This is a genomic window from Pseudomonas sp. GLN_2 (assembly GCF_043106005.1).
GTDB lineage: Bacteria > Pseudomonadota > Gammaproteobacteria > Pseudomonadales > Pseudomonadaceae > Aquipseudomonas > Aquipseudomonas alloputida.
Genome location: NZ_JBICMC010000033.1, coordinates 1 through 115343, shown reverse-complemented (window position 1 = coordinate 115343; position 115343 = coordinate 1). Strand labels below are relative to the sequence as shown.

93 protein-coding genes and 1 tRNA gene (1 of these 94 running past the window's edge) are annotated in these 115343 nt (G+C 63.3%); 48 read left to right on the top strand and 46 right to left on the bottom strand.

What is annotated here, in order from left to right; all coding sequences use genetic code 11:
- On the top strand, positions 1-548 hold the 3' portion of the coding sequence (locus ACF8Q6_RS09310; protein WP_392493773.1) for a DsbA family protein. The gene continues 130 nt to the left of window position 1, outside the view; only the last 548 of its 678 coding nucleotides appear in the window; its start codon lies beyond the left edge, outside the window; the stop codon is at positions 546-548.
- A gap of 158 nt (positions 549-706) precedes the next feature.
- On the opposite strand, the gene ACF8Q6_RS09305 is transcribed toward ACF8Q6_RS09310, so the two are convergent.
- From ACF8Q6_RS09305 to ACF8Q6_RS09275, 7 genes are all read right to left on the bottom strand, one after another.
- Positions 707-782 (bottom strand) — tRNA-Gly (locus ACF8Q6_RS09305).
- Positions 783-845: 63 nt separating this feature from the next.
- Positions 846-1406: a CDP-diacylglycerol--glycerol-3-phosphate 3-phosphatidyltransferase gene (pgsA, locus tag ACF8Q6_RS09300; RefSeq protein ID WP_003251374.1), complete on the bottom strand. Its 561-nt coding sequence runs from the start codon at positions 1404-1406 to the stop codon at positions 846-848.
- Between the two features lie 33 nt (positions 1407-1439).
- Positions 1440-3263, bottom strand: coding sequence for an excinuclease ABC subunit UvrC (uvrC, locus tag ACF8Q6_RS09295; RefSeq protein WP_020192473.1), 1824 nt, complete (start codon positions 3261-3263; stop codon positions 1440-1442).
- Positions 3264-3269: 6 nt separating this feature from the next.
- The gene (gene uvrY / locus ACF8Q6_RS09290; RefSeq protein WP_003251380.1) at positions 3270-3908 is read right to left on the bottom strand and encodes a UvrY/SirA/GacA family response regulator transcription factor; all 639 of its coding nucleotides are present in this window, start codon (positions 3906-3908) and stop codon (positions 3270-3272) included.
- 63 nt (positions 3909-3971) lie between these two features.
- A complete protein-coding gene (locus ACF8Q6_RS09285) occupies positions 3972-4361 on the bottom strand; it encodes a helix-turn-helix domain-containing protein (protein ID WP_392489723.1) in 390 nt (129 codons plus the stop codon).
- 107 nt (positions 4362-4468) lie between these two features.
- Positions 4469-4912, bottom strand: a complete 444-nt coding sequence (locus tag ACF8Q6_RS09280; protein ID WP_392489722.1) for a GNAT family N-acetyltransferase — start codon at positions 4910-4912, stop codon at positions 4469-4471.
- Between the two features lie 10 nt (positions 4913-4922).
- Complete coding sequence (locus tag ACF8Q6_RS09275) at positions 4923-5309, bottom strand: DUF488 domain-containing protein (RefSeq protein WP_108078326.1); 387 nt, start codon at positions 5307-5309, stop codon at positions 4923-4925.
- Positions 5310-5437: 128 nt separating this feature from the next.
- Between ACF8Q6_RS09275 and ACF8Q6_RS09270 the strand changes: the two genes are divergently transcribed.
- On the top strand, positions 5438-7054 hold the full coding sequence (locus tag ACF8Q6_RS09270) for an inorganic phosphate transporter (protein ID WP_392489721.1): 1617 nt from the start codon (positions 5438-5440) through the stop codon (positions 7052-7054).
- Between the two features lie 255 nt (positions 7055-7309).
- Here the strand turns inward: ACF8Q6_RS09270 and ACF8Q6_RS09265 are convergent, their stop codons facing one another.
- From ACF8Q6_RS09265 to ACF8Q6_RS09255, 3 genes are all read right to left on the bottom strand, one after another.
- Complete coding sequence (locus tag ACF8Q6_RS09265; RefSeq protein WP_003251392.1) at positions 7310-8005, bottom strand: glutathione S-transferase N-terminal domain-containing protein; 696 nt, start codon at positions 8003-8005, stop codon at positions 7310-7312.
- Between the two features lie 87 nt (positions 8006-8092).
- Complete coding sequence (locus ACF8Q6_RS09260; protein WP_014755926.1) at positions 8093-8590, bottom strand: PaaI family thioesterase; 498 nt, start codon at positions 8588-8590, stop codon at positions 8093-8095.
- Positions 8591-8647: 57 nt separating this feature from the next.
- A complete protein-coding gene (locus ACF8Q6_RS09255) occupies positions 8648-10030 on the bottom strand; it encodes an amino acid permease (protein ID WP_003251396.1) in 1383 nt (460 codons plus the stop codon).
- 257 nt (positions 10031-10287) lie between these two features.
- Here ACF8Q6_RS09255 and gcvA point away from each other — a divergent pair, with 257 nt between their 5' ends.
- Together gcvA and ACF8Q6_RS09245 are read left to right on the top strand one after the other, a co-directional pair.
- Positions 10288-11184, top strand: a complete 897-nt coding sequence (gcvA, locus tag ACF8Q6_RS09250; RefSeq protein ID WP_003251398.1) for a transcriptional regulator GcvA — start codon at positions 10288-10290, stop codon at positions 11182-11184.
- 180 nt (positions 11185-11364) lie between these two features.
- Entirely contained in the window at positions 11365-12615 is a 1251-nt protein-coding gene (locus ACF8Q6_RS09245) for an aspartate aminotransferase family protein (RefSeq protein ID WP_392491389.1), read from the top strand.
- 3 nt (positions 12616-12618) lie between these two features.
- Here the strand turns inward: ACF8Q6_RS09245 and ACF8Q6_RS09240 are convergent, their stop codons facing one another.
- A complete protein-coding gene (locus ACF8Q6_RS09240) occupies positions 12619-12921 on the bottom strand; it encodes a hypothetical protein (protein WP_014590324.1) in 303 nt (100 codons plus the stop codon).
- A gap of 246 nt (positions 12922-13167) precedes the next feature.
- Here ACF8Q6_RS09240 and ACF8Q6_RS09235 point away from each other — a divergent pair, with 246 nt between their 5' ends.
- The gene (locus ACF8Q6_RS09235; RefSeq protein WP_392491388.1) at positions 13168-13593 is read left to right on the top strand and encodes a hypothetical protein; all 426 of its coding nucleotides are present in this window, start codon (positions 13168-13170) and stop codon (positions 13591-13593) included.
- Positions 13594-13666: 73 nt separating this feature from the next.
- Positions 13667-15778, top strand: a complete 2112-nt coding sequence (gene fusA / locus ACF8Q6_RS09230) for an elongation factor G (protein WP_014755922.1) — start codon at positions 13667-13669, stop codon at positions 15776-15778.
- Between the two features lie 112 nt (positions 15779-15890).
- Here fusA and ACF8Q6_RS09225 read toward each other — a convergent pair whose 3' ends face one another.
- From ACF8Q6_RS09225 to ACF8Q6_RS09215, 3 genes are all read right to left on the bottom strand, one after another.
- On the bottom strand, positions 15891-17333 hold the full coding sequence (locus ACF8Q6_RS09225; protein WP_003251409.1) for a SulP family inorganic anion transporter: 1443 nt from the start codon (positions 17331-17333) through the stop codon (positions 15891-15893).
- Between the two features lie 83 nt (positions 17334-17416).
- Positions 17417-19126, bottom strand: a complete 1710-nt coding sequence (locus tag ACF8Q6_RS09220; RefSeq protein WP_392490729.1) for a S8/S53 family peptidase — start codon at positions 19124-19126, stop codon at positions 17417-17419.
- A gap of 53 nt (positions 19127-19179) precedes the next feature.
- On the bottom strand, positions 19180-20355 hold the full coding sequence (locus ACF8Q6_RS09215) for a hypothetical protein (RefSeq protein ID WP_392490730.1): 1176 nt from the start codon (positions 20353-20355) through the stop codon (positions 19180-19182).
- A 125-nt stretch (positions 20356-20480) separates the two neighbouring features.
- Here ACF8Q6_RS09215 and ACF8Q6_RS09210 point away from each other — a divergent pair, with 125 nt between their 5' ends.
- The 16 genes from ACF8Q6_RS09210 (at position 20481) to nuoN (ending at position 39352) form a co-directional block, all read left to right on the top strand.
- A complete protein-coding gene (locus tag ACF8Q6_RS09210) occupies positions 20481-21245 on the top strand; it encodes a secretin N-terminal domain-containing protein (RefSeq protein ID WP_173879731.1) in 765 nt (254 codons plus the stop codon).
- Between the two features lie 490 nt (positions 21246-21735).
- A complete protein-coding gene (gene aceA, locus ACF8Q6_RS09205) occupies positions 21736-23061 on the top strand; it encodes an isocitrate lyase (protein ID WP_012051772.1) in 1326 nt (441 codons plus the stop codon).
- A 291-nt stretch (positions 23062-23352) separates the two neighbouring features.
- Positions 23353-24015, top strand: a complete 663-nt coding sequence (locus tag ACF8Q6_RS09200) for a lysoplasmalogenase (RefSeq protein WP_014861250.1) — start codon at positions 23353-23355, stop codon at positions 24013-24015.
- 383 nt (positions 24016-24398) lie between these two features.
- The gene (locus ACF8Q6_RS09195; protein ID WP_003251427.1) at positions 24399-24812 is read left to right on the top strand and encodes an NADH-quinone oxidoreductase subunit A; all 414 of its coding nucleotides are present in this window, start codon (positions 24399-24401) and stop codon (positions 24810-24812) included.
- A gap of 9 nt (positions 24813-24821) precedes the next feature.
- On the top strand, positions 24822-25499 hold the full coding sequence (locus ACF8Q6_RS09190) for an NADH-quinone oxidoreductase subunit B family protein (protein ID WP_003251429.1): 678 nt from the start codon (positions 24822-24824) through the stop codon (positions 25497-25499).
- Between the two features lie 79 nt (positions 25500-25578).
- The gene (nuoC, locus tag ACF8Q6_RS09185; RefSeq protein WP_010954900.1) at positions 25579-27360 is read left to right on the top strand and encodes an NADH-quinone oxidoreductase subunit C/D; all 1782 of its coding nucleotides are present in this window, start codon (positions 25579-25581) and stop codon (positions 27358-27360) included.
- Positions 27361-27362: 2 nt separating this feature from the next.
- Positions 27363-27860: an NADH-quinone oxidoreductase subunit NuoE gene (nuoE, locus tag ACF8Q6_RS09180; protein ID WP_003251433.1), complete on the top strand. Its 498-nt coding sequence runs from the start codon at positions 27363-27365 to the stop codon at positions 27858-27860.
- Positions 27857-29218, top strand: a complete 1362-nt coding sequence (gene nuoF, locus ACF8Q6_RS09175) for an NADH-quinone oxidoreductase subunit NuoF (RefSeq protein WP_020192000.1) — start codon at positions 27857-27859, stop codon at positions 29216-29218. Before nuoE ends, nuoF begins: the two co-directional genes overlap by 4 nt.
- 132 nt (positions 29219-29350) lie before the next feature.
- Positions 29351-32065, top strand: coding sequence for an NADH-quinone oxidoreductase subunit NuoG (gene nuoG / locus ACF8Q6_RS09170; RefSeq protein WP_012051769.1), 2715 nt, complete (start codon positions 29351-29353; stop codon positions 32063-32065).
- On the top strand, positions 32062-33069 hold the full coding sequence (gene nuoH, locus ACF8Q6_RS09165; protein WP_003251440.1) for an NADH-quinone oxidoreductase subunit NuoH: 1008 nt from the start codon (positions 32062-32064) through the stop codon (positions 33067-33069). Before nuoG ends, nuoH begins: the two co-directional genes overlap by 4 nt.
- A gap of 11 nt (positions 33070-33080) precedes the next feature.
- Positions 33081-33629 carry an NADH-quinone oxidoreductase subunit NuoI gene (gene nuoI, locus ACF8Q6_RS09160; protein WP_003251442.1) on the top strand — a complete coding sequence of 183 codons (549 nt, stop codon included), beginning with the start codon at positions 33081-33083 and terminating at the stop codon, positions 33627-33629.
- A gap of 10 nt (positions 33630-33639) precedes the next feature.
- Positions 33640-34140 (top strand): NADH-quinone oxidoreductase subunit J, encoded by a 501-nt coding sequence (gene nuoJ / locus ACF8Q6_RS09155; protein ID WP_003251444.1) that lies wholly within the window; start codon positions 33640-33642, stop codon positions 34138-34140.
- Between the two features lie 3 nt (positions 34141-34143).
- The gene (gene nuoK / locus ACF8Q6_RS09150) at positions 34144-34452 is read left to right on the top strand and encodes an NADH-quinone oxidoreductase subunit NuoK (protein WP_003251446.1); all 309 of its coding nucleotides are present in this window, start codon (positions 34144-34146) and stop codon (positions 34450-34452) included.
- Positions 34449-36302, top strand: a complete 1854-nt coding sequence (gene nuoL / locus ACF8Q6_RS09145) for an NADH-quinone oxidoreductase subunit L (RefSeq protein ID WP_392489851.1) — start codon at positions 34449-34451, stop codon at positions 36300-36302. The genes nuoK and nuoL overlap by 4 nt, the downstream gene beginning before the upstream one ends.
- A gap of 40 nt (positions 36303-36342) precedes the next feature.
- Complete coding sequence (gene nuoM / locus ACF8Q6_RS09140; RefSeq protein ID WP_003251448.1) at positions 36343-37875, top strand: NADH-quinone oxidoreductase subunit M; 1533 nt, start codon at positions 36343-36345, stop codon at positions 37873-37875.
- A 7-nt stretch (positions 37876-37882) separates the two neighbouring features.
- Complete coding sequence (gene nuoN, locus ACF8Q6_RS09135; RefSeq protein ID WP_003251449.1) at positions 37883-39352, top strand: NADH-quinone oxidoreductase subunit NuoN; 1470 nt, start codon at positions 37883-37885, stop codon at positions 39350-39352.
- 90 nt (positions 39353-39442) lie between these two features.
- Here the strand turns inward: nuoN and ACF8Q6_RS09130 are convergent, their stop codons facing one another.
- Positions 39443-39706 carry an ogr/Delta-like zinc finger family protein gene (locus ACF8Q6_RS09130; RefSeq protein ID WP_004576942.1) on the bottom strand — a complete coding sequence of 88 codons (264 nt, stop codon included), beginning with the start codon at positions 39704-39706 and terminating at the stop codon, positions 39443-39445.
- A gap of 179 nt (positions 39707-39885) precedes the next feature.
- Here ACF8Q6_RS09130 and ACF8Q6_RS09125 point away from each other — a divergent pair, with 179 nt between their 5' ends.
- The gene (locus tag ACF8Q6_RS09125; RefSeq protein WP_392490899.1) at positions 39886-40263 is read left to right on the top strand and encodes a helix-turn-helix domain-containing protein; all 378 of its coding nucleotides are present in this window, start codon (positions 39886-39888) and stop codon (positions 40261-40263) included.
- Here the strand turns inward: ACF8Q6_RS09125 and ACF8Q6_RS09120 are convergent.
- The 3 genes from ACF8Q6_RS09120 to ACF8Q6_RS09110 are packed head-to-tail and all read right to left on the bottom strand — an operon-like array spanning position 40260 to position 41223.
- Positions 40260-40622 (bottom strand): hypothetical protein, encoded by a 363-nt coding sequence (locus ACF8Q6_RS09120; protein WP_392490898.1) that lies wholly within the window; start codon positions 40620-40622, stop codon positions 40260-40262. The two genes, ACF8Q6_RS09125 and ACF8Q6_RS09120, sit on opposite strands and share 4 nt — an antisense overlap.
- On the bottom strand, positions 40615-40962 hold the full coding sequence (locus tag ACF8Q6_RS09115; RefSeq protein ID WP_180688580.1) for a head completion/stabilization protein: 348 nt from the start codon (positions 40960-40962) through the stop codon (positions 40615-40617). The genes ACF8Q6_RS09120 and ACF8Q6_RS09115 overlap by 8 nt, the downstream gene beginning before the upstream one ends.
- A 12-nt stretch (positions 40963-40974) precedes the next feature.
- Positions 40975-41223, bottom strand: a complete 249-nt coding sequence (locus ACF8Q6_RS09110; protein ID WP_003251454.1) for a helix-turn-helix domain-containing protein — start codon at positions 41221-41223, stop codon at positions 40975-40977.
- 220 nt (positions 41224-41443) lie between these two features.
- Between ACF8Q6_RS09110 and ACF8Q6_RS09105 the strand changes: the two genes are divergently transcribed.
- The gene (locus ACF8Q6_RS09105; RefSeq protein WP_014861242.1) at positions 41444-43516 is read left to right on the top strand and encodes a TonB-dependent receptor domain-containing protein; all 2073 of its coding nucleotides are present in this window, start codon (positions 41444-41446) and stop codon (positions 43514-43516) included.
- A 103-nt stretch (positions 43517-43619) separates the two neighbouring features.
- Here ACF8Q6_RS09105 and chrR read toward each other — a convergent pair whose 3' ends face one another.
- Positions 43620-44180 carry a class I chromate reductase ChrR gene (chrR, locus tag ACF8Q6_RS09100; RefSeq protein ID WP_003251456.1) on the bottom strand — a complete coding sequence of 187 codons (561 nt, stop codon included), beginning with the start codon at positions 44178-44180 and terminating at the stop codon, positions 43620-43622.
- A gap of 156 nt (positions 44181-44336) precedes the next feature.
- Between chrR and ACF8Q6_RS09095 the strand changes: the two genes are divergently transcribed.
- Positions 44337-44555, top strand: coding sequence for a hypothetical protein (locus tag ACF8Q6_RS09095; RefSeq protein WP_003251457.1), 219 nt, complete (start codon positions 44337-44339; stop codon positions 44553-44555).
- On the opposite strand, the gene ACF8Q6_RS09090 is transcribed toward ACF8Q6_RS09095, so the two are convergent.
- The 4 genes from ACF8Q6_RS09090 to ACF8Q6_RS09075 all read right to left on the bottom strand — a co-directional run bounded on the left by ACF8Q6_RS09090 (position 44539) and on the right by ACF8Q6_RS09075 (position 49110).
- On the bottom strand, positions 44539-46788 hold the full coding sequence (locus ACF8Q6_RS09090) for an Orn/Lys/Arg decarboxylase N-terminal domain-containing protein (RefSeq protein WP_392492610.1): 2250 nt from the start codon (positions 46786-46788) through the stop codon (positions 44539-44541). The two genes, ACF8Q6_RS09095 and ACF8Q6_RS09090, sit on opposite strands and share 17 nt — an antisense overlap.
- A 277-nt stretch (positions 46789-47065) precedes the next feature.
- Complete coding sequence (gene dnaQ, locus ACF8Q6_RS09085) at positions 47066-47824, bottom strand: DNA polymerase III subunit epsilon (protein ID WP_003251459.1); 759 nt, start codon at positions 47822-47824, stop codon at positions 47066-47068.
- A 50-nt stretch (positions 47825-47874) separates the two neighbouring features.
- Entirely contained in the window at positions 47875-48321 is a 447-nt protein-coding gene (rnhA, locus tag ACF8Q6_RS09080; RefSeq protein ID WP_392494383.1) for a ribonuclease HI, read from the bottom strand.
- 15 nt (positions 48322-48336) lie between these two features.
- Positions 48337-49110 carry a class I SAM-dependent methyltransferase gene (locus tag ACF8Q6_RS09075; RefSeq protein ID WP_003251461.1) on the bottom strand — a complete coding sequence of 258 codons (774 nt, stop codon included), beginning with the start codon at positions 49108-49110 and terminating at the stop codon, positions 48337-48339.
- A gap of 85 nt (positions 49111-49195) precedes the next feature.
- Here ACF8Q6_RS09075 and gloB point away from each other — a divergent pair, with 85 nt between their 5' ends.
- The 7 genes from gloB to ACF8Q6_RS09040 all read left to right on the top strand — a co-directional run bounded on the left by gloB (position 49196) and on the right by ACF8Q6_RS09040 (position 59187).
- A complete protein-coding gene (gloB, locus tag ACF8Q6_RS09070; protein WP_004576947.1) occupies positions 49196-49975 on the top strand; it encodes a hydroxyacylglutathione hydrolase in 780 nt (259 codons plus the stop codon).
- Positions 49976-50075: 100 nt separating this feature from the next.
- Positions 50076-51506 (top strand): lytic transglycosylase domain-containing protein, encoded by a 1431-nt coding sequence (locus ACF8Q6_RS09065; RefSeq protein ID WP_221101173.1) that lies wholly within the window; start codon positions 50076-50078, stop codon positions 51504-51506.
- Between the two features lie 314 nt (positions 51507-51820).
- Positions 51821-53650, top strand: coding sequence for an extracellular solute-binding protein (locus tag ACF8Q6_RS09060; RefSeq protein WP_041168382.1), 1830 nt, complete (start codon positions 51821-51823; stop codon positions 53648-53650).
- Positions 53647-55482: an extracellular solute-binding protein gene (locus tag ACF8Q6_RS09055; protein WP_392489693.1), complete on the top strand. Its 1836-nt coding sequence runs from the start codon at positions 53647-53649 to the stop codon at positions 55480-55482. The genes ACF8Q6_RS09060 and ACF8Q6_RS09055 overlap by 4 nt, the downstream gene beginning before the upstream one ends.
- Before the next feature lies 1 nt (position 55483).
- Positions 55484-56557, top strand: a complete 1074-nt coding sequence (locus ACF8Q6_RS09050; RefSeq protein WP_003251466.1) for a microcin C ABC transporter permease YejB — start codon at positions 55484-55486, stop codon at positions 56555-56557.
- A 1-nt stretch (position 56558) separates the two neighbouring features.
- On the top strand, positions 56559-57578 hold the full coding sequence (locus ACF8Q6_RS09045) for an ABC transporter permease (RefSeq protein ID WP_010954919.1): 1020 nt from the start codon (positions 56559-56561) through the stop codon (positions 57576-57578).
- Position 57579: 1 nt separating this feature from the next.
- On the top strand, positions 57580-59187 hold the full coding sequence (locus ACF8Q6_RS09040; protein WP_392493382.1) for an ABC transporter ATP-binding protein: 1608 nt from the start codon (positions 57580-57582) through the stop codon (positions 59185-59187).
- A gap of 123 nt (positions 59188-59310) precedes the next feature.
- On the opposite strand, the gene ACF8Q6_RS09035 is transcribed toward ACF8Q6_RS09040, so the two are convergent.
- Complete coding sequence (locus ACF8Q6_RS09035) at positions 59311-61500, bottom strand: TonB-dependent receptor (RefSeq protein ID WP_392493381.1); 2190 nt, start codon at positions 61498-61500, stop codon at positions 59311-59313.
- Positions 61501-61691: 191 nt separating this feature from the next.
- On the opposite strand from ACF8Q6_RS09035, the gene ACF8Q6_RS09030 reads away from it, so the two are divergent.
- Both ACF8Q6_RS09030 and ACF8Q6_RS09025 read left to right on the top strand, forming a co-directional pair.
- The gene (locus tag ACF8Q6_RS09030; protein WP_392493380.1) at positions 61692-64622 is read left to right on the top strand and encodes an aminotransferase; all 2931 of its coding nucleotides are present in this window, start codon (positions 61692-61694) and stop codon (positions 64620-64622) included.
- Positions 64623-64692: 70 nt separating this feature from the next.
- Positions 64693-65598 carry a LysR family transcriptional regulator gene (locus ACF8Q6_RS09025; RefSeq protein ID WP_012051754.1) on the top strand — a complete coding sequence of 302 codons (906 nt, stop codon included), beginning with the start codon at positions 64693-64695 and terminating at the stop codon, positions 65596-65598.
- Positions 65599-65645: 47 nt separating this feature from the next.
- Here ACF8Q6_RS09025 and ACF8Q6_RS09020 read toward each other — a convergent pair whose 3' ends face one another.
- The 14 genes from ACF8Q6_RS09020 to ACF8Q6_RS08955 all read right to left on the bottom strand — a co-directional run bounded on the left by ACF8Q6_RS09020 (position 65646) and on the right by ACF8Q6_RS08955 (position 79907).
- Positions 65646-66341, bottom strand: a complete 696-nt coding sequence (locus ACF8Q6_RS09020) for a response regulator (protein ID WP_392493379.1) — start codon at positions 66339-66341, stop codon at positions 65646-65648.
- Positions 66338-68992, bottom strand: a complete 2655-nt coding sequence (locus ACF8Q6_RS09015) for a DUF4118 domain-containing protein (protein WP_392493378.1) — start codon at positions 68990-68992, stop codon at positions 66338-66340. The genes ACF8Q6_RS09020 and ACF8Q6_RS09015 overlap by 4 nt, the downstream gene beginning before the upstream one ends.
- Before the next feature lie 148 nt (positions 68993-69140).
- A complete protein-coding gene (gene kdpC, locus ACF8Q6_RS09010; protein WP_392493377.1) occupies positions 69141-69698 on the bottom strand; it encodes a potassium-transporting ATPase subunit KdpC in 558 nt (185 codons plus the stop codon).
- Between the two features lie 10 nt (positions 69699-69708).
- On the bottom strand, positions 69709-71763 hold the full coding sequence (gene kdpB, locus ACF8Q6_RS09005; RefSeq protein ID WP_392493375.1) for a potassium-transporting ATPase subunit KdpB: 2055 nt from the start codon (positions 71761-71763) through the stop codon (positions 69709-69711).
- 9 nt (positions 71764-71772) lie between these two features.
- Complete coding sequence (gene kdpA / locus ACF8Q6_RS09000) at positions 71773-73467, bottom strand: potassium-transporting ATPase subunit KdpA (protein WP_392498675.1); 1695 nt, start codon at positions 73465-73467, stop codon at positions 71773-71775.
- A gap of 9 nt (positions 73468-73476) precedes the next feature.
- Positions 73477-73566 carry a K(+)-transporting ATPase subunit F gene (gene kdpF / locus ACF8Q6_RS08995; RefSeq protein WP_003251485.1) on the bottom strand — a complete coding sequence of 30 codons (90 nt, stop codon included), beginning with the start codon at positions 73564-73566 and terminating at the stop codon, positions 73477-73479.
- Between the two features lie 238 nt (positions 73567-73804).
- A complete protein-coding gene (locus tag ACF8Q6_RS08990) occupies positions 73805-74857 on the bottom strand; it encodes an AI-2E family transporter (protein WP_392490723.1) in 1053 nt (350 codons plus the stop codon).
- A gap of 12 nt (positions 74858-74869) precedes the next feature.
- Positions 74870-75664 (bottom strand): DUF4892 domain-containing protein, encoded by a 795-nt coding sequence (locus tag ACF8Q6_RS08985; RefSeq protein ID WP_392490722.1) that lies wholly within the window; start codon positions 75662-75664, stop codon positions 74870-74872.
- 109 nt (positions 75665-75773) lie between these two features.
- Positions 75774-76628: an alpha/beta hydrolase gene (locus ACF8Q6_RS08980; protein WP_392490721.1), complete on the bottom strand. Its 855-nt coding sequence runs from the start codon at positions 76626-76628 to the stop codon at positions 75774-75776.
- Positions 76625-77413 (bottom strand): alpha/beta fold hydrolase, encoded by a 789-nt coding sequence (locus tag ACF8Q6_RS08975; protein ID WP_392490720.1) that lies wholly within the window; start codon positions 77411-77413, stop codon positions 76625-76627. Before ACF8Q6_RS08975 ends, ACF8Q6_RS08980 begins: the two co-directional genes overlap by 4 nt.
- 92 nt (positions 77414-77505) lie before the next feature.
- Positions 77506-77880, bottom strand: a complete 375-nt coding sequence (locus ACF8Q6_RS08970) for a hypothetical protein (RefSeq protein WP_392490725.1) — start codon at positions 77878-77880, stop codon at positions 77506-77508.
- 162 nt (positions 77881-78042) lie between these two features.
- Positions 78043-78501, bottom strand: a complete 459-nt coding sequence (gene sixA / locus ACF8Q6_RS08965; protein ID WP_392490719.1) for a phosphohistidine phosphatase SixA — start codon at positions 78499-78501, stop codon at positions 78043-78045.
- Complete coding sequence (locus ACF8Q6_RS08960) at positions 78498-78845, bottom strand: DUF4389 domain-containing protein (protein ID WP_392490718.1); 348 nt, start codon at positions 78843-78845, stop codon at positions 78498-78500. Before ACF8Q6_RS08960 ends, sixA begins: the two co-directional genes overlap by 4 nt.
- 36 nt (positions 78846-78881) lie before the next feature.
- Positions 78882-79907 carry an NAD(P)H-dependent glycerol-3-phosphate dehydrogenase gene (locus tag ACF8Q6_RS08955; protein ID WP_392490717.1) on the bottom strand — a complete coding sequence of 342 codons (1026 nt, stop codon included), beginning with the start codon at positions 79905-79907 and terminating at the stop codon, positions 78882-78884.
- A 275-nt stretch (positions 79908-80182) separates the two neighbouring features.
- On the opposite strand from ACF8Q6_RS08955, the gene ACF8Q6_RS08950 reads away from it, so the two are divergent.
- The 5 genes from ACF8Q6_RS08950 to fabB all read left to right on the top strand — a co-directional run bounded on the left by ACF8Q6_RS08950 (position 80183) and on the right by fabB (position 87070).
- A complete protein-coding gene (locus tag ACF8Q6_RS08950) occupies positions 80183-82297 on the top strand; it encodes a TonB-dependent receptor plug domain-containing protein (protein ID WP_392490716.1) in 2115 nt (704 codons plus the stop codon).
- On the top strand, positions 82297-83187 hold the full coding sequence (locus ACF8Q6_RS08945; RefSeq protein WP_392490715.1) for an ABC transporter substrate-binding protein: 891 nt from the start codon (positions 82297-82299) through the stop codon (positions 83185-83187). Before ACF8Q6_RS08950 ends, ACF8Q6_RS08945 begins: the two co-directional genes overlap by 1 nt.
- Positions 83184-85115 (top strand): ATP-binding protein, encoded by a 1932-nt coding sequence (locus tag ACF8Q6_RS08940; protein WP_392490714.1) that lies wholly within the window; start codon positions 83184-83186, stop codon positions 85113-85115. The genes ACF8Q6_RS08945 and ACF8Q6_RS08940 overlap by 4 nt, the downstream gene beginning before the upstream one ends.
- A 207-nt stretch (positions 85116-85322) precedes the next feature.
- On the top strand, positions 85323-85838 hold the full coding sequence (gene fabA / locus ACF8Q6_RS08935; RefSeq protein WP_003251509.1) for a 3-hydroxyacyl-[acyl-carrier-protein] dehydratase FabA: 516 nt from the start codon (positions 85323-85325) through the stop codon (positions 85836-85838).
- A gap of 11 nt (positions 85839-85849) precedes the next feature.
- Positions 85850-87070: a beta-ketoacyl-ACP synthase I gene (gene fabB / locus ACF8Q6_RS08930; protein ID WP_012051741.1), complete on the top strand. Its 1221-nt coding sequence runs from the start codon at positions 85850-85852 to the stop codon at positions 87068-87070.
- A gap of 157 nt (positions 87071-87227) precedes the next feature.
- Here the strand turns inward: fabB and ACF8Q6_RS08925 are convergent, their stop codons facing one another.
- On the bottom strand, positions 87228-88235 hold the full coding sequence (locus ACF8Q6_RS08925) for an amidohydrolase family protein (RefSeq protein WP_064493143.1): 1008 nt from the start codon (positions 88233-88235) through the stop codon (positions 87228-87230).
- A 117-nt stretch (positions 88236-88352) separates the two neighbouring features.
- Here ACF8Q6_RS08925 and ACF8Q6_RS08920 point away from each other — a divergent pair, with 117 nt between their 5' ends.
- A complete protein-coding gene (locus tag ACF8Q6_RS08920; protein ID WP_392490544.1) occupies positions 88353-89216 on the top strand; it encodes a pirin family protein in 864 nt (287 codons plus the stop codon).
- Positions 89217-89339: 123 nt separating this feature from the next.
- On the opposite strand, the gene ACF8Q6_RS08915 is transcribed toward ACF8Q6_RS08920, so the two are convergent.
- From ACF8Q6_RS08915 to ACF8Q6_RS08900, 4 genes are all read right to left on the bottom strand, one after another.
- Positions 89340-90065, bottom strand: coding sequence for a dienelactone hydrolase family protein (locus tag ACF8Q6_RS08915; protein ID WP_017148202.1), 726 nt, complete (start codon positions 90063-90065; stop codon positions 89340-89342).
- Positions 90066-90128: 63 nt separating this feature from the next.
- Positions 90129-92033, bottom strand: a complete 1905-nt coding sequence (gene htpG, locus ACF8Q6_RS08910; protein ID WP_392490545.1) for a molecular chaperone HtpG — start codon at positions 92031-92033, stop codon at positions 90129-90131.
- A gap of 69 nt (positions 92034-92102) precedes the next feature.
- Positions 92103-92585 carry a PaaI family thioesterase gene (locus ACF8Q6_RS08905; RefSeq protein ID WP_003251519.1) on the bottom strand — a complete coding sequence of 161 codons (483 nt, stop codon included), beginning with the start codon at positions 92583-92585 and terminating at the stop codon, positions 92103-92105.
- Complete coding sequence (locus tag ACF8Q6_RS08900) at positions 92582-93058, bottom strand: PaaI family thioesterase (RefSeq protein WP_003251521.1); 477 nt, start codon at positions 93056-93058, stop codon at positions 92582-92584. Before ACF8Q6_RS08900 ends, ACF8Q6_RS08905 begins: the two co-directional genes overlap by 4 nt.
- Positions 93059-93212: 154 nt before the next feature.
- On the opposite strand from ACF8Q6_RS08900, the gene ACF8Q6_RS08895 reads away from it, so the two are divergent.
- The 8 genes from ACF8Q6_RS08895 to ACF8Q6_RS08860 all read left to right on the top strand — a co-directional run bounded on the left by ACF8Q6_RS08895 (position 93213) and on the right by ACF8Q6_RS08860 (position 106360).
- Positions 93213-93485 carry a hypothetical protein gene (locus tag ACF8Q6_RS08895; protein WP_003251523.1) on the top strand — a complete coding sequence of 91 codons (273 nt, stop codon included), beginning with the start codon at positions 93213-93215 and terminating at the stop codon, positions 93483-93485.
- Positions 93486-93690: 205 nt separating this feature from the next.
- The gene (locus ACF8Q6_RS08890) at positions 93691-94854 is read left to right on the top strand and encodes an efflux RND transporter periplasmic adaptor subunit (protein WP_392490546.1); all 1164 of its coding nucleotides are present in this window, start codon (positions 93691-93693) and stop codon (positions 94852-94854) included.
- A complete protein-coding gene (locus ACF8Q6_RS08885; RefSeq protein WP_392490547.1) occupies positions 94855-96825 on the top strand; it encodes a MacB family efflux pump subunit in 1971 nt (656 codons plus the stop codon).
- A complete protein-coding gene (locus ACF8Q6_RS08880) occupies positions 96822-98261 on the top strand; it encodes an efflux transporter outer membrane subunit (protein WP_392490548.1) in 1440 nt (479 codons plus the stop codon). The genes ACF8Q6_RS08885 and ACF8Q6_RS08880 overlap by 4 nt, the downstream gene beginning before the upstream one ends.
- A 76-nt stretch (positions 98262-98337) precedes the next feature.
- A complete protein-coding gene (locus ACF8Q6_RS08875; protein ID WP_003251532.1) occupies positions 98338-99357 on the top strand; it encodes a GNAT family N-acetyltransferase in 1020 nt (339 codons plus the stop codon).
- 22 nt (positions 99358-99379) lie between these two features.
- Entirely contained in the window at positions 99380-101029 is a 1650-nt protein-coding gene (locus ACF8Q6_RS08870; protein ID WP_047603464.1) for a cyclic peptide export ABC transporter, read from the top strand.
- A gap of 167 nt (positions 101030-101196) precedes the next feature.
- Positions 101197-105444: an amino acid adenylation domain-containing protein gene (locus ACF8Q6_RS08865; protein ID WP_392498665.1), complete on the top strand. Its 4248-nt coding sequence runs from the start codon at positions 101197-101199 to the stop codon at positions 105442-105444.
- Positions 105445-105481: 37 nt separating this feature from the next.
- Positions 105482-106360: a formylglycine-generating enzyme family protein gene (locus ACF8Q6_RS08860; protein ID WP_392490527.1), complete on the top strand. Its 879-nt coding sequence runs from the start codon at positions 105482-105484 to the stop codon at positions 106358-106360.
- A gap of 57 nt (positions 106361-106417) precedes the next feature.
- Here ACF8Q6_RS08860 and ACF8Q6_RS08855 read toward each other — a convergent pair whose 3' ends face one another.
- The 3 genes from ACF8Q6_RS08855 to ACF8Q6_RS08845 form a co-directional block, all read right to left on the bottom strand.
- A complete protein-coding gene (locus tag ACF8Q6_RS08855) occupies positions 106418-108910 on the bottom strand; it encodes a TonB-dependent siderophore receptor (RefSeq protein WP_033726943.1) in 2493 nt (830 codons plus the stop codon).
- A gap of 308 nt (positions 108911-109218) precedes the next feature.
- On the bottom strand, positions 109219-112395 hold the full coding sequence (locus ACF8Q6_RS08850; protein ID WP_392490526.1) for an amino acid adenylation domain-containing protein: 3177 nt from the start codon (positions 112393-112395) through the stop codon (positions 109219-109221).
- Positions 112392-115343, bottom strand: a 2952-nt coding sequence (locus ACF8Q6_RS08845) for a condensation domain-containing protein (protein ID WP_392490525.1), incomplete at its 5' end; no start/stop codon positions are given. The genes ACF8Q6_RS08850 and ACF8Q6_RS08845, both read right to left, overlap by 4 nt.

The following is a 115343-nucleotide window of genomic DNA, read 5'->3' as shown; positions in this document are numbered from 1 at the left end:
ACGGCAACCCCGAAGCGCGCTTCACCCTCACCCTCTACGCCGAACTCGAATGCCCGCACTGCCAGGCCTACCTGCCGCAACTGCAGCGCTGGATCGTCACCAACGATCACGTCAACCTGGCCTGGCATCACCTGCCCCTACCCCAGCATGAATCGGCCGCCAGTCGGGAAGCGCGGCGGGTCGAATGCCTGGGCCAGCGAGATGGGCGCGAAGGCGTTTGGGGGGCGGTGCTCTGGGTCTACCTGCATACTCAAGGCAACGGCCGTGGGTTGGCTGCTGGACACGACTATCCGGACATCGGCCCGTCCCTGCAACGCTGCCTGGCCGGCGAACGGGCTGCTCAAGTCGTGGACACGCAAAAAGCGCAAGCCTTGGAGAACGGATTCAACGCCACCCCCACGCTGCGCCTGACCGACAATCACACCCAGCACACCCTGATCCTGGAAGACCCAATCGATCCCGATGCCTTGCTGTCCGCAGTGAACCTGTTGAGCGCAGCAGAAATTTCTGAAATGCCCGCTGACGTGATCAGCGATATGTCCAGGTAGCCCTCGGCGTCACGGCCAGGGCGCCGCGTTGTGGTGTTTGTACTTGAATTTCGTGGAGGGAGGGGGATTGAGGCAGAATGCATTCGAACGAAAAAAGGCCCCGAAGGGCCTTTTTTCAACGACTTACAGACTTCGAGTGAAACCTGTAGATCTTTATTTGGAGCGGGAAACGAGACTCGAACTCGCGACCCCGACCTTGGCAAGGTCGTGCTCTACCAACTGAGCTATTCCCGCGTCGTGATGGGTGCCATTCTAGCGATTTCTAAAACAGCGTCAACCCCTTGATTCAAAAAACTTTTATTTTTTTTCCGAGCCTTCGCGCAGGTGCGGCCAGGCGGCCAGCAGGTAGTGCACCATCGACCACAGCGTCAGCCCCGCTGCCACCAGCAGCAGCCCGTAGCCCAGGATCACCCAGAAGGTCACCGCCGGTGGGTTGCCCAGCAGGATCACCAGCGCCAGCATCTGCGCCGCAGTCTTCCACTTACCGAGGTTGGACACCGCCACATGCGCCCGCGCCCCTAGCTCAGCCATCCACTCGCGCAGCGCAGACACCACGATCTCGCGGCCGATGATGACCGCGGCGGGCAGGGTCAGCCAGAAGTTGGCGTGGGTCTGCACCAGCAGCACCAGGGCCACTGCCACCATCAGCTTGTCGGCCACCGGGTCGAGGAAGGCGCCGAACGGCGTACTCTGCTGCAGTCGACGCGCCAGGTAGCCGTCCAGCCAATCGGTGGCGGCGGCTACGGCGAATACGCTGCTGGCGGCCATGTAACTCCACTGATAGGGCATGTAGAACAGCAGAATGAAGCACGGAATGAGCAGGACGCGTAGAACGGTGAGCAGGTTTGGAATATTCATCGGTACGACTGGCTGCAAGTTGAGCCCGGCATTCTACTCGCTATGCAGGCTGGCATAAATCGACTCGGCAAGCTTTTTACTGATGCCGGGGGCTTTGGCGATTTCATCGATACTGGCGCGGTTGAGCTCCTGCAGGCCGCCGAAATGTTTCAGCAGGTCGCGGCGGCGCTTGGGCCCTACCCCGGCCACATCTTCAAGGCTGGAGACTCGACGGGCCTTGCCACGGCGGGCGCGGTGGCCGGTGATAGCGAAGCGGTGGGCTTCGTCGCGGATCTGTTGGATCAGGTGCAAAGCCGATGAATCGCCCTTGAGGGTAAATTCGTGGTGCACATCGTTCAGGTACAGGGTTTCGAAACCCGCCTTGCGTGTAACGCCCTTGGCCACACCCAGCAGGGTCAGGTCGGTGAAGCCCAGCTCCTGCATCACATCGCGGGCCATGTTCAGCTGGCCCTTGCCGCCGTCCACCAGCAGCACGTCGGGCAGCTTGCCCTCGCCGTCCTTGATGCGCCCATAGCGGCGGGTCAGGGCCTGATGCATGGCCGCGTAATCGTCACCTGCGGTGACGCCTTCGATGTTGAAGCGGCGGTAGTCGGACTTGATCGGCCCTTCGGGGCCGAACACCACGCAACTGGCCACGGTCGCTTCACCACTGGAGTGGCTGATGTCGTAGCATTCCAGGCGTTGCGGCACTTCATCCAGGCCCAGCACTTCGGCCAGCGCTTCGAAGCGCGCAGCCATGTGCTGGCGGTTGGCCAGGCGAGCATTCAGCGCCTGCTCGGCATTGGTCACGGCCAGTTGCTGCCAGCGGGCGCGGGTGCCACGCACCCGGTGGCTGATGGTCAGTTCGCGGCCACGCAGCGTGTGCAGCGCTTCGGTGATGGCGTTGAAGTCTTCGTGAACAACGTTGACGATCAACTCGCCGGGCAGCTCGCGCTCTGGGTTGCCCAGATAGTACTGGGACAGGAACGCGGCCATGACCTCGGCCACCTCCTCCTCGATGCCCACCTGCGGGAAGAAGTTCTTGCTGCCCAGTACTCGCCCGCCGCGCACGCTGATCAGGTGCACACAGGCACCACCCGGGTTGACGAAGGCGGCGATGACGTCGACATCGCCGCTGCCGCCCTCGATGTACTGCTGGTCCTGCACGCGGCGCAACAAGGCGATCTGGTCGCGCAGCTCGGCGGCTTTTTCGAAATCGAGGGCCATGGCGGCCTTCTCCATCTCGGCGTTCAACTCATTGCCCAGTTGCTGGCTACGCCCTTCCAGAAACATCACCGAATGGCGCACGTCTTCTGCGTATTCCTCGGCAGTCACCAGGTCGGTGCAGGGCCCTTTGCAGCGCTTTATCTGGTACTGCAGGCATGGCCGGGTGCGGTTGGCGTAGTAGCTATCTTCGCATTGACGCACAGAAAAAGCCTTTTGTAGCAGGCTAAGGCTTTCGCGAATGGCCCCGGCGCTGGGGTACGGGCCAAAGTAACGGCCCTTGGCCTTTTTCGCCCCACGGTGAATGCCCAGGCGCGGGAACTCGCCATCGGACAGAAACACGTAGGGGTAGGACTTATCGTCGCGCAGCAGGATGTTGTAAGGCGGCCGCCACTCCTTGATCAGGTTCTGCTCCAGCAGCAACGCCTCGGTTTCGTTGGCGGTGATGGTGGTTTCAACCTGGGCGATGCGCGCAACCAGCGCGGCGGTCTTGGGCGCAAGGCCAGTCTTGCGGAAATAGCTGGCCAGGCGTTTCTTCAGGTTCTTGGCCTTGCCCACGTAAAGCAGCCGGGCTTCGCCGTCGAACATCCGGTAAACGCCCGGGCGACCGCTGCAGGTCGCCAGGAATGCGCTGGCATCAAAGACTTGGGACATGAGGTTTTACAGGCTTGCGTCAACCATACCGTGGCGAACGGCCAGCAAGGTCAATTCGACGTCGCTGGTGACCGAGAGTTTTTCAAAGATCCGATAACGGTAAGTATTGACGGTCTTGGGCGAGAGGCACAACTTGTCGGAGATGATCTGCACTTTCTGGCAGCCGACGATCATCAGGGCAATCTGGATTTCCCGCTCGGACAGCGCGTCGAACGGCGAGCCCTGCGGCTGGAACGGTTTCAGCGCCAACTGCTGGGCGATCTGCGGGCTGATATAGCGCTGGCCGGCAAAGGCCAGACGAATGGCCTGGACCATTTCGTCAAGGCCTGCACCCTTGGTCAGGTAGCCGGCAGCGCCGGCCTGCAACAAGCGTGTGGGGAACGGGTCTTCCTCGCACACCGTCACCGCCACTACCTTGATGTCAGGGTGGCTGCGCAGCAGTTTGCGGGTGGCCTCCAGGCCGCCGATGCCGGGCATTTTCACATCCATCAGCACAACGTCCGGTTTCAGCTCCCGGGCCAGTTTCAGTGCCGATTCGCCGGAATCTCCCTCACCCACCACCTGCAGGCCGTCGATGTCGGCCAACATGCGTGTAATACCGGTTCGTACCAGATCGTGATCATCGACCACTAAGACCCTAATCAAGCACACACCTCGTCAGCAGGGCGATTGGATCCCGCCACCTTAACAAAATTTTTCACGGTGGGCCTAACGCATTGCTTCCGTCAGAAACGACTGACGTTGGACTGTGAGAGTCCTCACTATTTGCCGGGGCGTGGCGTCGTTGGCCAACCGCCCCAAAAGGTGCAAGAGCGCGGCCTGATCTTCCGACCGCAATTTCCGAAAAGCCCCCAGCAAACCGGACTCATCCGTGTTCAAACCTTCGAGCGCTGCCGGGGTGCGCAGGCCGCTGAGGACATACAACGCATCCACGCCCCGGGTCGCCAATGCCGCCAGGTAATCTAGCCGCGGCGTGCGCTCACCGCTTTCGTACTTACCCTGAGCGTTGGGCTCGACCCCACCGATATCGCCAAATACACGCTGGGTCATACCCAGTCGCTCACGCTCTTCCCGCAGCCGTGGACCGATTCCGTTCATAGGGGCTTCTCCTTTTCCCTTATCCTCTCAAGTACGGCCTGCCCGCCTGCAGGCAGCCGTAAAGGTGTGGATCCACTATGCCCATGCTCTGCGGTCGCGACAAGCCATCATTTAGCTACTACGTTGATATCCCGCTGCATCCGCACAAAGCATTCGTCTTCACCCATTTCGATGAAGCCATGGCGCTGGTACAGCAGGCGGGCCGGGTTGCTGCGGAACACCATCAGCCGCAACAGGGGAAGGCGCCGCTGCCTGGCCCACAGCGCCAGTTCTTCCAGCACCCAGCTACCGACCCCTCGCCCACGGTGCTCAGGCAACAGGTGCAACTCGCGGATGAACAGCGCCTGGCGGTCCTGGCTGAGGCTGCAAAAACCCAACAGCGTGTCGCCTTCGATCACCAGCCACTGCTCGCGCCAGCCCCAGGCCGCGTCGAAGGCGTCCTCGATCCACAGCAGGTCGAATTCACGGTAATAGGGCAACATGGCGCGGCGCGTAAGGTTGCGGGCGAAGGTGCAGTGGATGTCTTGGGCGGGAATCAACTGTAAGGGCATCGCATCGCGCTCATTGGGCATAACACACTGGCGAACTGCCAGGGCCACACCTGTCCAGTTCGTTTTCCAACCAGTCGGCCAGCACCCGGGCATTGTTGTGCTCGCTGTCCTTGCCTGCATAAAGCAATGTCAGCGTCCCCTTCCTGGCCATGTCCAGCAGCGGATACCAGTGCTCGGGGTGGGCCGCCAGCGCTTGCTGGTAACGCTGGGTAAAACCGGCGAAATCTACGTCTCCCTGGTGGAACGCCTTACGCAATTCATTCGAAGGCGCCACTTCGCGCAACCACTGCCCATGGAGATCTTCCTTGCGCTTGTTGCGCGGCCAAAGGCGGTCGACCAGTACACGCTGGCCATCTTCATCCTCAACCGCATCATAGACACGTTTGCAGCGAATCATGGGCGTCTCCTGCCATTACCGTCCGTCTTGAGCCTAGATAATTCATTGATCGAGGTCACGGCCGGGTTACGAATTGTTTCTATGCTCAAGGCCTTCGGCACTTTCGCCCAACGCCAACCGGAGCCCCCATGGCAACCCCGTCAGTGGCCAGCAGCCCACTACTGGCTAGACACGACGCTCGCCCGCAGCTCTCCCACAAACCTGGGCGCGCCACCTTAGCGTTGTTCTTCAGCCTGCTGCTGGCGGGTATCGCCTACACCGCCTGGAGCCTCAAGCAGGATGTGACCGCAAGCGGTACGGTCATCACCACGGCCACACCGTTCCTTCTGCTGGGCCTGGCGCTGCTGATTGCCCTGGGCTTCGAATTCGTCAACGGCTTCCATGACACCGCCAACGCGGTAGCCACCGTGATATACACCCATTCGTTGCCGGCGCCGGTCGCAGTGGTGTGGTCTGGGCTGTGCAACTTCCTGGGCGTGCTTTTTTCCAGTGGCGCGGTGGCCTTCGGCATCATCGCCTTGCTACCGGTAGAACTGATTCTACAGGTGGGTTCTTCGGCCGGCTTCGCCATGGTCTTCGCCCTGCTGCTGGCGGCGATCATCTGGAACCTTGGCACTTGGTGGCTGGGCCTGCCGGCATCGTCCTCGCACACCCTGATTGGCTCGATCATCGGCGTGGGCGTGGCCAATGCGCTGATGCATGGGCGTGACGGCACCAGCGGCGTGGACTGGGCTCAGGCCAGCAAGGTGGGTTATGCCCTGCTGTTCTCACCGCTGATCGGTTTTGCTTGTGCAGCCCTGCTGCTGCTGGCCCTGCGCGCGCTGGTCAAACGCAAGGCGCTTTACCAGGCACCGGAAGGCCAGACACCGCCCCCGTGGTGGATCCGCAGCCTACTGATTCTGACGTGCACCGGGGTCTCTTTTGCCCACGGCTCCAACGATGGCCAGAAAGGCATGGGGCTGATCATGTTGATTCTGGTCGGCACCCTGCCGATGGCTTATGCGTTGAACAAGACCATGCCCAACGCGCAGGCCCTGCAGTTTTCCGCCGTCGCCGAGGTGACCCGCCAGGCACTGGTACGCAGCAACCCGCAAGCGACCCCGGATGACCCGCGCCAGGTGCTTACCCTGTTCATTGCCGAACCCAAGGCCAGCCCGCACCTGGTACCGGCATTGGCGGCGCTGACCGGGATGATCGGCGAAGAGGTCAAAGGCTATGGCTCGCTCAAACGCGTACCGGCTGAAGCCATGGCCAACGTGCGCAACGACATGTACCTGACCAGTGAAGCCATCCGCCTCATGGAGAAAAACCACCTGGTGACATTCGATGCCGACACCCGCAGCCAAGTGCAGTTGTTCAAGGCCCAGCTGGACGACGCCACCCGCTATATTCCGTTGTGGGTGAAGGTGGCTGTAGCCATCGCGCTCGGGCTGGGGACCATGGTTGGCTGGCGGCGTATTGTGGTCACCGTTGGCGAGAAGATCGGCAAGGCCCACCTCAGCTATGCCCAAGGCGCATCGGCCGAAGTGGTGGCGATGTGCACCATTGGCGCGGCGGATATGTTCGGGCTGCCGGTGTCGACCACGCATGTGCTGAGTTCGGGGGTGGCCGGCGCCATGGTCGCCAATGGGTCGGGGATTCAGAAACGCACGTTGTTCAATCTGCTGATGGCCTGGGTACTGACCCTGCCAGCGGCAATGCTGTTGGCTGGCAGCCTGTACTGGCTGCTGAACCACATCTTCTGAACCCGTACGCCGTCTGTGCGGCCTTGCGTCGCGAAAGGGCCGCAAAGCGGCCCCGCGATTTCGCCCAATCATCGATATGCGTCCACCACCGTGGTAGGAGCGGGTTTACCCGCGAATACGGTAGCGGCGGCAACGGCGAACGGCGGGTGGAGATTGGCCAGCAGGGCCGGCCCTTTCGCGGGTAAACCCGCGCCTACGGGCGACCGCGCAGGCCTTTCAACGTTTGCACAAGGCTATTGTCCCTGCACGGGTTGATCAGCCCGGGATTTTCAGGCCACGCTGCACGGCTGGCCGTTCGAGGAAATTCGCCAGCACGCGCTGCACTTCCTTGAACTGGTCGAAGCCCACCAGGTCACGGGCGTTGTAGCGCTCCACCAGGTTGCGCACCCAAGGGAAGATGGCGATGTCGGCAATGCTGTATTCCTCAGCCATCCACTGCCGACCTTTCAAATGCCGATCCAGCACGCCCAGCAGCCGCTTGGACTCGTTGACATAGCGGTCGCGCGGGCGCTTGTCTTCATATTCCTTGCCCGCAAAGAAATGGAAGAACCCGACCTGGCCGAACATCGGCCCGATGCCGCCCATCTGGAACATCAGCCACTGCAGGGTCTGGTAGCGCTGGGCGGGGTCCTGGCTGAGCAGCTGGCCGCTCTTCTCCGCCAGGTACTGCAAGATCGCCCCCGACTCGAACAGCGGCAGCGGCTGACCGCCCGGCCCGTTCGGGTCGAGGATGGCGGGGATCTTGTTGTTCGCGCTGAGCGAGATGAACTCGGGGCTCAATTGGTCATCGTTGTCGAAGCTGACCTTGTGCGCCTCGTAAGCCAAGCCAATCTCTTCGAGCATGATCGACACCTTCACCCCGTTGGGTGTCGGCAGCGAGTACAACTGCAGGCGTTCGGGATGTTTGGCGGGCCATTTGCGGGTGATGGGGAAAGCACTGAGTTCGGTCATGATCAACCTTGCCAAGGGAATGAACCTGTCACTCTAGAGACATCCCCAGCCGCTGGCCATCACCGACCACTCATCAGTGTTGGCAGCTCAGGCCTGGCCGTGGGCCTTGAGCTTGAGCTTTTCGGTATCGACGCGGACAAACACCGAGTCGGCCGTCACCGTCAGTACATCCTCTGCCCAGACTTCGCAGATGACCCGGCTCTTGCGCCCCACTTCGCCTTCGACACGCGCCTTGAGCAACAGCTCGACGCCCATCGGCGTAGGTTTCAGGTAGGTCAGATTGAGCGTACCGGTAACGCAGTCGATACGCGGCAGACTGCCCGGTTCTCGGCCTTCGTTACGGTAGTGGTAGGCCATCGCCGTCCAGTTGGAGTGGCAGTCGACCAGCATCGCCAGCAGGCCACCGTAAACCAGGCCAGGCCAGCCAATGAAGGTGCTGTCGGGCGAGTGCCGGCACACCAGGTGAACACCGTCGGCGTCCCAGTGGCTTTGCAGGTGCAGGCCGCTGGGGTGGGAACAGCCGCAGCCATAGCAAGTACCCTCAGGGGCCGCGAGGGCTTGAAGGGAAAGGGTGTGCTCAGTCATACGCTTCCTGTGCTTGTTGGAATGGGGGCGCGCAACGCCCCCATTAAAGCAGAAACATCAGACCGTCTGGGCAACCATCTTCGTACGCCGCTGGGTCAGTGAAACCAGCAGGATGAACGCGGTCACCCCGGCAGTCATCAGCGTCTCATAGCGGTAGGCGTCGCTGAACAGCATGTAGCCCAGCACCATGACGATGGTGCCGATCACCAGCCAGGTCAGCCATGGGAACAGCCACATCTTCAGTTCCAGCGGGCGCCCTTCACGCTCGGCCCGGGCACGCATGCGCAGCTGCGACACGGCAATGACCAGGTACACCAGCAAAGCGATGGCGCCAGTGGTCGACAGCAGGAAGCCAAACACCTTGCCCGGGAACACATAGTTGACGAGGCAGCCAGCGAAGCCCGCCAGGGTGGAGAAGATCACTGCCACGGTCGGCACGCCGGAACCGGAGATGCGCTTGGTCACGCTCAGCGCCTGGCCACGCGCGCCCAGCGAATAGAGCATGCGCGACGCCGTGTAGAGCCCCGAGTTCATGCAACTTGTCACCGCCACCAGCACCACCAGGTCAACCAGCAACTTGGCGCCCGGCACGTTCAGCACTTCCAGTACACGCTGGAACGACCCTACCGCTTTCAGCCCGGGGTCGTTCCAGGCCACCAGCGACACCACCAGGAAGATCGACGCCAGGTAGAAAATGGCGATGCGGTACACCACCAGGTTGGTGGCGCGGCGAATCTTGTCTTTCGGGTTGGCGGTTTCGTCAGCCGCGATGGTGACGATTTCGGCACCGAAGAACGAGAAGATGGTGATCAGCACGCCCCCAAGCACCGTCCCGAACCCATTGGGCATGAAACCACCGCTGTCCCACAGTCGGCTGACCCCGGAGACCTCGGCCAGCGGCCAGAAACCGAACACCGCCAAGGTGCACACCCCGATGAAGCCAATGATCGCGACCACCTTGACCAACGCGAACCAGTACTCGAAAGCACCGAAGTTCTTCACGCTGACCAGGTTGGTGCCCGACAGCACCAGCATGATCAGGAAGGCGAACAGCCAGGACGGCACGCCAGGGAAGTAGGCATGCAGGATGTCAGCACCGGCAATGGCTTCCACCGGAATGATCAACACCCAGAACCACCAGTACAGCCAGCCAATGGTAAAGCCCGCCCAAGGCCCGATGGCCTCCGAGGCGTAGGTGGAAAAAGAGCCGCTGTTGGGGTTTGCGATGGCCATTTCACCCAGCATGCGCATCACCAGCAAGACCAGCAGGCCAGTCATGGCGTAGGAGATGAGGATGGCCGGGCCGGCGGTGGCAATGGCGTTGGAGGACCCGATGAACAGCCCGGCGCCGATGATGCCGGCAATGGAGATCATGGAAACCTGACGGGAAGTCAGGCCGTGCTGCAGTGAGCGCTGTTTCTTGTTGTCTTGCGAAGCCATGAAGAACCCTCGAATGGGTCGGCCGCAGCAAAGCGGCTGAAGGTCTGAGCAGAATTCTTATAAATTTCTGATGTGTGTTGTTGTTGTTTTTTGCAGATGACCGAAGCGGGTATTGACCTCCTCTTCGCATGACCGGTTGTAATCGTTGATCCAGGTCAGTATTAATCTATAGGCCGGGGTCAACAAACGACCTTTTCGAACCACATAATTCCTTTATGGAATGAACTCCTTCCTTTTTTGCTCGGTATTCGCCCGTCATGTCCAAACGCCTGATGCCTTCGACCACCGCCCTTCAGTGCTTCGAAGCGGCCGCTCGCCACCTCAGCTTCACCCGCGCGGCCCAGGAACTGCACCTGACCCAGAGCGCCGTCAGCAAGCAGGTCGCGCAGCTTGAAGACATGCTCTCGCACTCGCTGTTCCAGCGCATTCGCCGGCGCCTGCACCTGACCCCGGCCGGCGCGCTGTACCTCACCGAAGTGAACAAGATCCTCACCCAGATCGACATATCCAGCCGCTACATCCTCAGCTACGGCGACGAAACCGAAGTGCTGCGCATCGCCACCCAGCCGACCTTCGGCGCCCGCTGGCTGGTGCCCCGGCTCAAGGGTTTTGGTGACCGCTACCCACGCATTCACCTGGATGTGCGCAACGAGCTGGAGCCATTCGACCTGGTACAGGCCAAGGCTGACGTCGCCTTTTTCTTCGGCCAGGGCACCTGGCCCGGGGCGACCTGCATCGAGTTGTTCAGCGAAGAAGTGGTGCCGGTGTGCAGCCCGCAGCTGCTGGCCAGCCACCGTTTCGACAGCGCCCAGGCATTGACTGAGCACCGCCTGTTGCAATGCGTGTCGCGGCCGGAGGCCTGGCATGAGTGGTTCCTGGGGCTTGGGTTGCATAGCCAGAACAGCTACCACGGGCCGCGCTTCGACACGTTCTACCTGTGTATCCGCGCGGCCATCTCCGGCTGCGGCATAGCCCTGATTCCCCGCTATCTGGTGGCCGAAGAGCTAAGCGAAGGCAAGCTGGTGGTGGCCTGGGACCACCCTGTGGCAAGCAACGGGAGGCACTTCATTGCGCATGCCGAGCATGCGGCCGAAGTGCCCAAGATCAGGGCCTTCGTGCAGTGGATCCGGGAGCGGGTGGCTGAAGGCGATTGATTTGACCTGCCCTGGCCTCTGGTAGGAGCGGGCTTGCCCGCGAAGAGGCCGGCACAGCCAACCCAAAAAACCGGCCAGATCACGAATCCATGGAATGATCGCAATCGAATAATTCGTTTGCGGAATAACCCGCCGACACGCTTGGATAATAAGAAACTCGAACAAGGTCCGCGTGCCCCCATGAACCAGGAAAGTATCAGCCAATCCATTGCCATCGTTCACCCGATCACACTTTCCCATGGCCGTAATGCCGAAGTCTGGGACACTGACGGCAAACGTTACATCGACTTCGTCGGCGGTATCGGCGTGCTCAACCTGGGCCACTGCAACCCCGCTGTGGTCGAGGCCATCCAGGCTCAGGCCACCCGCCTGACCCATTACGCCTTCAACGCGGCCCCTCACGGCCCGTATCTGGCCCTGATGGAGCAACTGAGCCAGTTTGTGCCAGTCAGCTACCCACTGGCCGGCATGCTCACCAACAGCGGCGCGGAAGCGGCGGAAAACGCCCTGAAAGTGGCCCGCGGCGCCACCGGCAAACGCGCCATCATCGCGTTCGACGGCGGCTTCCATGGCCGCACCCTGGCCACCCTGAACCTCAATGGCAAGGTCGCCCCCTACAAGCAGCGGGTCGGCGAACTGCCCGGGCCGGTGTATCACCTGCCCTACCCCAGCGCGGATACCGGGGTTACCTGCGAGCAGGCGCTCAAGGCCATGGATCGCCTGTTCAGCGTCGAGCTGGCGGTGGAGGACGTCGCGGCGTTCATCTTCGAGCCAGTGCAGGGTGAAGGCGGCTTCCTTGCCCTGGAGCCGGCCTTCGCCCAGGCCCTGCGCCGCTTCTGCGACGAGCGTGGCATCCTGATCATCATCGACGAGATCCAGTCGGGCTTCGGCCGCACCGGCCAGCGCTTCGCGTTTCCGCGCCTGGGTATCGAGCCCGACCTGCTGCTGCTGGCCAAGAGCATCGCTGGCGGTATGCCGCTGGGTGCAGTGGTCGGGCGCAAGGAATTGATGGCGGCGCTGCCCAAGGGCGGCCTGGGTGGCACCTATTCAGGCAACCCGATTGCCTGTGCGGCGGCCTTGGCCAGCCTGGCGCAGATGACCGACGAAAACCTAGCAACCTGGGGGGAACGGCAGGAACAGGCCATCGTCAGCCGTTATGAGCGCTGGAAGGCTTCGGGCCTGAGCCCGTACATCGGCCGCCTGACCGGCGTGGGCGCCATGCGAGGGATCGAGTTCGCCAATGCCGATGGCAGCCCGGCACCGGCACAACTGGCCAAGGTGATGGAAGCGGCCCGCGCCAAGGGCCTGCTGCTGATGCCCAGCGGCAAGGCGCGGCACATCATTCGCCTGCTGGCACCGCTGACCATCGAGGCCGAGGTACTCGAGGAAGGGCTGGATATCCTCGAGCAGTGCCTGGCAGAACTGAACTGAGGCTTACAGGCCGAGTTCTTCCGGGGTAAGCATGTCGGACTCGAAGGCGATCCAGCCGCCTTCCAGTTCGGCATGGCCGTTGACGATCGGGCCGTAATAGGTCAGGCCGTTCTCAAGGGTTACGCAAATGTGCGTGGCCGGTTTCTCAGGGGCCGCGAGCGTACCGACGAAATGCACCTTCTTCAAGGTTTCGGTCACCGCTTCCAGGCCCACGCGCATCTTGGGGTTTTCCGAAGCCTCGGTATCTCCGCCACGGTCTTCAGCGCTGATGGTCACGGTGGCGATGTACGGGTACTTGATGCTCAAACGGGGTTACCTCGGTGGGTGTATAGGCGTACGGGCGCGTAGAGTACGGCAGGCCGTCTCTGTTGTCTCTACTGGCCTCTTCGCGGGCACGCCCGCTCCCACGGGGATCGCATGTTGCTCAGGGTACGCAGGGCACCTGTGCGGGGCGGGTCTGCCTGGGAAGAGCCGGGCCTGCAACAGGTGATCTGAATGCCCCGATCTGTTAGGGTGCCCGCCGATGCACGCCACACCACACGAGGATCCCGAGTGAGCGCCGAAGAACCCCTGATCGCCGACCTGTTCGAAGTCGACAAACGCCTGTCCCTCAAGCCCGTCGTGGACTTCAACAGCTACCTGCGCAACGCCTTCGGCGAGGGCCCATGCCGCTGCCACCGCTGCGTGGAAGGCGCCGACCAAAGCACCTACAGCCACGCGCACAACTTCACCTTCGAAGGCCGCCAGTGGCACCGCCGGTTCGCCACCACCGCCGGCAGCGACGTCGCCCAGGTGTTGAAAAAAGCCTGGCTGTCGTACACCAAGGCTGATCTCAACCTGGTCGGCGCGCTGGACCTGACCACCCTCAAGACCTTCACCGAGGCCGCCCTGTACACGCGCCTGCTGGCCTTGCTGCCGGCCAGCGGCCTGGCCCGTGAAGTAGATGGCCAGTGGATGCTGCAAGCCCAGGCCGACTGACAGCCCGGTGGCAGGGCAGGATTCCACCGGTCTGCTAACTTGGTGGAATCCGTCCACCCACAGGTAGTCCGCCATGGCCCGCACAACGCCCATCGAGCTGTACCGCAATATCGGCATCGTCGCCCACGTGGATGCCGGCAAGACCACGACCACCGAGCGGATCCTGTTCTACACCGGGGTCAACCACAAGATGGGCGAAGTGCACGATGGCGCGGCGACCATGGACTGGATGGCCCAGGAGCAGGAACGCGGCATCACCATCACCTCGGCGGCGACCACAGCGTTCTGGCAAGGCTCGACCAAGCAGTTCGCCCACAAGTACCGTTTCAACATCATCGACACCCCAGGCCACGTCGATTTCACCATCGAGGTGGAGCGCTCATTGCGCGTGCTCGATGGCGCGGTCGTGGTATTCAGCGGCGCGGACGGCGTCGAGCCGCAGTCCGAGACAGTCTGGCGCCAGGCCAACAAGTATCACGTGCCACGCTTGGCCTACATCAACAAGATGGACCGCCAGGGGGCCGACTTCCTGCGCGTGGTCAAGCAGATCGATCAGCGCCTGGGGCACCACCCGGTGCCCATCCAGCTGGCCATCGGCAGCGAAGAAAACTTCATGGGCCAGATCGACCTGGTGAAGATGAAGGCCATCTACTGGAACGATGCCGACCAGGGCACCAGCTACCGCGAAGAAGAAATCCCCGCCGAACTGAAGGCTCTGGCCGACGAATGGCGCGCGCACATGATCGAAGCTGCGGCCGAGGCCAATGACGAGCTGACCATGAAGTTTCTCGATGGCGAGGAGCTGAGCGTCGAAGAGATCAAGGCCGGGTTGCGCCAGCGCACCATCGCCAACGAAATCGTGCCGACCATCCTCGGCTCCTCTTTCAAGAACAAGGGCGTGCCGCTGATGCTCGATGCGGTAATCGATTACCTGCCCGCCCCCTCGGAAATTCCTGCCATCCGCGGCACCGACCCGGACGATGAAGAAAAGCACCTGGAACGGCACGCCGACGACAAAGAGCCGTTCTCGGCACTGGCTTTCAAGATCGCCACCGACCCGTTCGTCGGCACCCTCACCTTCGCCCGCGTTTATTCCGGCGTGCTCAGTTCAGGCAATGCGGTACTCAACTCGGTCAAAGGCAAGAAGGAACGCATCGGCCGCATGGTGCAGATGCACGCCAACCAGCGCGCAGAAATCAAGGACGTGTGTGCCGGCGATATCGCCGCGCTGATCGGCATGAAAGACGTGACCACCGGTGACACCCTGTGCGACATGGACAAGCCGATCATTCTCGAACGCATGGACTTCCCCGACCCGGTGATTTCCGTCGCAGTAGAGCCGAAAACCAAGGCCGACCAGGAAAAAATGGGGATCGCGCTGGGCAAGCTGGCCCAGGAAGACCCCTCATTCCGCGTGCGTACCGATGAAGAGACTGGCCAGACCATCATCTCGGGCATGGGCGAGCTGCACCTGGATATCATCGTCGACCGCATGCGCCGCGAGTTCAACGTCGAGGCCAACATCGGCAAGCCGCAGGTGGCCTACCGGGAAAAAATCCGCAATACCTGCGAGATCGAGGGGCGTTTCGTGCGCCAGTCCGGTGGCCGTGGCCAATACGGCCATTGCTGGATCCGTTTCGCCCCCGGTGATGAAGGCAAAGAAGGCCTGGAGTTCATCAACGAGATCGTCGGCGGCGTGGTACCCCGCGAGTACATCCCGGCAATCCAGAAGGGTATCGAAGAGCAAATGAAGAACGGCGTGCTTGCCGGCTACCCCCTGATCAACCTCAAGGCCGCCGTGTTCGACGGCTCGTACCACGATGTCGACTCCAACGAGATGGCCTACAAGATCGCCGCGTCAATGGCCACCAAGCAGTTGTCGCAGAAAGGCGGCGCAGTGTTGCTGGAGCCGGTGATGAAGGTAGAGGTGGTGACGCCCGAGGAATATCAGGGCGACATCCTCGGCGACTTGAGCCGACGTCGCGGCATGATCCAGGACGGTGATGAAACACCGGCTGGCAAGGTGATACGTGCCGAAGTGCCGTTGGGTGAAATGTTCGGCTACGCCACCTCGATGCGCTCGATGACCCAGGGCCGGGCCAGCTTCTCGATGGAGTTCACCCGCTATGCCGAGGCCCCGGCGAGCATTGCCGATGGCATCGTCAAGAAGAGCCGCGGAGAGTAAGCGGTTCTCCTGTGCCGGCCTCTTCGCGGGTAAACCCGCGCCTACAGGGGTATGCGATCCCCCGTAGGCGCGGGTTTACCCGCGAAGAAACCGACACAGACACCAACAGTTTTCAGTGCTGCTCGCCCGCCCGCTTCAACAGCTTCTTGCATCGCTCGGACAAATGCACCACGCGCAAATGCTTGCCCGCCTTGGCATAGCGCTCGCGCAGGGTTTTCAGCGCCGCAACCGCCGAATAGTCGACAAAGCTCAAATGCTGGCAATCCAGCGTGACCTGGGCCGGGTCCCCGGCCGTGTCGAACTGGTTGAGGAACGAGGTGGTCGAGGCAAAGAACAGCGTGCCATGCAGCTGATAACGCTTGCCGCCCTCCGCGTCCTCATGGGTGTCGGCATACAGCTCCCGCGCATGCTGCCAGGCAAAGTTGAGCGCCGCGATGATGATACCGAACAGCACTGCCATGGCCAGGTCGGTCAGCACCGTGACCACAGTCACCGCCACGATCGCCAGCACATCATTCACCGGCACCTTGTGCAACACCCGCAACGACGCCCAGGCAAAGGTCTGCTGGGCCACCACGAACATCACCCCGACCAGCGCCGCCAGGGGAATACGCTCGATCAGCGGCGACAGGAACAGCACGAACAGCAGAATCATTACCCCGGCCACTACCCCCGACAACCGGCCCCGGCCATTGGAGCTGAGGTTGATCACCGTCTGCCCGATCATCGCGCAGCCGCCCATGCCGCCGCACAGGCCCGACACCATGTTCGCAGCGCCCAATGCCACACACTCGCGGTCCGGGAAGCCACGGCTCTCGGTGATCTCATCGGTCAGATTGAGGGTGAGCAGGGTTTCCAGCAGGCCGACCATGGCCATCAGCACCGCGTAGGGGGCGATGATCTTCAGGGTTTCCAGATTCCAGGGCACCTCCGGCAGCGCCAGCCCCGGCAGGCCGCCGGCGATATGCGCCATGTCGCCCAGGGTGCGGGTAGGCAGCCCGAGCACGTACACCAGCAGGCCAACACCGAGGATCGCCACCAGGGCCGGCGGCACCGCACGGGTCAGTTTCGGCAGCACATAAACCACCGCCATGGTCAGCGCGACCAGGCCGATCATCAGGTACAGCGGCGTGCCACTGAGCCAGTGTTCGCCGTCCTTGAAATGCTCCAGCTGAGCCATGGCGATGACGATGGCCAGGCCGTTTACGAAGCCAAGCATGACCGGGTATGGCACCAGGCGCACCAGTTTGCCCAGGCGCAGCAGGCCGAACAGGATCATCACCACACCGCCCAGCAGCACCGTGGCCAGCAGGTACTGCACGCCGTGCTGCACCACCAAGGCGACGATCACCACCGCCATCGAGCCGGCAGCGCCTGAGATCATCCCCGGCCGCCCGCCGAACAGCGCCGTCAGGGTACAAATGATGAACGCGCCATACAGGCCCATCAGCGGGTTGAGATGGGCCACCAGGGCAAAGGCGATGCACTCGGGGACCAAGGCAAACGAGGTGGTAAGGCCGGCGAGCAGGTCGGCGCGTAGTCGGGCGGGCTTCATGGGCTTCCTGTGGTGCAGTCCTGACGGACGTTAGAAAAACGAGGGGCGCGATGTTACGGAATTTGTCTGACAGCGGCCACCGCTCAACGCACCCGTTCCAGGCTCTGCACGGCCAGGTCCAGCGCACGCTGCATGTCCAGGCGCGCCGAACGGCCCAGGTCCGGGTCGTTCAGGCGGCCACCACGCTCTGAGGGCAGGATCGGCGCCGTCAGGTCTTCGGCATCCATCGCTTCGAAATCCTGTTCGGCGCCCAGGGTCAAGGCACTGCGCCGCAACAGCATGCGCACCTGTTCCGGGGTAAGTGCCGGGTTGATCGACAGCATCGTCGCCACAGTGGCAGTCACCAAGGGTGTTGCGTACGACGTGCCGCAATGCGCAGCCTCGGCAGACACTGGGCGTATGCAGGCAGCAGCACTGACGTCCACGCGCATGTCGATATTGGAACTGTGACGCTTGCGCACGTGATCGTGGGCTTCAACTGCCGTAGCCTTGTCACTGCGCTGATGCCCGCCCACCACCAGCAATTGTTCGGTGATGAATGACGAAGGCAGGCGATATTCATCGGTCCCCGACCAGGACGCACCATTGCCCGCCGAATTCACCACCACCACATCAGGGTGCTCCTTGCGCAGCCAGAGGAAGAACTCCTCAAGTAACTCCTCGTAGCCACTCATTGCCAGCCCGGAGCGCACCAGCGAATCGACCTCATCACCCTTCACATTGCGTGCCCCGACCCGGTGAATGCCCCAGCTCCAGTTCAGCACCCGCACGCCATCTTCGACCAGGTTCACCGAGGCAGCGATGTTGGCGGTGATACCGGCATCCGAGTTGCGCTCTACCACCACCTCGAAGCCAGGGCTGTGCTTGCCCAGCCCTGGCAAAAAGCCCTCACCCTGCGCAGCGAGAATGCCTGCAACATGGCTGCCGTGGCCTGCCGGGCGATTACCATCGCGAGCGTAGAGGCATGTCTGGCCTTGTTCGCAGCCCCCTCGATAATGGCTGAACCCCGGGGCGTCAAAGTCCACTTCGCGCTCGATTACCCCGATCCGCACGGGCTTCACCGGCAAGCGAGAAGCGGCAATCCGGCGCCGGTAGAAATACAGCGCGTCCATGAAGCGGTTGGCGGCCCATTCGTCCGCCTGGTCGATGGCCCGGGTGCTGCGCCCATTGCCCTCCTCCCCGCGCTCGGGGCCGGACTCTTCGACAATCACGGCATCCACGCTGACTTCACTGCCCATGCGCAGGACCATCGCATCGCGCTGCACCAGGTCATCTACCGGCAAGCGCAGCTGGTAGACATTCAGCGGAGGTATGGCACCGACAACCTGGGCGCCGTATTTGCCGGCGATGCGCCGGGCCTCGTCGAGGCCGTCGTATTTTTCTTCGATCAACAGGCTGACCAGATCGACATAGGTGGTCAGGCCATCCATGTTCTTCGCCACTTCATCGGGCCCTGCGGCGATCACATGACTGCGTTGGCGGCTCAGCCATACCGGGTTGCTGGTGCGGCCGCCATCGGCCAGCCAGAGCGGGGCGCTGCGCTGGGCTTCTCTCGCCAGTTTCAAGGTTAGCCGGTCACCTTGGCGCTCGATATCGGCTTCTGACAGCCGCGTACCGCCGAGCCATACCGTTGGCAGATTTGCCCGGAGCCCTTCGACACGCAGGCACCATCGCTGCTGGCTATCGCTGAACAAGTCGCCGCAACGCTGCAGCTGCTTGATGCGCAGCGTGTCCGCTGCAGCCTGTGCACCAAGACTGCAAAGCCATAACAGCAAGATCAGGACACCCTTCATGCAATCACCCCACGCGCTCCCTGTGAGTGCGACTTACGGGGCACCTCAAAGGTTCACCTGTGGCTGACAACTGCCTGGTCGCGGGCGAGCCATTCGGCCATGGAAGTATCCTCCAACGCGTACTCGCCACGATTGGCCTTCCATACCAGCTCCTTGTCGCGCAGGGCATCGAGGGCCTTCTGTACGTTTGCCGTGTTGACGTTGGCTACCGCCTGGGCCTGCTCCAGCTTGCGGCTGACCTCATCCAGGGTTTGCTCGGTAAACGGGGAAAACGACTGCCGGCCCAGCGTGCGCTCGGCCATGACCTCTAGCACGGCCTGCTGCAACGGCGTAAGTTCGTTCCAAGCGCTTTCGTAGTCACTCCACACCCCGGCTTGATGGTTCAGCGCCCCATTGCGCAGCAGTTCACCCAGGTTGCCCGCCTCACCCAGGCCGACACTTACTTCGGCCAACAGTTTGTTGAGCATTTCCGGGCGCCGGCCGACCAATTCGAACGCGTATGCCAGGTCCTCTACCTTGAACTGGTTACTGTCGGCCAGGCGACGGTTCCACAAGGCGGTGATGAATTCGACATATTCACGCCCCAGCAACGGAAATGGCGTGATGCTGGCACCAAAGAATGGCTGCTTGCTCTTGAGTACCAGGTTGGCCAGCTTGTCGCGACTAGAGCCCGTGAACACCAGGCGCAAGCCGTCCGGACGGTCGCCACGGTTAAGGTGGTCACGCGCGGCTTTCAGCGCGAACATCGCATTAAGGCCATCTTCGCTGTTAAGGGCGTGCTGAGCCTCGTCGATGATCAGTACTACCAACTGCCCTGACACTTGATGCAACACGGCAAGCGCCTGGGCCAGGGTAGTACCCGCAGGCAGTTGCGGGCGGGTGAAATCCCAGCTCAGGGTGCGCAGCAGGTTGATCTTGTCGATACCGGCCTTTTTCGCGGTCCTGGCCAGCGCGCCTTCGAATCTGGCCAGCGCAGTACCGATGGCGCCGCTGATGAGCTGCGCAGGGGCGGCGTCGCGATCCGACCACAGGTCGACGTAAACCGGTAGCCAGCCGCGCTGTGCGCATTCCGGTATGAAGTCGTTGTTGAGGAAGGTGCTCTTGCCCGTACGCCGGGGCGCGGCCAGGAACATACCCGAGCTGTAATCGACCAACGACTCACCGGCCAGGTCTTGGGCCAGTGCGGTGGCCAACTGATGACGGCGTAGGAGCGGGCGAACGGGAGACATGCAATTAACCTCAATTATCTTGCCTACTATAATTTATAGCCTACAAGATAAACCAGGATAATACGACCGTCCGCAACAGTGCCGGCGTGATCCAGATCCGGCAAAAAGTCAGCAAATTTGCCATCATGTTGATTCCACCTGCGGAGATCATGGACATGCCGCTACGCCCCCTTTTCACCTCCCTGTTGCTGGTCGCCAGCCTCACCGCCCATGCCGCCACCGAGGTGGTGCCACTTCAGCATCGCAGCAGCGCCGAACTGCTGCCCGCCCTGCAGGCGTTCATCGGCAAGGACGGCACGGTCAGCGCCTTCGAGAACAAACTGATCGTCAACGCCAGCCCCGAGCGCATCGACGACCTGCGCGCCCTGCTGCAACAGCTGGATACCGCGCCCAAGCGCCTGCTGATCAGCGTCGACAACAACGACAGCAACTTCCAGGACAACCGCGGCAACGCACGCGTCATTCACTACGGCACCAGCAACCGCGACGGCGGCATGCAGCAGGTACAAGCCAGCGAAGGGCAACCGGCACTGATCCAGGTGGGCCAGAGCATCCCCATTACCAGCACCAGCACAGACGGCTATGGGCGCATTCAGAGCAACACCGAATACCGCAACGTGACCCAGGGCTTCTACGTGACCCCCAGCCTGAGCGGCGAAACGGTTCGTCTGCAAATAAGCAGCAATAATGACCGCATCAGCCATGAACGTGCAGATGTAGTGAAAGTACAAAGTACCGACACGACAGTCACGGGCAAGCTCGGCGAGTGGATCACCCTGGCGGGGTTCAACCAGCAGAGCCAAGCCGATCGCAGCGCATCAAGCCATACGTACAGCACCCAACGGGGTGAAAACATGACATTGCGGGTCAAAGTCGACCTTGTTGACTGATACCAGGCAATTCAAGGCTTCGACCAAAGGCCTTGAAACTGACTGGCAAGTCGCATTAGACCAAAGATGTAGTAAGCACAAAAAAGCACTACAAAACATTTGACAGGGTCTTTTTCCCAAGGGCATGATGGCCTCGCTCCCGCTAATCAGGGGCCCTGGCAAGGGCCTTCGAGGCGTGCTCCTCCCACCCCTGGAGGCGCCTCGTGTCTATACGGCCCACAAGGCGGTTCGACGGGATTGCGACTGCAACGAAGAAGTTGTCCCGAGGGACGGAAGCGCATCACCGCAGTACTGGCAATCGCGTCGCACCGCAGCAAGGCAACCACGAGCCGACCTGCCGGAGCACACCTTCGCCTGGTCTGCCCACCCTTCCCCTTCGAGCCTTCGCGTTCGCCGCCGCACTCCTGCGAACAGGACAGCCGCCAGGCACCTGATCTGCTCCGAGCATCAGCACAATTAACCCAAGATCGATGCGACGAGGTTTATTTCCATGGCACTGACACGCGAACAGCAAATTGCAGCCCTCGAGAAAGACTGGGCCGAAAACCCGCGCTGGAAAGGCGTGACCCGTACCTACACCGCCGCTGATGTCGTTCGCCTGCGTGGCTCCGTGCAACCTGAGCACACCTTTGCGCGTCAGGGCGCAGAAAAACTGTGGAAGCTGGTCACCGAAGGTGCCCACCCGTCCTTCCGCCCCGAAAAAGATTTCGTCAACTGCATGGGCGCCCTGACTGGCGGCCAGGCTGTACAACAGGTCAAGGCCGGCATCCAGGCCATCTACCTGTCCGGCTGGCAGGTTGCCGCCGACAACAACTCGGCCGAGTCGATGTACCCTGACCAGTCGCTGTACCCGGTCGACTCGGTACCGACCGTGGTCAAACGCATCAACAACGCGTTCCGCCGCGCCGACCAGATCCAGTGGAAAGCCGGCAAGAACCCGGGCGACGAAGGCTACATCGACTACTTCGCGCCCATCGTGGCCGACGCCGAAGCCGGTTTTGGTGGCGTTCTGAACGCCTACGAGCTGATGAAGAACATGATCGAAGCAGGCGCCGCCGGCGTGCACTTCGAAGACCAGCTGGCCTCGGTTAAAAAATGCGGCCACATGGGCGGCAAGGTGCTGGTGCCGACTCAGGAAGCTGTACAGAAGCTGGTGGCCGCTCGCCTGGCCGCTGACGTGTCGGGTGTACCGACCATCATTCTGGCCCGCACCGACGCCAACGCCGCCGACCTGCTGACCAGCGACTGTGACCCGTACGACCAGCCGTTCGTGGTTGGCGAGCGCACCCGCGAAGGCTTCTACAAGGTCCGTGCCGGCCTCGATCAGGCCATTGCCCGCGGCCTGGCCTATGCCCCTTACGCCGACCTGATCTGGTGCGAAACCGCCAAGCCGGACCTGGACGAAGCCCGCCGCTTCGCCGAAGCGATCAAGAAGGAGTACCCGGACCAGATCCTGTCGTACAACTGCTCGCCTTCCTTCAACTGGAAGAAAAACCTGGACGACGCCACCATCGCCAAGTTCCAGCGCGAACTGTCGGCCATGGGTTACAAGCATCAGTTCATCACCCTGGCCGGCATCCACAACATGTGGCACGGCATGTTCAACCTGGCGCACGACTACGCCCGCAACGACATGACCGCCTACGTGAAGCTGCAGGAGCAGGAATTCGCTGACGCCAGCAAGGGCTACACCTTCGTGGCGCACCAGCAGGAAGTGGGCACTGGCTACTTCGACGACATGACCACCGTGATCCAGGGTGGCGCTTCGTCGGTGACTGCACTGACCGGTTCGACCGAGGAAGAGCAGTTCCACTGATAGTGGGTTGCGGTTGAACAAAGGCCCGGGGCTTGTGAAAGCTCCGGGCCTTTGTTTTTACCCGAGAAAGAGCCGGGCCTGCTGGCCAATTTTTACCAGCCGTTCACCGTTGCCGCCGCTACCGTATTCGCGGGTAAACCCGCTCCTACACTAATCGGAAGGAGACACGCATCGGCGATTGGGCGCAGGCCGCTGCAGGAACGGGTTTACCCGCAAAAGGGCCGGCACAGGTCGCAGCAAAACCCCCGGATCAGGGCTATGCTTGTGGCAGCCCAGCAGCAAGGACCGCCCATGCCTCGTCCAAGCCACCTGATGATTCTCGCCCTGACCGCCGCTGCCCTCTATCTATATGCACTGGCCAGCGACAACACCCTGCTCGCCCTCATGACCAAACCCATCCCGGTGCTGGCCTTGATTGCCTGGCTGCGCAGCACCCCGGTTTCGCCTTATCGCACATGGATCTCGATCGGCCTGGCCTTCTCGGTACTCGGCGACATCCTGCTGGCCATCCCCGCCGACCTGTTCGTGTTCGGCTTGGCTGCTTTCCTTTGTGCCCACCTTGCTTACCTGCGCGGCTATTGCGGCATTACCCTGCGCCCCGCCCTGCCCGCACTGATCTTCAGCGCAATCACAGGCATCGCGCTGCTCGGTGTACTGGCCAGCCACGGCCTCGGCCCGTTGCTGATCCCGGTAGCGCTCTACGCCCTGGCCATCAGCGCCATGCTCTGGCGCGCACTGGCCTGCGGGGGAGTGGCAGCACTGGGTGCCGGCCTGTTCGTGTTCTCCGACAGCCTGATCGGCATCGACCGCTTCGTCAGCCCGTTCGCCGCCGCACCGTACCTGATCATCCTCGCCTACTGGCTCGGCCAATGGGCCATCGCTTCATCAGTCAGTCATCGCTCAACCGATAAAGTATTGACCCAGAGCGGTGCACGCAGGACCGAGAGCTGCTAGAACAAGGGTTTTTTGCAATTGCAAGTAGGGGGAATCGCCAGATGAACTTTACAAGGCACAGAAGAGCCAAATTCAACGGCAGCAGCTCAAATGATATTAATTATCATTACAGGAGTTGCAATTCGTTACCTGCAGCAAGAAACATAATTAACAAAACCGCGCGTAATGCCCGAATTTCAAGGCTCTCAGCCAGTTACGAACGGTTTTTGTACTTAATCCTACGAATAAATTTGCGACAGAAATTTTACTTGCACCAGGTTTACCCATAAAATCAGCCCGATTGATTCGGCTGCGACATTTGGTCACTGCATGTGCGACGCCAAGTCGCCGCTCTACACTTATTTCAGACTGCAGAGCTGGGTCTCTGTATAAGGATTTCTAGCATGTCCGATTCGGCAGGACTCATCGCCCACAACTGGGGCTTTGCCATCTTCCTCCTGGGTGTCGTCGGCCTGTGCGCCTTCATGCTCGGCCTGTCCAGCCTGCTCGGTAGCAAGGCTTGGGGCCGCGCCAAGAACGAACCCTTCGAATCCGGCATGCTGCCCGTCGGCAGCGCTCGCCTGCGCCTGTCCGCCAAATTCTATCTGGTCGCGATGCTGTTCGTGATCTTCGATATCGAAGCCCTCTTTCTCTTTGCATGGTCTGTGTCCGTCCGCGAAAGCGGCTGGACCGGATTCGTCGAAGCACTCGTTTTCATAGCAATTCTGTTGGCAGGTCTTGTCTACCTATGGCGCGTCGGGGCACTTGATTGGGCTCCCGAAGGTCGCCGCAAGCGGCAAGCGAAGCTGAAACAATGAGGCTTTGGCATGCAATACAATCTCACCAGAATCGATCCGGATGCGCCCAACGAGCAGTACCCGGTCGGTGAACGGGAAACCGTCACCGATCAACTGCTAGAGGACCAGGTCCACAAGAACATCTTCATGGGCAAACTTGAAGATGTGCTGCGTGGCGCGGTCAATTGGGGCCGTAAGAACTCCCTCTGGCCGTACAACTTCGGCCTGTCCTGCTGCTACGTGGAAATGACCACGGCCTTCACGGCACCCCACGACATCGCCCGCTTCGGCGCCGAAGTCATCCGGGCCTCGCCGCGTCAGGCCGACTTCATGGTCATTGCCGGTACCTGCTTCGTGAAGATGGCGCCGATCATCCAGCGCCTGTACGAGCAGATGCTCGAGCCAAAATGGGTCATCTCCATGGGTTCGTGCGCCAACTCCGGTGGCATGTACGACATCTACTCGGTCGTTCAGGGGGTCGACAAGTTCCTCCCCGTGGACGTCTATGTGCCTGGCTGCCCGCCACGCCCTGAGGCTTTCCTGCAAGGCTTGATGCTGCTGCAGGAGTCGATCGGCCAAGAACGACGCCCGCTTTCCTGGGTTGTTGGTGATCAAGGTATTTACCGTGCCGAGATGCCAGCCCAGAAAGACCTGCGTCGTGAGCAGCGCATTGCAGTAACCAACCTGCGCAGCCCCGACGAAGTCTGATCCAGCGACCTGCCGCCCGCTCCCGAAGGAGCCGGCGGCCTGGCTTCATTCTTAACGTTGACCCAAAGCGACCGAGACCATGACAGCGGACAACGCTATTTTCATTCCGCCCTACAAGGCTGACGACCAGGATGTGGTCGTCGAACTGAACAACCGTTTTGGCGCCGACGCATTCGTCGCCCAGGAAACCCGCACCGGCATGCCCGTGCTGTGGGTAAAACGCGCCCAGCTCAAAGAGGTGCTCAGCTTCCTGCGCGGCGTCGCCAAGCCTTACAGCATGCTGTACGACCTGCATGGCGTCGACGAGCGCCTGCGCACCCAGCGCCGTGGCCTGCCAGCCGCCGATTTCAGCGTGTTCTACCACCTGTTGTCGATCGAGCGTAACAGCGACGTGATGATCAAGGTGTCGCTCAGCGAAGGCGACCTGAACCTGCCGACCGTGACAGGCATCTGGCCAAACGCCAACTGGTACGAGCGCGAAGTCTGGGACATGTTCGGCATCGACTTTGCCGGCCACCCGCACCTCAGCCGCATCATGATGCCGCCGACCTGGGAAGGTCACCCGCTGCGCAAGGACTACCCTGCCCGTGCGACCGAGTTCGACCCCTACAGCCTGACCCTGGCCAAGCAGCAGCTTGAAGAGGAATCGGCTCGCTTCAACCCGGAAGCCTGGGGCATGAAGCGTCAGGGCGCCAACGAGGACTACATGTTCCTCAACCTCGGCCCCAACCACCCTTCGGCGCACGGTGCGTTCCGTATCGTCCTGCAGCTGGACGGTGAAGAAATCGTCGACTGCGTACCGGACATCGGCTACCACCACCGTGGCGCCGAAAAAATGGCCGAGCGCCAGTCCTGGCACAGCTTCATCCCCTATACCGACCGTATCGATTACCTCGGCGGGGTGATGAACAACCTGCCGTACGTGCTTGCGGTAGAGAAGCTGGCCGGCATCAAGGTGCCGCAGAAGGTCGACGTGATTCGCATCATGCTGGCCGAGTTCTTCCGCATCACCAGCCACCTGCTGTTCCTGGGTACCTACATCCAGGACGTCGGCGCCATGACCCCGGTGTTCTTCACCTTCACCGACCGCCAGCGCGCCTACACCGTGATCGAAGCGATCACCGGTTTCCGCCTGCACCCGGCCTGGTACCGCATCGGTGGCGTCGCCCACGACCTGCCACGTGGCTGGGACAAGCTGGTCAAGGACTTTGTCGAGTGGCTGCCCAAGCGCCTCGACGAATACACCAAGGCCGCCCTGCAAAACAGCATCCTCAAGGGCCGTACCATCGGCGTTGCCGCGTACAACACCAAGGAAGCGCTGGAATGGGGCACCACCGGTGCCGGCTTGCGTGCCACCGGTTGCAACTTCGACCTGCGTAAAGCCCGTCCTTACTCCGGCTACGAAAACTTCGAGTTCGAAGTACCGCTGGCCCACAACGGCGATGCCTACGATCGCTGCATGGTCCGTGTCGAGGAGATGCGTCAGAGTATCCGCATCATCGACCAGTGCCTGCGCAACATGCCGGAAGGCCCGTACAAGGCGGATCACCCGCTGACCACGCCGCCGCCGAAAGAGCGCACCCTGCAGCACATCGAAACCCTGATCACGCACTTCCTGCAAGTCTCGTGGGGCCCGGTCATGCCGGCCAACGAGTCGTTCCAGATGATCGAAGCGACCAAGGGCATCAACAGTTACTACCTGACGAGCGATGGCGGCACCATGAGCTACCGCACCCGGATCCGCACCCCGAGCTACCCGCACCTGCAGCAGATCCCTTCGGTGATCAAAGGCAGCATGGTTGCCGACCTCATTGCGTACCTGGGCAGTATCGACTTCGTTATGGCTGACGTGGACCGCTAAGCATGAACAGCACGCTTATCCAGACAGACCGTTTCGCCCTGAGCGAAACCGAGCGCTCGGCCATCGAGCACGAAATGCATCACTATGAGGACCCGCGCGCGGCGTCCATCGAAGCCCTGAAGATCGTCCAGAAGGAGCGTGGCTGGGTGCCGGACGGCGCCATTCACGCCATCGGCGAAGTGCTGGGCATTCCGGCCAGCGACGTCGAGGGTGTCGCCACCTTCTACAGCCAGATCTTCCGCCAACCGGTCGGCCGCCACATCATCCGCGTGTGCGACAGCATGGTCTGCTACATCGGCGGCCATGAGTCGGTCGTCAGCCAGATCCAGAGCGAGCTGGGCATCGGCCTCGGCCAGACCACCGCCGACGGCCGTTTCACCCTGCTGCCCGTGTGCTGCCTGGGCAACTGCGACAAGGCCCCGGCACTGATGATCGACGACGACACCTTCGGCGACGTGCAGCCGGCTGGCGTTTCCAAACTGCTGGAGGGTTACGTATGACCATTACTTCCTTCGGCCCGGCCAACCGCATCGCGCGCTCGGCCGAAACCCACCCGCTGACCTGGCGCCTGCGTGACGACGGCGAGCCGGTCTGGCTGGCCGAGTACGAATCGAAGAACGGCTACGCCGCAGCCCGCAAGGCGCTGGCGCAAATGTCCGCCGACGACATCGTGCAAAGCGTCAAGGACTCCGGCCTCAAAGGCCGTGGCGGCGCAGGCTTCCCCACTGGCGTGAAGTGGGGCCTGATGCCCAAAGACGAATCCATGAACATCCGCTACCTGCTGTGCAACGCGGACGAAATGGAGCCGAACACCTGGAAGGACCGCATGCTGATGGAGCAACAGCCCCATCTGCTGGTCGAGGGCATGCTGATCAGCGCCCGCGCCCTGAAGGCCTACCGCGGCTACATCTTCCTGCGTGGCGAGTACACCACCGCAGCGAAAAACCTCAACCGCGCCATCGATGAAGCCAAGGCCGCCGGCCTGCTGGGCAAGAACATCCTGGGCAGCGGTTTCGATTTCGAGCTGTTCGTGCACACCGGTGCCGGCCGCTACATCTGCGGTGAAGAAACCGCGCTGATCAACTCGCTGGAAGGCCGCCGCGCCAACCCGCGCTCCAAGCCGCCCTTCCCTGCCGCCGTTGGCGTGTGGGGCAAGCCGACGTGCGTGAACAACGTCGAGACCCTGTGCAACGTCCCGGCCATCGTCGCCAACGGCAACGACTGGTACAAGTCGCTGGCCCGCGAAGGCAGCGAAGACCATGGCACCAAGCTGATGGGCTTCTCCGGCAAGGTAAAGAACCCAGGCCTGTGGGAACTGCCCTTTGGCGTTACCGCGCGCGAATTGTTCGAAGACTACGCCGGTGGCATGCGCGATGGCTTCAAGCTCAAGTGCTGGCAGCCAGGCGGCGCCGGTACCGGCTTCCTGCTGCCCGAGCACCTCGATGCGCAGATGTACGCCGGTGGCATCGCCAAGGTTGGCACCCGTATGGGTACTGGCCTGGCCATGGCGGTCGACGACAGCATCAACATGGTGTCGCTGCTGCGCAACATGGAAGAGTTCTTTGCCCGCGAATCGTGCGGCTGGTGCACGCCATGCCGTGACGGCCTGCCGTGGAGCGTGAAGATGCTGCGTGCACTGGAAAGAGGCCAGGGCCGCGCCGAGGACATCGAGACGCTGCTGGGGCTGGTCAACTTCCTCGGCCCGGGCCGTACCTTCTGTGCTCACGCACCGGGTGCCGTCGAGCCGCTTGGCAGTGCCATCAAATACTTCCGCTCGGAGTTCGAGGCCGGTGTGGCGCCAGAAAGCGCTGCCACCCTGCGCCCCGACCTGGCGAAGCCGATCGTGGTCGGCGCATAACAAGATGATTAGGCGGGTGGTCCGTGCCACTCGCCAGCTTACCGGCAGGCCCGAGCAATCGAGGCGTGTCGCAAGCTCACCGATTTCCATTAGCCACGCCCGCTCACGCGGGCCAACGAAGAACTTTGAACAATGGCCACTATCCACGTAGACGGCAAAGCGCTCGAAGTCAACGGTGCAGACAACCTGTTACAGGCGTGTCTGTCGCTCGGCCTCGACATCCCTTATTTCTGCTGGCACCCGGCGCTTGGTAGCGTTGGCGCCTGCCGGCAGTGCGCAGTCAAGCAGTACACCGACGAGAACGACACCCGTGGTCGTATCGTCATGTCCTGCATGACCCCTGCTTCCGACGGCACCTGGATTTCCATCGACGATGAAGAGTCGAAGGCGTTCCGCGCCAGCGTCGTCGAATGGCTGATGACCAACCACCCGCACGACTGCCCGGTGTGCGAGGAAGGCGGTCACTGCCACCTGCAGGACATGACGGTAATGACCGGCCACAACGAGCGCCGCTACCGTTTCACCAAGCGTACCCACCAGAACCAGGACCTCGGCCCGTTCATCGCCCATGAGATGAACCGCTGCATCGCCTGCTACCGCTGCGTGCGCTACTACAAGGACTACGCCGGTGGTACCGACCTGGGCGTCTACGGCGCCCACGACAACGTGTACTTCGGCCGTGTCGAAGACGGCGTGCTGGAAAGCGAGTTCTCCGGCAACCTGACCGAGGTCTGCCCGACCGGCGTATTCACCGACAAGACCCACTCCGAGCGCTACAACCGCAAGTGGGACATGCAGTTTGCCCCGAGCATCTGCCATGGCTGCTCCAGCGGCTGCAACATCAGCCCGGGCGAGCGCTACGGCGAACTGCGCCGTATCGAAAACCGCTTCAACGGTTCGGTCAACCAGTACTTCCTGTGCGACCGCGGCCGCTTCGGCTACGGCTACGTCAACCGCAAGGACCGCCCACGCCAGCCACAACTGGCCGACGGTACCAAGCTGGGCCTGGACGCCGCCCTGGACAAGGCCGCCGACCTGCTGCGCGGCCGTACCATCGTCGGTATCGGCTCGCCACGCGCCAGCCTCGAAAGCAACTACGGCCTGCGTGAGCTGGTCGGCGCCGAGTACTTCTACTCGGGCATGGAAGCGGGCGAACTGGCCCGCGTACGCCTGGCCCTGAACGTGCTGAACAACAGCCCGCTGCCCGTGCCGACCCTGCGCGACATCGAAGACCACGACGCCGTGTTCGTGCTCGGTGAAGACCTGACCCAGACCGCTGCCCGCGTTGCCCTGGCCGTGCGCCAGGCCACCAAAGGCAAGGCCGAGGCCATGGCCGAAGCAATGAAAGTGCAGCCTTGGCTCGACGCTGCCGTGAAGAACATCGGCCAGCACGCGCTGTACCCGCTGTTCATCGCGTCCCTGGCGGAAACCAAGCTGGACGACGTCGCCGAAGAGTGCGTACACGCCGCGCCGGCCGACCTGGCCCGCATCGGTTTCGCCGTGGCCCACGCCATCGACCCGAGCGCCCCTGCCGTCGCCGGCCTGGACGACGAAGCCAAGGCCCTGGCCCAGCGCATCGCCGACGCCCTGGTTGCCGCCAAGCGCCCACTGGTCGTAGCCGGTACTTCGCTGGCCGACCCGGCGCTGATCGAAGCGGCTGCCAACATCGCCAAGGCCCTGAAGCTGCGCGAGAAAAATGGCTCGCTGAGCCTGGTGGTGCCTGAGGCCAACAGCCTCGGCCTGGCCATGCTCGGTGGCGAGTCGGTCGATGCCGCCCTGGACGCGGTCATCAGCGGCAAAGCTGACGCCATCGTCGTGCTGGAAAACGACCTGTACGCCCGCGTACCGGCCGCCAAGGTCGATGCAGCCCTGGCTGCAGCCAAGGTGGTGATCGTTGCCGACCACTCCAAAACCGCCACCGTCGACCGCGCCCACCTGGTGCTGCCGGCCGCCTCGTTCGCCGAGGGTGACGGTACCCTGGTCAGCCAGGAAGGCCGTGCCCAGCGCTTCTTCCAGGTGTTCGACCCGCAGTACCTGGACAGCAGCATCCAGATCCACGAAGGCTGGCGCTGGATGCACGCCCTGCGTGCCACCCTGCTGAACAAGCCGGTCGACTGGACCCAGCTGGACCACGTCACCAGCGCCTGCGCCGAAGCCGCCCCGCAACTGGCCGGCATCGTCAACGCCGCGCCAAGCGCCGCGTTCCGCATCAAGGGCATGAAGCTGGCCCGTGAGCCGCTGCGCTACTCCGGCCGTACCGCCATGCGTGCCAACATCAGCGTGCACGAGCCGCGCACCCCGCAAGACAAGGACACCGCGTTCGCCTTCTCCATGGAAGGCTACTCGGGTTCGGCCGAACCGCGCCAGCAGGTGCCGTTCGCCTGGTCGCCGGGCTGGAACTCCCCACAAGCCTGGAACAAGTTTCAGGACGAGGTCGGTGGCCACCTGCGTGCCGGTGACCCAGGCGTGCGCCTGATCGAATCGCAAGGCGACCGCCTGAACTGGTTCAACGCCATTCCGGGGGCCTTCAACCCGGCCCGTGGTACCTGGACTGCCGTACCGTTCTTCCACCTGTTCGGCAGCGAAGAAAGCTCCTCGCGCGCCGCCCCGGTTCAAGAACGCATCCCGGCTGCCTACGTGGCCCTGGCCAAGTCCGAAGCCGACCGCCTGGGCGTCAACGAGGGTGCCCTGCTGAGCCTGAACGTCGCCGGTGTGGCCCTGCGCCTGCCGCTGCGTATCAATGAAGAGCTGGGCGCAGGCCTGGTCGCGCTGCCGAAAGGCCTGGCTGGCATTCCGCCTGCCATCTTCGGTGCATCCGTCGAAGGTCTGCAGGAGGCAGCACAATGAGCTGGTTCACCCCCGAAGTGATCGATGTGATCCTCACCGTGCTGCGGGCCATCGTGGTCCTGCTGGCCGTGGTGGTCTGCGGTGCGCTGCTCAGCTTCGTCGAGCGCCGCCTGCTGGGCTGGTGGCAGGACCGTTACGGTCCGAACCGCGTCGGCCCGTTCGGCATGTTCCAGATCGCTGCCGACATGCTGAAGATGTTCTTCAAGGAAGACTGGAACCCACCCTTCGTCGACCGCGTGATCTTCACCCTGGCACCGGTAGTGGCCATGAGCGCCCTGCTGATCGCCTTCGTGGTCATCCCGATCACCCCGACCTGGGGCGTTGCCGACCTGAACATCGGCCTGCTGTTCTTCTTCGCCATGGCCGGCCTGTCGGTCTACGCGGTGCTGTTCGCCGGCTGGTCGTCGAACAACAAGTACGCCCTGCTGGGCAGCTTGCGTGCTTCGGCACAGACCGTGTCGTACGAGGTGTTCCTGGGCCTGGCGCTGATGGGCGTGGTGGTGCAGGTGGGCTCGTTCAACATGCGCGACATCGTTGAGTACCAGGCGCAGAACCTGTGGTTCATCATTCCGCAGTTCTTCGGCTTCTGTACCTTCTTCATCGCTGGCGTCGCCGTGACTCACCGTCACCCGTTCGACCAGCCGGAAGCAGAACAGGAACTGGCCGACGGCTACCACATCGAGTATGCCGGCATGAAGTGGGGCATGTTCTTCGTCGGTGAGTACATCGGCATCATCCTCATCTCGGCGCTGCTGGTAACCCTGTTCTTCGGTGGCTGGCACGGCCCGTTCGGCATCCTGCCGCAACTGTCGTTCCTGTGGTTCGCCCTGAAGACCGCGTTCTTCATCATGCTGTTCATCCTGCTGCGCGCCTCGATCCCGCGCCCACGCTATGACCAGGTGATGGACTTCAGCTGGAAGTTCTGCCTGCCGCTGACCCTGATCAATTTGCTGGTGACCGCTGCGATCGTGCTCTACAACACGCCAGCCGTCGCGGCCCAGTGAGGATTTGACCCATGTTCAAGTATATCGGCGACATCGTTAAGGGCACCGGCACCCAGCTGCGCAGCCTGGCAATGGTGTTCTCCCACGGGTTCCGCAAGCGCGACACCCTGCAGTACCCCGAAGAACCCGTGTACCTGCCGCCGCGCTACCGCGGCCGCATCGTCCTCACCCGCGACCCCGATGGCGAGGAGCGCTGCGTAGCGTGCAACCTGTGCGCGGTGGCCTGCCCGGTTGGCTGCATTTCGCTGCAGAAGGCCGAGACCGAGGACGGCCGCTGGTACCCGGAGTTCTTCCGCATCAACTTCTCGCGTTGCATTTTCTGCGGCCTGTGTGAAGAAGCGTGCCCGACCACCGCGATCCAGCTGACTCCGGATTTCGAAATGGCCGAGTTCAAGCGTCAGGACCTGGTGTACGAGAAAGAAGATCTGCTGATCTCCGGCCCCGGCAAGAACCCTGACTACAACTTCTACCGTGTTGCGGGTATGGCAATCGCTGGCAAGCCGAAGGGCTCTGCACAGAACGAAGCCGAGCCGATCAACGTGAAGAGCTTGCTCCCATAAGGACAGAAAGATGGAATTCGCTTTCTACTTCGCATCCGGGATCGCCGTGGTCTCCACCCTTCGGGTGGTAACCGGCACCAACCCCGTGCACGCCTTGCTTTACCTGATCATTTCGCTGATTTCCGTGGCCATGATCTTCTTCGCCCTGGGTGCGCCGTTCGCCGGCGCCCTGGAAGTGATCGCCTACGCCGGCGCCATCATGGTGCTGTTCGTGTTCGTGGTGATGATGCTCAACCTCGGGCCGGCTTCGGTCGCCCAGGAACGGGGCTGGCTCAAGCCCGGTATCTGGGCAGGGCCGGTGATCCTCGGCACCCTGCTGCTGGCGGAGCTGCTGTACGTGCTGTTCGTCGCCCCGAGCGGCGCCGGCATCAGCGGTACCACCGTGGGCCCGAAAGCCGTGGGCATCAGCCTGTTCGGCCCTTACCTGCTGGTGGTCGAACTGGCGTCGATGCTGCTGCTGGCTGCAGCCGTCACCGCCTTCCACCTGGGCCGCAACGAGGCGAAGGAGTAAATCATGGGTGCTATCCCTCTCGAGCATGGTCTGGCGGTCGCCGGCATCCTGTTCTGCTTAGGTCTGGTTGGCCTGATGGTCCGCCGCAACATCCTCTTCGTGCTCATGAGCCTGGAAGTCATGATGAACGCCTCTGCCCTGGCGTTCGTCGTCGCCGGTGCCCGTTGGGTCCAGCCCGACGGCCAGGTGATGTTCATTCTGGTGATCAGCCTGGCAGCCGCCGAGGCCAGCATTGGCCTGGCCATCCTGCTGCAGCTGTATCGCCGCTTCCACACTCTCGACATCGATGCTGCCAGTGAGATGCGCGGATGAACCTTCTCTTCCTGACTTTCGTCTTTCCCCTCATCGGCTTCCTGCTGCTGTCGTTCTCGCGCGGACGGTTCTCGGAGAACCTGTCCGCCCTGATCGGCGTCGGCTCGGTAGGCCTGTCGGCCGCCACGGCCGCTTACGTCATCTGGCAGTTCAACGTCGCCCCGCCTGAGGGCGGCGCGTACAGCCAGCTGCTGTGGCAGTGGATGTCGGTGGACGGCTTCGCGCCGAACTTCACCCTGTACCTGGACGGCCTGTCGGTCACCATGCTCGGTGTGGTGACCGGTGTCGGCTTCCTGATCCACCTGTTCGCATCCTGGTACATGCGTGGCGAAGCCGGCTACTCGCGCTTCTTCTCGTACACCAACCTGTTCATCGCCAGCATGCTGTTCCTGATCCTTGGCGATAACCTGCTGTTCATCTACTTCGGCTGGGAAGGCGTGGGCCTGTGCTCGTACCTGTTGATCGGTTTCTACTACAGCAACCGCAACAACGGTAACGCCGCACTCAAGGCATTCATCGTCACCCGTATCGGCGACGTGTTCATGGCCATCGGCCTGTTCATCCTGTTCGCCCAGCTGGGCACCCTGAACGTGCAGGAACTGCTGGTGCTGGCACCGCAGAAGTTCCAGGCTGGCGACACCTGGATGGTGCTGGCCACGCTGATGCTGCTGGGTGGTGCGGTCGGTAAATCGGCACAGCTGCCACTGCAGACCTGGCTGGCCGACGCCATGGCGGGCCCGACTCCGGTTTCGGCACTGATCCACGCCGCAACCATGGTGACCGCGGGCGTGTACCTGATCGCCCGTACCAACGGCCTGTTCCTGCTGGCGCCGGACATCCTGCACCTTGTAGGTGTGGTCGGTGGCGTGACCCTGGTACTGGCAGGCTTCGCTGCGCTGGTACAGACCGATATCAAGCGTATCCTCGCCTACTCGACCATGAGCCAGATCGGCTACATGTTCCTGGCCCTGGGCGTGGGTGCCTGGGACGCGGCGATCTTCCACCTGATGACCCACGCCTTCTTCAAGGCCCTGCTGTTCCTTGCCTCCGGTGCGGTGATCGTTGCCTGCCACCACGAGCAGAACATCTTCAAGATGGGCGGCCTGTGGAAGAAGCTGCCGCTGGCCTACGCCAGCTTCGTGGTCGGTGGTGCGGCACTGGCGGCCCTGCCGATCGTGACCGTAGGCTTCTACTCCAAGGACGAGATCCTCTGGGAAGCCTTCGCCAGCGGCAACACCGGCCTGCTGTATGCCGGCCTGGTAGGCGCGTTCATGACCTCGCTGTACACCTTCCGCCTGATCTTCATCGCCTTCCACGGCGAAGCCAAGACCGAAGCCCACGCGGGCCACGGCATCAGCCACTGGCTGCCGCTGGGCGTGCTGATCGTGCTGTCGACCTTCGTCGGCGCCTGGATCACCCCGCCGCTGGCCGGTGTGCTGCCTGAAAGCGCCGGCCATGCCGGTGGCGAAGCCAAGCACGCGCTGGAGATCACCTCGGGTGCCATCGCCATCGCCGGTATCCTGCTGGCCGCCCTGCTGTTCCTGGGCAAGCGCCGCTTCGTCAGCGCCGTCGCCAACAGTGGCATCGGTCGCGTCCTGTCGGCCTGGTGGTTCGCTGCCTGGGGCTTCGACTGGATCTACGACAAGCTTTTCGTCAAACCGTACCTGCTGATCAGCCACATCCTGCGCAAGGACCCGGTTGACCGCACCATCGGCCTGATTCCTCGGATGGCGCGTGGTGGCCACGTGGCCATGAGCAAGACCGAGACTGGCCAACTGCGCTGGTACACCGCCTCTATCGCCGTGGGTGCCGTGCTGGTGCTCGGTGCCGTGGTAGTGGCTGTGGTATGACTATGAATCTTGCGACTTTGCCAAAGGAAACCAACCCGTCATGATTTTGCCTTGGCTGATCCTGATCCCCTTCATCGGCGGCTTCCTGTGCTGGCTGGGTGAGCGCTTCGGCGCCACCCTGCCGCGCTGGATCGCGCTGCTTACCATGTCCCTGCTGCTTGGCATCGGCCTGTGGCTGTGGGGTACCGGCGACTACACCCTTGCTCCCGCCCCGGGCGCCGAACCGGCCTGGGCCCTGGAATACAAAGTCCAGTGGATCCAGCGCTTCGGCATCAGCATCCATCTGGCCCTTGATGGCCTGTCGCTGCTGATGATCCTGCTCACCGGCCTGCTCGGTGTGCTGTCGGTACTGTGTTCCTGGAAAGAGATCCAGCGCCACGTCGGCTTCTTCCACCTCAACCTGATGTGGATCCTCGGCGGCGTGGTCGGTGTGTTCCTGGCCCTGGACCTGTTCCTGTTCTTCTTCTTCTGGGAAATGATGCTGGTGCCGATGTATTTCCTCATCGCGCTCTGGGGTCACAGCTCGGCAGATGGCAAGAAGACCCGGATCTACGCGGCGACCAAGTTCTTCATCTTCACCCAGGCCAGCGGCCTGATCATGCTGGTGGCGATCCTGGGCCTGGTGCTGGTCAACTACAACACCACTGGCGTGCTCACCTTCAACTACAGCGACCTGCTCAAGGCCGAGTTGCCTGCCGGTGTCGAGTACGTGCTGATGCTGGGCTTCTTCATCGCCTTCGCGGTGAAACTGCCGGTGGTGCCGTTCCACTCCTGGCTGCCTGACGCTCACGCCCAGGCACCGACCGCAGGCTCGGTGGACCTGGCGGGTATCCTGCTGAAGACCGCGGCCTACGGCCTGCTGCGCTTCGCCCTGCCGCTGTTCCCGAACGCCTCGGCCGAGTTCGCGCCGATCGCCATGACCCTGGGCCTGATCGGTATCTTCTACGGTGCCTTCCTGGCCTTCGCACAAACCGACATCAAGCGCCTGATCGCCTTCTCCAGCGTCTCGCACATGGGCTTCGTGCTGATCGGTATCTACTCCGGCAGCCAGCAGGCCCTGCAAGGTGCGGTGATCCAGATGCTGGCCCACGGCCTGTCGGCTGCGGCGCTGTTCATCCTGTCCGGCCAGCTGTACGAGCGCCTGCACACCCGTGACATGCGCCAGATGGGTGGCCTGTGGCACCGCATCGCTTACCTGCCGGCCATCAGCCTGTTCTTCGCAGCGGCATCGCTGGGCCTGCCAGGCACCGGCAACTTCGTCGGCGAGTTCCTGATCCTGATCGGCAGCTTCGTGCATGTACCGTGGATCACCGTGATTGCCACCACCGGCCTGGTGTTCGGTTCGGTGTACTCGCTGATCATGATCCACCGCGCCTACTTCGGCCCGGCCAAGACCGACACCGTGCTGGCCGGCATGGACGGTCGCGAACTGATCATGGTTCTGGGTCTGGCGGTATTGCTGATCCTGCTGGGCGTGTATCCGCAGCCGTTCCTCGACACCTCTGCCGCCACCATGAGTGGCGTGCAGCAGTGGCTCGGATCCGCTTTCACTCAACTCGCTTCGGCCCGGTAAGAGCGCTATGGAATTCACCACTCAACACTTCATCGCATTGGCGCCGATGCTGATCACCACCATCACCACGGTGGTGGTGATGCTGGCGATCGCCTGGAAGCGCAACCACTCGCAGACCTTCCTGCTGTCCACCGTGGGCCTGAACCTGGCCCTGCTGTCGCTCCTGCCGGCGCTGAAGGTCGCGCCGCTGGCGGTCACCTCGCTGATCACCATCGACAAATTCGCCTGCCTCTACATGGCGATCATCCTCATAGCGACGCTGGCCTGCGTTACCCTCGCCCACGCCTACCTCGGCGAGGGCTCCAAGGGTTTCCCGGGCAACCGTGAAGAACTGTACCTGTTGCTGCTGATGTCGGCCCTCGGTGGCCTGGTGCTGGTCAGCGCCAACCACCTGGCCGGCCTGTTCATCGGCCTGGAGCTGCTGTCGGTACCGGTCTACGGCCTGGTGGCGTATGCCTTCTTCAACAAGCGATCGCTGGAAGCCGGCATCAAGTACATGGTGCTGTCGGCCGCAGGCTCGGCTTTCCTGCTGTTCGGCATGGCCCTGCTGTACGCCGACGCCGGCAGCCTGAGCTTCGACCAGATCGGCAAGGCCCTGGCTACCACCAGCATGCCAAGCCTGGTGGCCCAGCTGGGCCTGGGCATGATGCTGGTCGGCCTGGCCTTCAAACTGTCGCTGGTACCTTTCCATCTGTGGACCCCGGACGTGTACGAAGGCGCCCCAGCACCGGTCGCCGCGTTCCTGGCAACCGCCAGCAAGGTGGCAGTATTCGCCGTTGTCGTACGCCTGTTCATGCTCTCCCCTGCTGCCAGCAGCGGCGTGCTCAGCACCGTACTGGCGGTGATTGCCGTAGCCTCGATCCTGATTGGTAACCTGCTGGCGCTGACCCAGAGCAACCTCAAGCGTCTGCTGGGTTACTCGTCCATCGCCCACTTCGGTTACCTGGTCATCGCGTTGGTCGCCAGCAAGGGCCTGGCCCTGGAAGCCATGGGCGTTTACCTGGTCACCTACGTGATCACCAGCCTGGGCGCCTTCGGCGTCATCACCCTGATGTCCTCGCCCTACGGCGGCCGTGACGCCGATGCCCTGTACGAGTACCGCGGCCTGTTCTGGCGCCGCCCGTACCTGACAGCGGTACTGACCGTGATGATGCTGTCGCTGGCGGGTATCCCGCTGACCGCCGGCTTCATCGGCAAGTTCTACATCATCGCTACCGGCGTCGAATCGCACCTGTGGTGGTTGGTCGGTGCACTGGTGATCGGTAGCGCCATCGGCGTGTACTATTACCTGCGCGTCATGGTTACCCTGTACCTGGTCGAGCCGAACCTGCGTCGTCACGACGCCCCGCTGAAGTGGGAACAGCGCACTGGCGGTGTCATGCTGCTGGCTATCGCCATTCTCGCTTTCGTACTGGGTGTGTACCCGCAGCCCCTGCTGGAACTGGTTCAGCAAGCGGGCCTGCAACTGATCGGTTGATCACCCCGGCAGCCCCGGTAACAGAAAACACCCCGCCTAGGCGGGGTGTTTTTTTATCTGCACGTTTTGCTACCTGCGCCCACGGGTGCCTCACTCACTCGGGCAGCCCTGACCTGCGCCCGGCAAGGCGGCCTTGCGCAAATCACCATTGGCCGAAGGCAGGTACACTTCCGGGTTGGGCATGCCGCTGGGGGAGAGTTCATGGGTCATTTCGAATTCGGCGCGCACTGACCAGCCACACGCCTCGGTGGTGCATTGCAAATAAGCGATTCGCAGGAAAATATGGCGCCCTTCGCTAGTGCGTATGCGCATCCGGCTGTGGCAATGCGGGCAAACCAGCTTGTAAGTACTCACGGCAAGTACCTGCTAGCATTGCCCAGGCTAGCCTGTGTATCAGTATTGGCTGCAACTGTGGGTGTATTCTTCAATTTGATGGTTCTCATTGCAGAAGTGCTCCTTAAAACGCAGGGCTGTATTCATAACGAGTAGTTTAAGCCCATGGAATATCATTAAACCAGTCATGGATATTTGTTATGAGTACTCACATACTTGCTGAGGTGCTCACCCGCCTTAAGCTTCTCACTGGCGCAAACACTGATGCCGAGCTGTCACGTGCACTGTCGGTCAGCCCGCAAACGCTGAGCAGCTGGAAGGTTCGCGAAAGCATCCCTTACTCACTTTGCATAGACATCGCCAAAAAGCATGCATGCTCACTGGACTGGCTATTGCTGGGCCAAGCAGAGCACAACGCCGCCCCAAGTGATGCGGGTTGGGAGTGCGACATGCTCGAACGGCTGCGCACGCTCTCGCACAGCGATCGCCAGGCCATCCTGCTGTTCATCAAGGACAAGCAGCGCATCCAGCAGTTGGAACAGAAACTGAGCGAGCTCAGCGGCGCAGCCAATGGCTAACCTCGCCGGCGCCAGCGCTGGATGAGTTCGCGTGGGTCGAGTGTATCCAGCCAGACCATGACCTTGAGGCTGATAGGGATCACCACCACAGCGGCCACGAATGCCGCCATGCCCCGGGTCAGTAATGGCACCAATGACGAAACCAGTGGCTCGAACAAATGGCCCACGCCCACGGTCACGAATAGCAGCAGCAGTTTCTTGGCCAGTGTCAGGCGCCTGGCCTCACTGGTGATCAATCGATCGCGTGCCGCGCTCACCAGCAATGCTCCCAGCAGCGCGGCGAACAGCACATTGCCATCCACGCCCAGGAACGTCACCAATGCCGGGGCCAGGTGGTCGAAAACAGTTCGCTCAGGCATGCAATTGCCCTCCGCGCGGAACAGGCGGGCAGGCGGTTGAACCCAGGCTGTACATGACCGCCGCTTCGACAAAACGGATGTAGCACACCTGCAAGGCACGCCCATGATCATGCCCGGCCACATCCTCGAGCCGCTTGTAGCCCCGCTCTCGCAGCACTGACCGCCAGCGGGCGAATTCGCGTGCTGCCTCGATAGCAGCGCAGCGCGCGGCCACTTCCAAAGCAGCATCACTGACAGCCCGCGGCAGTTGCAGATGCTCACGCAAACTGCCCAAATCCACTCGCGGCCAGAACGGGTCATGGCAATCGACAAAGCGCGGTAGCCGAGGATCGTTGCTCATGCTCTACCCCCCTTACTGCTCGGCCAGCATGCCGTAGCGAATGGCCTTGATCACAGCTGCCACCCGGGTAGGCACTTCAAATTTGCGCAGGATGTTGGACACGTGGAAGTTCACCGTCGACTCCTTGCATTCAAGGATCTGGCCGATCTCCCACGAGCTCTTGCCATAAGCACACCACAACAGCACTTGCTGTTCACGTGGCGTCAGGCGAACCGGGGCGTCCGCCAAGGGTTGCTGCGAGTGTCGAGCGTTGTCAGTCATGTTTGAACTCCACGGGTGATTGAGCGAGGCATTACTGCCGACCTGCAGTCACCTTACGAAGCACAGGCCACCCACCTCCACCGCCGTGGTTTGTAAAGAACTTTCGTACAAGACCGTATGACGAAGGTTACGCACGATTTGCTGACTTTCTGCGTGCTCCAAGCCGCATTTCGCTCGTCTCAACGCCGTTGTCCATTCGCCTTTCGCCTGGAGTCGTACAATGCGTTCCGATTTACCCCTCTCGTCCTGCCTCGGTCTGCTGGCGGCCTTGGCTGCTACTCAGCCCGCTCTGGGGGCATCCTCGGTCGAACTGGGCCGAGTGCTGATCACCGATGAGGAGCAGAACGAGCTGACGGCAGCCAGCGAGCGCCTGCGTGAAATACCGGGAGCCAGCAACCTGGTGGACATGCAGCGCGTGGGGCAAGGCCGAGTGGCCAGCAACCAGGACGTGCTGGCCTACCAGCCTGGGGTGTTCGCCCAATCGGCAGGCAACGACGGCATCAAGCTGTCGATACGCGGCTCGGGCCTCAACCGCGCGCCGGGGGCGCACGGTTCCGGCGTTTACACGATGTTCGACGGCCTGCCGCTGACCGGCCCGGGCGGCACGCCTTACGAATTGTTCGAACCGCTGTGGCTGAGCCGTGCCGAAGTGCTGCGTGGCGCCAATGGCTTTGACCAAGGCTCCCTGGCCTTGGGCGGTGCCATCAACTACGTCACCCACACCGGCTACGACGCGCCTGCACTGCAAGTACGCTACGAGGTCGGTAGTCGCGGCTACCAGCATCGGCACATCAGTTCGGGCCAGGTGCTGGGCAATCTCGACTATTACGTGGCCCTGACCGACTCGGAATATGACGGCTACCAGGCGCACAGCAGCGGCAGCGCCAAGGGCATTGCCGCCAATGTCGGTTACCGCTTCAACCCCGACCTGGAAACCCGCTTCTACCTGCGCTACCGGGAAACTGAAAACGAGCTGCCTGGGCGCCTGACCAAAGACCAGATCAAGCACCACCCGCGCGCGGCCAACCCCAACTATCTGGCACGCGACGACAGCCGCCCGCAACCAGGCAGCACCTGGGTGGGCAACAAGACCACCTTCTACCTCGACGACGAGGCGCGCCTGGAAGCCGGCTTGGTCTATCACGACTACCCGATGGACCTGCGCGAAGGCCCCATGCGCCTGAAGGTCGCCTATACCGATGTCAGCGGTACGCTGAACTATTTCCGCCGCGACACACTGTTCGGCCGCGAGAGCAAGACCACCGTCGGTTGGCGTACCACCAAGCACCTGCCCAACAGCGGCGCTTCGCAATTTACTCGCAATGGCGATGTGTTCGGCGAGCGCACCCGTGACTTCACCTACCAGGGCTCGGACACCGTGCTGCATGTTGGCAACGATCTGGAACTGGTCCCCAACCTGTGGCTGAGCACCGGCCTGGCCATGATCTACACACGCCGCGAAAGTGACGTGACCTACCCCGCTGAAGGCGGCAAGGTGAGCATGCATGACTGGGACTATGCACCCCGCCTGGGGCTGCGCTACGACATCCGCCCGGACTTGCAGGTGTACGGCAACCTGAGCCGCTCGGTAGAGCCGCCACACCCGTGGTCGCTGATCTGGAGCGCGCCCAGCACAGGCGGCAAGCAGATCCAGCCGATCGAGATGCAGAACCAGACAGCCACCACCCTGGAACTGGGCGCCCGTGGCGACTCGGCGCTCGGCCGCTGGGACCTGGCCTGGTACTACTCGCAAGTGCGCCACGAACTGCTGGCCGTTGAGGTAGTGCCGAATTTCACCTCGGAATTCAACGCCAGCGCTACCGTGCACCAAGGCGTGGAAGCCGGCCTCGACAGCACCCTGTGGGAACGCGCGGGCACTGGCAAGCTGAGCTTGCGCCAGGCCTACACCTTCAGCGACTTCCACTACCGTGATGACGACACGTTTGGCGACAACCGTCTGCCCGGCATCCCCATGCACTACTACCAGGCCGAGCTGCGCTATGACTGGCCGAGCGGCTTCTATGCCGGGGTCAACACACAAATGGCTTCGAAGGTGCAGGTGGACTACGCCAATAGCTACCACGCCGATGAATATGCCTTGCTCGGCGCACGCGTTGGCTGGGACTCACCGAAACAGGACTGGCAGACCTGGCTGGACCTGCGCAACCTGACCAACCAGCGCTATGCAGCGACCGTGACGCCGGCCTACAACGACGCTGGCCAGGACAATGCCCGTTCGACACCGGGCGAAGGGTTTGGCGTATACGCGGGGGTTTCCTACAGCTTCCGCTGACGGGTAGGCGCGGGTTTACCCGCGAATGCGTCGGCAAATTCAATGCCGCATTCGCGGGTAAACCCGCGCCTACACAGGGGCGTTGCACAGTAGGATTAGGGGCTCAGACCGCCCTGTTCAACTTCACCCATGAAGCAAACCTGTCGACAAACGCCTGCAAGAACGGTCGCGTCTTGTCGTTGAGCTTGCCCGAATCCTCGAACAAGCTCGCCGCACCGCCAAGGTAAGCCTCGGGCATCTGCATGCAGGGCATGTCGAGAAACACCAGCGACTGGCGCACCGCATGGTTGGCGCCAAAGCCACCAATCGCCCCCGGCGACACACTCACCACCGCCGTCGGCTTGCCGCTCCAGGCACTTTGCCCGTAAGGACGCGAACCCACATCGATGGCATTTTTCAGGCAGCCTGGCACCGAGCGGTTGTATTCCGGGGTGACGAACAGCACCGCATCACTGCGGCGGATTTCATCGCGAAAACGCTTCCAGGTTTCCGGCGGTGCCTCGGCTTCGATATCTTCGTTGTACAGCGGCAGGTCGCCAATCTCGACGATCTTCAGCGCAAGGCTGGACGGCGCCAGCTCCGAAAGTGCGCGGGCGACCTTGCGGTTGTAGGACTCCTTGCGCAAGCTGCCCACGACGACTGCTACCGAATACACCTGGCTCATGGCAATTCCAACCTTTGCGGGTTAAATAGACGTTGTAGTTATAGATGACCGTTCTCCAGTGCCTAAGTTTTTTTTCCGCAGGACGAAAACTTCCGCATCTGTTTCACGGTCTATGACTTCATACATTTCCTACGTAATTCAGAGGTTTCCACCCAAATGGCAGCAGTAATGGTCGGCCAATTCCACGCCCGTGACGCCGAAGGCCGCATCTACCCCGTGCACGAGTTTCAGGAATCCACCCTGCAACTCGACGGCAGCACGCTGGGCGCCCCCATCACCACCTACCGCCTGGCCATCGGCGACAAGGTCAACCACCTGGGTGATAACCGTTTCGAACTGGCACGCTCCGGCGTCGAGATCACGCGCATTCCGTGATGCAGTCCACGGTGTAGCGGCCCCCTTCGTGCTGCAGGCCGTGCACATCGGCGAAGAACCCCGGAAAACCCTGGTTGAATGCTCGGGCGAATGCCAGGTAGTCCAGAATCGAGCGGGTCGCCTCGGTGAACCGCTCACCCGGCATGATCAACGGAATGCCAGGCGGGTACGGCACCAGCATCACCGCCGCCACACGCCCCAGTAGTGCCTCGATCGGCACCGCCTCCACTTCGCCACGCACCATCTTGTCATAGGCCTGGGCCGGGCTGACGGCCACCTCCGGCAAACGAGTGAACAGCCGCTTCAGCTGCTTGGCCGTGGCATTGGCGCGGTAGCAGTCATGTAACTGGTCGCACAGGTCGCGCAGGCCTATGCCCTGGTAGCGGAGGGCGTCGGCAGCCCCCACACTCGGCAGGCAATTGCTGAGCGGGGTGTTGCCGTCATAGTGGCGCTTGAACTCAAGCAGTTCGGTGAGCAAGGTGCTCCACTTGCCCTTGGTGATGCCCATGGAAAACAGCACCAGAAAGCTGTACAGGCCGGTTTTTTCCACCACCAGCCCGCGCTCCCAGAGAAACTTGCTGACGACTGCCGCCGGGATGCCGTGCACGCCCAGCACACCATCAGCGCTCAGGCCCGGCATCACCAAAGTCACTTTCAGCGGGTCGAGCAGCACATAGTCGGCCGCCACTTCACCAAAACCATGCCATTGCGCCCCCGGCTGCAACAACCAGTCCTGCGCGGCCAGACGGGGGATGCCCTCGGCACTTGGCGGCTGCCAGATGCTGAACCACCAGTCCTCTGCGGCAATGTGCTCACGCAGGTTGGCCAGGGCACGACGAAAACTCAACGCCTCGTCGAACATCTCCTGCAGCAGCGAGCGCCCGGCCGGCCCTTCCATCATGGCCGAAGCCACATCCAGCGAGGCGAGAATGCTGTACTGCGGCGAGGTAGAGATGTGCATCATGAACGCTTCGTTGAAACGGTCCCGGTCCAGCTGCCGCCTGGCCCCGTCCTGCACATGAATCATCGAAGCCTGGCTGAACGCCGCGAGCAGCTTGTGGGTGGAATGGGTACTGAACACCAGCGGGCTGTCTGCCGCGCAGGCGGTGCCCATGGCGTAGCGCCCGGTGAAAAAGTCGTGGAACGCGGCATAGGCAAACCAGGCCTCGTCGAAGTGCAGCACCTCGACACTGGCACCCAGGGCCTGCTTGATCAGCCCAGCGTGGTAACACAGCCCGTCGTAGGTGGAGTTGGTCACTACCGCCAGCTTGATACGCTGCCCACGATCACGGGCAAGGGGGTTGGCCTGAATCTTCGCGGCGATCGCCTCGGGACTGAACTCGCTGAGGGGGATCGGGCCGATGATGCCCAGTTCGTTGCGCTCCGGGCACAGGTACAGCGGGATGGCACCCGTCATGATGATCGCGTGCACCACCGACTTGTGGCAGTTGCGGTCCACCAGCACCAGGTCGTCACGGCCGACCATGGCGTGCCAGACGATCTTGTTGGCCGTGGAGGTACCATTGATGACGAAGAAGGTGTGGTCGGCGCCGAAGTTGCGCGCCGCCCTGACCTCGGCTTCAGCCAGCGGGCCTGTGTGGTCGAGCAGCGAACCCAGCTCCGGCACGGAAACGGACAGGTCCGAGCGCAGGGTGTTTTCCCCGAAGAACTGGTGAAAGGCTTGGCCTACCGGGCTTTTATGATAGGCCACACCGCCACCATGGCCTGGGGTGTGCCAGGAATAGTTGGACTGCGCGGTGTGCTGCACCAGCGCCTTGAAGAACGGCGGCAGCAGGCCGTCGAGGTAGGTGTGTGCGGCACGCGCCACCTGGCGGGCGAGAAACGGCACGGTGTCTTCGAACAGGTAAAGGATGCCACGCAGCTGGTTGAGCTCGCTCATGGCTTCGGCGGGAGCATTTTCCAGGGTCACCTGCTCGCCCAGGGCGAAGATCGGCAGGTTGGGTGCACGCAGGCGGGCCAGGCCAATCAGCTCGGCCATGTTCTGCAGCAGATGGGTGTTCTCGCCAGCGCCTTCGGCCGCGATGAGCATGCAGGCCAGGCCGTGGTGGGTGGCGGCGACCAGGCGCGCTTCGGCGTGGTCAGCGGCGGCGAGAATGGCAAAGCCATCCTGGCGCAACTCCTCGGCGATGCCGCGCACACGCTCGCCAGCAACACTGTCGGCCTTGATGGCGCGGTGGACGATGAGGATCGGGAACTTGAGGTCCTTGTACATCAGGTGGCTACCTCCGAAGGACATGGCGTCCATTTCAGGGTAGTTGAGCCTTGTATTGCCTGTACTGACCCTTTCGCGGGCGAAGCCGCCCCTACACCTGATGGGTGGTGGACACCGGCCGGTGATTGGACACAGGCGTCGTAGGAGCAGGTTTACCCGCGAAAGGGCCGGGCCTGCTGGCCAATCTGCCCCCCGCCATTCACCGCCGCAGCCACCACCGTATTCGCGGGTAAACCCGCGCCTACAACGATCTCCACTTCTGTTGCGGGGCGAAAGATCAGCCGGCTGGCGTCTCAGTCAGGGCCTGCCACAGCGAAGGCCCACCCGCCGACTTGGCAATGGCCGCCAGCCGCTCGGCATGCGCCTCCAGCTCTTCAGCGCTGGCCATGATCACCCGCCCTGGCGCACGCCCGACAATCCGGCGGATCTCGCTGCCGCCAGCGCCTTGCCCGTCCTCTTCGGCATCTGCCCCATTCCCAGCCAACGACAGGCTGGTCTGGCCACCGGTCATTGCCAGGTAAACGTCGGCCAGCAGTTCCGAGTCGAGCAGTGCGCCGTGCAACTCACGGCCCGAGTTGTCGATGTCGTAGCGTTTACACAGCGCGTCAAGGCTGTTGCGCTGCCCCGGGTGGCGCGAACGTGCCAGCAGCAGGGTGTCCAGAATGGTGCAGTGCTGCGAAATGTCAGCGCGGTCCTGCTGGCCCAGCAAGGCGAATTCGTTGTTGATGAAGCCAACGTCGAACGCCGCGTTGTGGATGACCAGCGTGGCGCCCTGGATGAACTGGAAGAACTCCTCGGCGACATCACCAAAGCGGGGCTTGCCGACCAGGAAGGCATCCGTGATGCCGTGAACGTTGATCGCGCCCTCGTCACTCTCGCGATCGGGCTGCAGGTAGACGTGGAAGTGCCGCCCGGTCAGGCGCCGGCCGATGACCTCGACACAGCCGATCTCGATGATCCGATGGCCTTCGCCAACCGGCATACCCGTGGTTTCGGTATCGAGAATGACGAACCGTTTATCTTGCTGCTGCTCCACGCGGGCGCTCCAACTTGCATCCGTTACAAAGGCCGCGATTGTACCCCAGCTCAACGCTGGGCGCGCACCTCATCGACCCCACGGTTGGCCAGCTGGTCGGCGCGTTCGTTGCCGGGGTGGCCGATATGGCCGCGTACCCACTTCCAGGTCACCTTGTGGCGGTTGACCTGTTCATCGAGCTGCTGCCACAAGTCAGCGTTCTTCACCGGCTCCCTGGCGGCGGTCTTCCAGCCGCGCTTCTTCCAGTTGACCATCCATTCGTTGATGCCCTTCATCACGTACTGCGAGTCGGTGGTCAGCACCACCTCGCATTCACGCTTGAGCGACATCAGGCCCTGGATCGCGGCCATCAGCTCCATGCGGTTGTTGGTGGTCTCACGTTCGCCGCCCCACAGTTCCTTCTCGACGCCCTTGTAGATCATCAGCACGCCCCAGCCACCCGGGCCAGGGTTGCCCTTGCAGGCACCATCCGTAAACATCTCGACGCTATCGCTCATGTACCACTCTTGAATTCAGTGCTTGTCAGTTTCGGGGTTGGCTGCGGTGCGGTTGACTTTCGCCAGTGGCAGCGGCAGCAGCTTGCCCATTGGCTCGCGACGTTCCGGCCGCAAGGGCCGCAGGCCTACCACCATCTTGCGCGCCACCAGCAGGTACACCCCGCCACCGGAGCCCTGCCAGCCGCCGGCCAGTCGCTCCCAGCCCTCCAGGCGTTGCTGCCAGGCAGGTGAGGCAAGCGGCGGACGATAGCACCCGAAGCGGCGTTTCTCCAGCGCGAAGCCCAGCAGGTTGAGCCAGTCGCCCACCCGGGACGGCGAGATGCAGCGCGCCTTGCGCAGAGCACCGTGACTGAAGAAATGACGCATGCCCCAGCTGCTCCAGGGGTTGATCCCCACGATCAGCAGGTGCCCGCCCGGGCGGACGGCACTGGCGGCCTCGCGCAGCAGGCCATGGGGCGACAGGCAGAAGTCCAGGCCATGCTGCAGCACCACCACGTCGGCAGCGTGCTCGCTCAACGGCCAGGCCTGTTCTTCGCAGACAATCTCCACACCCGGCAAGGGCGCACCAAGGCGCACGTTACGCTGCACCTGGGGGGCTCTGGGCGGTGGCTCGGCGCAGGGCCCGTAATGCACGAGATAGCCGCCAAAGAAGCGCCCGAGCTCTTCTTCCAGCAGTTTGTCCTCCTCCTTGAGCATCAGTTGCCCAAGTGGGCCGTTGAACCACTCACGGGCCAGGCTGATCAGCTCGACCCAGTCCGGGTCGGCCTGTGCAAAAGCTTGGTCGGTCATTGCGCTCTCCCTCGAAGGTTCTCCCACCGCGCCATCGCGGCTAAGATGCCCTCATGTGCCACGCTAGGCGAATCGGATCCGCACCATGATACAGATCGATGCTCTCCCCGCTTTCTCCGACAACTACATCTGGTTGTTACAGGATACTGCCAAACGCCGTTGTGCGGTGGTCGACCCGGGCGATGCCGGCCCGGTGGAGCGCTGGCTGGCTGCCAACCCCGAATGGGTGCTGAGCGACATCCTCGTCACCCACCACCACAATGACCATGTCGGCGGTGTGGAGCGGCTCAGGCAATTGACCGGCGCACGGGTCTGTGGCCCCGCCAACGAACGCATTCCCGGCCGCGACCTGGCACTGGACGAAGGCGACAGGGTGGACGTGCTGGGTGTGACTTTCCAGGTGCTGGCGGTACCCGGCCACACCTTGGGGCATATCGCCTTCTTCAGCGACCAGCCAGCAACGCCCATCCTGTTCAGTGGCGATACCCTGTTCGCCGCCGGTTGCGGGCGCATGTTCGAAGGTACACCCGAACAGATGCAGCCGGCCCTCGCCCGCCTGGCGGCCCTGCCAGAGCAGACAGCAGTGTACTGCGCCCATGAGTACACCCTCAGCAACCTGCGTTTCGCCAAGGCGGTGGAACCGACCAACCCGCACGTTCAACAACGGTTCGAGGACGTTAGCCGTTTGCGCGCCGAAAATCGCATCAGTTTGCCATCAACGATCGGCCTGGAGCGCCTGACCAACCCCTTTCTGCGCACCTCTGAAACATTAGTTAAACAAAAAGCAGACGAATGGAAGGGACATTCAAACACCACGCATGTCGCTGTTTTTGCTGCCTTGAGGTCTTGGAAGGACACCTTCTGATAACCGCAAGATATATCACAAGTGATGGTCAAAGGTTGACCAGGCCCGGAGCGGTTTCTAGAATCGCCGAACTTTTTCGCCCGGATACCTGTATCAGCCGATGTCTTCCCGTAGCCGCAGAACCTCTCATTCCGTCGCCCTGACGCGCCTGGCCCAAATCAGTGCGCTGGCCCTGGCCGCCACCTTGGTGGGCTGCCAGAGCACCCGTCAGCTCGACGAATCCGATAGCGTTCGCGCGCACAACTACCAGGCGCGGATCAAGCACAAGCCTTCTCCGCTGCTGGTCAAGCCGGCCGAGCAGGCGCCGCAGGATGTCTGGGAGCGCATGCGCCAGGGCTTCGCCCTGCAGGACAGCATCGACGTCAACCCGCGCATCGAACAGCAGCGCTTGTGGTTCGCCAGCAACCCGACCTTCATCGAAAGCGCCGGGGAACGTGGCAGCCTCTACCTGCACTACATCGTCGAGCGCCTTGAAGAACGCGACATGCCGCTGGAACTGGCCCTGCTGCCAGCCATCGAAAGTGCCTACAACCCCATGGCCTACTCACGCGCCAGCGCTGCCGGCATGTGGCAGTTCATGCCGGCTACCGGTCGCCACTTCAACCTGCGCCAGACCAACTTCTATGACGGCCGCCGCGATGTCACCGCGTCGACCAACGCCGCGCTGGACTACCTGACCCGCCTGCACGACATGTTCAACGGCGACTGGCTGTTGGCCCTGGCGGCCTACAATGCCGGCGAAGGCACCGTCAGCCGAGCCATCGAGCGCAACGAAAGGCTCGGCCTGCCGACCGACTACTGGAACCTGCCGCTGCCACAGGAAACCCGCGACTACGTACCCAAGTTGCTGGCACTGTCGCAGGTGGTGTCCACGCCAGAAGCCTATGGTGTCAATCTCACCCCGATCGCCAACGAACCGTACTTCGAAGCGGTGGCGATCAATGACCGCCTGGACCTTACCCGGGTCGCGGCCTTTGCCAACATCGACGAGGACGAGCTGATCCAGCTCAACCCGGCATTCAAGAAGCGCATGACCGTCGATGGCCCGAAACAGCTGCTGGTACCCACCGCCAAGGCGCAGTTGCTCAGTGCCAGCCTGTCCAACCTCAACCCGGAGCAACTGGTCAGCCTGCAACCGCCGAAAGCAGCGTTTGCCCGGGCCGTGGCCGAAGCCAAGGCACCGGTGGGGGCACGCAGCTACCGGGTCAAGCGTGGCGATAACCTGAGCGCCATAGCCAAGGCCAACCGTGTGTCGGTCAAGGACATCAAGCGCTGGAACCGTTTGTCCGGCAACAGTCTGCGTGCTGGCCAGGTGCTAGCCCTGCGCGGTGGCAGTGCACCGAGCGCCGCCGGCAACCGGGTTGCCGCCTCCGGAAAACGCTCCACGCAATACAAGGTCCGCAAGGGCGATTCCCTGTACCTGGTGGCCAAGCGCTTCAATGTGGAAATGAAGCACCTCAAGCGCTGGAACCCACGCAGCGGCCATGCCCTCAAGCCAGGCCAGACCCTGACCGTCTACCTCGGGCATTGATCCCGCAACCAGGGCCCTCACGCGGCCTTGTGGGAGCGGCCTAGTGTCGCGATAGGGGCGCGGAGCGGCCCCAGTGTTTCAACTTTTCAGCATGAACTGCCGGGGCTGCTGCGCAGCCCTTTCGCGACACAAGGCCGCTCCCACTCCAATCGCGCCAGCTTTCAGAAATTGAGCAAGACAGTTGCTCCCACAGGTACCGTGGCACCTGTCGCCCCCGGCTTGGGGCCCGCGCCTTCAAAGCCTCTCTTTTTCCAACCCCACCAAGCTGTTACTGTACTCGATCAAAGCCCAACGCCTCTGGATCGGATGCCGACTTGATACGTCCCCTCCTGCTGTCACTCAGCCTGGCCTTGAGCTTTCCCGCAGCCGCGATGGTGAGCGAAAGCCACGGATACGCGCAGTTCGGCACGCTCAAGTACCCAGCCACCTTCACCCACTTCGACTGGGTCAACCCGCAAGCGCCCAAGGGCGGCACGTTGCGGGCCATGGCTTTTGGTACCTTCGACACGCTCAACCCCTACACCTTCAAAGGGTCGAGCCCGATTACCACGCCCAATTTCCAGCAGTACGGCATCAGTGAGCTGAACGAGCCACTGATGGTCGGCACTGGCCAGTACGACCCGTCCGGTGACGAGCCAACCTCCAGCTACGGCCTGATCGCCCGCTCGGTGGAGTACAGCGAGGACCGCAGCTGGGTGGTGTTCAACCTGCGCCCCGAAGCCCGCTGGCATGACGGCCAGCCCATCACCTCGGCTGACGTGGCCTTCTCGTACCGCACGCTGCTCAAGGATGGCCACCCGATCTACCGCACCAACCTGCAGGAAGTGCAGCGGGTAGACATCCTCGGCCCGCTACGCATCCGCTTCGTGTTCAAACGCGCCGGCAACCCGCTGCTGATCCTGCGTCTGGGCGAAATGCCGGTGCTGCCCAAACACTACTGGCAGAAGCGCGACTTCAAGGCCACCACCTTCGAGCCCCCGTTGGGCAGCGGCCCCTACCGCATCACCCAGGTACAACCCGGACGACGCCTGGTGTTCGAGCGAGTGAAGAACTACTGGGGCAAAGACCTGGCGGTCAACCGTGGCAAGTACAATTTCAATCGGGTCGAATACGAGTTCTATCGCGACGCGACGGTGGCCTTCGAAGCCTTCAAGGCCGGCGAGTTCGACATCTATATCGAGCACCAGGCAAAAAACTGGGCCAACGGTTACAACTTCCCTGCCGTGCGCCGGGGTGAAGTGATCAAGGCACAAATCCCGCACAGCATCCCCACGCAAACACAGGGCCTGTTCATGAACAGCCGCCGGGCCGCGTTCAGTGACCCGCGGGTACGCCAGGCGCTGGGGCTGATGCTGGACTTCGAGTGGACCAACCGCGCGCTGTTCAGCAGCGCCTACCGCCGCTCGACCAGCTACTACCCCAACAGCGAGTTCGCCGCCAGCGGCCTGCCCACCGGCAAGGAGTGGCTGCTGCTGGCGCCGTTCCGTGACCAGTTGCCGGCCAAGCTGTTCAGCGAACCGTACAAGGTCAGCCACACCGATGGCCGTGGCATTAGCCGTCAGACCCTGCGCCAGGCCTTGGGCCTGCTCGCTGAAGCCGGGTGGAAGCTGAACGGCCAGCGCCTGGTCGACAGCAAGGGCCAGCAGCTGCGCATGGAGCTGCTGTTGGTAAACCCCAACCTTGAACGCATCCTGCAACCTTATGTCGAAAACCTGTCCAGCATCGGCATTGATGCGCGCTTGCGCACCGTGGACCGTGCCCAGTACAAACAACGCCTGGACCAGTTCGATTTCGACATGATTCTGATGACCCTGAACCAGACCCTCAGCCCCGGCCTCGAACAGTGGCTGTATTTCCATTCCAGCCAGGCCGCGACAAAGGGCAGCAAGAACTATGCTGGGGTCAAGGACCCGGTGGTCGACCACCTGCTCGACACCCTGCTCGCCGCCCGCACCCGCGATGACCAGGTCGCCGCTGCCCGCGCCCTGGACCGCGTGCTTTCATGGCACTACTACATGATCCCCAACTGGTACCTCGACAACCATCGCCTGGCCTACCGCAACCGGTTCGCCTTCGTCACCACGCCGCCCTACACCCTTGGGCTGAACAGCTGGTGGATCAAGACTTCGGAGAAAGCCCAATGACGCCAACGCACCGTCTGCGCCGGCTGGCAGGCAGCCTGTTGCTCGCCTGCCTGAGCCTTCCCGCGCTGGCCGCACCGCAGCACGCGCTCACCCTTTACGACGAGCCACCCAAGTACCCCGCCGACTTCAAGCACTTCGACTACGTCAACCCGGATGCGCCCAAGGGCGGCACCTTCCGCCAGTCCAGCTTCGGCGGCTTCGACAGCCTCAACCCGTTCATCAACAAAGGCGTGGCGGCCGAGAACATCGGCATTATCTACGACACCCTGATGCGCCAGAGCCAGGATGAACCGTTCACCGAATACGGCCTGGTGGCCGGCAAGATCGAAAAGGCCCCGGACAACAGCTGGGTGCGCTTCTACCTGCGCCCTGAAGCGCGCTTCCATGACGGCCATCCGATGCGCGCCGACGACGTGGTGTTCACCTTCAACGCCCTGATGAAGGACGGCGCCCCGCTGTACCGCCAGTACTACGCCGACGTCGCCGAAGTGGTCGCCGAAGACCCGCTGAAGGTGCTGTTCAAGTTCAAGCACAAGAACAACCGCGAGCTGCCACTGATCCTCGGCCAACTGCCGGTACTGCCCAAGCACTGGTACGAAAACCGCGAGTTCAACCGCGGCAACCTGGAAATCCCGTTGGGCAGCGGCCCGTACAAGGTCGCCGAGGTCAAGGCCGGGCGCTCGGTGCGCTACGAGCGGGTCAAGGACTACTGGGCCAAGGACCTGCCCATCAACCGTGGCTTCTACAACTTCGATGTCATGACGTTCGACGCCTACCGCGACACCACCGTCGCCCTGGAGGCCCTCAAGGCCGGGGCATTCGACTATGGCCTGGAAGTCAGTGCAAAGAACTGGGCCACCGCCTACAACGTGCCCGCCGTGCGCGAAGGTCGCCTGATCAAGGAAGAGCTGCCCAACGGCAACCCCACCGGCATGCAGGGCTTCATCTTCAACATCCGCCGCCCGGTGTTCCAGGATGTGCGTGTGCGCCAGGCACTGAGCCTGCTGCTGGACTACGAGTGGACCAACAAGCAGCTGTTCAACGGCGCCTACACCCGTACCGGCAGCTACTTCGAGAACTCGGAAATGGCCGCCCGCGGCCTACCCAGCCCCAACGAGCTGAAAATCCTCGAACCACTGCGCGGCAAAGTGCCCGAGCAAGTATTTACCGAGGTCTTCCACAACCCGGTCAGTGACGGCAGCGGCATGATCCGCGAGCAACAGCGCCAGGCCTACAAGCTGTTGCAGGAAGCCGGCTGGAAAATCGTCGACGACAAGATGGTCGACGCCCAAGGCAAGCCGGCAAGCATCGAGTTCCTGCTGGCGCAGACCGAGTTCGAACGCATTCTGCTGCCGTTCAAGCGCAACCTTGCCGACCTCGGTATCGAGCTGAACATTCGCCGAGTCGACGTTTCGCAGTACATCACCCGCCTGCGCTCGCGTGACTACGACATGATCGTTGGCGGCTACCCGCAATCCAACTCGCCAGGCAACGAGCAGCGCGAGTTCTGGTCCAGCGCCGCCGCCGACAACCCCGGCAGCCGCAACTTCATCGGCCTGCGCGACCCGGCCATCGACCAACTGGTGGACCAGCTGATCAACGCCGACTCGCGCCAGAGCCTGGTCGACCACTGCCGCGCCCTCGACCGCGTGTTGCTGTGGGGCTACTACGTGATCCCCAACTGGCACATCAAGACCTGGCGTGTGGCCTACTGGAACCACATCGGCCACCCGAACGTGTCGCCCAAGTACGACATCGGCATCGACACCTGGTGGATCAAGCCCGATGTAACCCCGGCGGTCAGCGAAGCGCCTGCGCAAGAGGCCAACTAAGATGCTGGCCTACATCCTGCGCCGCCTGCTGCTGATCATCCCGACCCTGTTCGGCATCCTCATCATCAACTTCATCATCGTCCAGGCCGCCCCCGGTGGCCCGGTCGAGCAAATGATCGCCAAGCTCGAAGGCTTCGAAGGCGCCACCAGCCGCATTGCAGGTGGCGGCGCCGAGGTTTCCGTGGCTGGCTCCAACTACCGCGGCGCCCAGGGCCTGGACCCGGCCCTGATCGCTGAAATCGAGCGCATGTACGGTTTCGACAAGTCGCCGCCCGAGCGCCTGTGGATCATGGTCAAGAACTACGCCCGGCTGGACTTCGGCGACAGCTTCTTCCGCGACGCCAAGGTGATCGACCTGATCGCCGAGAAGATGCCGGTTTCGATCTCGCTGGGGCTGTGGAGTACGCTGATCATGTACCTGGTGTCGATCCCGCTGGGGATCGCCAAGGCCGTGCGCCACGGCAGCCACTTCGACGTGTGGACCAGTTCGGCGATCATCGTCGGCTACGCCATCCCGGCGTTCCTGTTCGCCATCCTGCTGATCGTGCTGTTCGCCGGTGGCAGCTACTTCGACTGGTTCCCCCTGCGTGGCCTCACCTCCAACAACTTCGACGAACTGAGCACCACCGGCAAGGTGCTGGACTACTTCTGGCACCTGGTGCTGCCAATCACCGCGCTGGTCATCGGCAACTTCGCCACCATGACCCTGCTGACCAAGAACAGCTTCCTCGACGAGATCAACAAACAATACGTGGTCACCGCCAAAGCCAAGGGCCTGAGCCGATCACGGGTGCTGTACGGTCATGTGTTCCGCAACGCCATGCTGCTGGTGATCGCCGGTTTCCCTTCGGCGTTCATCGGCATCTTTTTCACAGGCTCCTTGCTGATCGAGGTGATCTTCAGCCTCGACGGCCTGGGCCTGATGAGTTTCGAAGCGGCCATCAACCGCGACTACCCGGTGGTCTTCGGCACCCTGTTCATCTTCACCCTGCTAGGGCTGGTGGTGAAACTGATCGGCGACCTGACCTACACCTTGGTCGATCCGCGCATCGACTTTGCCAGCCGGGAGCACTGACATGGCCTTGTCCCCCCTCAACCGCCGGCGCTTCGAGCGTTTCAAGGCCAACCGCCGTGGCTGGTGGTCGCTGTGGCTGTTCCTGATTCTGTTCGGGCTGAGCCTGGGCGCCGAACTGATCGCCAACGACAAACCGATCGCCGTACGTTACGACGGCCAATGGTACTTCCCGGCGTTCAAGCGCTACCCGGAAACCACCTTCGGCGGGGAATTCCCGCTGGAAGCCAACTACAAGAGCCCCTACATCCGCGAACTGCTGGCGAAGAAAGACAGCTTCGTGCTGTGGGCACCCATTCCGTTCAGCTACCAGAGCATCAACTATGACCTGCGCGTCCCCGCCCCCGCCCCACCTTCGGCGGACAACTGGCTGGGCACCGACGACCAGGGCCGCGACGTGCTGGCGCGGGTGATCTACGGCTTCCGCATCTCGGTTCTGTTTGCCCTCACCTTGACCGTGGCCAGCTCCATTGTCGGCGTCATCGCAGGCGCCCTACAGGGGTTCTACGGTGGTTGGGTCGACCTCGCCGGGCAACGCTTTCTGGAAATCTGGTCCGGCCTGCCTGTGTTGTACCTGCTGATCATCCTGGCCAGCTTCGTGCAGCCCAACTTCTGGTGGCTGCTGGGCATCATGCTGCTGTTCTCGTGGATGAGCCTGGTGGACGTGGTACGCGCCGAGTTCCTGCGCGGGCGCAACCTGGAATACGTGCGCGCCGCGCGCGCCCTGGGCATGCGCAACGGCGCGATCATGTACCGGCACATCCTGCCCAACGCCATGATCTCGACCATGACCTTCATGCCATTCATTCTCACCGGCGCCATCGGCACCCTCACCGCCCTGGACTTCCTCGGCTTCGGCCTGCCCGCCGGTTCGCCCTCGCTGGGCGAACTGGTGGCGCAGGGCAAGTCCAACCTGCAAGCGCCATGGCTGGGCATCAGCGCCTTTGCCGTGCTGGCGCTGATGCTGAGCCTGCTGGTGTTCATCGGCGAATCCGCCCGCGACGCCTTCGACCCGAGGAAGTGACATGAGTGAACAGAACCTGATCGAAGTGCGGGACCTGGCCGTGGAGTTCGTGACCGGGGACCAGGTCAACCGGGTGGTGGACGGCGTCAGCTTCGATATTCGCAAAGGCGAGACACTGGCCCTGGTGGGCGAAAGTGGCTCGGGCAAATCGGTCACCGCGCACTCGATCCTGCGCCTGCTGCCCTATCCCCTGGCCAGGCACCCCAGCGGCAGCATCCGCTACGAAGGCAAGGACCTGCTGCAGCAGAGCGAGAAGACCCTGCAGCGCATTCGCGGCAACCGCATTGCGATGATCTTCCAGGAGCCGATGACCTCGCTCAACCCGCTGCATTGCATCGAAAAGCAGATCAACGAAATCCTCCTGCTGCACAAGGGCCTGACGGGCAAGGAAGCGACTGCGCGCACCCTGGAGTTGCTGGATATGGTCGGCATTCCAGAGCCGCGCAAGCGCCTCAAGGCCCTGCCCCACGAATTGTCGGGCGGCCAGCGCCAGCGGGTAATGATCGCCATGGCGCTGGCCAACGAGCCCGAGCTGCTGATTGCCGACGAGCCGACCACGGCGCTGGATGTGACCGTGCAGCTGAAGATCCTCGAGCTGCTCAAGGAATTGCAGGCGCGTATGGGCATGGCCCTGTTGCTGATCAGCCATGACCTGAACCTGGTGCGCCGCATCGCCCACCGCGTGTGCGTGATGCAGCGCGGGCAAATTGTCGAGCAAGCCGAATGCGCCACGCTGTTCAGCTCGCCACAGCACCACTACACCCAGATGCTGATCAATGCCGAACCCAGCGGGCTGCCGGCGCACAATCCGGTGGGCGCGCCGTTGCTGGAGGTGGATGACCTCAAGGTGTGGTTCCCGATCAAGAAGGGCTTTCTGCAGCGCACGGTCGACCATGTGAAGGCGGTGGACGGGGTCAACTTCAGCTTGCCCCAGGGCCAGACGCTGGGCATTGTTGGCGAATCCGGGTCGGGCAAGTCCACATTAGGCCTGGCGATCTTGCGACTGATTTCCAGCCAGGGCGGCATTCGCTTTCATGGGCAGAACCTCGAAGGGCTGAACCAGAAAGCCGTGCGCCCCCTGCGGCGGGAAATGCAGGTGGTGTTCCAGGACCCATTTGGCAGCCTTAGCCCGCGCATGTGCGTAGCGGATATCGTCGGCGAAGGGTTGCGCATTCACGGTATTGGCAATGCGCAGGAACAGGAAGCGGCGATCATCGCGGCGCTGGAGGAAGTGGGGCTGGACCCGCGCACGCGGCATCGCTACCCGCATGAGTTTTCGGGTGGCCAGCGCCAGCGCATAGCGATTGCCCGGGCGCTGGTGCTGAAGCCGGCGCTGATTCTGCTGGATGAGCCCACCTCGGCGCTGGACCGTACCGTGCAGCGGCAAGTGGTCGAGCTGCTGCGTAATCTGCAGCAGAAGTACAACCTGACCTACTTGTTCATCAGCCATGACCTGGCAGTGGTCAAGGCGTTGAGCCATCAATTGATGGTGATCAAGCATGGGCGTGTGGTAGAGCAAGGGGACGCGCAGGCAATCTTCCATGCGCCACAGCATCCCTATACGCGACAGTTGCTGGAGGCGGCGTTTCTGGAGGTTGGGAATATGTAGGAGAAGGGTGTGTGTTCGCCTTGATTCTTGCGGCGCTCGATCTACGCAACACCGCAAAACCCAAGGCAGGTGCCCTGACGCAATCGGGCATAGAACACCTGGAGATTACGTACGCCCGGGTTATCAGAAATCAATGGTCCCGGAGAACTTCACCAGTCGCGGGTCACCCTGGGTCAGGTAACCGCCGTTAGCCGAAGCCCAGTAGTTCTTGTCGGTCAGGTTCTCCACATTCACCCGCAAGGTCAGGTCTTTCTCCGCTACCTTCAACTTGTAGCGGGCACCGGCATCGAAACGGTTCCAGGTCGGCAGACTGACATTGTTCGCCGCATCGACGAACTGGCCACCGGTGCGCAGCATCCTCGCATTCAGCGCCAGTCCCGGCACGCCGGGCACGTCCCAGTCGACGCTGGCATTGAGCTGGAACGTCGGCACGCCGATGGCATGGTTGCCATCGTTGCTGCCGTTGGCGGTATTTTTCTGCTCCGAGGTCATGCGCGTGCCGCCGGCCATCAGGCGTAAGCCCTGTACCGGCTCGCCGAACACACTCAACTCCAGGCCTTTGTTGACCTGCTCGCCGTCACGAATGAAGACATTGTTCAAGGTATAGCCGTCCGAAGGCTTCTCGATACGGAACACGGCCAGGTTCGCACCAAAGGTCTGTCGGTCGAACTTGATACCAGCCTCAAGCTGCTTGGTACGGCCTGGCGGGAACATCTCGTTGGCGTTCGACACATTGCCTGGCGCCGTCGGCCCCTGCGCCAGGCCTTCGATGCGGTTGGCATACAAGGAAATGCTGTCGGTGGCCTTGAAAACGATGCCATAGACCGGTGTGGTGATGGACTCCTCGTATGGGTCGCCTTTGCGGCTGCCGTCATTCGCCAGGTTGGGCTGCCCTTGGGAAACAGTGCCATCGTAGGTGTAGCTTTCCACCCGCAGTTGCTGCCGTCGCAAGCCGTAAGTCAGCAACAGGCGGTCATCGAAGACGCCAATGGTGTCGGAAATCGCGATGCTCCGCGCGCGAGTCTTGCCGGTGACACCAGGGTCACCCATGTCGCCACCCGTGCTGGTGACCGTGCCCGGCTTGGCCTGCTGCACGGTGTCGTAAATGTTGGTGCTGATTGGCGAATAGAAGATGTAGGCGTTTTCCGCCTGGGTCCACATGGTATTGGCTCCCACGGCGATCTGGTGGCTGATCGGCCCGGTCTGCAGCCGCCCATTCAGGCCGGTACTGAAGCTGGTGTTGTCTTCGCCGTGCACGATGTCCGAAGCGGTCATCGTCGCTGCGCCGCTGTTGCCGACCAGTACCGGCGTGCCATAGGTACCCTGCTCGCGCGTGTGACGGGCGCCGCCGGCGAGGTAGGCGGTCCAGTTGTCGCTCAGGTCCCATTCGCCACGCACCATGCCGAAGGTATCTTCCGACTCACTGTAACTCCAGTTCTGGCCATAGTTGTGACTGGCATCCGGTGCGGTCGGGGCCTTGGTCGCGGTGCTGCCCAGGCGCACCGAATTGCGCAGGTGGTTGATGCGCTGTTTCTGGTAGCCGATATCAGTCGACACGCGGAAGTTGTCGCCGCGGTAGTCCAGGCCAGCGGTGAACAGCTTGGTGCGCTGGTCCTGGTCGTCGACGGCGGTCTCACCTTCACGCTGGCTGAGGTTCAGGCGCGCGCCGAAGCGGTTGTCCTCACCGAAGCGCTGGCCGATATCCAGGTGCTCGCCAATGCGGCCATCAGCGCTGATGTCCTGGGTATAGCGGCGGGTCGGCTCATCGCCGGCGCGCTTGGGCTGCAGGTTGACGTTGCCGCCCAGGCCGGTGCCAGTCGGGCTTACGCCATTGAGGAAGGCATTGGGCCCCTTGAACACCTCGACCCGCTCGACGCCGTCGGTGGACATGATCTGCCGCGGCAAGATGCCGTACAGGCCATTGAATGAAATATCGTCGCCAGCCAACGGCAAACCACGGATCACGAACACCTTGGACTGGTTGCCGAAGCCGAATGATTCACGCACCGAAGGATCGTTGGCCAAGACGTCACCGATATCCTCCGCCTGCTGGTCCTCGATCACCTTGGCGGTATAACTGGTCATGGTAAACGGCACATCCATATAGTCCTGGTTACCCAGCACGCCCATCCGCCCGCCACGGGCAACCTGGCCTCCGGCAAACTCGTCCGGCAACGCGTCGGGCCGCGCTTTCAAGGCATCGGCGCTGACATCGGTCGCCTCCAGCTGGATCGGCTCGGCAGCCTGCGCCATCAGGGTTACGGAACAGCAGATCGCCAGTAATGCGGGGCGTGAGGGAAAACGGGAAGGCATTGGTAAATTCCTGACAGCGCTGGGGAAGTGAAACCAAATGTAAATGGTAATGCTTACCAAACACAAACATCAACCCAGGTACGTGGCAAAGGGCTGCCATTTATCAGGATTTCTGATCACGATCGTCTTTCATCATCAGCCAGATCGGGCATACAGTCGCTGTTCTCACCCCCTGCTCCAACGGTAGAGCCATGCCCAGTCAACAACACAAAAACGTCTCCCCTGCCCTCGAGCAGCTGATCCAGCGCGCCAGCCTGCCAGGCCCCACGCTCAGCGAAGCCCAAGCGCATGCCTTGCTGCAGACGCACTACGGCGTTGCCGGTGGCTTGTCGGCATTGGGCAGTCAGCAGGACCTGAACTTCCGGGTCGACACGGCTGAAGGGCAGTTCGTGCTCAAGGCCTGCCATGGCAGCTACGCCAAGATGGAGCTGGAGGCGCAGCATGCCGCCCTCGCCTACCTGCGTGAGCACGGCCTGTCGGTGCCCGCAGTACGTGCGGCGCACAGCGGCGAAAACTTGCTGGACGTGGAGGTTGATGGCCAACCGCTGCGGGTACGCCTGCTCGGCTACATCGAAGGTCAACCGTTGACGCGTCTCAAGCACATGCCAGCGCAGGTGATGGCCGAAATGGGCAGGCTGTGCGCGCGGCTCGACAGCGCCCTGGCCGATTTCGACCACCCCGGCCTTGCGCGCACCCTGCAGTGGGACCCGCAACACGCCCAGGCGTTGATCCAGCATCTGCTGCCCGTCCTGCACAACACCGAGCAACGCGTCCGCATCGAACACGCCACCCGCGTCGCCGACGAACACCTCGCACCGCTGGTTGATCGGCTGCCAAGCCAGGCCGTACACCTGGACATTACCGACGACAACACCGTCTGGGCCCGTGATGGCGAGCGCCAGTGGCAGTTGCAAGGGGTGATCGACTTCGGCGACCTGCTGCGCACGTGGCGCATCGCCGACCTGTCGGTGACCTGCGCGGCGCTGCTGCATCACGCCGAAGGCGACCCGCTGCGGATCCTGCCGGCGATCAGCGCCTACCAGGCGCTCAACCCGCTGACCGACGCCGAGCTGCGTGCGTTGTGGCCTCTGGTACTGAACCGCGCGGCAGTGCTGGTGCTGAGCAGTGCGCAGCAACTGGCCGTGGACCCGGGCAACCAGTACACCCGCGACAACGTCGCCCATGAGTGGGAAATCTTCGACACCGCCACCGCCGTGCCTTTCGCGCTAATGCAAGCGGCCATCCTGCAAGCTGCCGGCCTGCAGCCCGCCACGCCAGACCTGACCGGCTGCGCGCCGCTGCTGCCCGAACTTGCGGGGCAACCGGTGACGCGCGTGGACCTCGGCGTGCTCAGCGAGCATTGTGAAGCGGGCAACTGGGAGCAACCCGGCTTCGACCAACGTCTATTAACCCTGCACCCTGCCCCGGCCTGCAGCCTGCACGGGCAGTATCGCCTGTCGCAAACCCATATCGACCGCCCCGACGAACCCGCCACCTGCGCCCTTGGCGTCGAGCTGCATGTGCCCAACGGCAGCCCGGTGCAAGCCCCGGCAGCCGGCACCTGGCAGCACCGCGGCGACGGCCGGGGCTGCCTGCGCACCCCGCATTGGGCTTTGTGGCTGCAAGGCCTGGAAGACGCACCGGCAGACGGCCAGGCCGTGAAAAAGGGCCAGTTCCTGGGCAGCAGCTGCGGCTTCCTCAGCGTGCAGTTGTGCCTGGACAATGGCATCCATCCGCCGCGCTTCGCCACGCCTTCACAAGCCGCCGCCTGGCTGGCCCTGTGCCCGTCACCGGCCGCCCTGCTGGGCGTCGATTGCGATGCCGAGCCGCTACCCGATCCGCAAGCGCTGCTGGCCCGCCGCGATGCCAGCTTCGCCCGCTCGCAGAAGCACTACTATGCGCAACCGCCGCACATTGAGCGTGGCTGGCGCAACTACCTGATCGACATGCAGGGCCGTTCCTATCTGGACATGCTCAACAACGTCGCGGTGCTGGGCCATGGCCATCCACGCATGGTTGCCGAGTCGGCGCGGCAGTGGTCGCTGCTGAACACCAACTCGCGCTTCCATTACGCAGCAATCACCGAATTCTCCGAGCGCCTGCTGGAGCTGGCCCCCGAAGGTTTCGACCGGGTGTTCATGGTCAACAGCGGCACCGAGGCCAACGACCTGGCGATTCGTCTGGCCTGGGCCTACAGTGGCGGGCGCGATCTGCTTAGTGTGCTGGAGGCCTACCACGGCTGGTCGGTGGCCACCGATGCCATCTCCACGTCGATCGCCGACAACCCGCAAGCCCTGGAAACCCGCCCGGACTGGGTACACCCGGTCGAAGCACCGAACACCTTCCGCGGCCGCTTCCGCGGGGCCGACAGCGCCGCCGACTACCTGCAGGACGTCGACGCCAAGCTGGCTGACCTCGACGCCCGTGGCCGTCAGCTGGCGGGCATCATCTGCGAACCGGTGTACGGCAATGCCGGCGGTATCTCGCTGCCCGCAGGCTACCTGCGCGCAGCCTATGCCAAGGTCCGCGCCCGCGGCGGGGTGTGCATCGCCGACGAAGTGCAGGTGGGCTATGGCCGCCTGGGCGAGTACTTCTGGGGCTTCGAGGAACAGGGCGTGGTGCCGGACATCATTACCATGGCCAAGGGCATGGGTAACGGCCAGCCACTGGGCGTGGTCATCACCCGTCGCGAAATCGCCGAGGCACTGGAGGCCGAGGGCTACTTCTTCTCCTCGGCCGGTGGCAGCCCGGTCAGTTGCCGCATCGGCATGGCGGTGCTGGATGTCATGCAGGAGGAAGGCCTGTGGGACAACGCCCGTGACACCGGGCGCTACTTCAAGGCACGCCTGCAGGCGCTGGTCGACAAGCACCCGCTGGCCGGAGCGGCACATGGTTCGGGCTTCTACCTGGGGCTGGAGCTGGTGCGCGACCGCACCACCCTGGAGCCGGCCACCGAAGAAACCATGATGCTGTGCGATCGCCTGCGTGACCTGGGCATCTTCATGCAGCCGACCGGCGACTACCTGAACATCCTCAAGATCAAGCCACCGATGTGCACCAGCCGGGCGAGCGTGGACTACTTTGTCGATTGTATTGATCAGGTACTGGGTGAAGGGCTGTAGGGATTGTGAAGCTGGCCGATGAGTGTTCATACTTTTCGGCCACAACGCTCCCGTCAGCAGGTTTTCGACAATGGCCTTTACCAGCGACTCCCTGGCGATTTTCCTCGCGGTGCTCGATGCCGGCTCGTTCTCCGCCGCCGCCCGCAAGCTGGGCCGTGTGCCTTCAGCCGTGAGCATGGCAATCGCCCAACTGGAAGCGGAACTGGACCTGCCCCTGTTCGACCGGGCCACGCGCAAAGCCTTGCCCACCAACGCCGCCCTGGCGCTGGAACCTCAGGCCAGGCAGGTCATCTGCCAACTCAACCTGCTGGATGCCCAGGCCCTGCAATTGCACAAAGGCCTGGAAAAGCGCCTGACCATCGCCATGGCGCCCGAGTTGCAGACCGGCCGCTGGAGCCAGCCGCTGGAAATCCTCGCCCAGGCATTTCCCAGCCTGGAAGTCGAGGTACGTTCGGCCACCCAGACCGAGGCCATTCGCCTGCTGCATGACGGCAGTGTGCAATTGGCATTGGTGTTCGAACGGCCCGGCATCGATGAGCGCGAATCCTTCCTCGAAGCCGGCAGCCAACTGCTGGTGGCCGTTGCCTCACCACGCCATCCGGCCGGGCAGAACAGCGGTACGCCATTGCCTGAAGAGGCCTTTGCCGAACAACGGCAGATCATCGTGGCTTCGGGCAAGGCCACCGGATCGGACCCACGCATGGTGCTGTCCCGGCGCATCTGGCTGACCGACAGCTACCTGGCCACGCTGGACCTGGTGCAGTCCGGGCTGGGCTGGGCCTACCTGCCGCAGCCATTGGTCGAACCGCTGATTGCCTCGGGCGCGCTGGCCGAGGTGCGCTTCGACAACATGGCCAGCCGCCTGCGCTTGTGGGTAGACATCATCTGGATCAAGTCGCGCCCGTTGGGCCTGGGCGCGCGACGCTACCTGGAAGTCATGCGCCAGCTGTTCGAGAAGGAACCCCCCAGGGCCTGACACCCTTGCGCACGTCCAGGCCCTGCAGGCGATCGCCTTTGGGAGGGTTATGCTGTCGGCGCTACCAGCCTGTAGCCAACCCCCGCCTCGGTAATGATGAACCGCGGCGCCGTGGGGTCATCGCCCAGCTTCTGTCGCAGATGCCCGACCACGATGCGCAGGTAGTGGGTATCCTCCGCATGGGTCGGCCCCCAGATATCCTTGAGCAGCTGCTGCTGGGTAATCACCCGCCCGGGGTGCCCGGCCAACAGCGCCAGCAAAGCATACTCCTTGCGTGTCAATGCCACCTCAACACCCTCAAGCGTCACCCGGCGGAAGGCAAAATCCACCGTCAGCGGCCCAAAGCTGGCTGCCACTTCCGAGCCGCCGGCTTGTGGCACCTGGCGCAGCAACGCCCGCACGCGCGCGAGAAACTCCTGGATACCGAACGGCTTGGTCACATAGTCATTGGCGCCACCATCCAGCGCATCGACCTTCTGCACTTCACTGGCACGCACCGACAACACCATCACCGGCACTGCACTCCATTCGCGCAACTCACGCAGTACCTGCTGGCCGTCCATGTCCGGCAGCCCCAGGTCGAGCACCACCAGGTCCGGCTTGCCCAATGCCGCCTGGGCCAACCCTTCGGTACCGGTGGCGGCCTCCAGCACCTTGTAGCCTTGCGAGGCCAGGCTGATACGCAGGAACTTGCGGATCTGCGGTTCATCGTCGATGACCAACAGGGTGGCGGACTGGCTCATGGGGTTTCGCTTTCGGCTTCAGGTTGAGGAGGCAGCGGCAAGCATAGAGTGATGCTGGTGCCTTGGCCATCAATGCCTTCGCCCACCAGAATCTGCCCGCCATGGGCACCGATCATGCCCTGGCAGATCGCCAGGCCCAGCCCGGTACCCTGCCCGCCGCGGTCGCCACGGGCGGCGGTGTAGAACATGTCGAAGATTTTTTCGCGGTCATCTTCGGGAATGCCGGGGCCCTGGTCGCTGACGGTCAAGCGCAGCTGGTCGTCATGCACCGCCACCTGCAGCTCAAGCCGACCATTGGCCGGCGAAAAGCGTGCGGCGTTTTCCAGCACGTTGACCAGTGCCTGCTCGATCAACGCCGCATGCACGAACAGCAATGGCAGCTCGGCCGGCACGTCCCTGTGCACACGCAGCGGCGCCAGCACCACCCGCAGGCGGTTGAGCGCACTGCCGACGATATCCGCCGGGGCCACCCAGTCGCGGGCCAGCTTGAGGCCGCCATGGCCCAGGCGGGTCATGTCCAGCAGGTTCTGGATGTAGCGATCGAGGCGTTCGGCCTCGTTGCGGGTGCCCTCCAGCAGCTCGCGGCGGTCTTCAGCCGGGATCGCATCGCCCAACGCCAACAGGCTGTCGATGCTGCCACGCATGGCGGTCAACGGCGTGCGCAAGTCATGGGACACGGAAGCCAGCAGGGCGCTGCGCAGTTGCTCGGTTTCGCCGTGCAGGCGTGCGGCCTCCAGCTGCTCGGCCAGGCGTGCACGGGCCAGGGCCTGGGCCAGGGGCTGGCCTAGGGCGGTGAGCAGGCGCCGGCGTGGGTCGCTGAGCGGCTGCCCGTTGCGCGGGCGCACCCCCAGCAGGGCCAGCGGCTGATCGTCCACCGCCAATGGCCACCACCACCAGCGGCCATTAGGCAGGGTATCGCTGCCGTGGCCGGCGGCCTGCCCGTGCTGCCAGGCCCAATCGGCAGCCGCCCGTTCGGTGTCGCTGAAGGTGCAGGCTTCCCCGCTGGCCACTTGCAACTGGCCTTCGGCGTTGCGCTCCAGCAAGCACACCTGGGTGTCCTGCCAGCCGTCCAGGTGCTGGCCGGCAGCCTTGAAAATGGCTTGGCGGTCGGTGGCTACCGTCAACCGGCGAGACAGGTCGAGCAACTGGCTGGTCTGCGCCTGGGTCTCGCGCAGCGCCTGCAACTGGCGACGCTGGCGCGCGGCCAGGTTGCCGGTGAGCGCAGCCATCAACAGAAAGAACACCAGTGTCAGCACGTCTTCTTCGCGCTGGATGGTGAACGAGAAGTTGGGCGGTATGAACAGGAAATCATAGGCCAGGAACGACAGCGCGGCGCAAGCCAGCGCAGGTCCCAGGCTACTGCGCACTGCGACCAGCAACACCGCCGCCAGGAACACCAGCGAGATATTGGGCAGCGCCAGCACACTGGACACCGCCCAGGCCAGACCCGCAGCCATCACGGTGGCCAGCAGCGCCAGCAGGTAATGACGCCACACCCACACCCGCCGCACGGCTGAACGCGGCGCTGGCGGCTGCACGTCGCGGTCCAGCACGTTGATTTCCAGGCCACGGCTTTCGCGCAGCAGCCGCGCCGCCACACCCGCGCCGAACAAACGCCGACGCAGGCGGTTGCGGGACTGCCCGACCAGCACCAGGCTGGCCCGCCGTTCGACAGCATGCTGGATCAGCGTACGGGCCACTTCGCCAGCACGCAGCAGCACCACCTCCCCGCCCAGTCGCTCGGCCAGTTGCTGCGCGGCTTGCAAACGATGCCGTGCGGTTTCGTCACGCAGGCGGCCGTTGTCCACATGCACCAGGCTCCACGGCAGGTGGCGGCGCTGGGCCACGCGGCTGGCATGGCGCACCAGGCGTTCGGCCTGGTCATCACCGTCTATGCCCACCAGCAACCGGCCGCGCAAGGCCGGCGCCTCCTGGCCGCGCTGACGATAGCCGTGGGCCAGGTCGGCATCGACCTGAGCAGCGGCGGTCTGCATGGCCAGCTCGCGCAGGGCGGTGAGGTTGGTTTGCGAAAAATACGCATCGATGGCCGCCCGAGCCTGCTCGGGCACGTACACCTTGCCTTCACGCAGGCGTTCGAGCAGCTCTCGCGGAGGCAGGTCGATCAGCACCAGCTCGAACGCTTCCTGCAGCACCCAGTCCGGCAGGGTCTCGCGCACTTGCACGCCGGTAATGTCGCGGACCTTGTCGTTGAGGCTTTCCAGGTGCTGGACGTTGACCGTGGTGTACACGTCGATGCCCGCGGCCAAGAGTTCTTGCACGTCCTGCCAGCGTTTGGCGTGGCGGCTGCCGGGGGCGTTCGTGTGGGCCAGTTCGTCCACCAGGGCCAAGGCCGGCGCGGCACGCAGCAGGCCGTCAAGGTCCATTTCCTCGAGGGTGACGCCACGGTACTGGCTACGCAACAAGGGCTGCTGATGCAGCCCTCCGAGCAACGCTTCGGTTTCGGCGCGGCCATGGGTTTCGACCACCCCGGCCAACACCTGCACGCCCTGGCGTTGCTGAGCGTGTGCAGCCTGGAGCATGGCGAAGGTCTTGCCGACGCCGGGGGCAGCGCCAAGGAACACCTTCAGCCGGCCCCGGCCGGTGCGTGGGAGGTTGGCCAACAGCGCATCGGCGCGGGCGGAGTCACTCATGTTTCATCCTTTGCTTTTTCCAGCAGTCGGCCACTTCAGGGAAAGCCCCCTTAACGTGTAGGAGCGGTTTACCCGCGAATACGTCAGTGGCACTACCACCGCATTCGCGGGTAAACCCGCTTCTACAGGCTTCCTGCCAGCGCTTCGATTACCTGACAATGGCAAGCTTTTCCAAGGCCTGGTTCAACGCCAGCACGTTGACCACCGGCGGGCCGATCAATGGGTGGAGGGTGGCCTGTTCCAGCAAGGCTTGCAAGCGCTCGACCGGCAGCTGCCGTGCCGCCGCCACCCGCGGGATCTGATAGGCCAAGGCCTCCGGTGGCAAGTGCGGGTCCAGGCCGCTGCCCGAGGTGGTCAGCAGCGCCTGCGGCACTGGCCCCTGCTGCGCCTGATACAACGTGGCCGCATCGCCCTTTACCCGCTCAACCAGCGCCGGGTTGCTCGGCGACAGGTTGCTGGCGCCGCTGGCCACGGTCGCGTAGGCACCTGCCGAGGGCCGCGAGTGGAACCAGCCATCGCCCTGGAAGTCCTGGGCGATCAATGCCGAACCCCGCACCTGGCCTTGCGCATCGCGTACCAGGCTACCGTTGGCCTGGCTCGGGAAAGCGACTTGGGCAATACCGGTCACCGCCAGCGGATACAGGGCGCCCGTCACCAGGGTCATCAACAAAGCCAGGCTCAATGCCGGGCGTAGATAAGCAGTCATGGCGGCCTCCTCAGACCAGATTCAGGGCGTTGAGCAGCAGGTCGATCAGCTTGATCCCGGCAAACGGCACCACAATGCCACCCAGCCCGTAGATCAGCAGGTTGCGCCGCAACAGGTGCGCCGCACTGGCCGCCTGCACGCGCACCCCACGCAGCGCCAGCGGGATCAGCACGATGATGATCAGTGCGTTGAACACGATCGCCGACAGGATGGCGCTCTGCGGGCTGGCCAGTTGCATCAGGTTGAGCACACCCAGTTGCGGGTAGATGGCAGCGAACAGCGCCGGCAGGATGGCGAAGTATTTGGCCACGTCGTTGGCAATGGAGAACGTTGTCAACGCACCGCGGGTGACCAGCAGCTCCTTGCCGACCTGGACTACGTCCAGCAGCTTGGTCGGGTCGCTGTCCAGGTCGACCATGTTGGCGGCCTCCCGCGCAGCCTGAGTGCCGTCGTTCATGGCCATGCCTACGTCAGCCTGGGCCAGTGCCGGGGCGTCGTTGGCACCGTCGCCACACATGGCAACCAGGCGGCCGTCATTCTGCTCCTGGCGAATACGCGCCAGCTTCTTCTCGGGCGTGGCCTCAGCCAGCACGTCATCTACCCCCGCTTCGGCGGCGATGGCGGCCGCAGTCAACGGGTTGTCACCGGTTACCATCACCGTGCGGATGCCCAGCTTGCGCAGCTCGGCGAAGCGCTCGCGGATACCAGGCTTGACCACGTCCTTGAGGTGGATCACACCCAGCAAGCGCTTGTCGACGCACACCAGCAACGGGGTGCCACCACTCTGCGCGATGCGTTCGACTTCACGGGCCAGCGCCGCCGGCATTTCCAGGCGTTGCATACCGACAAAGGCCAGCACCGCATCGACGGCGCCCTTGCGGTAGCGGTGCTGCTGGAAGTCGATGCCCGACAGGCGTGTCTCGGCACTGAAAGCCACCGCTTCGAACTGCCCGGCAGGCGGGTCGACAAAGTCGTGCAACTGGCGCAGGTATTCGACAATCGATTTGCCTTCGGCGGTGTCGTCGGACAGCGAGGCCAGCAAGGCGCCCTCCCCCAGCTCCTTGGCGGTAATGCCCGGTGCAGCATGCAGTGCGCTGCAGCGGCGGTTACCGAAGGTGATGGTGCCGGTCTTGTCGAGCATCAGCGTATGCACGTCCCCGGCCGCCTCGACGGCGCGGCCCGAGCGGGCAATGACATTCAGCCGTACCAGCCTGTCCATGCCGGCGATACCGATGGCCGACAGCAGGCCGCCGATGGTGGTCGGGATCAGCGTCACCAGCAGCGCGGCCAGGAAGATCAGCGGCAGGCTGCCACCCACTAAGTGGGCGAACGGCTGCAAGGTCACCACCACGATCAGGAAAATCAGGGTCAGGCCGATCAGCAGGATGTCGAGGGCGATTTCGTTCGGGGTCTTCTGCCGCTTGGCCCCTTCAACCAGGGCGATCATGCGGTCCAGGGTCGACTCGCCCGGGTTGCTGGTGATGCGGACAAGCAGCCAGTCGGAGACCAGCCGCGTATTGCCGGTCACCGCCGAGCGGTCGCCACCTGATTCGCGTATTACCGGCGCGGACTCGCCGGTAATGGCCGCCTCGTTGACGGCCGCAATGCCTTCAATCACCTCGCCGTCGCCGGGGATCATTTCGCCGGCGACCACGCGTACCACGTCGTCCTTGCGCAGCGCGCTGGCAGCTACCGTCTCGTAGCTGCCATCACGCAGACGACGCTGGGCGGTCAGGCCCTGGCTGCCGGCCTTGAGGCTGTCGGCGCGGGCCTTGCCACGGCCTTCGGCCAACGCCTCGGCGAAGTTGGCGAACAACACGGTGAACCACAGCCACAGGGCAATCTGCACCGCAACGCCGGTGCTCACGCCGCCGCCGGGGGCAAAACACAGCACAGTGGTCAGCACCGCGGTCAGGGCCACCACCAGCATTACCGGGGAGCGCTTGAGCTGACGCGGGTCGAGCTTGACGAACGCCTGCACCAGCGCCGGGCGCCACAGCGCGGCGAAGCGGGTCTGGTCCTTGGCATTGTGCCGGCTATTCACTTCAGGAATGGGCATGTTCATGATCGGTCCTCAAAAACCCAGGCTAAGGTGTTCGGCGATTGGCCCAAGGGCCAGGGTCGGCAGGAAGGTCAGGCCACCGACCAGCAGGATGGTCACCAGCAGCAAGCCGGTGAACAGCGGGCCGTGAGTCGGGAAGCTGTTCTGCCCCAGCGGAGCGCTTTTTTTCGCCGCCAGGCTGCCGGCCAACGCCAGTATCGGCAGGATGTAGCCGAAGCGGCCGATGAGCATGGCCAGGCCGATCATCAGGTTGTGGTACACGGTGTTGGCGCCAAACCCGGCAAAGGCCGAGCCGTTGTTGGCCGAGCCCGAGGTATAGGCGTACAGCAACTGGCTGAAACCATGCGCCCCCGGGTTGGTGACCGCCCCGGCCGGGCCGGGCAGGCTGGCGGCGATGGCGCCAAGTACCAGCACGCCGACCGGCATCACCAGCAGGGTTGCCACCAGAAGCTGCACTTCACGGGCCTGCAGCTTCTTGCCCAGGTATTCCGGGGTACGGCCAATCATCAGCCCGGCCAGGAACACCGCGATAAGGACGAACAGCAGCATGCCGTAGAGGCCCGCGCCGACGCCGCCGAATATCACCTCGCCGACCATCATGTTGACCATCGCCACCATACCGGTCAGCGGGTTCAGGCTGTCGTGCATGGCGTTGACCGAACCGTTGGAGGCGGCGGTGGTGGTGACCGCCCACAGCACCGAACCGGTAGTGCCGAAGCGGCTTTCCTTGCCCTCCAGGGGGGCGGTCTGCTGCACCTGCGTGCTTTCCAGCGCCGGGTTTGGCTGGTGCTCGGACCACAACGCCGTGCTGCCGCCGATCAGGAACAGGGCAAGCATGCAGGCGAGGATGGCGCGGCTCTGACGCAGGTCCTTGACGTAGTGACCGAAGGTGAACACCAACGCCACCGGAATGAGGATGATCGATGCCACCTCGAACAGGTTGCTCCAGGCCGTTGGGTTTTCGAACGGGTGCGCCGAGTTGACGCCGAAGAAGCCACCGCCATTGGTACCCAGTTGCTTGATGGCGATCTGGCTGGCGGCCGGCCCCAGCGGAATGGTCTGGTCGGCACCTTGCAAGGTCAGTGCGTGGGCGTAGTCGGCAAAGGTCTGCGGTACGCCCTGCCACACCAGCAACAGTGCCAGCAGCAAGCACAGCGGCAACAGGCCGTAGAGGGTGGCACGGGTCATGTCGACCCAGAAGTTGCCCAGCGTCGTCGCGCTGCGCCGGGCGATACCGCGGCACAGGGCAACCAGCACGGCCAGGCCGGTGGCAGGGCTGACAAAGTTCTGCACGGTCAGGCCAAGCATCTGGCTCAGATAGCTGACCGACGCCTCACCGCTGTAGGCCTGCCAGTTGGTGTTGGTAACGAAACTGACGGCGGTGTTGAACGCCAGCGACCATTCCTGGCCAGGCAGGTGCTGAGGGTTGAGTGGCAGGTAGCCCTGCAACAGCAGCACGGCAAACAGCAGCAGGAAGCCGACCAGATTGAACGCCAGCAGGGCCAGGGTGTATTGCCGCCAGTTCTGCTCCTGGCTGGCGTTCACACCCGCCAGCCGGTAACAGCCCTGCTCGACCGGCCCCAGCACCGGCGTCAGCCAGGTACGCTGGCCTTCCATGACCTTGAAGTAGAACCGCCCGAGCCAGGGTGCTGGTAGCAGCACAATGGCAAAGAATGCCAGGAGCAAGGCGAAATCGTAACTGTGCATGGCCGCTCCCTAGCTGCGATCGGCGCGCAGCAGCGCCACCAGCAGATAAAACGCCAATGCCACTGCCAGCAGCAGTGACAGCCCGTCGAGCATGTTCATGTGTGGTTCTCCCCGTGTTACGGCTTGGGCCGCTTTGGGGAAATTGTCCGAGGGAGGGGCGTAAAGGGGCGAGATCGGGGGATGGGGGTGGGGATAAAGAATGCGTAAAGATCAGCGTTGTGGTTTGCCTGTAACGGCCCTTTTGCGGGCTCGCCCGTTCCCACGGGCACTGCACAGCCTTCAAGGCCTGTGTGGTACCTGTGGGAGCGGGCAAGCCCGCAACAGGGCCGTTACAGGCTTATTGTTGTGGCGGCGGCTGCGCCGCGTTACGGCTCCAGTCCAGCAGCAGGCTGTAGCCTACCGCCAGCAAAGTCGGCCCGATGAACAGGCCAATGAAGCCGAAGGCAAGCAAGCCGCCGAACACGCCCAGCAGCACGATCACCAGCGGCAGGTTGCCCCCACGGCTGATCAGGTACGGTTTGAGCACGTTGTCCACGCCACTGATGACGAAGGTGCCCCAGACGCCCAGGAACACCGCCATGCCGTATTCGCCCTTCCACACCAGCCAAGCGGTGGCCGGGATCCAGGCCAGTGGCGGCCCCATGGGGATCAGGCTGAGCATGAAGGTCACCAACCCCAGCACGATCGCCCCGGGCACCCCGGCGATCAGGAAGCCGATCAATGCCAGCAGGGCCTGCGCGGCCGCCGTGCCGATCACCCCGTTGACCACCCGCTGCACGGTAGCGGCTACCAGGTCCAGGTAATACTCGGCGCGTTCGCCCACCAGCCGGTGCAGCAAGCGCAGCACGAATGCCGCCAAACGTGGCCCGTCGCGGTAGAAGAAGAACACGAACACCAGGCTCAGGGTCAGTTCCAGCACGCCGCTGCCGATCTGCGCGCTGCGCGCCAGCAACCAGTTGCCCACCTGCCCAAAGTAAGGCTTGATTGAGGTAAGCAAGGCTGCCCCTTGCTGGTCCAGCGATTGCCAACCGTTGACCAGGCGCTCGCCAACGAATGGAATGCCACCCAACCAGGCCGGTGCATCGGGCAGGCCGTCGACCTGCACGTCACGCACAAACGCCGTAGCGTCGCGAATGTGATCGGCCAGGTTGAACCCCAGCCACACCAGCGGCAGTGCCACGATCAGGATCCAGGCCATGGTCAGCAGGCCGGCTGCCAGCGTCTCCCGACCGCCCAGCAGGCGTGTAAGGAAGCGCATCAACGGCCAGCTGGCAAAGGCCAGGATGGCCCCCCATAGCAATGCCGATATGAACGGTGCCATCACCCACAGGCCGGCTCCCAGCAATGCCACCAGCAGAATCTGGACCAGCAGGCGATCATTGTTAACCATGAGGGTGCTCGTTCAAGGGATCAGTTCAAGGTGCAGGCCGTCTGTAGGCGCGCTGCCGACTTCAAGACGGCGATTGCGCACCCCGGCCTTGACCAGCGCCTCGCGCCAGGCCTCAGCCTGGGCGCCACTGAGGCTGACGCGCAAGGTGCTGTCAAGGTTCAGGCTGCGGGCCAGCAGGTTTACCCAGGCGTCTTGCGGCGCAGCAAGGTCAGGGTAGTCGAGCTTGCCGGTGTCACGCATTTCGCGCAGCACCGTGGCGGCGGTTGGCAGCAGCTCGCCCAGCGGGCTGCCTGCGATGAACTCTTCCACATGCAGATAGGCACGGCGGTTGCCACGGGTAACGCTGTACAGCGCGACCAGGGTGTCGGCCTCGTCTGCCGAGCGGCGTAGCAGGATGAACGCCTGCTGCTCGTCGCCTCCGTTGAGGCGGGCATTGGCAAACACATCATTGGCCCACAGGCTGGCCTCACCGCAATCACGCCCCTGACACCAGAACAACGGGTAGCCACCGTCGCGCACAAGTGCTTCGCGGGCACTGGTGAAGGCCTCGCGTGCAGTACGCTCAACAGGCAATTCGTAGGTTACCGAGCTGACCTGACCGCGGCTTTCGACTTTGTCATCGACCCGCAGGCGGCCACTGATCTTGCGTAGCGGGCCCATCGGGTAGACCCGCTCCTGTTCCGTCGCCAGGCGTTGATCGACCACCTTGGCGTCCTGCGGGACCGGCAGGACGCCGGCCCACGACACGGGGGTGGCGAGCACCAGACAGGCAGCCAAGGCAGTGCGAATGGAAACAGGTACGCTCATTGGCGAACCAGGCGGCGCTCAGCGCCGAATTGAAGCTCCAGGATGTCTGGCAGTTGCATGGTTGTCTCCCTGTTCAACCCGCCAAGCCTCGACACTTGTCCGGTGCAAGTCAAGCAAAGTCAAAGAAGCGATTGATACAGTCTGCAACAAGGGTCGCGCCCTGTGCATCGTTCAGGTGCAGGTGATGGCCGCCGGGTAGTGTCACCTGTTCAAAGGGTAGCTGCTCCAGCAACCCGGTGTGGCGCGCCAGCATACCGTCGGCGGCCACCACCAAGAGCGCCGGGCAACTCACCCGCCGCACATAGGCCATGGCCTGGGCCTCGCTCAGGCGCACCGGCGAGGGCAGGGTCAGCCGGCTGTCGCTGCGCCAGCTGTAGCCACCGGGCACCGGCATCAGGCCACGCTGGGCCAGCAGCTCGGCCGCTTCACGGCTGACCGCGACCATGCCTTTCATCCGGGCTTGCACCCCTGCTTCCAATGTCGCATACACCGACTTGCGCTTGCCATCCAGCCGCAACTGGGCTTGCAGTGCCATCCCTAAGCGCTCACCTGCGTCCTGCTCGGCGCCAGTCGGCGGGATGACGCCGTCGATAAGCGCCAGGTGACTGACCCGATCGGGCAATGCACCGGCCAGTTGCACCGAAATGATCGCGCCCAGCGAATGCCCCAGCAGGGCGAAACGCGGCCAACCCAGTTGCTCGGCCACGCGCAGCACGTCATGGGCATAGTCAGCCAGGGCATACCCGGCGCCAAGCGGGCGGTGCTCCGAATAACCATGGCCGGCCAGGTCCAGGGCGACGAGGCGTAGACCTTTCAGTTGCGGTGCCAGGCGGGCAAAGCTGTTGGCATTGTCCAGCCAGCCATGCAGGGCAATCACCGGCAGCCCGTCTTCGGGGCCGAACAGGTGTGCAGCCAGTTCGATATGGCCCAGGCTCAGACGAATTTCCTCAACGTGTGCGCTCATGCCTGGCTCCAGCGGTCGAACAGGCCCTTGATCAGGCTGGCAGTGTCGGCCGGGCGCTCCAGCGGGAACATGTGCCCACCCGGTACACTGTGGTATTCACCTTTGGGCATACTGCGCACAGCCAAGGTGTGGTGGCGACGAATGACGTTGCTACGGTTGCCGCGCACCATGGCCAGCGGCACCTGCAACTGGCGCGCGGGGGCGGGGCTGGTATGCGGGATGCTGCGGTAGATGCTGATTTCAGTAGCAGGGTCGAAGCGCAACTGCAGCCCTTGCTCCACCACCTGCAGTCCATGTTCTACATAAGCGTCGAGGCAATCGGGATCGAAATGGCGGAACAGTGATTTGCCAGCGAAATAGTCCCGGGCGCTGTCGCGGTCATTGAACGTTTCGCGACGCCCCAGGGTGCGCCCGGCCGGTGTGATGCGGTCAATGAAACCCAAGCGCTTGGCTGTACGCAGCAGCCATTGATCAGCGCGGGTGAGCACCGGGGAGTCGAGCATCACCAGCCCCCGGTAGTACTCGGGGCAGCGCAATGCCGCGTGCAGGTGCAACACGCCACCCAGCGAATGGCCGACGCCCCAGACCGGCTGGTCCTGCTGCGCCAGGTGATGCAACAATTCATCGACCAGGCTTTGCCAGTTTTCGTCCACGGGAAAGCGCGGGTCATGCGCGTGCTGGGCCAGGTGCTGCACCTGATAGTCCGGCGCCAGCGCTGCAAACAGCTTGCCGTAGGTGGCCGATGGGAAACCGTTGGCATGGGCGAAGAAGATCTGCTGCGACATGGCGCCTGGTCCGGACCGGAATGATGGCCCATTGTCGGCATCGCGGGGCGGTTCGGCAATGTCCATAAAGGTCATCGGCGAGGGGGATCAGGTCATGCCGAGCGGTCGAAACTGCTCAGCGACCGACGCAGGCAGGCCTGCATGTAGGCCACTTGGCTCTCCAGCGCCTCGCGGGCCAGACGCTGGTCCTGGTAGTCCAGTTGCAGGCGGCGCAAGGCCAGACAACTGGTTTGCAGCAGGTGCGAGACCCGCAGGCAGGCGTCCTGCAGCGTCCGCAGGTCCTGCTCGCATTGTTGCCTCGCAACAGGGTCCAGCCCAGGGTTGTCGTTCACCTTGCGCATCAGGTGGTAAAGCTTGGCATCGGCCGATTCACGCAGCAGGCTGTATTGGGCGAAATCCAGCGAAGTACCTTGGCCAACCTGTTCCAGGGTGGGTTGCAGGTCCAGGGAGCGCAACAGCTCCAGCATTTCACCCCTCATTCGCCGTTCCCTGATGTTTGCCATGTGGCAACGCTAGCAAGCGGTCATGAAGTGCGACAACTGACAAAAATGCCAGTTGCCTTATCGCTCTTTACCCATGCCAGCATTCAGACGCGAGCGAAACAGTGGCCTGCACAAGCCATGGGAGGTTCACGCGGGTGAGTGGATGGCCCGAAGCGTCATCAACCCGGCCAGCAGCCACTCCCCTTCCAGCTCCGCCAGGCTGGCAGTGCTCATGGCTGCCGGCTGTTGCCTGTGGCCGTGCTCCAGCGCACCGACCAAGGTGCCTACCAGCGGCTGGTGGCTGACCAGCAGCACATGCTCAAGCCCCAGGCGCTCGATTTCGCCGATGACCTGCTGTACATCACCCTCGGGCGTCAGCCAGGGCACGGTGCGCACCGGTTCGGCGAAACCCAGGGTGTCATGCACCAGCGCGGCGGTCTGCTGGGCGCGTACGTAAGGGCTGGCGACAATCGCCAGCAATGGCTGCCCGATCAGGTAAGCCGCACTGTGCAGCACCTGCTCGCGACCATGGGCCGTCAACCGGCGCTCGGCATCTGTCTTGGCCCGCGGCTCAGCTTCACCGTGGCGCAGCACCCACAGCTTCACAGCTTGGGTTCCTCGTCACGCACCGGATGCGCGGCCGGTGCCACGGTGTGCGCGGCTTCACCTTCCGGCGCACGCGGGGCCGGCCAGTCTGCGAACGGCCATGGCTTCTGGTCGCTGTGGAAACTGCCGAAGCGACCGATCTGTGCCAGGTACTGGCTCAGGCTGTCGCCGAAGTTCATCAGGCTGGCGCTGGGCGCGCCATACACCAGTCGGTAGATCAGCTGTACCAGCACCAGGCCACCCAACAGCAACTCGGCCAGTTGCCAGACCACCAGGAACACCAGCATCCACAGCACCCGCAGGATGATCGACTCGCGCTGGGCGCGTTCGGGCGTATCGTTCATGTGTTGCTCCTTGTTCGTGTCAGAGCCGCCAAGGGCTCAGTTGAAACCGCTGATGGAAATGAAATCGACATCGGTCTTGGGCTCGGCGCGCATCAAGTGCTCGATCACCTGGTTCAGCGTGCGGCCTTCGAACAGGATGGCATGCAGGCCGGCCACCAGCGGCATGTACACCTGCACTTGCTGGGCCTTGGTCTTGAGCACCTTGAGCGTGTTGACACCTTCGGCCACTTCGCCCAGGCGGCTGACTGCCTCTTCCAGGCTTTGACCCTGCCCCAGTGCGAAGCCAACCTGATAGTTGCGGCTCTTGGGTGAGGAGCAGGTGACGATCAGGTCACCGACACCGGCCAGGCCGAGGAAGGTCATGGGGTTGGCGCCCTGGCTGACGGCGAAACGGGTCATCTCGGCCAAGGCCCGGGTAATCAGCATGCTCTTGGTGTTCTCGCCCATCCCCAAGGCCACAGCCATGCCGGCGATGATCGCGTAGACGTTCTTCAATGCACCGCCCAGTTCGACGCCGAAACGGTCGGCACTGGCGTAGACGCGGAAGGTACGCCCGTGCAGCACGGCCTGTACCTGCTGGCACAGGTCTTCGTGCTCACTGGCCACCACTGTGGCAGTCAGTGCATGTTCGGCGATTTCGCGCGCCAGGTTGGGCCCTGACAAAACGCCGATGCGCGCCTCGGGGGCGATTTCTTCGAGGATCTGGCTCATCAGCTTGAAGCTTTGCGCTTCGATGCCCTTGGTCAGGCTGACCAGGCCTTTGCCGCGCAGCAGCTCGGCATGCGGTGCCAGCACGCTGCGCAAGGCACTCGATGGCAGGGCAACGAAGATCAGCTCGCTGGCCTGCAGGGTGGCCAGCAAGTCGTTGACCGGCTCAACCCCATCGTGCAGGCGGATACCCTTGAGGTAGCGCGGATTCTCGCGATTCACACGCATGGCCTCGGCCTGCGCCGGGTCGCGCATCCATTGACGCACCGGCACACCGTTTTCCGCCAGCAGGTTCGCCACGGCGGTGCCGAAGCTACCGCCGCCCAGAACCGCAACAGGTTGCTGTTCAGTCATATCCAATCCATTAAAGCCAAAAGTTAAGTGGCGACCCCACCATTATACGGCTCGCTTGCCATGCGCCAAGGTTAGCAATGCAGATGACACTGTCATGGCCACGTCGCAACAAATGCAGGCGCGAGCGTGCTCGCGATGCACCGCGCCGGCGGCGCTCGACTTCCGCCCCCACGAAAGCGTCAAGACAGGCACCCTGCAAAACCGCTGCAGATCACTGGAAAATACGCCAAGGTCAGTTACCATGCCTGTTTCAATCCTGAAACAAAGGCCGCTCCGTGTTCCCTGGCACGCCACCGTTCCCGCGCCTGCTGTTATTGACCGCCCTGCTCGGCGGCCAGGCTGCGGCCGACGACCTGTTCATCGACACCCCCGACCTGCCACAGGTTCTGACCGCCACGCGCCTGAAACAATCCCCCGCCGCTGTCCCGGGCAGCATGACGGTACTCGACAGCGAACTGATTCGCGCCAGCGGTGCCCGTGACATCCCCGAACTGCTGCGCCTGGTACCGGGCATGATGATCGGCTACGGTGCCGGCAATCAACCCACGGTCAACTACCACGGCAGCAACGTCAACGACGCACGGCGCATGCAGGTACTGATCGATGGCCGTTCGGTGTACCGCGCAGGCCTGGCCACGGTGGACTGGAGCGACATCCCCTTGGCCATGGAGGACATCGAGCGCATCGAGGTGTTCCGCGGCCCGAACACCGTCAGCTATGGCGCCAACGCGCTGATGGCAGTGGTCAACATCCTCACCCGCAACCCCGCCGACAGCCATGGCACACGGCTGAAAGTGACGCGCGGCCAGGACGGCATCAACGACTTCTATGCCAGCCACGGCTTCGGTTGGGACGGTGGCGACATGCGCCTGTCGCTGTCGGGCCAACAGGACGACGGCTTCGATGAGAACCAGTTCGGCCAGGACTACCGCGACAGCCGCCGCCTGACCCGCTTCAACCTCAGCGCCAACCACAACCTGGCGGTCGACCAGACCCTGGAGTGGCAACTGGCGGCCAAGGAAGGCAGCAATCAGCGGCCCTACACCTACCAGCCGGTGTTCCAGCAGTACGAGTCCGGGAACAATGCCGACGTCAACGCCAAGGACTATGCCGGCTCGTTGCGCTGGACCAAAGACTTCAGCGCTGAACACAGCCTTTATATCCAGGGCTCAGCCCAGCATTTCGATCGCCAGCAAGTGTGGCGCGCCTGTGATGCCTTGCAGTCGTTCAGCCCCGAACTGACCCAGCTCTGGCAGATGAACCCCGACTTCGCGGAAAAAGTGGCGCGCGGTATTGCGACCGGCGCCCCCCTTTCCACTGACGACCCAGCCCTGAAAGGCCTTCTGCAGAAAGTGCAGCAGCAATGGGAGCAGGGAGGGCGGGAGCAGGTCTGCGGCGATGTCGATCAGAGCACCCGTGAAACCCGCTATGACCTGGAAATCCAGGACACCCTGAGCCTGACCGATAGCCTGCGTCTGCTCAGTGGCATGAACTACCGCTATGATCGCGCCGACTCGCAGACCTACTTCAACGGCAGCATCGACGACCAGACCTGGCGCCTGTTCGGCCAGCTGGAATGGCGGGCCGACGAGCACTGGATATTGCAGGGTGGGGCCATGTTCGAAGACTCGCGCCTGTCAGGCAGTTCGCTGACCCCACGCGTCGCGGTCAACTACCTGATCACCCCACGCCACGGCCTGCGTGCGGTGTACTCCGAAGCAGTGCGCTCGCCCGACATGTTCGAGAACAACGTCAACTGGAGTTACACGGTCAAGAACCTCACCCCCAATTCATTCGGCCTGCAAAACGGTGAGTACTTCGTCAAGACCCGTGGCCCTGGCGACCTTGAACAGGAGCGCATGCGCTCGCGCGAGCTGGGCTACAACGGCTACTTCAGCGACATCGACCTGAGCCTGGATGTGAAGCTGTTCTACGACGAGATCACCGGCATGATCAGCGAGCCGCTGAGGAACAACCAGTACATCGCCAGCAACGCCAACAAGGCCCGTTTCAGCGGCAGCGAGGCGCAAATGGACTGGCGCCCCACCCTGCGCGACCGCCTGCGCCTGACCTATGCCTACGTCGATGCCTGGGCCAGTAACCCCGACGACCGTCGCCTTAGCGCCCGCAACAGCGGCTCGGCCGGGTGGATGCGCGAATGGGGTGCCGGCTGGTCGAGCGCGCTGTTCTATTACGGTGACGATGCCCTCAACCAGTACCGCTACGAGCGTCTGGACCTGCGTCTGGCCAAGCGTTTTCGGGTGTATGGCAGCAACCTGGAGCTGGCGGCGCTGTGGCAGCAGCGCCTGGACGATGAACCGACCTCGGCCCTGCAGAACCGCTACGACAGCCGTCACCGCCTGAGCGTAAGCGCGGAGCTGGAGTTCTGATGGCCCTGCTGCTGCGCCTGTTGCTGCTCTGCCTGTGGCCGTTGGGGCCTTTGTCCGCCAGCGAAGTCCTGCTGGTTGGGGCTGAGGACCAGCCCGGTGTACGCAGCTTCATCGCCGCTCTGGAAAGCCGCCGGCCACACGATCATGTGCAGTTTCGCACCACCACCGAACTGCCGCGCCCGGGCAAACTCAAAGCCGACCAACGCCTGATCCTGCTCGACAACGCAGCACTGGAATGGCGCCTGGGAGAAACCGCCGGCCCGCCGGCGCTGGTCATGCGGGTCAGCCGGGTACAGGCTGAACAGCGCCTGGGAAAGTCGCGCCCCGCGTTCCTCACACTGTTGTGGAGCGACGCACCGTTGGGACGGCAACTGCGCCTGGCACGCTACTTGTTGCCGCAGGCCAGGCGCGTTGGCGTGCTGTACGGCGAGCACAGCAGCTTTCTGCTGGACGAACTGCGCCATGCTGCACGGCCGCTAGGCCTGGAGATCGTGGCCCAGGACTGGTCCGACCCGCGTGACAACCGGCCGCTGCAGCACCTGCTGGGCAACAGCGATGTGCTACTGGGCCTGGACGACCCTGACTTGTACAACTCCAAGACCGCAAAGAACCTGCTGTTGAGCAGTTATGGCCGGCAGATGGCACTGATCGGCCCGAACGCCGGCTTCGTTCGCGCCGGCGCCCTGGCCAGTACCTACAGCGACCAGGACGACTGGCTGTGGGTGCTCGACCAGTTGCTCGACCAGCCGCCGACACGCTGGCCGCGCAGCCTGTACCCAGTGCGCTTCGGGGTCAGTGGCAACCAGCAGGTGGCCCGGGCCCTGGGTCTTGAACCGATCGATCAGAACGCCGCCGTCAAGGCCCTGGCCGAGGGAGAACCCACCCCATGAGCAAACGCTTGAGCTGGGACATTCATACCCGCACGCAGATCATCAGTCTCGGCCCCGCCCTGCTACTGACCTTGCTCCTGATCAGTTTCTTTACCTTCGTACGCATCCAGGACCTGCGCCAGGAACTCAACCACACCGGGCAACTGATCGCCAACCAGTTGGCACCGGCGTCGGAGTATGGGGTGATTTCGGGCAACAACGAAGTGCTTGAAGGGCTGATGCGTGCCACCCTCAGCATCCCGCACGTACGCTTTCTGGAAGTACAGGACAGCCGCAACCACATCCTGGTGTACGTCGAGCAGTCCGACGAAAGTGCCAACCGCGCGCAACGGGTCGAAGTGTTCCAGGCGCCCATTCGCCTGCAGCAAATCCGCCTGGACAACGACTTCCTGCAACAGGGCAAAGCCACCACCCCGGCCATCGGTGACGACTACCTGGGCCGTGTGATCGTCGGCATGTCCGATGACGCCTTCAGTCAGCGCCAGCAGGAAATCGTGATCAAGGCCGGGATCCTGGCGTTGTTCGCCCTGCTGTTCACCTTCTTGCTGGCACGCCGCCTGGCCCTGAGCCTGGCCAAGCCGATCAGCGACATGGGCCATGCGGTCAAGGCGATTCAGCAAGGCAAGTACAACACCCCCTTGCCGGTCGTCGACGACAGCGAGCTGGGCCACTTGGCCCGCCACATCAACAACCTGGCCAGCGCCCTGGAACAGGCCAGTGCCGAACAGAAGCAGGCCATTGCCGAACTGATCCAGGCCCGCGAGGAGGCCGAACAGGCCAACCGCGCCAAATCGGATTTCCTGGCGATGATGAGCCATGAGTTGCGCACCCCGATGAATGGCGTGCTGGGCATGCTGCAACTGTTGGAAACCACGCCGCTGAGCAATGAACAGGCCGATTACACGGCAGTGGCCAGCGAGTCCACCGGGCACTTGCTGAAGGTCATCAACGACATCCTCGATTTTTCGCGCATCGAACGCGCCGCGCTGCAGCTGGAGCACATCGACTTCAACCTGGGCGAGCTGATCACCAGCAGTGTCCAGTCGTTCCAGCACAGCGCCCAGCAACGCGGCCTGGGCCTGCACCTGCAACTGCCCGCCGGCATCGAGCAGTTGCAGGTGAACGGCGACCCCACGCGCATCCGACAGATCCTGCTGAACCTGGTGGGCAACGCCCTGAAGTTCACCGAACGTGGCCAGGTGCAGGTCGACGCACGCTGGCAGGTGCTCGACCGGCAGCTGATCTGGCTGACCTGCAGCGTGCGCGACACCGGCATCGGCATCGACAGCGACCGCCTGGAAATGATGTTCGTCGCCTTCCAGCAGGCCGACAGCTCGATTTCCCGTCGTTATGGCGGTACCGGGCTGGGGCTGTCGATCGCTCGTACCTTGGCCGAACGCATGGGCGGCAAGCTCCGCGGTGAAAGCCGTGAGGGCCTGGGTTCGACCTTTACCCTGGAGATGCCGCTGGCCCTCGCCACCCCTGCCCCCGTCCCGTTGACGCCGCCAACGGCCGCACAAACGACGGTGCCGGACAATGATCAGGTACTGCTGGTGGAGGACAATCCGGTCAACCGGAGCGTCGTGGAAGCCATGCTGCGCAGCCTGGGGCTGGCAGTATGCACGGCAGAAGATGGCCTTGAAGCCGTCGAGCGGGTCGGCCGGCAGCGCTTTGCTGCCGTGCTGATGGATTGCCGCCTGCCTCACCTGGACGGCTATGAAGCCACCCGACGCATCCGCCAGTTGCCCAACGGCGCCGGGCTACCGATCATCGCCCTGACCGCCAACGCGTTGCAGGGCGACCGCGAACGTTGCATGGCCGCCGGTATGGACGATTACCTGAGCAAACCCTTGCGCCGTACCGAATTGCAGCAGGTGCTGCAGCGCTGGTTACCCGGTCAGACAACCGCGACTGGCGATAAATGCTAAAGTGCGGCAGTCTTAAACACTGGACAGGACCTTCATCGGACCTGAAAATAGACGTTTCAGTGCACACCTGTACTTCTTTCACCAGGTGCGCTGTGACTTTCACCACAACGCAATAGTCTACCTGTAGGCTGCCGTCTCGAAGCGCTTGGTTTTCGGGCCGGCCGGGAAGATTCATCCCCTGCCGCAGGGGGTTATTGAGGAGCTCGCATGACCAAACAACACGCCTTTACTCGGGAAGACCTGCTGCGCTGCAGTCGCGGTGAGCTGTTCGGCCCAGGTAATGCGCAACTGCCCGCGCCGAACATGCTGATGGTCGATCGCATCACCCATATCAGCGAAGAAGGCGGCAAGTACGGCAAAGGTGAATTGGTCGCCGAGCTGGATATCAACCCGGACCTGTGGTTCTTCGCCTGCCATTTCGAAGGCGATCCGGTCATGCCGGGCTGCCTGGGCCTCGACGCCATGTGGCAGCTGGTTGGCTTCTTCCTCGGCTGGCAGGGTCTGCCGGGCCGTGGCCGCGCCCTGGGTTCGGGCGAGGTGAAATTCTTTGGCCAGGTACTGCCTGAAGCCAAGAAAGTCACGTACAACATTCACATCAAGCGCGTCCTGAAGGGCAAGCTGAACATGGCCATCGCCGATGGTTCGGTCAGCGTCGACGGCCGCGAGATCTACACTGCCGAAGGCCTGCGGGTCGGCGTGTTCACCTCCACTGACAATTTCTAAGGGTTATTCGCATGCGCCGCGTCGTTATCACTGGTCTGGGCATCGTATCGTGCCTGGGCAATGACAAAGCTACCGTCACCGAAAACCTGCGCAACAGCCGTCCGGGTATCCGTTTCAACCCGGAATACAAGGAAATGGGGCTGCGTAGCCAGGTTTCCGGGTCCATCGACCTCAACCTCGAAGAACTGATCGACCGCAAGGTTTACCGCTTCGTCGGCCATGCGGCTGCCTACGCCTACCTGGCCATGCAGGACGCGATCAAGGACGCCGGCCTGACCGAAGAGCAGGTTTCCAGCCCGCGTACCGGCCTGGTGGCCGGTTCCGGCGGCGCCTCGACCCTGAACCAGATGGAAGCGCTGGACACCCTGCGTGAGAAAGGCGTCAAGCGCGTCGGCCCGTACCGCGTTACCCGCACCATGGGCAGCACCGTGTCGGCATGCCTGGCCACCCCGTTCAAGATCAAGGGCATCAACTACTCGATCTCGTCGGCCTGTGCCACCTCGGCTCACTGCATCGGTACCGCACTGGAGCAGATCCAGTGGGGCAAGCAGGACATCGTCTTCGCCGGTGGTGGTGAAGAAGAGCACTGGAGCCAGTCGTTCCTGTTCGATGCCATGGGCGCCCTGTCGACCAAGCGCAACGAAACCCCGGAACTGGCCTCGCGCGCCTACGACGCTGACCGTGATGGTTTCGTCATCGCTGGCGGTGGCGGCATGGTCGTGGTCGAGGAACTGGAACACGCCCTGGCCCGCGGCGCCAAGATCTACGCCGAAATCGTTGGCTACGGTGCGACTTCCGACGGCTACGACATGGTTGCACCGAGCGGCGAAGGCGCCATCCGCTGCATGCAGCAGGCGCTGTCCACTGTCGACACCCCGATCGACTACCTGAACACCCACGGTACCTCGACCCCGGTCGGTGACGTGGCCGAGATCAAGGGCGTGCGTGCCGTGTTCGGCGACAAGGCGCCGAAGATCAGCTCTACCAAGAGCCTGTCGGGTCACTCGCTGGGCGCTGCCGGCGTGCACGAAGCGATCTACTGCCTGCTGATGATGGAAAACAACTTCATCGCCGGCTCTGCCAACATCGACGAGCTGGATCCGGAAGTCGCCGACTTGCCAATCCTGCGTAAAACCGAAGAAAACGCCAAGATCGACACGGTCATGAGCAACAGCTTCGGCTTCGGCGGCACCAACGCCACCCTGGTGCTCAAGCGCTGGGAAGGCAAGTAAGACGCTGCTGCTGTCAATGAAAACGCCCCGACTGGTTCGGGGCGTTTTTGTTTGTGTTGCCTGTGCTGGCCTCTTCGCGGGTAAACCCACCACACAAGCCTTCAGCGCTGTGCCCACCCTGTAGGAGCGGGTTTACCCGCGAAGAGGCCCGCACAGGTCACTGCTGTACCTTGGGCAACACCGCCAGAAAATTCTCCCGGGCCACCTTGTGCGCCACCGCCTCCGGCAAGGCATCCAGAAACGGCTTGAACCCGTGCATCTGCTCCCCCAGGCTGCCGAACCGCCCCACCACATCCGACCCCAGCATGAACCGCTCCGGGTACTTCTCGACCAGCGCCAACCATGCCTTGCGCGGCACGCCCTGCTCATCCAGCAAATACGGCTGCAGCACACTCCACGACAAATCGACATACAGGTTCGGGTAGTCCTCCAGCAATCGCGTCAGCACCGGCAGTAGAAAGTCCATCTGCGTCTGGTGGCGGTGTATTTCCATGCTGCTGCCCGCATGCGCCCAGATGAATCGCGTATGCGGATGGTTGCGCAGCGGCTCTTCGATCTCCGCCAGGTAGAGCGGGTTGCGCTCGCGCTTGGAGGTGATGTTGGAATGCAGCAGCACGGGCAGGTCGCGCTCGGCCGCCAGGTGGTAGATACGCGTCATGGCTTCATTATTGGCACGTGGCGTGTCGCCACTGGTCAGCGCTGTCAGGTCATCATGTCGGGTGAACACCTCGCCGATGCCCTGCCACAGCCCCGGGTACAAATCGAGCATGCGCTCGATATGGCTGACCGCATTCTTGTCCACCGGGTTGAAACCACTTAGAAACGGGTGGAACCGCTTGCGCTGCTCACTTGGCAATTGCTGCAGCGCCGCCGCCACGTAAGTGTCGGTGGCGCTGTACCAATAGGCGTCGGCGTCATCACCGGCGTAGTAGCGCGGGCGCTTGGGCTCGTCTTCGTGCCATTTCTTGGCCACGGGTATGCCTGAAATCATCGACTGCTCAACCCCTGCGGCATCCATGGCCTTGATCAGCGCCGGCATGCCTTCACTTTCCTGGAAGAAGTCCACGTAGTGCAAGTGGGCATCACTGTAGCGGTACTCGCGCGCCTGGGCCGCCTGGCACAGCCAGCCGAACAACAGCACACAAGCCAGCGCTCTGGCGGTCATGGTCATCTTCCTCATGCAAGTACGAACCCAGTAGACCAGGCGGCCGCCAAGACGGTTCAGCCACGGCGGGCAAACCGCTATGCTTGAGGCACTTCCACCGTGCCTGGAGCCTTCCCCATGAGCAGCCCACTGGTCATCCACCCCCGAGCCGAGACGGTCGAGGGCCAGCCGATCCTGCGCCCGCTGCCATCAGCCCAGTGCCGCAGCGTCGGCCCGTTCGTGTTCTTCGACCACATGCTCGAAACAGACTATGCCCCGGGGCATGGCATGGACATCCGCCAGCACCCGCACATCGGCCTGTCCACCCTGACCTACCTGTTCGAAGGCGCAATCCTGCACAAGGACAGCCTCGGCTCGGCGCAGCGGGTGCTGCCTGGTGATGTCAGCTGGATGACCGCAGGCAGCGCCGTCGCCCATGTCGAGCGCACCCCGGAAGATGCCCTGGCCCATGGTTCGCGCCTGCATGGGCTGCAGGTATGGCTGGCGTCGCCACGCGCGTTTGAGCAAGGCCCGGCAAGTTACAGCCATCACCCCGCCGAGAGCCTGCCCGTCAGTGACAGCCTGGGTGTACGTATCTGCATGATTGCGGGCAGCGGGTTCTGCCTGGCGTCACCGGTGCCGGTGCTGTCCCCTACCCTTTATGCGCATGTCCGGATGCAACCGGCGACCACCTTGCTGGTACCGACCGAGCATGTGCAGCGGGCGCTGTACGTGCTCGATGGTGAGTTGATGATGAACGATGAAGACGTGGAGCCGTGCACCCTGGTGGTGTTGCCGCAGGGCGAAGAGGTGACATTGTATGCCGAGGGTGAATGCCAACTGGTACTGATTGGCGGCGCACCACTGGATGGGCCGCGTCGGATGAACTGGAACTTCGTCGCCAGCGACCCGGAGCTGATCGAGCGGGCCCGGGCCAGGTGGGCTGCGGGGGATTGGCCGGAGGTACCGGGGGAACATTCGAGGATCGAGTTGCCTCGGTGATCGGGGCCGCTTTGCGGCCCTTCGCGGGTAAACCCGCTCCTACACCTGATCGGGGGTGGACACACATGGGTGATTGGGCACAGGCGGTCGTAGGCGCGGGTTCACCCGCGAAGGGCTGCAATCTCAACGCTGGAACACTTCACTCAGCAGATTATGCATTGAACGAAACGCTCGCTCGGAAGTGCGCCGGTCATACTGCATCTTGCCCGGCACATTGGCATTCGGGTCGGTAAACGAGTGCACCGCGCCGCCATAACTGAGCAACTGCCAGTCCACCTTGGCCGCGTTCATCTCGTCCTCGAATGCCGGCAACTGCTCCTTAGGCACCAATGGGTCGGAGGCACCATGCAACACCAGCACCGAGCCCTTGATGCGCTTGGCATCTTCAGGATTCGGCGTGTCCAGGGTGCCGTGGAACGACACGGCCGCACGCAGGTCGGCGCCGCTACGGGCCAGTTCCAACGCACAGCAGCCACCGAAGCAGAAGCCGAAGGTGGCCACCTTGCCAGGCTCCAGCAGCGCCTTCGACTGCCCCAGCAATTGCGCCAGGGCTTCCTGCATGCGCTTGCGCAGTTCGTCACGGTCATTCTTCAGCGGCATCATCGCCACGCCTGCCTCATCGGCATTGGACGGGCGCACCGATTGCCCGTACAGGTCGGCGATCAGCACCACATAGCCCTTCTCGGCCACTTCCTTGGCAATGCGCTCGGCACCTTCACCAATGCCCATCCAGTTCGGCGCCATCACCAGCCCGGGGCGGCCCAGCGCACCCGGCTCATAGACCAAACGGCTTTCGAAGGCCTTGCCAGAAAGGTGATAAACCAGCGATTCGACGATTACTTTGCTCATCAAGCACTCCTTTGGCACTCGTCATAAAAAAGCCCGCCGAAGCGGGCTTTGCTGTGCATCAACTCAAGCAGACAGCTCGACCAATAGCTTGTTCAGGCGACGAACGTATGCCGCCGGGTCCTTCAGGCTGTCACCGGCCGCCAGGGCCGCCTGATCGAACAGGATGTGTGACAGCTCGGCGAAACGGTCTTCGCTCTGCTCGTGGTCCAGCTTTTCGATCAGCGGATGGCTCGGGTTGAACTCGAAGATCGGCTTGGACTCCGGCACTTTCTGCCCGCTGGCTTCCAGGATCTGGCGCATCTGCAGGCCCAAGTCCTGCTCGCCGATTGCCAGGATCGCCGGCGAGTCGGTCAGGCGGTGCGAGACGCGCACTTCGGCCACGCTGTCACCCAGCGCACCTTTCAGTCGCTCGACCAAACCTTCCTTGTCCTTGGCGACTTCTTCCTGGGCTTTCTTGTCTTCTTCCGAATCTAGCTTGCCCAGGTCCAGGTCACCACGGGCAATATCGACAAAGGCCTTGCCGTCGAACTCGTTGAGGTAGCTCATCAGCCACTCGTCGATGCGGTCAGTGAGCAGCAGCACTTCGATGCCTTTCTTGCGGAAGACTTCCAGGTGCGGGCTGTTCTTGACCTGCGCGTACGACTCGCCGGTGAGGTAATAGATCTTGTCCTGACCTTCCTTGGCGCGGGCCAGGTAGTCGGCCAGGGCGACGCTCTGCTCGCCGCTGTCGTCCTGGGTGGAAGCAAAGCGCAGCAGGCCGGCGATTTTCTCCTTGTTGGCAAAATCTTCGGCCGGGCCCTCTTTCAGCACCTGACCGAAGTTTTTCCAGAAGCCCTTGTATTGCTCGGGTTCGTTCTTCGCCAGCTTCTCCAGCATGTCCAGCACACGCTTGGTCAGCGCGGTCTTCATCGAATCGATGATCGGGTCTTTCTGCAGGATTTCACGCGACACGTTCAGCGACAGGTCGTTGGAATCGACCACACCCTTGATGAAGCGCAGGTACAGCGGCAGGAACGACTCGGCCTGGTCCATGATGAACACACGCTGCACGTACAGCTTCAGGCCGCGCGGCGCTTCGCGCTGGTACAGGTCGAACGGCGCACGGGCCGGCACGTACAGCAGCGAGTTGTATTCGAGCTTGCCTTCGACCTTGTTGTGGCTCCAGGCCAGCGGGTTTTCGAAGTCATGGCCAATGTGCTTGTAGAACTCCTGGTATTCCTCGTCCTTCACGTCGGTGCGCGAACGGGTCCACAGGGCGCTGGCACGGTTGACGGTTTCCCACTCTTCGGCCGGCTGCTCTTCACCTTCGGCGGCGGCCTGCTCTTTCGGCAGTTGAATCGGCAGGGCGATGTGGTCGGAGTATTTCTTGACCACGTTGCGCAGGCGCCAGCCATCGGCGAACTCCTGCTCGTCCTTCTTCAGGTGCAGGACGATACGGGTACCGCGCTGTGGTTTGTCGATGGTGGCGACTTCGAATTCGCCCTCGCCTTTCGACGACCAGTGCACACCTTCGGCCGCTGGCTGGCCCGCACGGCGGCTGTACACGTCGACCTTGTCGGCAACGATGAACGCGGAGTAGAAGCCCACGCCGAACTGACCGATCAGGTGCGAGTCCTTCTTCTGGTCACCGGTGAGGTTCTTCATGAAGTCGGCAGTGCCGGACTTGGCGATGGTGCCCAGGTGGGCAATGACGTCTTCGCGGCTCATGCCGATGCCGTTGTCCTCGAGGGTCACGGTACCGGCGTCCTTGTCGAAGCTCAGGCGAATCTTCAGGTCAGCATCGCCCTCGAGCAGCTCTGGCTTGGCCAGGGCTTCGAAACGCAGCTTGTCGGCGGCGTCGGAAGCATTGGAAATCAGCTCCCGCAGGAAGATTTCCTTGTTCGAGTACAGCGAGTGAATCATGAGGTGCAGCAGTTGCTTCACCTCGGTCTGGAAGCCCAACGTTTCCTTTTGTGTTTCCACAGTCATGGTCTTCGAAACTCCGATCTGATGGCGGTGACGCCTGGCGGCCGGTTCGGCCAGCGTTAACGGCGGATGTCATGCAGATGGGGGCTGCCCGGATGATTTCAAGGGCTTTTCCGGTTCGATCTTGAAATGCGCACGGGCCGTGGCAATCGGCGACTGCCTGTCGCCCTGCCAGGCGGTGATGGCCACGTTGGTCACCCGCCGGCCCTGACGCCAGAGCTGGCACTGGGCGTAGGTATCGCGAAAATGCCCGGCGCGCAGGTAGTCGATAGAAAAGTCGATGATCTTCGGAATGCTTGCGCTCTCGCTGTAGATCAGCAGGTACAGCGCTGCCGACAGCTCCATGAAGCCGGCGATCACGCCGCCATGAATGGCCGGTAGCAGTGGGTTGCCGATATTGTCCGGGCTTGCCGGCAGGCGGAACAACACATCATCGCCCTGACGCTCGCATTCGATGCCAATCAGCCCGGCATAGGGGATCAGCGCCAGCAATGGTCGATAGTCGCCCACCGCATGGGCGGCGTTGAGCTGCTGGCGCACCGCGTGCGGAATCATGCCTTGCCCTCCTTCAGACTGTCGCCGAAACGGATGCCGCCCTTGATGTCCTGGCCCAGGCGCATGAACGTGCCTACCACCTGGCAGATGGGCTGGTCGGGGTCGTCCTGGTAGGCGGTGCCACGGGTAAAGATCACGTCGCGGGTAACACGGTAGCACTGGGCGTGGCCGTAGATGTCCTTGCCGGCCTCAGCCGGGTGCATGTAGTCGATGCGCAGGTCCAGGGTCGGGCACACTTCGAAGCGCGGCAGCACACACAACGTGGCCATGCCACAGGTGGTGTCCATCAGCGTGGTCAGCGCACCGCCGTGCACGGCACCGGTTTGCGGGTTGCCGACAATCGCTGGCGACCATGGCAGGACCAGGGTCATGCCATCACCATCAGCCTGCGCCACGCGCATCTGCAACAGCTGACAATGTTTTAACGCCGAGAGAAAGCGTTCGGCCATTGCCATCAAGGTTGAATCGTTCATCGGCTGTTCCCACCGGCCGCAGGGCAGCGGCATAAATTCGTTAAAAAGTCTATGTAGAACGGGGCGTTATATATCTGTAATCTTCGTGGAACTTATTCCGCGTAGTTGCACTCGAAGGAACAAGTCACTTATTCCACCAAGGAGAAACACCCCCATGCGTAAACCTTTTGCTTTTGCTCTGATGCTGGCCGCTGCCATGGGCCTGGCTGCTTGCGATAAAGCGAGCGAAGACAAAGCCCAGGACGCACAGCAACACGCCGAGCAAGCCCAGGAAAAAATGGGTGAAGCTCAGGATAAGATGAACGAAGCCGCCAAGGAAAACGCCGAAGCTGCCAAAGACCAGGCCGAAGCCGAGCAGAAGGCTGCCGAAGAAGCTGCTCCGGCTACTCCGGCTCCAGCTACGCCGGCAGAACCTGCCAAGCAGTAACTCGAGTCAACAAAAAAACCCGACAACTGTCGGGTTTTTTTGTGTTTGCAAGTTGCAGCTTAAACGTTTAACCCGATAGTTCACTCGCCGCCGGCATTTATCAGCACCCGCCGCGTGCCGCGCAGTAAATTTTGCGGGCGGGTTCTCGTTCAAAGTACAACCCCGCGACCTGTCTCGGAGGAACTTACTTTGGCTGGAACCCTGCATGAAACGTCCCCCCTTGGCCCGCCGGGCCCTGATCACCATAGTTGGCCTGGCGACATTGCTGGCCGTAAGTGCCTGGCAGATCATGCCACCCCGCCATGATGGCCTGAATACCGTCACTGTCAGCCGGGGTGATATCGAGAGCAGCGTTACCGCCATCGGCACCTTGCAGCCACGCCGTTATGTTGACGTCGGCGCCCAGGCATCCGGGCAGATCCGTGCCATCAGGGTCGAGGTCGGCGACGCGGTGCAAGAAGGCCAGTTACTGGTCGAGATCGACCCTTCCACGCAACAGGCCAAACTGGACGCGGGACGCTACTCGGTCGAGAACCTGCAGGCACAGTTGCAAGAGCAACGTGCCCAGCATGAGCTGGCCCGGCAGAAGGCCGAGCGCCAGCAAAGCCTGGCGGCAGGCGGCGCCACGCGCGAAGAGGATGTGCAAACGGCGCGCGCCGAGCTCAAGGCCACCCAGGCGCGCATCGACATGATCCAGGCGCAGATTCGCCAGGCCCAGGCCAGCCTGCGCAGCGACCAGGCCGAACTGGGTTACACCCGCATCTATGCCCCCATGAGTGGCACCGTGGTCGCACTGGATGCCCGCGAGGGGCAGACGCTTAACGCCCAGCAGCAGACCCCGCTGATCCTGCGCATCGCCAAATTGTCACCGATGACAGTCTGGGCGGAAGTGTCGGAAGCGGACATTGGCCACGTCAAACCCGGCATGCACGCCTATTTCACCACCCTCAGCGGTGGCACCCGGCGCTGGAACAGCACTGTACGGCAGATCCTGCCGGTGCCGCCCAAGCCGCTGGAGCACGCCAACCAGGGCAGCGGCAGCCCGGCCAGCAAAAGCAATGGCCGGGTGGTGCTGTATACGGTGTTGCTGGACGTCGATAACGCCGACGGCGCCCTGATGGCAGAAATGACCACCCAGGTGTTCTTCGTCGCTGACCGTGCGCACGATGTGCTGACCGCCCCGATTTCCGCGCTCAACCCGGGGAAGCAGCCCGATCGCAGGCTGGCACAAGTACTGACGAAACACGGCGCCATTGAAAATCGCGAAGTGCGCACCGGCATCAGCGACCGCCTGCGCGTGCAGATTCTCGAAGGGCTGGAAGAAGGTGATCGCCTGCTGATCAGCCCCTTGCTCAGCGCAGGAGGGTAAATGCCAGTCCCACTGATTGAGCTGCGCGATATCCGCAAATGCTATGGCGGCGTCGATACACCGCAAATCGAGGTCTTGCGCGGTATCAACCTGAGCATTCACGCCGGTGAATTCGTCGCCATTGTCGGTACCTCCGGCTCAGGCAAGTCTACGCTGATGAACATCCTCGGCTGCCTGGACCGCCCCTCCAGTGGCGACTACCTGTTCGCGGGTGAACAGGTGGCCAGCCTGGACAGTGACGCACTCGCCTGGCTGCGGCGTGAAGCCTTCGGTTTCGTGTTCCAGGGCTATCACCTGATTGCCTCCGGCACCGCCCAGGAAAATGTCGAAATGCCGGCGATCTATGCCGGCACGCCTGCCGCCGAGCGCCACGCACGCGCCCATGCCCTGCTGACCCGCCTGGGCCTGGCCGAACGTACCGGTAATCGCCCGCACCAGTTGTCCGGCGGCCAGCAGCAACGCGTATCGATAGCCCGCGCCCTGATGAACGGTGGCCACATCATTCTGGCAGACGAACCCACTGGCGCCCTCGACAGCCGCAGCGGTACCGAAGTCATGGCCCTGCTCGACGAACTGGCCAGCCAGGGCCATGTGGTGATCCTCATCACCCACGACCGGGAAGTCGCCGCACGGGCCAAGCGCATCATCGAAATCCGCGATGGCCAGATCATCAGCGACCAGGCCCAGCCTGAGCCACTGCCCGCTTCGCACCCTCAGGCCGACGTGCTGCAGGCCGTCGACCTGCGCCAGCGCCTGAACGATGGCAGCGAGCACAACGGTGCCTGGAAAGGCGAACTGCTGGACGCCGTCAAGGCGGCGTGGAGGGTGATGTGGATCAACCGCTTCCGCACCGCACTGACGTTGCTGGGCATCATCATCGGCGTGGCGTCGGTGGTGGTCATGCTGGCAGTGGGTGAAGGCAGCAAGCGCCAGGTCATGGCGCAGATGGGCGCCTTCGGCTCCAACATCATCTACCTCAACGGCAAGCCACCCGCCCCCAGGGCGCCGGAAGGCATCATCACCCTGGACGACACCCGCGCCATCGCCACCCTGCCCCAGGTGCGCATGATCATGCCCGTCAATGGCGGCAAGGCCGGTGTGCGCTATGGCAACCAGGACCTGAAGCTCTATGTCGGCGGCTCCAACACCTACTTCCCGCAGATATTCAACTGGCCAGTGGCGCAGGGCAGTTTCTTCACCGAGGCCGACGAAGCCGCCGGCGCCGCAGTGGCAGTGATCGGCGAAAAGACCCGGGAAAAACTGTTTGCCGACCGCAACCCGGTGGGCCAGTACATTCTCATCGAGAACGCACCGTTCCAGGTCATCGGGGTGCTGGCCGGCAAGGGCGCCAGCTCTGGCGACCAGGATGCCGACGCCCGAGTGATGGTGCCCTACACCACCGCCAGCGTGCGCCTGTTCGGCAACCAGGCCCCGGAATACGTGGTGATCGCCGCCGCAGATGCGCGCCAGGTGAAGCAGACCGAGCAGGTCATCGACCAGTTGCTGCTGAAACTGCACAACGGCGTAACCGACTTCGAACTGACCAACAATGCGGCCATGATCCAGGCCGAAGCCAGGACGCAGAACGCGCTGTCGCTGATGCTGGGCGCCATTGCCGCCATTTCGCTGCTGGTGGGCGGCATCGGGGTGATGAACATCATGCTGATGACCGTGCGCGAGCGCACACGGGAAATTGGTATCCGCATGGCCACCGGCGCGCGCCAGCGCGACATCCTGCGCCAGTTCCTTACTGAAGCCGTGATGCTGACGATGGTCGGCGGCGTCAGCGGCATCGCCCTGGCATTACTGATCGGCGGCGCCCTGAGCCTGGGCCAGGTCGCCGTCGCCTTCTCGCTGCCCGCCGCCATCGGTGCCTTCGCCTGCGCCGTGGTCACCGGTATCGCGTTCGGCTTCATGCCCGCCCGCAAGGCTGCACGGCTCGACCCGGTGGCCGCCCTTACCAGCGTATGAGTACCCCAACGTTGATCAAACCCTTGCCCCTGCTCGGCGCCTGCCTGCTGCTGAGCGCCTGCGCCACCCCTGCAACGCCGCCGCAACACGGTGTGCATACCCCGGCCCGCTGGCAGGCCGCCACGCCTCAGAGCACACCACGCCACTTGACCGGCTGGTGGCAGTCGTTCGGCAGCCCGGCACTGAACCAGCTGGTGGAGCAAGCCCGCACCGACAGCTTCGAAATCGGCGCGGCCATGGCCCGGGTTCGCCAGGCACAGGCCGATGCGGTCATTGCCGGCGGCCCCTTGCTGCCCGAGGTGACCGGGGCAGCCAATGCCAACCGCGAGCGCCTGCAGCACGGCAACGGCTACAGCCAGCTGAATTCCAGCCCGACCCAGCGCACCACTCATTACCTGGATGTGGCCCTGAAGGCCAGCTATGAGGTGGACTTCTGGGGCGGCAACGCGGCAGCCCGCGAGAGTGCCCTGCACGGCCTGCAAGCCAGTGAGTTCGACCGCGCGACCGTTGAACTGACCTTGCTCGGCAAGGTTGCCGACAGCTACATGCAGGCGCTGGCCTTCCAGCAGCAGGGGCGGATTGCCGACCTTAACCTGGCCAATGCCGAGCGTGTCCTGCAACTGGTGCAAACCCGCTTCGATGCAGGCTCGGCCACGGCACTGGAACTGGCCCAGCAACAAAGCCTGGTCGCCACCCAGCAACGGCAACGCCCGCTTTACCAGCAACAGGCCCGGGAGGCCCTGATCACCCTGGCGACCCTGGTCGGGCAGCCGGTGCAGGACCTGCAACTGGACAACACGCGCTTTGAACAGCTCAACTGGCCCTCGATCGATGCGGGCCTGCCCAGCGAACTGATCAGCCGTCGGCCGGACATCGCCAATGCCGAGGCCAAGCTGGCGGCGGCTCAGGCCAATGTGCGCGTAGCCCGCGCGGCGATGCTGCCCAAACTCAACCTGACGCTGATCGTCGGCAGCGGCGCCGATCACTTCCCGGACGTCTTGCGCAACCCCTTCACCAGCCTCGCCGCAGGCCTGGTCACGCCGGTGTTCAACAACGGCCGCCTGCGCGCTGAACGCGACAAGGCGGTAGCAAGCCAGGAGGAACTGCTGCAGAACTACCGCGGCGCCATCCTGGCCGGTTTCGGCGATGTGGAAAAGGCCCTCAATACCCTGGACGGCATCGACCGGCAACTGCATTGGCAGGCGATCGAACTGCAACAGGCGCGCAAAGCCTTCGACATCGCCGAAAGCCGCTACCAGGCGGGCGCCGAGGACCTGCTGACCGTCCTGCAAACGCAACGCACCCTGTACCAGGCTCAGGACGAGGATGTGCAACTGCGCCTCAAGCGGGTCATGGGCAGCATCGCCCTGTACAAGGCCCTGGGCGGCGGCTGGCAGGTCGCTGGCGCTGAACCGGGTGCCGCACCTGGCGCTTAAACATCGGCAGGTGCGGTTCGTCTTTATCCATGGACAGCACCCGACAAGTCGCACTCGCCCCCTCACAGGAAGCCCTATGAACGCACCCTCTTTCAGTCTGATCCTGGCCGATGGCCGCAAAGCCAGTGCCCAGGATGAAACGCCAGAGAGCGGTAGCCTGCGCCTCGACAGCAGCGCCGCCATCCCCTACCGGGAGGTCGACAACCGCATCGTCTTCGAGCAACTTCCGCCAGCATTTCCGGCCAGCGCGATGCTGGCAGTGCTGGCGACCCGTTTCTGCCACCGCAAACAATGCAACGAGGTGAATGTGCAGGTCCCTGGCGACCGGGAATTTGCCGTGCGTGCGGTACGCGAAGGCATTTTCGATCACTGGCAGGTCGACGACCAAGGCAGGCTTGCCCTGCGCTGTACCCGCCAGACCTTCTGGCAGCAACCCCTGCCATGGCTTCGCGAGCCGGCCAGCGTGCACACGGCCCCGCGTTATTGCTTCAGCGGCGAGAAACGCCACCCGCAACGCCCGCCCAAACCGGCGGGCGAAGTCTATCGACGCCATCTGCCGAAGCTGAACGCCACCTTTTCACTGCGCACCATCGACCCGGTGAAGGACCTTGCAGCCTTCAACCGCTGGATGAACCTGGAGCAAGTCGCGTTCTTCTGGGAGCAGACCGGCACCCCGGAAGAACATGCGCAATACATTCGCGAAATGCTCGACGACCCGCGCGTACACCCGCTGATCGGCTGCTTCGATGACGAACCCTTCGCCTACTTCGAGGTGTACTGGTGCAAGGAAGACCGCATCGCCCCCTACTACGACGTCGCCGACTACGACCGTGGCTGGCACGTGGTGATCGGCGAGCCCAAGCACCAGGGCATCGGCAAACTGCGCGGCTGGTTCCGCTCGCTGATGCATTACATGTTCCTCGATGACCCACGCACCCAGCGCATCCTCGGCGAGCCGCGCATCGACCATACGCGCCAGATCGACTTCCTCAAGTCCCAGGGGTTCGGCCACCTGAAGGACATTCAACTGGCCCACAAGAAAGCCGCTCTGCTGCGTCTGGAGCGTGAAGCCTTCTTTGATGACCACGTCCTTTGATCCGCCTGGAGAAGACTTCCCCATGATTCGCAAACCGCTCAGCGCGACCCGCGAGCTTGCCCAGTTGCTCAAGCCGTTCTGGCCCATCGTGCTGGTTTCCATACTGTTGGGCATCCTCGGCGGCTTCAGCGTCACCACGCTGCTGGCCACCATCAACCGCGCCCTCAACAGCGAAGCAGGGCTGACCCACGCCGTGCTGTGGTTGTTTGCCGGCCTCTGCGTGCTGACCTTGCTCAGCAGCATCTTCTCCGACATGGGCACCAACTTCGTTGGCCAGAAGATCATTGCCAAACTGCGCAAGGAGCTGGGCGAAAAAGTGCTTTCGGCGCCCATCGAGCAGATCGAGCGCTATCGCAGCCACCGCCTGATACCGGTGCTGACCCACGATATCGATACCATCAGCGATTTCTCGTTCGCCTTCGCCCCCCTGACCATTTCGCTGACGGTGACGCTGGGCTGCATGGGCTACCTGGCAACATTGTCCGGCCCGCTGTTCCTGCTGATGCTGCTGGCATTGGGCGCCGGCATCACCGCCCAGGTCATCGCCCGCACGCGCGGCATCAAGGGGTTCAATAGCGCCCGCGAGGCCGAGGACGACCTGCAGAAGCATTACAACGCCATTGCCCAGGGCGCCAAGGAGCTGCGCATACACCGGCCGCGCCGGTATCGCATGTTCACCCGACACATCCAGGGGATCAGCGAGCGGATCAGCGCCATCCAGATCAAGGCAGTCAACACCTACATCCTGGCCAAGACGTTCGGCTCGACGCTGTTCTTCATCGTCATCGGCCTGGCCCTGGCCCTGCAGAGCACCTGGACAAGCGTCGATCAGGCGGCAATGACCGGCTTCGTGCTGGTGCTGCTGTACATGAAAGGCCCACTGGACCATCTGGTCAGCGTACTGCCGCTGGTCAGCAAGGCACAGGTGGCATTCCAGCGCATTGCCGAGCTGTCAGAGCAGTTTTCCTCGCCCGAACCGAACCTGCTGCTCGACGGCCAAGGCGCACCGCGCCAGACCATCGACAGCCTGGAACTGCGCAATGTGCAGTACGCATTTCCGGCCGTCGAGGGCAGCACGCCGTTTCGCCTGGGCCCGGTGAACCTCACGATCAACCAGGGCGACATCGTGTTCATCGTCGGCGAGAACGGTTGTGGCAAGACCACGCTGATCAAGCTGCTGCTTGGCCTGTATGCGCCGCACAGTGGTGACATCCTGCTGGATGGTCAGCCGGTCTCGGTGCTTGACCGGGATGACTACCGACAACTGTTCACCACCATTTTCGCCGACTACTACCTGTTCGACGACGTGGTCCAGGGCGACCAGCAGATTCCCGACGATGCTACCCAATACCTGCAACGCCTGGAGATCGCGCACAAGGTCAGCGTACGTGACGGCGCCTTCACCACCACCGACCTGTCCACTGGGCAACGCAAGCGCCTGGCCCTGATCAGCGCCTGGCTGGAGCAGCGCCCGGTACTGGTGTTCGACGAGTGGGCAGCCGATCAGGACCCCACCTTCCGCCGCATCTTCTACACAGAGCTGCTGCCGGACCTCAAGCGCCTGGGCAAGACCATCATTGTCATCTCCCACGATGACCGCTACTTCGATATTGCCGACCAGCTGGTACACATGGACAGCGGCAAGGTTCGCACCGCAGCCCAGCCGGCCTGACCGGCTGCATCCCTCGCCCCGACCAGGTCGGCTACAACCCTGGCCGGGGCCTGCCCACCCGCCCCGTCAGCCACGCGCCCGCCGGTAAATTTGCCGGGCGGCGGCTCGTTTACTGGCCATACACCTCTCCAGAGGACAGCGGCCATTCGCCGGCAAGGCCGGCCCCCATGCTGCTGTCCTTCGCCTCGACTGCCACAGGGACCGCCATGCACGAATCACTGGATGCCGACTCGCTCGCTGAAGACTTGCTGGACGACGCCTTGCTCGCCCTCCTCCAGGATGAGCGGCCTGAACCCGACCGGATAACACCACGCGAGAGCGCCGGGCCGGCCCCCCTCTCCTTCGCCCAGCAGCGCCTGTGGTACCTGCAGCAGTTCAACCCGCAGAGCGCGGCGTACAACCTGCCACGGGCACTGTCACTGAAGGGTGAACTGCATGGCCAGCACTTGGCCATGGCCTTGCAGGCGGTGGTCGACCGCCATGACATCCTGCGCAGCAGGTTCGCCGAGGTCGAGGGCATACCGCAGCAGTTCGTCGAAGCCGACGCACGCCTCGAAATGCCCTGCGACGACCTGACCGCCATGCCCGCCACGCAACGCCCTCATGCATTGCAGCGGCTCATCGAAGCGGATGCGCTGGCACCGTTCGACCTCGGCAAGGCGCCCCTGATCCGGGCCCGGCTGGTGAAAGTACAAGGTGACGAGCATGTGTTGCTGCTGAACATGCACCACATCGTTTCAGACGCCTGGTCCAATCCAATCCTGCTGCAGGACCTGCTGGGCGCCTATTCGCAGGCAGCCGCCCAGGGAGCCTGCAAGCTGCAACGGCCCGCCATCCAGTATGCCGATTACGCCATCTGGCAACGCCAGGCTTACCTGAAAAGCGATGCGTGCCAAGCGTCTGCCCGCTACTGGCATACCCGGCTGGGTGACGAACTGCAGCCGTTGATGTTGCCGGGTGACCTCGACCCGCGCTGCGCTGGCGTGCCGCCTGAGGGCACCAGTGCCCGCTACCATGGCCTGCAACTGGACGCCGAGGTGTTCCAGACCCTGCTGCAGCTCAGCCGGCAGCAGGGCGTGCAACCCTTCGTCATCGCCCTGGCCGCCTGGCAGGTGCTGCTGGGCCGCTACAGTGGCCAGCGGCAATTCACCCTCGGCGTGCCCAGCGCCGGGCGCAACCGCAGCGAAACCCAGCAGCTGGTAGGTTTTTTCGTCAGCACCCAGATCTACCGCGCCGAACTCGACCCGCAGCAATCCGTGCAGACCCTGCTGCAAAACCTGCGCGAGCAATCTATTGCGGCCCTGAGCCACAGCGACTACCCGATGGAGCTGTACCTGGAGACGCTGCAGCACAACGGCCAGGTGCTACCCACCCAGTTGTTCCAGGCCCTGTTCAACTGGCGCGTGGCCGGGACTGCCAGCGGCCCGCTGGCCCTGGGCCCACTGCAGCTGGACTTCCTCGATACCGCCAGCGCCCAGGCCAAATGCCTGATCGGCATCGACCTTGAATACGCAGCCGATGGCCTTGGCTTCAGCCTGGAATACGACTGCAGCCAGTTCAGCCACGGCACCGTGCAACGCATGGCCCGGCACTGGCAGAACCTGCTGCTGGCCATGGCCCGGGGGCCCGAGCAACGGCTGGGCGAGCTCGACATGCTGGGCACGCCGGAGCAGCAGGCCACCTTCGCCCAGTGGAACCCGGCCCCCGCCGAGCACCCGGCCGATCAGGCCCTGCACAGCCGCATCGAGGCCCAGGTGCAGCGCACCCCCGATGCCATCGCCGTCACCTGCGAGGGCCAGGCCCTGAGCTATGCCCAGCTCAACCAGCGTGCCAACGCCCTGGCCCGGCGCCTGGTCGACGACGGGGTCGGGCCTGACGTGCTGGTCGGCCTGGCTGCCGAGCGCTCGCTGGACATGGTCGTTGGCATCTTCGCCATCCTCAAGGCTGGCGGTGCCTACGTGCCGCTGGACCCGGCCTACCCGGCCGACCGTTTGGCCTACATGATCGAAGACAGCGGCCTGCAGCGCCTGCTGGCCCAGCCCCAGGTGCTGGCCAGCCTGCCAGTGCCGGCAGGCGTGCGCGTGCTCAGCCTGGAAAGCAGCGATGACAGCAGCCAGGCCGACCCGCTGGCCTGCTCGCCGGTCACGGTCAGCCCGGACAACCTCGCCTACGTGATCTACACCTCCGGTTCCACCGGCAAGCCCAAGGGCGTGCTGCTGCCGCAGCGCAACGTGCTGCGCCTGTTCACGGCCACCGACGCGGACTTCCGCTTCGGCAGCGACGACGTGTGGAGCCTGTTCCACTCCTATGCCTTCGACTTCTCGGTGTGGGAAATCTTCGGCGCCCTGCTGTACGGCGGGCGCCTGGTGATCGTGCCGCAGCACACCAGCCGCTCGCCCGAGGCCTTCTACCAGTTGCTGGCCGATGAACAGGTCACGGTGCTGAACCAGACCCCGTCGGCGTTCAAGCAACTGATGGCGGTGGCCACCACGGCCGAGCCGCAGCGGCCGCTGGCATTGCGCAGCGTGGTGTTCGGGGGCGAGGCGCTGGACGTCAACAGCCTGGCACCGTGGTTCGAACGCTTCGGCGACCGCCAGCCGCAGCTGGTGAACATGTACGGCATCACCGAAACCACCGTGCATGTCAGCTACCGGCCGCTGTCGCGGGCCGACCTGGGCAAGGCGGCCAGCAGCCCGATGGGCGTGCCAATCCCCGACCTGTCCTGGTATGTGCTCGACGGCGACCTGAACCCGGTAGCCAAAGGCTGCATCGGCGAGCTGTACGTGGGCCGCGCCGGCCTGGCGCGCGGCTACCTCAAGCGCAGCGACCTGAGCGCCACGCGCTTCGTGCCGGACCCGTTCGGTGCCCCTGGCGGGCGCCTGTACCGCACCGGTGACCTGGCGCGCTACCACGCCGACGGGGTGATCGAATACGCCGGGCGCATCGACCACCAGGTGAAGATCCGCGGCTTCCGCATCGAGCTGGGGGAAATCGAAGCCCGCCTGCAGGCCCAGCCGCAGGTGCGCGAGGCCCTGGTGCTGGCCCAGGAAGGCGCGACCGGCCAGCAGCTGGTGGCCTACCTGATCCCCGCTGCCGAGGTAGCGCTGGAGCAGCAGGCCGGGCTGCGCGCGCAGCTGCGCGAACAGCTGAAGGAAGCGCTGCCGGACTACATGGTCCCGGCGCACCTGCTGCTGCTCGACCGGTGGCCGCTGACAGCCAACGGCAAGCTCGACCGCAAGGCCTTGCCCAAGGCCGATGCCAGCCTGTTGCAGCAAGCCTACAACGCTCCCCAGGGCACGCTGGAACAGGCCTTGGCCACGTTGTGGCAAACCGCGCTCAACGTCGAACGTATCAGCCGCGACGATCACTTCTTCGAACTGGGTGGCCACTCGTTGCTGGCCATCCAACTGCTGGCCAGCATCAAGCAGGCACTGGGCCTGGCAGTGCGTATCCAGGACCTGCTCGCCTACCCCCGCATCGACCTGCTGGCTGCACATCTGGGCCGTGAGCATGCCTGTGCGAGCCCGTGCATCGTGCCCCTCAACCGCCCGGCCACACCGCTGCCTGCATTGTTCTGTATCCACCCCAGCGGCGGCATGGTCTTCAGCTATCAGCCGCTGGCCAGGTGCCTGGAACCGCAGGCTTGCGTCTACGGCGTGCAGCACCGGGGCGGCAGCCCGGCGCCGGCCGAACGGCAAGGCTGGCAAGCGATGATCACCGACTACACCGCACAGATCCGCCAGGCACAACCGTCCGGGCCCTACCGCCTGATGGGCTGGTCCCTGGGCGGCAGCATTGCCTGGGACATCGCCCGGCAGCTGGAACAGGCCGGCTGCGAGGTCGCATTCCTGGGGCTGGTCGACAGCACCCTGCCCGAGGCGCAGTTAAGCCGCGCCGCGTTCCCGCCTCACACCCCTCGCCCAGCCCGCCACAGCGATACGCCGGGCCAGCGCGAGCTGCAAGACACCGTCGAGCTGTTCGGCCTGTTGTTCCCGCAGGCCAAACAGGCCGCCGCCGAGCAGCTGCACGCCAACCCTACTCAGGACGTCAAGGCGTTCTACCAGTGGGCCACGGCGCACCTGGCTGACGCTGGCAGCGATGTCCAGGGCGTGCTGGCCAGTGCCAAGGCCCAGATCATGAATGCCCAGGCGTTCGACATCCACGATCAGCTGGAAGCGAGCTTCGCCGATTTCACCCTCACTCCGCTCAGGGTCAAGCCCAGTTGCTGGTGGTCGCAGGTGCACAAGAGCGCAGCACACATTCACGCCGCCGAGCAGGTCATCCGCCAGTTCTGCGCAGGGGGTGAGCTGGACGTTTCGCTGCACTCACCCTACCCACACGAAACCATGATGCTGGAGCAGCCCCTGATCGACTCGTTCATCGAGGCGTTCGGCCGTAGCTGCCCGGCACCCTGAATACCCCGTCACACCTGCCAAAAAGGAAACGTTCGCCATGAAGTGCGCCCCCTACACCGTCACCGGCCTGGCCCTTGCCCTGGCCATGGCGGCCTGCCCGCTACTCGCCCAGGCTGCCGGCAAGACCCCGGGCGAGGTCTTCCAGGATTGCAAGGCCGGCTGCCCGGAAATGGTCGTGCTGCCTGCGGGCAGTTTCGTCATGGGCACGCCGGATGACGAACCGGGCAAGCAGCCCGACGAAGGCCCGCAACATACCGTGACCTTCGCCAAACCCTTCGCCATCAGCCGCTTCCAGGTCACCGCCGGCGAGCTGGATGCCTATATCAAGGAAACCGGCGTGGTCATCAAGGACGGTGACAAACGCCCAGGGCGCCTGTGCCAGGCCAGCAAGCCTCGCTACCCGCAAGGGCCGCGCCAGCCGGCAGTGTGCGTCGATTACTACGATGTGCAGGCCTATGCGCAGTGGCTGAGCAAAAAGACCGGCCACACTTACCGCATGCTCAGCGAGGCCGAACGCGAGTACGCGGCACGGGCCGGCTCCACCGGGCCGTTCCCGTTCCCGTTCGATGAAGAAGGCGACTACCAGATCAGCAAGCACGCCAATACCTACGGCCCCAAGGACGGCTACAGCTTCACCTCACCGGTAGGCAGCTACCCGCCCAATGCCTTTGGCGTCTATGACATGCACGGTAACGTGTATGAATGGGTCGCCGACTGCTACCACAAGGACTACGTCGGCGCGCCCAGCGATGGCAGCGCCTGGATGGAGGCCGACGGCGGGCTTTGCCAGGCGGCGCACATGCGCGGGAATGACTGGGGTGAAGCGCCGATCTTCTCGCGTTCGGGCAATCGCAATGATCGCGAACGCACGGTACGTGGCGACTTCCTGGGCTTTCGTGTAGCGCGGGAGCTGTGATCTGGCGCAGGCCATCTGGGCGGGGTACCCGCCAAGATGGCCTGCGTGGCCCCAGGTTCAGAACTGCGGGGTGTATTTGACCGAGAACATGAAGTTGCGAGGGTCGCCGTAGTAGTTGTTGGCACTGACCGCAGCATACGACGGGATGTAGTACACCTTGTCGAAGATGTTGTTGAAGTTGACCGCCAGGCTGACTTCGTCGCTGACCTTGTAACCAAGGCGCGCATTCCAGATGGTGAAGCCGGGCGAATCGAACTTGCGGTCGTAGGCAACGGTGCTGCTCTGGCTGTTGAAACCGCCGCCGACACTAAAGCGGCTGAAGTCACCAGGCAGGGTGTAGTCCGTCCACACCTTCACCGAGTGTTTCGGTGTCCAGGTGGAGAAAATCTTGTCTTCGTACGTGTTGTCCTTGAGGTACTTGGTGGTGTTGTAGACGTAACTGGCCGACGCTTGCAGGCCTGGCAGCACCTCACCGTTGATCTCGGCTTCAAGGCCTTGGCTACGCACTTTGCCAGACGCTGCCGCGCAGTTGGAGCCGCCACACAACGATTCGGTGTTCAGAATCGGCACCGCGCGGTTTTCATGGTCATAGCGGAACAGCGCGACGCTGGTATTGACCTGGCCGTCGTTGAGCTCGCCCTTCAAGCCCAACTCGTAGTTGCTACCTGTGATCGGCTCGATCGTGGAACCACCCACGCCAATGGCACTCTGCGGGATGAAGACGTCGGCATAGCTGGCGTAGGCCGACCATTGCGGCGTCAATTCGTAAACCAGGCCCGCGTAAGGGGTGACGACACCGTTGTTGGCTTTGGAAGCCGGGCTGTCGTACTGATGGACACCGGCCTGATAGACCTGGGAATCGTAATCATAGGAGTACCAGCTGGTACGCCCGCCCAGGATCAAGGTCAGCGGGTCGGTCAGCTTGACGCGCCAGGTACCGTAGATACCTTTCTGCACGATCTTGTACTGGCTGTCGGTACGCGTGCCACGGGCCGCCAGGCTGTCGTAGTTCTCGAAGGGCAAGTGGTTGTCGAGATCGAAAATGTTCGCCCCCGCGCTGCGCACCACCGCCATGGTGTTGTCGCTGGTGAAGCGTGAGTAGTTACCGCCGAAGACCACTTCCTGGTCGAAGCCAAAACCGTTGAAGTCGCCATCGACGAACATGTCCAGGCCACGGCTGTGGGAGTTGAAATCAGTGGCATAGCGCCAGTCGAACAACCCAGACCCATCGTTGGCCAGGCCGGTCGGCGCTACCACGTAGGCGTAGGTCATTTCGTTGCGCTCGTTGATCGCCACCGCCGCGGTCTTGAACTTCCAGTGGTCGTTGAAGCGGTGCTCGAGGTCGACATACAACGCCAGCTGCTCGGTCATGCCGCGGTTCCAGTCGGAGCCGGTGAAGGTCGAGCGCGACAAGCCTACGTCCCGGCCGTCACTGAAGCGCGGCAAACCGGCGACCATAGGCGTGAAACGCGTCTTGCGATCGCTGATGCCGACACCGAGGGTGGTGTCTTCAGACAGGTCGAAGTCCAGCGCACCGTAGACCTTCTGCTCCCAGCCGCCCACATAGTCGATGAACGAGTTGCGCGTATCGTAGTCGACCACGGCACGCCCACGGATGTTGCCCGCCTCGTTCAGCGGGCCGCCAACGTCAACCTGGGTGGCATAGTGGTCCCAGGAACCGGCCTGGGCGGTCAGGGTGACTGTCGGCTTGGCCTGGCCGCGCTTGCGCACGAAGTTGATCGCGCCACCGGGGCTGTTGGCCCCTTGCAGCAGCGCAGCGCCGCCACGCAGCAGTTCGACACGGTCATAGAATGCCGTCGGTTCCGTCAGGTAGCTGCCCAGCGCGTAGATGCCACGGGTCATGGGCACGCCATCGTACTGCAGCGAATCGATTTCAAAACCGCGCGAGGTGATGAAGCCGCCGGTACCCGGGCTTTTGGCGAAGGTCATGCCCGGCGCGTTGGCCAACAGCGTCGGCAAGTCGGTGATGTTTTGGTCATCCATGCGCTTGCGGGTCATCACCGACACGCTCTGCGGAATGTCCTTGAGCTTGTGTTCGCTCTTGCCGATGGTGACACCACCGGTGGTATACGAGTTGCTGCCTTCGGTGGTCACGCCCAACGTGTTGCCCGTGATGCTGGTGGTGCCCAGTTCCAGCGCCGAGGACGCTGGCCGCTCACGCCGCACCAGGGTAAGGGTATCGCCCTCCAGGCTGTAGCTGACCGGCAAGCCGCGCAACAGCTTGGCCACTGCCGCGTCGACGGTGTAGCTGCCACGCACCTCATTGCCACGCAGGTCGGCCATTTCCGAGGCGTTGTAGATGAACTGCACATCGGCCTGCTCGCCAAGCGCACGCAGGGCGTTGGGCAGCGACTGGGCAGCGATGTCGAAGTTGACCCCCTGAGCCCAGACCTGGGCGGCCATGGGCAGCATCAATGCGGCGCCCAGCACCCCTTTGCCGAGCAACGCCCGTGATGAGCGGGCGCTGATCGAGCGGGACATGCAAAGCGCCTTGACCAATGGTTTGAACTCGAAAAATCCTGCTGGCATGGTATTTCTCTATTTATATCGTGTAATGAAATCGTCCCGCGCCCGCCAACGGCCCCCAAACGGCCGAGCTGCCCATCCTCCCCCGGGCAGATCCCGCGACAGACGCCTGACACGCAAGTCAAAACGGCTTGTCACGTGTGGCTTTCAGCGCGCTCCTACATAAGACGCATCACCCTGAAAAATCCAGAATGAGAATTTTTTGCATTAGTAACTTGCCGGCATCCTTCCACGCAATCGGCACGGCAGTACGGGGGAGGCAATGCAAAAGACCCCAGGGGCGGGTTGCCCGCCCCTGGGCGTGGTGAGGCTCAGCGGCTCTTTTCCAGCAGCCGGGCTTTTTCTTCAGGGCTCATGCTGTCGAGCCGCAGACGGGCCTGGGCCAGCTTGAGCAACTGGCCAGGGTTGGCTTCGCGCTCGCGCAGCGCCTGGGCAAGGGCGGCAACCGTAGCGTGGTCGAAGATGACGCCTGGATTGATGTCGCACTGCAGCAACTTGCGAATACCTGCCGCCAGCTTGATGACCAGCAGCGAATGCCCGCCCAGTGCAAAAAAGTCCTGCTCGATGCCCACTTGCTCCAGCCCCAGCAGTTGCGCCATGCGCTGCGCAATCACGGTTTCCAGTGCATCACGCGGGGCCAGCAGACCCGCCGCAGGTTCATTGCCCACCTGCCGCAACGCTTGCCGGTCGAGCTTGCCGTTGCCCAGGCGCGGCAACCGCGGCAATGCCTGCAGGGTACGCGGCAGCATCACCGCCGGCAGTTGCCGTGCAAGGTACTCGCGGACCGCGTCCAGGGCAGCCGCCGTGGCCTCGTCGCGCAAGCTGACATACGCGCTCAGCGCTTCTCCATCACACAACACCGCGGCCTCGACCACCTGCGGTGCACCCGACAGCTGTGCCTCGATCTCCGCCAGCTCGATGCGGAAGCCGCGTATCTTCACCTGATGGTCGCGCCGGCCTTGCAGCTCGATAGCACCGTCCGGGCGATAGCGGGCCAGGTCGCCGGTGCGGTAAAGCCGCTCGCCCGCCACGAACGGGCTCTCGACGAACGCCGGCGGGTCACTTTGCACGTCTTGCAGGTAGCCGCGACACACCTGCTGCCCACCGACATACAGTTCGCCCAGCACGCCGGTGACCGCCAACTGCAAGTGCTGATCCAGCACATAGACCTGGTTGTTGGGCAACACCTGCGACAACCCGAGGGTGCCGGTCGGTACCGCCCGAACCGGGTGCACCATGACCCCGACCGTGGTTTCGGTCGGGCCGTAATGGTTGAACAGCTTGCAGTCCGGACGTATCTGCAACAGGCGCTGCAGCAACGCCGCGCTCGGGGCTTCCCCGCCCAGGATGACGGTGGCCGGTACTGCCGGTGCCTTCGACTCCAGCAGCGCGCTCAGGTGCGACGGCACGATCTTCAGGCAGTCGATTGCCTGCTGCTCAAGGTACGCAGCAAACAGTTCAGCATCCTTCATCACCTCGTCGGCGGCCACGTGCAGTGTCGCACCCACATACAAGGCTGCGAACAGCGTCGTATGGCCAAGGTCGGCCGACACCGTCGAGCCGAATGCGAAGTGACGACAGCCCTCCAGCGCCAGCGTGTGGCACACGCCTGCGGTGTAGTTCAGCAGTTGCCGGTGCTCGACCACCACGCCTTTGGGGGTGCCTGTCGAGCCCGAGGTGAACAGGACATAGGCGGCATCGCTGGCGCTGGCGGCGTGCGGGTACAGCTGTGTAGCGTCGGCCGCAAGTGGGTACAGGCTGTCGAGGCTCAGCGCCTCTATGCCCTGCTCACGCAGGCTGGCCACCGCTGCCGGTTCGACCAGCACCTGCGTGGCGCCGGCCTGTGTCATCAGGCGCACCTGCCGGGCAACGGGCCAGTGCGGCTCCAGCGCCAGGTAGGCCGCGCCGACACGCCAACTGGCCAACATCGCCACGACCCAGTCCAGCGAACGCGGCAGCGCCAGTGCCAGCACCGCCCCGGGTTGCACGCCAGCCTGCTGCAGTGCCAGCGCCAGGCGCTGCACTGCCAACTCCAGTTGGGCGTAACTCAGGCCCGCGTCACCTGCGACCAGCGCCAGCACGTCGGGGGTGTCGATTGCCCACTGGCTGATCTGGGCCGCCAGTGATGTCGCGGCCAGTGGTTGCGGCGCGGGGTTGATCGACAGCAGGCGCTGGCGCTCGGCTTCACCCAGCAGGTTCAACTGCCGCAGCGGGCGGTCCGGCGCCTGGACGATGCTGCGCAGCAATTCAATGTACTGCTCCAGCAGCCCTTGCATGCCGCGGGCACTGTAGCGCCCGGCCAGGTAATCCAGGCTCACGGTAATCGGTTGGTCAGCACCCGCTGCTGGGCAAATGCGCAGCTGCAGCTCGATGCCCGCCGGCAGGCGTGGCGCCAGTAGCTCGCCCTGCCAGCACAGCCCGCCGGCAACCTGCGGCGCGAGCGCCGGCGTAGTGGAAAACGCCACGGTCGGCACGGCTGTGGGCACCCATTCCGGTACCCAGTACTCCTGCCACGCCACATGCTGCTCCAGCGCGGCGCCGAGCGCTGCAAGGTGCTCGCCGAAACGGGTTTCGTCAGCCCACTGCAGGCACAACGGCAATAACTTGCTGAACGCCCCCGCACTGTTCGCGAAGTAGTCATAATCCTGTCGCGCATCGTGCTGCCAGGCGCCCAACAACCGGTTGCTGTCGCCAAGCCGGCCCAGCAAGGCCCACCAGGCCGCCTGCAGCAGCGTGCCCAGGCTGGCTTGACGGGCGTCGGCCAGGCGTTGCAACTGCCCCTGCAAGGCCAGCGGCAGATTCACCTGATGGTGTGCCTGATGCGTCGCTGGTTGGTCCTGGCGATAGGCTGGCCAAGGCGCGCTCATGCCCTGCTCCGTTGGCATCAGGTGCCCTTGCCAGTAGCCACGGGCTGCCGCTGCATCCTCATCCTGGGCCACTTCGGCACGCCACTCCAGATACTGCCCGAAGGCTTCAGGCAGGTCTTCGTCCGGCACGGCTGGCGTGTCATACAACGCCGCCAGGTCACGGTACAGCATGGCCATGCCAGCCGCGTCGCAGGCATAGCCCGCCACCCCCAGCCATAGATGCCACTGCTCGGCATCGGCGGCCGGTACCAGCAAGGCCTGAGCGGCTGGCAGCTGGTCGATTTCGAAGCGCTGCTGAAACCAAGGCTCGAGCAGTGCCGGCGCACCTGCCTCGGCCTGCACTGCCAGCGTCAGGGCTGGCCGCCGGGCGCCGATGAACTGGCGCATGCCGCGGTATCCCGGGGCAGTGCCCAGGCGCCCGGCCAATATCGGGTGGCGCTCGACCAAGCGCTCAAGCGCCTGGCTCAGGCGCGCCGGGTCCGGCCGGCCCTGAACGCTGATCTTCAGCAGCGTCGCGGCCTGTGCCCAGTCCGGGCAAGCAGGCAAGGCATCAAGCCAGTGTTGCTGGTCGACGGTCAGGGCTAAACCGATGTCCTCGGCCTGGTCTACGTAACTGTTCATCCCTGGGCCTCCTCGGTCGCCATCACCTGCATGGCCGCAGCCGCCTCCAGCGCGGCCCGGTCGAACATGTCGCCCATCGCCACGACGATCTTGCGCGGCCCCTCGTACGGGTCACGGGCATGCGCCGCCAGCATGTTGTCGACCAGGATCACGTCGCCTTTCTGCCATTGGAACCGCACGGCACAGGCTTCATACAGCTCGCCGATCAGTTGCATGTCCTGGTCGGGGATCGGCGAACCATCGCCGAAGTACACATGCCGTGGCATGCGCTCCAGGCCGAACATGGCCAGCAGGTCTTCGCGTGCATCGGGCTCCAGCCAATAGATGTGGTGCAGCTGCACCTGGTTGAAGAACGAGCGTGCGCCGGTGATCGGGTGCGTGATGATTGCCGGGCAGCGGGTGCGGGTCTGCAACTCGTCGTTGTCCAGCCAGCGCCATTCGATGCCAGCGGCACGGCAACGGGCCTCGACCTCGGCGCGGTCATCGGTGCGGAAGAAATGCTGCCATGGCACGTCGAGCTTGTCGGCGAACGTGCGCACATACAGCAGCCCTTTGTCCTCGAGGGTTTGCCGCAGTGCCTGCGGCAGCTTTTCGTACATCAGGCGGCAGTCGACCACCGGCGTGGCACCGCCGACCGGCGAAGGCTGCTCGCAATAGAACATCTGCTTGCGCGGCCAGCTGTCCTGGTGCGCACTCTCGTTATGGAACAAGATCATTTTGTTTTCCGGGTACGGCGTGGAGCGGTAGGTGTTCTTGCCCCCCTCCTTCTTCGGCAGGTCACCGTATTGACCGTAAAGCCCCGGCTGTACAGCTTCGGCGAATGCTTCAAACCCCTGGATACCCTCCAGGGCAAAGCCGCGGAACAGGATCCCGGCATGCTCGCCCAGCTTGCGCTCGACCAGCGGCCGGTTGTTGCGCACCCACTCGATCAGGTCGATCGATGCGTCGCCAGGCTCGACGAGCAACGGGAACAGCTGGCCTGGTACCAGCAGCGACTCGCGCACCGCCGCCCGTGGCGGTGCAGCTGCAGTGGCGCCGGCAGAGCGCTTGAGGAATTTGCCCAGCTTGTCGGCCTTGCTGGCCGGGGCGCTTACCGGTGTGCTGCCGGCCAGGCCGCCACCCTGTAATGGAACGTTCATCGCTTGCCACCTCATATCCTGAACACTGACGATCTGTTCGAGCATCGCGATCCATGTGCTGACGAGTCGCTGGATATGCTCTTGCCTGAAAAGCGTTGTCGCAAACTGCCAGTTGCCACTGAGCTGCCCGGCCTCCTGTTCGATGAACAGGGCCATGTCGAACTTCGAATACAGCGCCGGGGCGGGCAGCGCCTGCACGGTAATATCGGCCAGGGCTTCGCTGCGTACGGGCAGGTTGTTCATCACGAACAGCACCTGCACCAGCGGGTTCATGCCGCGCACCCGCGGGGCGCCATGGGCCTCGACGATCATGTCGAACGGCAGGTCCTGATGCTCCAGGGCCGCGAGCAAGGTGCGCTGGGTGCCCTGCACGAAGTCACCGAAGGCCAGCCCATCACTCACCCTGGAACGCAGCGGCAATACATTGACGAAGAAGCCGATCAGGCCTTCCAGTTCGCTGTGCTGCCGGCCTGCGGTGTCGGCCCCGACCAGTACGTCGTGGGCACCGCTGGTCTGGTGCATCAACCACTGGAACGCTGCCAGCAGCGTGCTGTACAGGGTCACCCCGGCCTTGGCCGCGAACTGGCCAAGCGCATCGGTCAATGCTGGCGACAGGCTGAAGTCCACCGCACCGCCGGCATGGGAGGCCTGCTCGCTGCGCGGCTGTTCCAGTGGCAGCTCAAGGCGGCCGGTATGGCCCGCCAAGGCCTGTTGCCAGTAGCTTGCCTGGCGCTGCAGCTCACCCGCCTGCTCGAGGGCCTGCTGCCACAAGGCAAAGTCTGAATACTGCAGCGGTAACGGCGCCAGAAGGTGGGTCTGCCCTGGGGCGCTGTGACGGTAGATTTCAACCAGGTCGCGGACCAGCACGCCCATCGACCAGCCATCGGAGATGATGTGGTGCATGGCGAAGAACAGCACATGCTCCTGGTCTGCCAGGCGTGCCAGACGGCAGCGCAACAACGGCGCATGCTCCAGTGCAATCGGTGTGCTGGCGTTGGCCAGGGTGGCTTCGGCAATGCACCGTTGCTGCTCCTGCGGGCTGAACCCGGACCAGTCGTCGAGGGCGATATCCACCTCGATCCGGTCGGCAATCAGCGCCAGCGGATCACCCTCGTCGTCCTGCACGTAGGCCGTACGCAACACTTCATGTCGCTGCGCCAGCGCGTTCAGGCTGTTGCGCAACACCTCGACCTGCAGCGGCCCTTGCAGGCGCAGGGCCAATGGCATGCCGTAAGCAGCGCTGCCCCCGGACAATTGCTCGGCAACCCACAAGCGCCGCTGCATCAACGACAACGGTGCGGTGGCTTTTTCTCCATGGGCCAATAGCTCGACACCGTGCGCGGTCGCAGCCTTGCCAGCGCCGCCGAGCGCTGCCAGCAGGCGCTCCAGCACCGGGTGATCGAACAGGTCACGCAAAGTCACTTGCACACCCGGCAGCTTGCGCATCCGCGATACCGCCTGGGTCGCCAGCAACGAGTGACCACCCAGCTCGAAGAAGTGGTCGCCAAGGCCCACCCGCTCAAGGCCGAGCACCTCCTGCCAGATACCCGCAACGTGCTGCTCGAGCGGGGTTTGCGGCGCCCGGTAGGCCTGCTGCAGGGCGCTGTTGTCGGGCTTGGGCAGGGCCTTGCGGTCGAGCTTGCCGTTGGCCGTCACCGGCCAAGCCTGCACCTGCAGGATGTGCGTCGGCACCATGTAGTCCGGCAGGCTGCCCTTGAGCTGTTCGCGAAGGCTGTCGCGCAGTTCGGCGGCGTCCACTGCCATGCCCTGCTCTTCGGCCAGTACGTAGGCCACCAGCTGCTGGCCATG

What these genes read in the sequence shown, in the direction of transcription:
- pgsA (WP_003251374.1), bottom strand. Translation starts at nt 1,406, where the DNA reads ATGAATATTCCAAACCTGCTCACCGTTCTACGCGTCCTGCTCATTCCG.
- uvrC (WP_020192473.1), bottom strand. Translation starts at nt 3,263, where the DNA reads ATGTCCCAAGTCTTTGATGCCAGCGCATTCCTGGCGACCTGCAGCGGT.
- ACF8Q6_RS09285 (WP_392489723.1), bottom strand. Translation starts at nt 4,361, where the DNA reads ATGAACGGAATCGGTCCACGGCTGCGGGAAGAGCGTGAGCGACTGGGT.
- ACF8Q6_RS09280 (WP_392489722.1), bottom strand. Translation starts at nt 4,912, where the DNA reads ATGCCCTTACAGTTGATTCCCGCCCAAGACATCCACTGCACCTTCGCC.
- ACF8Q6_RS09275 (WP_108078326.1), bottom strand. Translation starts at nt 5,309, where the DNA reads ATGATTCGCTGCAAACGTGTCTATGATGCGGTTGAGGATGAAGATGGC.
- ACF8Q6_RS09270 (WP_392489721.1), top strand. Translation starts at nt 5,438, where the DNA reads ATGGCAACCCCGTCAGTGGCCAGCAGCCCACTACTGGCTAGACACGAC.
- ACF8Q6_RS09265 (WP_003251392.1), bottom strand. Translation starts at nt 8,005, where the DNA reads ATGACCGAACTCAGTGCTTTCCCCATCACCCGCAAATGGCCCGCCAAA.
- ACF8Q6_RS09260 (WP_014755926.1), bottom strand. Translation starts at nt 8,590, where the DNA reads ATGACTGAGCACACCCTTTCCCTTCAAGCCCTCGCGGCCCCTGAGGGT.
- ACF8Q6_RS09255 (WP_003251396.1), bottom strand. Translation starts at nt 10,030, where the DNA reads ATGGCTTCGCAAGACAACAAGAAACAGCGCTCACTGCAGCACGGCCTG.
- gcvA (WP_003251398.1), top strand. Translation starts at nt 10,288, where the DNA reads ATGTCCAAACGCCTGATGCCTTCGACCACCGCCCTTCAGTGCTTCGAA.
- ACF8Q6_RS09245 (WP_392491389.1), top strand. Translation starts at nt 11,365, where the DNA reads ATGAACCAGGAAAGTATCAGCCAATCCATTGCCATCGTTCACCCGATC.
- fusA (WP_014755922.1), top strand. Translation starts at nt 13,667, where the DNA reads ATGGCCCGCACAACGCCCATCGAGCTGTACCGCAATATCGGCATCGTC.
- ACF8Q6_RS09225 (WP_003251409.1), bottom strand. Translation starts at nt 17,333, where the DNA reads ATGAAGCCCGCCCGACTACGCGCCGACCTGCTCGCCGGCCTTACCACC.
- ACF8Q6_RS09220 (WP_392490729.1), bottom strand. Translation starts at nt 19,126, where the DNA reads ATGAAGGGTGTCCTGATCTTGCTGTTATGGCTTTGCAGTCTTGGTGCA.
- ACF8Q6_RS09215 (WP_392490730.1), bottom strand. Translation starts at nt 20,355, where the DNA reads ATGTCTCCCGTTCGCCCGCTCCTACGCCGTCATCAGTTGGCCACCGCA.
- ACF8Q6_RS09210 (WP_173879731.1), top strand. Translation starts at nt 20,481, where the DNA reads ATGTTGATTCCACCTGCGGAGATCATGGACATGCCGCTACGCCCCCTT.
- aceA (WP_012051772.1), top strand. Translation starts at nt 21,736, where the DNA reads ATGGCACTGACACGCGAACAGCAAATTGCAGCCCTCGAGAAAGACTGG.
- ACF8Q6_RS09200 (WP_014861250.1), top strand. Translation starts at nt 23,353, where the DNA reads ATGCCTCGTCCAAGCCACCTGATGATTCTCGCCCTGACCGCCGCTGCC.
- ACF8Q6_RS09195 (WP_003251427.1), top strand. Translation starts at nt 24,399, where the DNA reads ATGTCCGATTCGGCAGGACTCATCGCCCACAACTGGGGCTTTGCCATC.
- ACF8Q6_RS09190 (WP_003251429.1), top strand. Translation starts at nt 24,822, where the DNA reads ATGCAATACAATCTCACCAGAATCGATCCGGATGCGCCCAACGAGCAG.
- nuoC (WP_010954900.1), top strand. Translation starts at nt 25,579, where the DNA reads ATGACAGCGGACAACGCTATTTTCATTCCGCCCTACAAGGCTGACGAC.
- nuoE (WP_003251433.1), top strand. Translation starts at nt 27,363, where the DNA reads ATGAACAGCACGCTTATCCAGACAGACCGTTTCGCCCTGAGCGAAACC.
- nuoF (WP_020192000.1), top strand. Translation starts at nt 27,857, where the DNA reads ATGACCATTACTTCCTTCGGCCCGGCCAACCGCATCGCGCGCTCGGCC.
- nuoG (WP_012051769.1), top strand. Translation starts at nt 29,351, where the DNA reads ATGGCCACTATCCACGTAGACGGCAAAGCGCTCGAAGTCAACGGTGCA.
- nuoH (WP_003251440.1), top strand. Translation starts at nt 32,062, where the DNA reads ATGAGCTGGTTCACCCCCGAAGTGATCGATGTGATCCTCACCGTGCTG.
- nuoI (WP_003251442.1), top strand. Translation starts at nt 33,081, where the DNA reads ATGTTCAAGTATATCGGCGACATCGTTAAGGGCACCGGCACCCAGCTG.
- nuoJ (WP_003251444.1), top strand. Translation starts at nt 33,640, where the DNA reads ATGGAATTCGCTTTCTACTTCGCATCCGGGATCGCCGTGGTCTCCACC.
- nuoK (WP_003251446.1), top strand. Translation starts at nt 34,144, where the DNA reads ATGGGTGCTATCCCTCTCGAGCATGGTCTGGCGGTCGCCGGCATCCTG.
- nuoL (WP_392489851.1), top strand. Translation starts at nt 34,449, where the DNA reads ATGAACCTTCTCTTCCTGACTTTCGTCTTTCCCCTCATCGGCTTCCTG.
- nuoM (WP_003251448.1), top strand. Translation starts at nt 36,343, where the DNA reads ATGATTTTGCCTTGGCTGATCCTGATCCCCTTCATCGGCGGCTTCCTG.
- nuoN (WP_003251449.1), top strand. Translation starts at nt 37,883, where the DNA reads ATGGAATTCACCACTCAACACTTCATCGCATTGGCGCCGATGCTGATC.
- ACF8Q6_RS09125 (WP_392490899.1), top strand. Translation starts at nt 39,886, where the DNA reads ATGAGTACTCACATACTTGCTGAGGTGCTCACCCGCCTTAAGCTTCTC.
- ACF8Q6_RS09120 (WP_392490898.1), bottom strand. Translation starts at nt 40,622, where the DNA reads ATGCCTGAGCGAACTGTTTTCGACCACCTGGCCCCGGCATTGGTGACG.
- ACF8Q6_RS09115 (WP_180688580.1), bottom strand. Translation starts at nt 40,962, where the DNA reads ATGAGCAACGATCCTCGGCTACCGCGCTTTGTCGATTGCCATGACCCG.
- ACF8Q6_RS09110 (WP_003251454.1), bottom strand. Translation starts at nt 41,223, where the DNA reads ATGACTGACAACGCTCGACACTCGCAGCAACCCTTGGCGGACGCCCCG.
- ACF8Q6_RS09105 (WP_014861242.1), top strand. Translation starts at nt 41,444, where the DNA reads ATGCGTTCCGATTTACCCCTCTCGTCCTGCCTCGGTCTGCTGGCGGCC.
- chrR (WP_003251456.1), bottom strand. Translation starts at nt 44,180, where the DNA reads ATGAGCCAGGTGTATTCGGTAGCAGTCGTCGTGGGCAGCTTGCGCAAG.
- ACF8Q6_RS09095 (WP_003251457.1), top strand. Translation starts at nt 44,337, where the DNA reads ATGGCAGCAGTAATGGTCGGCCAATTCCACGCCCGTGACGCCGAAGGC.
- ACF8Q6_RS09090 (WP_392492610.1), bottom strand. Translation starts at nt 46,788, where the DNA reads ATGTACAAGGACCTCAAGTTCCCGATCCTCATCGTCCACCGCGCCATC.
- rnhA (WP_392494383.1), bottom strand. Translation starts at nt 48,321, where the DNA reads ATGAGCGATAGCGTCGAGATGTTTACGGATGGTGCCTGCAAGGGCAAC.
- ACF8Q6_RS09075 (WP_003251461.1), bottom strand. Translation starts at nt 49,110, where the DNA reads ATGACCGACCAAGCTTTTGCACAGGCCGACCCGGACTGGGTCGAGCTG.
- gloB (WP_004576947.1), top strand. Translation starts at nt 49,196, where the DNA reads ATGATACAGATCGATGCTCTCCCCGCTTTCTCCGACAACTACATCTGG.
- ACF8Q6_RS09065 (WP_221101173.1), top strand. Translation starts at nt 50,076, where the DNA reads ATGTCTTCCCGTAGCCGCAGAACCTCTCATTCCGTCGCCCTGACGCGC.
- ACF8Q6_RS09055 (WP_392489693.1), top strand. Translation starts at nt 53,647, where the DNA reads ATGACGCCAACGCACCGTCTGCGCCGGCTGGCAGGCAGCCTGTTGCTC.
- ACF8Q6_RS09050 (WP_003251466.1), top strand. Translation starts at nt 55,484, where the DNA reads ATGCTGGCCTACATCCTGCGCCGCCTGCTGCTGATCATCCCGACCCTG.
- ACF8Q6_RS09045 (WP_010954919.1), top strand. Translation starts at nt 56,559, where the DNA reads ATGGCCTTGTCCCCCCTCAACCGCCGGCGCTTCGAGCGTTTCAAGGCC.
- ACF8Q6_RS09040 (WP_392493382.1), top strand. Translation starts at nt 57,580, where the DNA reads ATGAGTGAACAGAACCTGATCGAAGTGCGGGACCTGGCCGTGGAGTTC.
- ACF8Q6_RS09035 (WP_392493381.1), bottom strand. Translation starts at nt 61,500, where the DNA reads ATGCCTTCCCGTTTTCCCTCACGCCCCGCATTACTGGCGATCTGCTGT.
- ACF8Q6_RS09030 (WP_392493380.1), top strand. Translation starts at nt 61,692, where the DNA reads ATGCCCAGTCAACAACACAAAAACGTCTCCCCTGCCCTCGAGCAGCTG.
- ACF8Q6_RS09025 (WP_012051754.1), top strand. Translation starts at nt 64,693, where the DNA reads ATGGCCTTTACCAGCGACTCCCTGGCGATTTTCCTCGCGGTGCTCGAT.
- ACF8Q6_RS09020 (WP_392493379.1), bottom strand. Translation starts at nt 66,341, where the DNA reads ATGAGCCAGTCCGCCACCCTGTTGGTCATCGACGATGAACCGCAGATC.
- ACF8Q6_RS09015 (WP_392493378.1), bottom strand. Translation starts at nt 68,992, where the DNA reads ATGAGTGACTCCGCCCGCGCCGATGCGCTGTTGGCCAACCTCCCACGC.
- kdpC (WP_392493377.1), bottom strand. Translation starts at nt 69,698, where the DNA reads ATGACTGCTTATCTACGCCCGGCATTGAGCCTGGCTTTGTTGATGACC.
- kdpB (WP_392493375.1), bottom strand. Translation starts at nt 71,763, where the DNA reads ATGAACATGCCCATTCCTGAAGTGAATAGCCGGCACAATGCCAAGGAC.
- kdpA (WP_392498675.1), bottom strand. Translation starts at nt 73,467, where the DNA reads ATGCACAGTTACGATTTCGCCTTGCTCCTGGCATTCTTTGCCATTGTG.
- kdpF (WP_003251485.1), bottom strand. Translation starts at nt 73,566, where the DNA reads ATGAACATGCTCGACGGGCTGTCACTGCTGCTGGCAGTGGCATTGGCG.
- ACF8Q6_RS08990 (WP_392490723.1), bottom strand. Translation starts at nt 74,857, where the DNA reads ATGGTTAACAATGATCGCCTGCTGGTCCAGATTCTGCTGGTGGCATTG.
- ACF8Q6_RS08985 (WP_392490722.1), bottom strand. Translation starts at nt 75,664, where the DNA reads ATGAGCGTACCTGTTTCCATTCGCACTGCCTTGGCTGCCTGTCTGGTG.
- ACF8Q6_RS08980 (WP_392490721.1), bottom strand. Translation starts at nt 76,628, where the DNA reads ATGAGCGCACACGTTGAGGAAATTCGTCTGAGCCTGGGCCATATCGAA.
- ACF8Q6_RS08975 (WP_392490720.1), bottom strand. Translation starts at nt 77,413, where the DNA reads ATGTCGCAGCAGATCTTCTTCGCCCATGCCAACGGTTTCCCATCGGCC.
- ACF8Q6_RS08970 (WP_392490725.1), bottom strand. Translation starts at nt 77,880, where the DNA reads ATGCTGGAGCTGTTGCGCTCCCTGGACCTGCAACCCACCCTGGAACAG.
- ACF8Q6_RS08960 (WP_392490718.1), bottom strand. Translation starts at nt 78,845, where the DNA reads ATGAACGATACGCCCGAACGCGCCCAGCGCGAGTCGATCATCCTGCGG.
- ACF8Q6_RS08955 (WP_392490717.1), bottom strand. Translation starts at nt 79,907, where the DNA reads ATGACTGAACAGCAACCTGTTGCGGTTCTGGGCGGCGGTAGCTTCGGC.
- ACF8Q6_RS08945 (WP_392490715.1), top strand. Translation starts at nt 82,297, where the DNA reads ATGGCCCTGCTGCTGCGCCTGTTGCTGCTCTGCCTGTGGCCGTTGGGG.
- ACF8Q6_RS08940 (WP_392490714.1), top strand. Translation starts at nt 83,184, where the DNA reads ATGAGCAAACGCTTGAGCTGGGACATTCATACCCGCACGCAGATCATC.
- fabA (WP_003251509.1), top strand. Translation starts at nt 85,323, where the DNA reads ATGACCAAACAACACGCCTTTACTCGGGAAGACCTGCTGCGCTGCAGT.
- fabB (WP_012051741.1), top strand. Translation starts at nt 85,850, where the DNA reads ATGCGCCGCGTCGTTATCACTGGTCTGGGCATCGTATCGTGCCTGGGC.
- ACF8Q6_RS08925 (WP_064493143.1), bottom strand. Translation starts at nt 88,235, where the DNA reads ATGACCGCCAGAGCGCTGGCTTGTGTGCTGTTGTTCGGCTGGCTGTGC.
- ACF8Q6_RS08920 (WP_392490544.1), top strand. Translation starts at nt 88,353, where the DNA reads ATGAGCAGCCCACTGGTCATCCACCCCCGAGCCGAGACGGTCGAGGGC.
- ACF8Q6_RS08915 (WP_017148202.1), bottom strand. Translation starts at nt 90,065, where the DNA reads ATGAGCAAAGTAATCGTCGAATCGCTGGTTTATCACCTTTCTGGCAAG.
- htpG (WP_392490545.1), bottom strand. Translation starts at nt 92,033, where the DNA reads ATGACTGTGGAAACACAAAAGGAAACGTTGGGCTTCCAGACCGAGGTG.
- ACF8Q6_RS08905 (WP_003251519.1), bottom strand. Translation starts at nt 92,585, where the DNA reads ATGATTCCGCACGCGGTGCGCCAGCAGCTCAACGCCGCCCATGCGGTG.
- ACF8Q6_RS08900 (WP_003251521.1), bottom strand. Translation starts at nt 93,058, where the DNA reads ATGAACGATTCAACCTTGATGGCAATGGCCGAACGCTTTCTCTCGGCG.
- ACF8Q6_RS08895 (WP_003251523.1), top strand. Translation starts at nt 93,213, where the DNA reads ATGCGTAAACCTTTTGCTTTTGCTCTGATGCTGGCCGCTGCCATGGGC.
- ACF8Q6_RS08890 (WP_392490546.1), top strand. Translation starts at nt 93,691, where the DNA reads ATGAAACGTCCCCCCTTGGCCCGCCGGGCCCTGATCACCATAGTTGGC.
- ACF8Q6_RS08885 (WP_392490547.1), top strand. Translation starts at nt 94,855, where the DNA reads ATGCCAGTCCCACTGATTGAGCTGCGCGATATCCGCAAATGCTATGGC.
- ACF8Q6_RS08880 (WP_392490548.1), top strand. Translation starts at nt 96,822, where the DNA reads ATGAGTACCCCAACGTTGATCAAACCCTTGCCCCTGCTCGGCGCCTGC.
- ACF8Q6_RS08875 (WP_003251532.1), top strand. Translation starts at nt 98,338, where the DNA reads ATGAACGCACCCTCTTTCAGTCTGATCCTGGCCGATGGCCGCAAAGCC.
- ACF8Q6_RS08870 (WP_047603464.1), top strand. Translation starts at nt 99,380, where the DNA reads ATGATTCGCAAACCGCTCAGCGCGACCCGCGAGCTTGCCCAGTTGCTC.
- ACF8Q6_RS08865 (WP_392498665.1), top strand. Translation starts at nt 101,197, where the DNA reads ATGCTGCTGTCCTTCGCCTCGACTGCCACAGGGACCGCCATGCACGAA.
- ACF8Q6_RS08860 (WP_392490527.1), top strand. Translation starts at nt 105,482, where the DNA reads ATGAAGTGCGCCCCCTACACCGTCACCGGCCTGGCCCTTGCCCTGGCC.
- ACF8Q6_RS08855 (WP_033726943.1), bottom strand. Translation starts at nt 108,910, where the DNA reads ATGCCAGCAGGATTTTTCGAGTTCAAACCATTGGTCAAGGCGCTTTGC.
- ACF8Q6_RS08850 (WP_392490526.1), bottom strand. Translation starts at nt 112,395, where the DNA reads ATGAACAGTTACGTAGACCAGGCCGAGGACATCGGTTTAGCCCTGACC.